Origin of the sequence: Herbaspirillum sp. C7C2 (genome assembly GCF_022627865.1) — a bacterium.
In the GTDB taxonomy this organism is placed as follows: domain Bacteria; phylum Pseudomonadota; class Gammaproteobacteria; order Burkholderiales; family Burkholderiaceae_D; genus Herbaspirillum; species Herbaspirillum frisingense.
In genome coordinates, this window is record NZ_JABXGI010000017.1 from 1 (window position 1) to 111,245 (window position 111,245).

At 63.7% G+C, this 111,245-nt stretch carries 102 protein-coding genes, 3 tRNA genes and 1 riboswitch; of the genes, 46 read left to right on the top strand and 59 right to left on the bottom strand.

The window, feature by feature from the left end; genetic code table 11:
* Position 1: 1 nt before the first annotated feature.
* From HWE04_RS18335 to apbC, 3 genes are all read right to left on the bottom strand, one after another.
* Positions 2-77 (bottom strand) — tRNA-Ala (locus HWE04_RS18335).
* Positions 78-150: 73 nt separating this feature from the next.
* Positions 151-1,551, bottom strand: coding sequence for a glutamate--tRNA ligase (gene gltX, locus HWE04_RS18340; protein ID WP_241813306.1), 1,401 nt, complete (start codon positions 1,549-1,551; stop codon positions 151-153).
* 144 nt (positions 1,552-1,695) lie between these two features.
* Complete coding sequence (gene apbC / locus HWE04_RS18345; RefSeq protein WP_241813307.1) at positions 1,696-2,784, bottom strand: iron-sulfur cluster carrier protein ApbC; 1,089 nt, start codon at positions 2,782-2,784, stop codon at positions 1,696-1,698.
* A gap of 218 nt (positions 2,785-3,002) precedes the next feature.
* Between apbC and metG the strand changes: the two genes are divergently transcribed.
* The 7 genes from metG to HWE04_RS18380 all read left to right on the top strand — a co-directional run bounded on the left by metG (position 3,003) and on the right by HWE04_RS18380 (position 10,993).
* Positions 3,003-5,066, top strand: coding sequence for a methionine--tRNA ligase (metG, locus tag HWE04_RS18350; protein ID WP_241813308.1), 2,064 nt, complete (start codon positions 3,003-3,005; stop codon positions 5,064-5,066).
* Positions 5,067-5,108: 42 nt separating this feature from the next.
* Positions 5,109-5,588, top strand: a complete 480-nt coding sequence (locus HWE04_RS18355; RefSeq protein WP_006465467.1) for a GNAT family N-acetyltransferase — start codon at positions 5,109-5,111, stop codon at positions 5,586-5,588.
* A 269-nt stretch (positions 5,589-5,857) separates the two neighbouring features.
* Complete coding sequence (locus HWE04_RS18360; RefSeq protein WP_102664325.1) at positions 5,858-6,838, top strand: sugar-binding transcriptional regulator; 981 nt, start codon at positions 5,858-5,860, stop codon at positions 6,836-6,838.
* Positions 6,839-6,879: 41 nt separating this feature from the next.
* Entirely contained in the window at positions 6,880-7,920 is a 1,041-nt protein-coding gene (locus tag HWE04_RS18365) for an ABC transporter ATP-binding protein (protein WP_241813309.1), read from the top strand.
* A 53-nt stretch (positions 7,921-7,973) separates the two neighbouring features.
* On the top strand, positions 7,974-9,266 hold the full coding sequence (locus tag HWE04_RS18370; protein ID WP_241813310.1) for an ABC transporter substrate-binding protein: 1,293 nt from the start codon (positions 7,974-7,976) through the stop codon (positions 9,264-9,266).
* Positions 9,267-9,290: 24 nt separating this feature from the next.
* Complete coding sequence (locus HWE04_RS18375; RefSeq protein ID WP_077238176.1) at positions 9,291-10,166, top strand: carbohydrate ABC transporter permease; 876 nt, start codon at positions 9,291-9,293, stop codon at positions 10,164-10,166.
* Complete coding sequence (locus HWE04_RS18380; protein ID WP_234294075.1) at positions 10,163-10,993, top strand: carbohydrate ABC transporter permease; 831 nt, start codon at positions 10,163-10,165, stop codon at positions 10,991-10,993. Before HWE04_RS18375 ends, HWE04_RS18380 begins: the two co-directional genes overlap by 4 nt.
* 6 nt (positions 10,994-10,999) lie before the next feature.
* Here the strand turns inward: HWE04_RS18380 and bamE are convergent, their stop codons facing one another.
* Positions 11,000-11,527, bottom strand: a complete 528-nt coding sequence (bamE, locus tag HWE04_RS18385; RefSeq protein ID WP_006465473.1) for an outer membrane protein assembly factor BamE domain-containing protein — start codon at positions 11,525-11,527, stop codon at positions 11,000-11,002.
* 71 nt (positions 11,528-11,598) lie between these two features.
* Here bamE and HWE04_RS18390 point away from each other — a divergent pair, with 71 nt between their 5' ends.
* The 4 genes from HWE04_RS18390 to HWE04_RS18405 all read left to right on the top strand — a co-directional run bounded on the left by HWE04_RS18390 (position 11,599) and on the right by HWE04_RS18405 (position 14,517).
* Positions 11,599-11,802 carry a DUF3460 family protein gene (locus HWE04_RS18390; protein WP_006465475.1) on the top strand — a complete coding sequence of 68 codons (204 nt, stop codon included), beginning with the start codon at positions 11,599-11,601 and terminating at the stop codon, positions 11,800-11,802.
* Between the two features lie 9 nt (positions 11,803-11,811).
* Positions 11,812-12,708 carry a segregation and condensation protein A gene (locus HWE04_RS18395; protein ID WP_241813311.1) on the top strand — a complete coding sequence of 299 codons (897 nt, stop codon included), beginning with the start codon at positions 11,812-11,814 and terminating at the stop codon, positions 12,706-12,708.
* Between the two features lie 78 nt (positions 12,709-12,786).
* Positions 12,787-13,626, top strand: coding sequence for a pantoate--beta-alanine ligase (panC, locus tag HWE04_RS18400; RefSeq protein WP_077238172.1), 840 nt, complete (start codon positions 12,787-12,789; stop codon positions 13,624-13,626).
* A gap of 3 nt (positions 13,627-13,629) precedes the next feature.
* Positions 13,630-14,517 carry a cobalamin-binding protein gene (locus HWE04_RS18405; RefSeq protein ID WP_241813312.1) on the top strand — a complete coding sequence of 296 codons (888 nt, stop codon included), beginning with the start codon at positions 13,630-13,632 and terminating at the stop codon, positions 14,515-14,517.
* A 45-nt stretch (positions 14,518-14,562) separates the two neighbouring features.
* On the opposite strand, the gene HWE04_RS18410 is transcribed toward HWE04_RS18405, so the two are convergent.
* From HWE04_RS18410 to HWE04_RS18425, 4 genes are all read right to left on the bottom strand, one after another.
* Positions 14,563-15,174: a porin family protein gene (locus HWE04_RS18410; protein WP_241813313.1), complete on the bottom strand. Its 612-nt coding sequence runs from the start codon at positions 15,172-15,174 to the stop codon at positions 14,563-14,565.
* A gap of 248 nt (positions 15,175-15,422) precedes the next feature.
* Entirely contained in the window at positions 15,423-16,205 is a 783-nt protein-coding gene (locus tag HWE04_RS18415; RefSeq protein WP_241813314.1) for an ABC transporter ATP-binding protein, read from the bottom strand.
* A complete protein-coding gene (locus HWE04_RS18420; protein WP_241813315.1) occupies positions 16,202-17,185 on the bottom strand; it encodes a FecCD family ABC transporter permease in 984 nt (327 codons plus the stop codon). The genes HWE04_RS18415 and HWE04_RS18420 overlap by 4 nt, the downstream gene beginning before the upstream one ends.
* A gap of 44 nt (positions 17,186-17,229) precedes the next feature.
* Entirely contained in the window at positions 17,230-19,224 is a 1,995-nt protein-coding gene (locus HWE04_RS18425; RefSeq protein ID WP_241813316.1) for a TonB-dependent receptor family protein, read from the bottom strand.
* 81 nt (positions 19,225-19,305) lie between these two features.
* Positions 19,306-19,624, bottom strand: a riboswitch (cobalamin riboswitch).
* A 541-nt stretch (positions 19,625-20,165) separates the two neighbouring features.
* On the opposite strand from HWE04_RS18425, the gene HWE04_RS18430 reads away from it, so the two are divergent.
* Positions 20,166-20,921, top strand: a complete 756-nt coding sequence (locus HWE04_RS18430) for a protein phosphatase CheZ (protein WP_241813317.1) — start codon at positions 20,166-20,168, stop codon at positions 20,919-20,921.
* On the top strand, positions 20,921-22,828 hold the full coding sequence (locus HWE04_RS18435; RefSeq protein WP_241813318.1) for a chemotaxis protein CheA: 1,908 nt from the start codon (positions 20,921-20,923) through the stop codon (positions 22,826-22,828). Before HWE04_RS18430 ends, HWE04_RS18435 begins: the two co-directional genes overlap by 1 nt.
* Positions 22,829-22,911: 83 nt before the next feature.
* Here HWE04_RS18435 and HWE04_RS18440 read toward each other — a convergent pair whose 3' ends face one another.
* Complete coding sequence (locus HWE04_RS18440; RefSeq protein WP_077238165.1) at positions 22,912-23,853, bottom strand: CysB family HTH-type transcriptional regulator; 942 nt, start codon at positions 23,851-23,853, stop codon at positions 22,912-22,914.
* A gap of 180 nt (positions 23,854-24,033) precedes the next feature.
* Here HWE04_RS18440 and HWE04_RS18445 point away from each other — a divergent pair, with 180 nt between their 5' ends.
* The 8 genes from HWE04_RS18445 to HWE04_RS18480 all read left to right on the top strand — a co-directional run bounded on the left by HWE04_RS18445 (position 24,034) and on the right by HWE04_RS18480 (position 31,531).
* Complete coding sequence (locus tag HWE04_RS18445) at positions 24,034-24,807, top strand: sulfite exporter TauE/SafE family protein (RefSeq protein ID WP_006465658.1); 774 nt, start codon at positions 24,034-24,036, stop codon at positions 24,805-24,807.
* A 67-nt stretch (positions 24,808-24,874) separates the two neighbouring features.
* A complete protein-coding gene (locus HWE04_RS18450; RefSeq protein ID WP_241813319.1) occupies positions 24,875-26,572 on the top strand; it encodes a nitrite/sulfite reductase in 1,698 nt (565 codons plus the stop codon).
* Entirely contained in the window at positions 26,565-27,092 is a 528-nt protein-coding gene (locus HWE04_RS18455; RefSeq protein WP_006465660.1) for a DUF934 domain-containing protein, read from the top strand. The genes HWE04_RS18450 and HWE04_RS18455 overlap by 8 nt, the downstream gene beginning before the upstream one ends.
* Before the next feature lie 30 nt (positions 27,093-27,122).
* Complete coding sequence (locus tag HWE04_RS18460) at positions 27,123-27,854, top strand: phosphoadenylyl-sulfate reductase (protein WP_241813320.1); 732 nt, start codon at positions 27,123-27,125, stop codon at positions 27,852-27,854.
* A 71-nt stretch (positions 27,855-27,925) separates the two neighbouring features.
* A complete protein-coding gene (gene cysD, locus HWE04_RS18465) occupies positions 27,926-28,861 on the top strand; it encodes a sulfate adenylyltransferase subunit CysD (RefSeq protein ID WP_241813321.1) in 936 nt (311 codons plus the stop codon).
* Positions 28,861-30,192 (top strand): sulfate adenylyltransferase subunit 1, encoded by a 1,332-nt coding sequence (locus HWE04_RS18470; RefSeq protein ID WP_241813322.1) that lies wholly within the window; start codon positions 28,861-28,863, stop codon positions 30,190-30,192. The genes cysD and HWE04_RS18470 overlap by 1 nt, the downstream gene beginning before the upstream one ends.
* Before the next feature lie 38 nt (positions 30,193-30,230).
* Complete coding sequence (cobA, locus tag HWE04_RS18475) at positions 30,231-30,992, top strand: uroporphyrinogen-III C-methyltransferase (protein WP_241813323.1); 762 nt, start codon at positions 30,231-30,233, stop codon at positions 30,990-30,992.
* A gap of 167 nt (positions 30,993-31,159) precedes the next feature.
* Positions 31,160-31,531 carry a tRNA-binding protein gene (locus HWE04_RS18480; protein ID WP_241813324.1) on the top strand — a complete coding sequence of 124 codons (372 nt, stop codon included), beginning with the start codon at positions 31,160-31,162 and terminating at the stop codon, positions 31,529-31,531.
* A 94-nt stretch (positions 31,532-31,625) separates the two neighbouring features.
* On the opposite strand, the gene HWE04_RS18485 is transcribed toward HWE04_RS18480, so the two are convergent.
* Genes HWE04_RS18485 through lptF form a run of 3 tightly spaced genes read right to left on the bottom strand, consistent with a single transcriptional unit; the run spans position 31,626 to position 34,308 of the window.
* Positions 31,626-31,997, bottom strand: a complete 372-nt coding sequence (locus HWE04_RS18485; RefSeq protein WP_241813325.1) for a sirohydrochlorin chelatase — start codon at positions 31,995-31,997, stop codon at positions 31,626-31,628.
* A gap of 48 nt (positions 31,998-32,045) precedes the next feature.
* Positions 32,046-33,176: an LPS export ABC transporter permease LptG gene (gene lptG, locus HWE04_RS18490; protein ID WP_006712775.1), complete on the bottom strand. Its 1,131-nt coding sequence runs from the start codon at positions 33,174-33,176 to the stop codon at positions 32,046-32,048.
* A 1-nt stretch (position 33,177) separates the two neighbouring features.
* The gene (lptF, locus tag HWE04_RS18495) at positions 33,178-34,308 is read right to left on the bottom strand and encodes an LPS export ABC transporter permease LptF (RefSeq protein ID WP_006712777.1); all 1,131 of its coding nucleotides are present in this window, start codon (positions 34,306-34,308) and stop codon (positions 33,178-33,180) included.
* 154 nt (positions 34,309-34,462) lie between these two features.
* Here lptF and HWE04_RS18500 point away from each other — a divergent pair, with 154 nt between their 5' ends.
* The 5 genes from HWE04_RS18500 (at position 34,463) to xth (ending at position 40,460) form a co-directional block, all read left to right on the top strand.
* Positions 34,463-35,983 carry a leucyl aminopeptidase gene (locus HWE04_RS18500; protein WP_039876372.1) on the top strand — a complete coding sequence of 507 codons (1,521 nt, stop codon included), beginning with the start codon at positions 34,463-34,465 and terminating at the stop codon, positions 35,981-35,983.
* A 268-nt stretch (positions 35,984-36,251) separates the two neighbouring features.
* Positions 36,252-37,376: an alkene reductase gene (locus tag HWE04_RS18505; protein ID WP_241813326.1), complete on the top strand. Its 1,125-nt coding sequence runs from the start codon at positions 36,252-36,254 to the stop codon at positions 37,374-37,376.
* Between the two features lie 218 nt (positions 37,377-37,594).
* Positions 37,595-38,362, top strand: coding sequence for a MipA/OmpV family protein (locus HWE04_RS18510; protein ID WP_241813327.1), 768 nt, complete (start codon positions 37,595-37,597; stop codon positions 38,360-38,362).
* Between the two features lie 460 nt (positions 38,363-38,822).
* On the top strand, positions 38,823-39,395 hold the full coding sequence (locus HWE04_RS18515) for an FxDxF family PEP-CTERM protein (RefSeq protein WP_241813328.1): 573 nt from the start codon (positions 38,823-38,825) through the stop codon (positions 39,393-39,395).
* A 297-nt stretch (positions 39,396-39,692) separates the two neighbouring features.
* Positions 39,693-40,460 carry an exodeoxyribonuclease III gene (gene xth / locus HWE04_RS18520; RefSeq protein WP_241813329.1) on the top strand — a complete coding sequence of 256 codons (768 nt, stop codon included), beginning with the start codon at positions 39,693-39,695 and terminating at the stop codon, positions 40,458-40,460.
* A 38-nt stretch (positions 40,461-40,498) separates the two neighbouring features.
* Here xth and HWE04_RS18525 read toward each other — a convergent pair whose 3' ends face one another.
* The 6 genes from HWE04_RS18525 to prpB all read right to left on the bottom strand — a co-directional run bounded on the left by HWE04_RS18525 (position 40,499) and on the right by prpB (position 46,384).
* Entirely contained in the window at positions 40,499-40,771 is a 273-nt protein-coding gene (locus HWE04_RS18525; protein WP_006712789.1) for a hypothetical protein, read from the bottom strand.
* Positions 40,771-41,274, bottom strand: a complete 504-nt coding sequence (locus HWE04_RS18530; protein WP_241813330.1) for an arsinothricin resistance N-acetyltransferase ArsN1 family B — start codon at positions 41,272-41,274, stop codon at positions 40,771-40,773. Before HWE04_RS18530 ends, HWE04_RS18525 begins: the two co-directional genes overlap by 1 nt.
* A gap of 106 nt (positions 41,275-41,380) precedes the next feature.
* Positions 41,381-43,267, bottom strand: coding sequence for a propionate--CoA ligase (locus HWE04_RS18535; protein WP_241813331.1), 1,887 nt, complete (start codon positions 43,265-43,267; stop codon positions 41,381-41,383).
* Positions 43,268-43,613: 346 nt separating this feature from the next.
* Positions 43,614-44,042: a hypothetical protein gene (locus HWE04_RS18540; RefSeq protein WP_241813332.1), complete on the bottom strand. Its 429-nt coding sequence runs from the start codon at positions 44,040-44,042 to the stop codon at positions 43,614-43,616.
* A gap of 248 nt (positions 44,043-44,290) precedes the next feature.
* Positions 44,291-45,445 carry a bifunctional 2-methylcitrate synthase/citrate synthase gene (prpC, locus tag HWE04_RS18545; protein WP_180668204.1) on the bottom strand — a complete coding sequence of 385 codons (1,155 nt, stop codon included), beginning with the start codon at positions 45,443-45,445 and terminating at the stop codon, positions 44,291-44,293.
* Between the two features lie 48 nt (positions 45,446-45,493).
* Entirely contained in the window at positions 45,494-46,384 is an 891-nt protein-coding gene (gene prpB, locus HWE04_RS18550; RefSeq protein ID WP_006712799.1) for a methylisocitrate lyase, read from the bottom strand.
* Positions 46,385-46,725: 341 nt separating this feature from the next.
* On the opposite strand from prpB, the gene prpR reads away from it, so the two are divergent.
* Positions 46,726-48,384, top strand: coding sequence for a propionate catabolism operon regulatory protein PrpR (prpR, locus tag HWE04_RS18555; RefSeq protein WP_241813333.1), 1,659 nt, complete (start codon positions 46,726-46,728; stop codon positions 48,382-48,384).
* Positions 48,385-48,638: 254 nt separating this feature from the next.
* On the top strand, positions 48,639-49,922 hold the full coding sequence (locus HWE04_RS18560; protein ID WP_006712803.1) for an MFS transporter: 1,284 nt from the start codon (positions 48,639-48,641) through the stop codon (positions 49,920-49,922).
* A gap of 206 nt (positions 49,923-50,128) precedes the next feature.
* Here HWE04_RS18560 and ntrC read toward each other — a convergent pair whose 3' ends face one another.
* The 3 genes from ntrC to glnA form a co-directional block, all read right to left on the bottom strand.
* Entirely contained in the window at positions 50,129-51,628 is a 1,500-nt protein-coding gene (gene ntrC, locus HWE04_RS18565) for a nitrogen regulation protein NR(I) (protein ID WP_077236454.1), read from the bottom strand.
* Between the two features lie 136 nt (positions 51,629-51,764).
* Complete coding sequence (gene glnL / locus HWE04_RS18570; RefSeq protein ID WP_241813334.1) at positions 51,765-52,838, bottom strand: nitrogen regulation protein NR(II); 1,074 nt, start codon at positions 52,836-52,838, stop codon at positions 51,765-51,767.
* A gap of 165 nt (positions 52,839-53,003) precedes the next feature.
* Positions 53,004-54,419 carry a type I glutamate--ammonia ligase gene (gene glnA, locus HWE04_RS18575; RefSeq protein WP_034331334.1) on the bottom strand — a complete coding sequence of 472 codons (1,416 nt, stop codon included), beginning with the start codon at positions 54,417-54,419 and terminating at the stop codon, positions 53,004-53,006.
* Positions 54,420-54,908: 489 nt separating this feature from the next.
* Here glnA and HWE04_RS18580 point away from each other — a divergent pair, with 489 nt between their 5' ends.
* Complete coding sequence (locus tag HWE04_RS18580) at positions 54,909-55,370, top strand: rhodanese-like domain-containing protein (protein ID WP_241813335.1); 462 nt, start codon at positions 54,909-54,911, stop codon at positions 55,368-55,370.
* Positions 55,371-55,390: 20 nt separating this feature from the next.
* Here the strand turns inward: HWE04_RS18580 and HWE04_RS18585 are convergent, their stop codons facing one another.
* Positions 55,391-56,095, bottom strand: coding sequence for an Hpt domain-containing response regulator (locus HWE04_RS18585; RefSeq protein WP_241813336.1), 705 nt, complete (start codon positions 56,093-56,095; stop codon positions 55,391-55,393).
* Between the two features lie 23 nt (positions 56,096-56,118).
* Positions 56,119-56,841 carry a response regulator transcription factor gene (locus HWE04_RS18590; RefSeq protein WP_039876380.1) on the bottom strand — a complete coding sequence of 241 codons (723 nt, stop codon included), beginning with the start codon at positions 56,839-56,841 and terminating at the stop codon, positions 56,119-56,121.
* A 496-nt stretch (positions 56,842-57,337) separates the two neighbouring features.
* Here HWE04_RS18590 and HWE04_RS18595 point away from each other — a divergent pair, with 496 nt between their 5' ends.
* The 4 genes from HWE04_RS18595 to HWE04_RS18610 all read left to right on the top strand — a co-directional run bounded on the left by HWE04_RS18595 (position 57,338) and on the right by HWE04_RS18610 (position 62,126).
* A complete protein-coding gene (locus tag HWE04_RS18595) occupies positions 57,338-58,852 on the top strand; it encodes a DUF1800 domain-containing protein (RefSeq protein WP_241813337.1) in 1,515 nt (504 codons plus the stop codon).
* 19 nt (positions 58,853-58,871) lie between these two features.
* Positions 58,872-60,191: a DUF1501 domain-containing protein gene (locus HWE04_RS18600; RefSeq protein WP_241813338.1), complete on the top strand. Its 1,320-nt coding sequence runs from the start codon at positions 58,872-58,874 to the stop codon at positions 60,189-60,191.
* 316 nt (positions 60,192-60,507) lie between these two features.
* Positions 60,508-61,728: a DUF6402 family protein gene (locus HWE04_RS18605; RefSeq protein ID WP_241813339.1), complete on the top strand. Its 1,221-nt coding sequence runs from the start codon at positions 60,508-60,510 to the stop codon at positions 61,726-61,728.
* Positions 61,695-62,126, top strand: a complete 432-nt coding sequence (locus HWE04_RS18610) for a hypothetical protein (protein WP_241813340.1) — start codon at positions 61,695-61,697, stop codon at positions 62,124-62,126. The genes HWE04_RS18605 and HWE04_RS18610 overlap by 34 nt, the downstream gene beginning before the upstream one ends.
* A 226-nt stretch (positions 62,127-62,352) precedes the next feature.
* Here the strand turns inward: HWE04_RS18610 and iscX are convergent, their stop codons facing one another.
* The 9 genes from iscX to iscR form a co-directional block, all read right to left on the bottom strand.
* Positions 62,353-62,547, bottom strand: a complete 195-nt coding sequence (iscX, locus tag HWE04_RS18615) for a Fe-S cluster assembly protein IscX (protein ID WP_077236448.1) — start codon at positions 62,545-62,547, stop codon at positions 62,353-62,355.
* A 34-nt stretch (positions 62,548-62,581) separates the two neighbouring features.
* A complete protein-coding gene (gene fdx, locus HWE04_RS18620) occupies positions 62,582-62,920 on the bottom strand; it encodes an ISC system 2Fe-2S type ferredoxin (protein ID WP_006712821.1) in 339 nt (112 codons plus the stop codon).
* A 44-nt stretch (positions 62,921-62,964) separates the two neighbouring features.
* Positions 62,965-64,830 (bottom strand): Fe-S protein assembly chaperone HscA, encoded by a 1,866-nt coding sequence (gene hscA, locus HWE04_RS18625; RefSeq protein ID WP_241813341.1) that lies wholly within the window; start codon positions 64,828-64,830, stop codon positions 62,965-62,967.
* 25 nt (positions 64,831-64,855) lie between these two features.
* The gene (locus HWE04_RS18630; RefSeq protein ID WP_241813342.1) at positions 64,856-65,482 is read right to left on the bottom strand and encodes a LysE family translocator; all 627 of its coding nucleotides are present in this window, start codon (positions 65,480-65,482) and stop codon (positions 64,856-64,858) included.
* 16 nt (positions 65,483-65,498) lie between these two features.
* Positions 65,499-66,014, bottom strand: coding sequence for a Fe-S protein assembly co-chaperone HscB (hscB, locus tag HWE04_RS18635; protein ID WP_241813343.1), 516 nt, complete (start codon positions 66,012-66,014; stop codon positions 65,499-65,501).
* Between the two features lie 204 nt (positions 66,015-66,218).
* On the bottom strand, positions 66,219-66,542 hold the full coding sequence (iscA, locus tag HWE04_RS18640) for an iron-sulfur cluster assembly protein IscA (RefSeq protein WP_006712826.1): 324 nt from the start codon (positions 66,540-66,542) through the stop codon (positions 66,219-66,221).
* Between the two features lie 60 nt (positions 66,543-66,602).
* Complete coding sequence (gene iscU, locus HWE04_RS18645; protein ID WP_006712827.1) at positions 66,603-67,001, bottom strand: Fe-S cluster assembly scaffold IscU; 399 nt, start codon at positions 66,999-67,001, stop codon at positions 66,603-66,605.
* An 82-nt stretch (positions 67,002-67,083) separates the two neighbouring features.
* Positions 67,084-68,337 carry an IscS subfamily cysteine desulfurase gene (locus HWE04_RS18650; RefSeq protein WP_006712829.1) on the bottom strand — a complete coding sequence of 418 codons (1,254 nt, stop codon included), beginning with the start codon at positions 68,335-68,337 and terminating at the stop codon, positions 67,084-67,086.
* Positions 68,338-68,353: 16 nt separating this feature from the next.
* Positions 68,354-68,848, bottom strand: a complete 495-nt coding sequence (gene iscR / locus HWE04_RS18655; RefSeq protein ID WP_077236444.1) for a Fe-S cluster assembly transcriptional regulator IscR — start codon at positions 68,846-68,848, stop codon at positions 68,354-68,356.
* Positions 68,849-69,188: 340 nt separating this feature from the next.
* On the opposite strand from iscR, the gene HWE04_RS18660 reads away from it, so the two are divergent.
* Entirely contained in the window at positions 69,189-69,959 is a 771-nt protein-coding gene (locus tag HWE04_RS18660; protein WP_006712834.1) for a FadR/GntR family transcriptional regulator, read from the top strand.
* A 321-nt stretch (positions 69,960-70,280) separates the two neighbouring features.
* Complete coding sequence (gene kdgD / locus HWE04_RS18665) at positions 70,281-71,201, top strand: 5-dehydro-4-deoxyglucarate dehydratase (protein WP_077236442.1); 921 nt, start codon at positions 70,281-70,283, stop codon at positions 71,199-71,201.
* Positions 71,202-71,386: 185 nt separating this feature from the next.
* On the opposite strand, the gene HWE04_RS18670 is transcribed toward kdgD, so the two are convergent.
* From HWE04_RS18670 to HWE04_RS18685, 4 genes are all read right to left on the bottom strand, one after another.
* Positions 71,387-73,168 (bottom strand): methyl-accepting chemotaxis protein, encoded by a 1,782-nt coding sequence (locus HWE04_RS18670; RefSeq protein WP_241813344.1) that lies wholly within the window; start codon positions 73,166-73,168, stop codon positions 71,387-71,389.
* 296 nt (positions 73,169-73,464) lie between these two features.
* Complete coding sequence (locus HWE04_RS18675; protein ID WP_241813345.1) at positions 73,465-74,577, bottom strand: lactonase family protein; 1,113 nt, start codon at positions 74,575-74,577, stop codon at positions 73,465-73,467.
* 79 nt (positions 74,578-74,656) lie between these two features.
* Complete coding sequence (gene garD / locus HWE04_RS18680; protein ID WP_241813346.1) at positions 74,657-76,225, bottom strand: galactarate dehydratase; 1,569 nt, start codon at positions 76,223-76,225, stop codon at positions 74,657-74,659.
* Positions 76,226-76,302: 77 nt separating this feature from the next.
* Positions 76,303-77,646 carry an MFS transporter gene (locus tag HWE04_RS18685; RefSeq protein WP_102663545.1) on the bottom strand — a complete coding sequence of 448 codons (1,344 nt, stop codon included), beginning with the start codon at positions 77,644-77,646 and terminating at the stop codon, positions 76,303-76,305.
* 399 nt (positions 77,647-78,045) lie between these two features.
* On the opposite strand from HWE04_RS18685, the gene HWE04_RS18690 reads away from it, so the two are divergent.
* On the top strand, positions 78,046-79,125 hold the full coding sequence (locus tag HWE04_RS18690; protein WP_241813347.1) for a permease: 1,080 nt from the start codon (positions 78,046-78,048) through the stop codon (positions 79,123-79,125).
* Positions 79,126-79,132: 7 nt separating this feature from the next.
* Here HWE04_RS18690 and mnmH read toward each other — a convergent pair whose 3' ends face one another.
* The 7 genes from mnmH to HWE04_RS18725 all read right to left on the bottom strand — a co-directional run bounded on the left by mnmH (position 79,133) and on the right by HWE04_RS18725 (position 84,140).
* The gene (gene mnmH / locus HWE04_RS18695) at positions 79,133-80,254 is read right to left on the bottom strand and encodes a tRNA 2-selenouridine(34) synthase MnmH (RefSeq protein WP_241813348.1); all 1,122 of its coding nucleotides are present in this window, start codon (positions 80,252-80,254) and stop codon (positions 79,133-79,135) included.
* Positions 80,254-81,288 (bottom strand): selenide, water dikinase SelD, encoded by a 1,035-nt coding sequence (gene selD / locus HWE04_RS18700; RefSeq protein ID WP_006712847.1) that lies wholly within the window; start codon positions 81,286-81,288, stop codon positions 80,254-80,256. Before selD ends, mnmH begins: the two co-directional genes overlap by 1 nt.
* A gap of 92 nt (positions 81,289-81,380) precedes the next feature.
* The gene (locus tag HWE04_RS18705; RefSeq protein ID WP_241813349.1) at positions 81,381-81,782 is read right to left on the bottom strand and encodes a hypothetical protein; all 402 of its coding nucleotides are present in this window, start codon (positions 81,780-81,782) and stop codon (positions 81,381-81,383) included.
* Entirely contained in the window at positions 81,769-82,350 is a 582-nt protein-coding gene (locus tag HWE04_RS18710) for a nucleotidyltransferase domain-containing protein (protein WP_241813350.1), read from the bottom strand. Before HWE04_RS18710 ends, HWE04_RS18705 begins: the two co-directional genes overlap by 14 nt.
* A gap of 115 nt (positions 82,351-82,465) precedes the next feature.
* Positions 82,466-82,541 (bottom strand) — tRNA-Asn (locus tag HWE04_RS18715).
* A 180-nt stretch (positions 82,542-82,721) separates the two neighbouring features.
* Positions 82,722-82,797, bottom strand: a tRNA-Asn gene (locus HWE04_RS18720).
* Between the two features lie 125 nt (positions 82,798-82,922).
* Entirely contained in the window at positions 82,923-84,140 is a 1,218-nt protein-coding gene (locus HWE04_RS18725; RefSeq protein ID WP_077236436.1) for an amino acid aminotransferase, read from the bottom strand.
* Positions 84,141-84,561: 421 nt separating this feature from the next.
* Here HWE04_RS18725 and uvrB point away from each other — a divergent pair, with 421 nt between their 5' ends.
* Positions 84,562-86,643, top strand: a complete 2,082-nt coding sequence (gene uvrB / locus HWE04_RS18730; RefSeq protein ID WP_102663550.1) for an excinuclease ABC subunit UvrB — start codon at positions 84,562-84,564, stop codon at positions 86,641-86,643.
* Between the two features lie 100 nt (positions 86,644-86,743).
* Positions 86,744-87,562, top strand: coding sequence for a uracil-DNA glycosylase (locus tag HWE04_RS18735; RefSeq protein ID WP_241813363.1), 819 nt, complete (start codon positions 86,744-86,746; stop codon positions 87,560-87,562).
* A 288-nt stretch (positions 87,563-87,850) separates the two neighbouring features.
* Here HWE04_RS18735 and HWE04_RS18740 read toward each other — a convergent pair whose 3' ends face one another.
* Positions 87,851-88,105 carry a hypothetical protein gene (locus tag HWE04_RS18740; protein WP_077236434.1) on the bottom strand — a complete coding sequence of 85 codons (255 nt, stop codon included), beginning with the start codon at positions 88,103-88,105 and terminating at the stop codon, positions 87,851-87,853.
* A gap of 103 nt (positions 88,106-88,208) precedes the next feature.
* Between HWE04_RS18740 and HWE04_RS18745 the strand changes: the two genes are divergently transcribed.
* Positions 88,209-89,147: a LysR substrate-binding domain-containing protein gene (locus HWE04_RS18745; protein WP_077236433.1), complete on the top strand. Its 939-nt coding sequence runs from the start codon at positions 88,209-88,211 to the stop codon at positions 89,145-89,147.
* Positions 89,148-89,170: 23 nt separating this feature from the next.
* On the opposite strand, the gene HWE04_RS18750 is transcribed toward HWE04_RS18745, so the two are convergent.
* From HWE04_RS18750 to HWE04_RS24485, 5 genes are all read right to left on the bottom strand, one after another.
* The gene (locus HWE04_RS18750; RefSeq protein ID WP_006712853.1) at positions 89,171-89,488 is read right to left on the bottom strand and encodes a putative quinol monooxygenase; all 318 of its coding nucleotides are present in this window, start codon (positions 89,486-89,488) and stop codon (positions 89,171-89,173) included.
* A 127-nt stretch (positions 89,489-89,615) separates the two neighbouring features.
* The gene (locus HWE04_RS18755; RefSeq protein WP_241813351.1) at positions 89,616-90,548 is read right to left on the bottom strand and encodes a metal ABC transporter substrate-binding protein; all 933 of its coding nucleotides are present in this window, start codon (positions 90,546-90,548) and stop codon (positions 89,616-89,618) included.
* 31 nt (positions 90,549-90,579) lie between these two features.
* A complete protein-coding gene (locus tag HWE04_RS18760) occupies positions 90,580-91,464 on the bottom strand; it encodes a metal ABC transporter permease (RefSeq protein WP_077236430.1) in 885 nt (294 codons plus the stop codon).
* Positions 91,461-92,312 (bottom strand): metal ABC transporter ATP-binding protein, encoded by an 852-nt coding sequence (locus HWE04_RS18765; RefSeq protein ID WP_241813352.1) that lies wholly within the window; start codon positions 92,310-92,312, stop codon positions 91,461-91,463. The genes HWE04_RS18760 and HWE04_RS18765 overlap by 4 nt, the downstream gene beginning before the upstream one ends.
* 1 nt (position 92,313) lies before the next feature.
* Positions 92,314-92,445: a hypothetical protein gene (locus HWE04_RS24485; RefSeq protein ID WP_256385243.1), complete on the bottom strand. Its 132-nt coding sequence runs from the start codon at positions 92,443-92,445 to the stop codon at positions 92,314-92,316.
* Between the two features lie 272 nt (positions 92,446-92,717).
* Here HWE04_RS24485 and HWE04_RS18770 point away from each other — a divergent pair, with 272 nt between their 5' ends.
* The 5 genes from HWE04_RS18770 to HWE04_RS18790 all read left to right on the top strand — a co-directional run bounded on the left by HWE04_RS18770 (position 92,718) and on the right by HWE04_RS18790 (position 96,849).
* The gene (locus tag HWE04_RS18770; RefSeq protein WP_234294118.1) at positions 92,718-93,302 is read left to right on the top strand and encodes a DUF2796 domain-containing protein; all 585 of its coding nucleotides are present in this window, start codon (positions 92,718-92,720) and stop codon (positions 93,300-93,302) included.
* 113 nt (positions 93,303-93,415) lie between these two features.
* On the top strand, positions 93,416-94,150 hold the full coding sequence (locus HWE04_RS18775) for an ABC transporter ATP-binding protein (RefSeq protein WP_241813353.1): 735 nt from the start codon (positions 93,416-93,418) through the stop codon (positions 94,148-94,150).
* Entirely contained in the window at positions 94,147-95,424 is a 1,278-nt protein-coding gene (locus tag HWE04_RS18780) for an ABC transporter permease (RefSeq protein WP_182992463.1), read from the top strand. Before HWE04_RS18775 ends, HWE04_RS18780 begins: the two co-directional genes overlap by 4 nt.
* Positions 95,425-95,439: 15 nt before the next feature.
* Entirely contained in the window at positions 95,440-96,219 is a 780-nt protein-coding gene (locus HWE04_RS18785; RefSeq protein ID WP_241813354.1) for a DUF3299 domain-containing protein, read from the top strand.
* A 228-nt stretch (positions 96,220-96,447) separates the two neighbouring features.
* On the top strand, positions 96,448-96,849 hold the full coding sequence (locus HWE04_RS18790) for a hypothetical protein (RefSeq protein ID WP_241813355.1): 402 nt from the start codon (positions 96,448-96,450) through the stop codon (positions 96,847-96,849).
* Positions 96,850-97,706: 857 nt separating this feature from the next.
* Here HWE04_RS18790 and HWE04_RS18795 read toward each other — a convergent pair.
* The 9 genes from HWE04_RS18795 to HWE04_RS18835 form a co-directional block, all read right to left on the bottom strand.
* Positions 97,707-98,375: a DUF2026 family protein gene (locus HWE04_RS18795; RefSeq protein ID WP_077236423.1), complete on the bottom strand. Its 669-nt coding sequence runs from the start codon at positions 98,373-98,375 to the stop codon at positions 97,707-97,709.
* Between the two features lie 465 nt (positions 98,376-98,840).
* Positions 98,841-99,149: a hypothetical protein gene (locus HWE04_RS18800; protein WP_241813356.1), complete on the bottom strand. Its 309-nt coding sequence runs from the start codon at positions 99,147-99,149 to the stop codon at positions 98,841-98,843.
* 505 nt (positions 99,150-99,654) lie between these two features.
* Complete coding sequence (locus HWE04_RS18805) at positions 99,655-100,854, bottom strand: M20 aminoacylase family protein (RefSeq protein ID WP_241813357.1); 1,200 nt, start codon at positions 100,852-100,854, stop codon at positions 99,655-99,657.
* The gene (locus HWE04_RS18810) at positions 100,851-102,272 is read right to left on the bottom strand and encodes a M20 family metallopeptidase (protein WP_241813358.1); all 1,422 of its coding nucleotides are present in this window, start codon (positions 102,270-102,272) and stop codon (positions 100,851-100,853) included. Before HWE04_RS18810 ends, HWE04_RS18805 begins: the two co-directional genes overlap by 4 nt.
* 91 nt (positions 102,273-102,363) lie before the next feature.
* Positions 102,364-103,212, bottom strand: coding sequence for an ATP-binding cassette domain-containing protein (locus tag HWE04_RS18815; protein WP_241813359.1), 849 nt, complete (start codon positions 103,210-103,212; stop codon positions 102,364-102,366).
* Positions 103,209-104,222 (bottom strand): ABC transporter ATP-binding protein, encoded by a 1,014-nt coding sequence (locus HWE04_RS18820; protein ID WP_006464247.1) that lies wholly within the window; start codon positions 104,220-104,222, stop codon positions 103,209-103,211. The genes HWE04_RS18815 and HWE04_RS18820 overlap by 4 nt, the downstream gene beginning before the upstream one ends.
* A gap of 19 nt (positions 104,223-104,241) precedes the next feature.
* A complete protein-coding gene (locus HWE04_RS18825; RefSeq protein WP_241813360.1) occupies positions 104,242-105,186 on the bottom strand; it encodes an ABC transporter permease in 945 nt (314 codons plus the stop codon).
* A gap of 16 nt (positions 105,187-105,202) precedes the next feature.
* Positions 105,203-106,120: an ABC transporter permease gene (locus HWE04_RS18830; protein ID WP_006464245.1), complete on the bottom strand. Its 918-nt coding sequence runs from the start codon at positions 106,118-106,120 to the stop codon at positions 105,203-105,205.
* Positions 106,121-106,246: 126 nt separating this feature from the next.
* Positions 106,247-107,785 carry an ABC transporter substrate-binding protein gene (locus HWE04_RS18835; RefSeq protein WP_006464244.1) on the bottom strand — a complete coding sequence of 513 codons (1,539 nt, stop codon included), beginning with the start codon at positions 107,783-107,785 and terminating at the stop codon, positions 106,247-106,249.
* A 361-nt stretch (positions 107,786-108,146) separates the two neighbouring features.
* Between HWE04_RS18835 and HWE04_RS18840 the strand changes: the two genes are divergently transcribed.
* Positions 108,147-109,058: a LysR family transcriptional regulator gene (locus tag HWE04_RS18840; RefSeq protein WP_006464243.1), complete on the top strand. Its 912-nt coding sequence runs from the start codon at positions 108,147-108,149 to the stop codon at positions 109,056-109,058.
* A 139-nt stretch (positions 109,059-109,197) separates the two neighbouring features.
* Here HWE04_RS18840 and HWE04_RS18845 read toward each other — a convergent pair whose 3' ends face one another.
* Positions 109,198-110,280 (bottom strand): autotransporter outer membrane beta-barrel domain-containing protein, encoded by a 1,083-nt coding sequence (locus tag HWE04_RS18845; protein ID WP_241813361.1) that lies wholly within the window; start codon positions 110,278-110,280, stop codon positions 109,198-109,200.
* Between the two features lie 304 nt (positions 110,281-110,584).
* Between HWE04_RS18845 and HWE04_RS18850 the strand changes: the two genes are divergently transcribed.
* The coding region (locus tag HWE04_RS18850) for a hypothetical protein (protein WP_241813362.1) at positions 110,585-111,245 on the top strand (661 nt) is incomplete at its 3' end.

Genomic DNA, 111,245 nt, shown 5'->3' on the forward strand with positions numbered 1-111,245 from the left:
CTGGTGGAGGTAAGCGGGATCGAACCGCTGACCTCTTGCATGCCATGCAAGCGCTCTCCCAGCTGAGCTATACCCCCGTTGCGAAGAAGCGAGATTATGCAATACCTATTTTCAAAAGACAACATCTTTTTGAAGAATTATTTCCTTTTCTCAAACATATGCCGCCAAACGTGCCTGAACAGCCTCACGACCGAACAATTGCAGCACGGCGTCAATGGCCGGGGTCTGCAATTGACCGGCCACGATCAGGCGCAAGGGCATGGCCAGCTGCGGCATCTTGATGCCGTGGGCGGCCAGGACTTCCTTGATCATCGCGGCGATGGCTTCCTTGGTCCACTCCACCGTGGCCACGCGCTGGGCGAAGTCGGCCAGGGCCGGCTTGATGGCGTCGGTGATATGCTGGGCCACCAGCGTTGCGTCGGGGGCCGGCTGGCGGTAGAACATCAGGGCCGCAGCGGCGATTTCGTTGACCGTATTGGCGCGATCCTTCAGCAAGCCGATCACGGCCGCCAGGTCCGGGGCGCCTTCGAAGACGGCGCCCTGCGCTTCCAGCAGCGGGCGCACCAGGCCGGCCAGGCGGGTGTTGTCGGCCAGCTTGATGTAATGGTTGTTGAGCCAGTTCAGTTTTTCCGGGTTGAATTGCGCCGGGGCCTTGGTCAGGTGGTCCAGGTCGAACCATTCGCAGAACTGCTGCATCGAGAAAATCTCGTCGTCACCGTGGCTCCAGCCCAGGCGGGCCAGGTAGTTCAGCATGGCTTCGGGCAGGTAGCCCTGGGCCGGGTAGTCCATCACGCTGACCGCGCCGTGGCGCTTGGACAGCTTTTCACCATCGGCGCCCAGGATCATGGGGACATGGCCGTATTCAGGCAGCGTGCCACCCAGGGCCTTGAGGATGTTGATCTGGCGCGGGGTGTTGTTGACGTGATCGTCGCCACGGATGACGTGAGTGATCTTCATGTCCCAGTCGTCCACCACCACGCAGAAGTTGTAGGTCGGGGTGCCATCCGGGCGGGCGATCACCAGGTCGTCCAGTTCGCGGTTGGAGATGGTGATGGGGCCCTTGACCACGTCGTTCCAGCTGACCTCGCCGTCCTGCGGGTTCCTGAAGCGTACCACCGGCTTGCGCTCTGCGGGGATGGCCGGCAGGGTCTTGCCCGGCTCCGGGCGCCAGGTGCCGTCGTAACGCGGTTTTTCGCCGGCGGCGCGCTGGCGTTCGCGCATGGCTTCCACTTCCTCAGGAGTGCAGTAGCAGTGGTAGGCCGTGCCCTGTGCCAGCATCTGGCCGATCACTTCGCGATAGCGATCCATGCGCTTCATCTGGTAGAACGGACCTTCATCATGCTCCAGGCCCAGCCATTGCATGCCCTCGATGATGGCCTGCACCGCTTCCGGGGTGGAACGCTCGACGTCGGTATCCTCGATGCGCAACACGAAGGTGCCGCCGAAGCGACGGGCATAGGCCCAGGAGAACAGCGCCGTGCGGGCACCGCCCAGGTGCAGATAGCCGGTGGGACTGGGAGCGAAACGGGTACGTACTTGAGTGGCAGTCATGATCGGGAATGAAAAACCAAAACGGCCTTGGCACGCCAAAGCCGTACAACGGTCAGGGATGGAATCGGAAAGGCGTCATTTTAACGCCTTTGCAGGCGGGCACGCCATGCCGGCGGCCCGCCCGGGAGGCTCAACCGGCAACGCTCAGTCGTTCTGCACCACGATGCTGGGGAACTTGCTGGACATGTCGCGCGCCTTCTCTGCCACCTTCACGGCCACCTTGCGGGCGATGGCCTTGTAGATCTCGGCCACCTTGCCCTGCGGATCGGCCACCACGGTGGGGGTGCCGGAGTCGGTCTGCTGGCGGATTTCCATGGTCAGCGGCAAGGCGCCCAGGAAGTCCACGCCGAAGTCGGCGCACATCTTCTCGCCGCCACCCACGCCAAAGATGGGCTCGGCATGGCCGCAGTTGGAGCAGACGTGCATGCTCATGTTTTCCACGATGCCCAGGATGGGAATGCCGACCTTCTCGAACATGCGCAAGCCCTTGCGCGCATCCAGCAAGGCGATGTCCTGGGGTGTAGTCACGATCACGGCGCCGGTGACCGGCACCTTCTGCGACAGCGTCAGCTGCACGTCGCCGGTGCCGGGGGGCATGTCGACGATCAGGTAGTCGAGCTCGCGCCAGTTGGTCTGGTCCAGCAGTTGCTGCAAGGCCTGGGTGACGATGGGGCCGCGCCAGACCATGGGTTCGTCCGGGTCGATCATGAAACCGATGGAGGAGACCTGCAGGCCGTGGTTTTCCAGCGGCTCCATGGTCTTGCCATCCTTGGTTTCGGGCTGGCCGGAGATGCCCATCATCATGGGCTGGGAGGGGCCGTAGATATCGGCATCCAGGATGCCTACGCGCGCGCCCTCGGCCGACAGCGCCAGCGCCAGGTTGACCGCCGTGGTGGACTTGCCCACGCCGCCCTTGCCGGAAGCCACCGCAATGATGTTCTTGACGTTGCTCTTGAGCTTGATGCCGCGCTGCACCGCATGGGCCACGATCTTGAAATAGACGTTGGCTTCCACGCCGGTCACACCGGGCAGCTTGCCCAGCGCCTCTTCGACCCGCTGGCGCATCGGTGCGACCTGGCTGGCCGCCGGGTAACCCAGTTCCACGTCCAGCAGCACGCGGCCGCCCTCGACGCGGATGTTGCGGGCTTCCTTGCCCCGGATCAGGTCTCGGCCGGTATTGGGGTCGATCACCTGCAACAGGGCCGCCTTGATCTCTTCCACGGTAATGCTCATTGTTTCTCCTTGCTCAGAACCCGCAAGTCTAAACCAATCGGGCCCGTGCCGCCCCGGCGCGGGATCAAACCGGGGGCCGCACCACCGCCCCCAGGCAAGCCCAAGCCATTGCAATGGAGCAACTACTGCGCCCAAGGGCCGCTGGCTGATAGAATGCCCCTCTTTCATGGCAGTTTCCGGCTGCCTCAATCAACCCTCTTGCATCGTCCGTATCGCCAATGAGCACTTCAGCACCTCGCCAACTCTTCGTCACGACCGCACTCCCCTACGCCAACGGCGCTTTCCACATCGGCCACATCATGGAATACATCCAGGCCGATATCTGGGTCCGGTTCCAGCGAATGCAGGGCAATGAGGTGCATTTCGTCGGCGCCGACGATGCCCACGGTGCGCCCATCATGATCGCCGCCGAGAAGGCCGGCATCACGCCGCAGCAGTTCGTGGCCAACATCGCTGCCGGTCGCAAGCAGTATCTGGACGGCTTCCACATCGCCTTCGACAACTGGAGCTCCACCGACAGCCCGGAGAACCACGAGCTGTCGCAGGAGATCTACCGCGCCCTGCGCGACCAAGCCCAGCTGATCTCGACCAAGACCATCGACCAGTTCTATGACCCGGTCAAGAACATGTTCCTGCCGGACCGCTACATCAAGGGCGAATGCCCCAAGTGCGGCACCAAGGACCAGTACGGCGACTCCTGCGAGAACTGCAGCGCCGTCTATGCGCCGACCGACCTGAAGAACCCGTACTCGACGCTGTCCGGCGCGACCCCGGTGATGAAGTCCTCGGAACACTTCTTCTTCAGGCTGTCCGACCCGAAATGCGTGGAATTCCTGCGCGAATGGGCGCTCGACAGCAACCGTCTGCAACCGGAAGTGGCCAACAAGGCCCGCGAGTGGCTGGACGGCGAAGGCGGCCTGGGCGACTGGGACATCAGCCGTGACGCGCCCTACTTCGGCATCGAGATTCCCGATGCACCGGGCAAGTATTTCTACGTCTGGCTGGATGCGCCCATCGGCTACCTGGCCTCGCTGAAGAACTACTTCGTCAAGACCGGCCGTGATTTCGACGCCTTCATGGCCGATGACAAGACCGAGCAATACCACTTCATCGGCAAGGACATCACCTACTTCCACACCCTGTTCTGGCCCGCCATGCTCAAGTTCGCCGGCCGCAAGACGCCCAACAACGTCTTCGCGCACGGCTTCATCACGGTCAGCGGCGAGAAGATGTCCAAGTCGCGCGGCACCGGCATTTCGCCACTGCGCTACCTGGACATCGGCATGAACCCGGAATGGCTGCGCTACTACATCGCCGCCAAGCTGAACGCCAAGGTCGAGGACGTGGATTTCAACCCGGATGACTTCGTCGCCCGCGTCAATGCCGACCTGATCGGCAAGTACGTCAACATCGCCAGCCGTGCTGCAGGCTTCATCGCCAAGCGCTTCGAAGGTCGCGTCTCCACGCAATGGGCGACCGACGACGACGCCTTCCTGGGCAAGCTGCGCGGCGTGGCCGATGAAATCCGTGGCCTCTACGAGCAGCGCGAATACGGCAAGGCCCTGCGCCTGGTGATGGAACAGGCCGACGCCATCAACGCCTATGTCGATGCCAACAAGCCCTGGGAACTGGCCAAGGACAGCAGCAAGGACGCGCAACTGCACGAAGTCTGCAGCCGCCTGCTGGAAGCCTTCCGCATCCTGACCATCTACCTCAAGCCGGTGCTGCCGCAACTGGCCGCCCAGGTGGAAGCCTTCTTCAAGGTGCAGCCCTTCCAGTGGAGCGACGTGACCACGCCGCTGGCCGATGGCCATGTCATCAATGCCTACTCGCACCTGATGCAGCGCGTCGATCCCAAGATGCTGGATGCCCTGTTCGAGGCGCCGGAAGCCCCTGCGGCAGCGCCTGCAGTCGAAGAGAGCGCCATCGAAGAACTGGCCCCGGAAATCTCCATCGACGACTTCGCCAAGATCGATCTGCGCATCGCCAGGATCGTCAACTGCGAAGCCGTGGAAGGCTCCACCAAGCTGCTGCGCCTGACCCTGGATGCCGGCGAAGGCCGCACCCGCAATGTCTTCTCCGGCATCGCCTCGGCCTACAAGCCGGAAGAACTGGTCGGCAAGCTGACCGTGATGGTGGCCAACCTGGCGCCGCGCAAGATGAAGTTCGGCATTTCCGAAGGCATGGTGCTGGCGGCCTCGGCCAAGGATGAAAAAGCCAAGCCGGGCATCTACGTGCTCAACCCGTGGCCGGGCGCCGAGCCGGGCATGCGGGTGCGCTGAGCATCAATCTCACCGCATCGCCTGCACTGGAGGAGACAGCCTATGGATTTCCTGATACGTGAAGCCACATCGGAAGACGCCACCCTGATCGCCGACCTGACCCGGCATAGCTGGGCCAACAAGGTGGCGCCCACTTCCTCCGGACACCGCGAGGCGGCCGACCATGTGGTGGAAGACCTGCAGCACGGCGGCGCCTTCATCCTGCTGCGCGGCGAAACGCCGGCCGGTTCGGTGCGCTGGCTGCCGCTCGATACCGAGAGCGACGTCTGGGAAATCCGCCGCATGGGCATCGCCCCAGCCTTCCGCGGCGAGCGCCTGTCACAGCATCTGATGGAAGCCCTGATCCACCGCGCCCAGTCGGCCGACGTGCGCGAGCTGCGCCTGGCGGTGCGCACCGACCAGGCGCAACTGGTGGACCTGTATGCGGCCTTCGGTTTCGAGATCGCACCGGAACTGGAGTACACCCGGGCCAATCCGCACGAGGCAGCGCCGATCGTGATGCGCCGGGTGATGCGGCACTAGGGCCTCACCGAAGCACTCCCGCCCTCTGCTCCCGAACAAGCGACGCCCTGGTGCGTCGCTTTTCTTTTGCACTGCCCCTCCCTTATCCCTTCCCCCGGCTCCGCTCCACCAAACCCAGCCCGGAACAGATGTTCATCAAGCCGTAACAATCGCTCGCTACCATCGTGAAAACGTTGTCAGGCGGCCGTCCCGCCTGGCCTGCCGGGGGTGGGTCGGGTGCATGGTCCGTTTCTTCACTTTTTCGCATTTTCGCTCTCCAGAAAAGAACAATGGCCCAAGCGGATCGACAGGAAACCGCCTACATGGCGGTGCGCGTGGCGCGCCTCTACTATTTCCAGAACATGACCACGGCGGCCATTGCCGACGAGATCGGCACCTCGCGCGCGACCGTCTCGCGCCTGCTGTCCTATGCGCTGGACCGGGGCCTGGTGGAAATCCGCGTGCACGACCCGCAGCAGGTCTCCGGCAGCCTGGAAGCCGCCCTCGCCCACCACTACCGCCTGCGCTCCATCCAGGTGGTACCGGTGGCCGCCGCCGCCACCGAGAAGGAGACCCTGCAGCGCGTGACCTGCCACGCCGCCGCCTACGTCAATTCGCTGGTGACGCCGGGTACCGTCATCGGCCTGGCCTGGGGCACCACGGTGGCGCAGATCGCCGACCAGTTGCTGCCGCGCCATGTGCATGATGTGGACGTGGTGGCGCTCAATGGCTCCGGCAGCGGCGCCAGCTTCATCAACAGCTTCAGCGAATCCATCGTCTCCCGCTTTGCCCAGAACTACGGCGCACGCGCCCATCACCTGCCGGTACCGGCCTTCTTCGACTATCCCGAGACGCGCAGCGCGCTGTGGCGCGAAAAGAGCATCAAAGCCATCCGCGACCTGCAGGAACGCGCCTCCATCCTGCTCTTTTCCATCGGCGCCGAAGCCACCGGCAGCTACATCCACACCGCCGGCTACCTGGGCGCGGACGAGCGCCGCATCCTGCGTGAAGACGGTCTGGTGGGCGACATCGCCACGGTCTTCTTCCGCGCCGACGGCAGCTGGCGCGACGTCGCCTTCAACGGCCGCAACAGCGGGCCGGACATGGACTGCTTCGCCCGCGCCGCCCACGCGCTGTGCGTGGTCTCCGGCACCGGCAAGCTGCCCGGCCTGAAGGCGGCACTGCGGGGCGGCTTCATCAACGAGCTGATCATCGACGAAACCAGCGCACGCCTGCTGGTCGAGCAGATCCGCAGCGGCGCGGCGGCCTGAACGTCCGGCCCGCATCCTCAGTCCATTACCAGGAACAGCACATGGCAGCGATTTCCCTGCGCGGCGTCGGAAAACACTGGGGCCAGGCCCAGGCAGTCAAGGACATCGATTTCGAGGTGAAGTCGGGCGACTTCACGGTCCTGCTGGGGCCGTCCGGTTGCGGCAAGTCCACCACCCTGCGCCTGATCGCCGGGCTGGACAAACCCAGCAGCGGCAGCATTCATATCGACGGCCAGGATGTGACGCAACTGGCACCGGCGCAACGCAAGATTTCCATGGTGTTCCAGTCCTATGCGCTATTCCCGCACCTGACGGTGCGCGACAACATCCTGTTCGGCGTGCGCGTGCGCAAGGAGCCGCGCAGCAGCCATGCGGCGCGCCTGCAGCGCGTGGCCGACCTGCTCGGCCTGAGCCACCTGCTGGAACGCCGCCCGGCACAGCTGTCCGGCGGCCAGCAACAGCGCGTGGCACTGGGGCGGGCCATCATCGCCGATGCCCCGGTCTGCCTGATGGACGAGCCGCTCTCCAACCTCGACGCCCAGTTACGCCAGGAAATGCGGCGCGAAATCCGCGCCCTGCAGCAGCAACTGCAGATGACCATGATCTACGTCACCCACGACCAGACCGAAGCCATGAGCATGGCCGACCAGGTGATCCTGCTGCGCGAAGGCCACATCGAACAGGACGCGCCCCCGGCCGAGCTGTATGCCCGGCCCGCGACCGCCTTCGCCGCCCGCTTCATCGGCACGCCGCCGATGAATCTGCTGGCGCTGGCGCCGCATCCCCAGGGCATGGCCATCAGCGGCAGCACGGTGCTCATCCCCGCCGCCGGCCAGTTGCCGCTGCAGCTGGGTCTGCGTCCCGAGCACATCCGCCTGGCCGACCAGGGCGTGCCGGCGCAGGTGGAGACGGTCGAGTATTTCGGTGCCGACACCATCGTGGGTGCGCGCATCGGCGCGGCCGCCCTGCTGGTGCGCGCCCCCGGCCAGCACCGGCTGGCCATCGGCGAGACCGTACACCTGGCCTGGGATGAACGTGACCAGACCTTCTTCGAAGGCGACAGCGGCCGACGCCGCCCCTGAACCAACGACCGATTTCCGCAGCAAGCCAACCTTCCACCTCATGGAGATGCATCATGCGTAGAACCTTCCTCAAGTTCCTGGCCGCATTGGCCGTCAGCGCCGCCTTCAGCGCCCCGGTCCTGGCCGCCAACCCGGTCGAGATCAGCTTCTATTACCCGGTCGCCGTCGGCGGCGCGGTGACCAAGACCATCGACAGCATGGTGGCCGACTTCGAAAAGGCCAACCCCGACGTCAAGGTCAAGGCCATCTATGCCGGCACCTACCAGGAAAGCATCGTCAAGGCGCTGACCGCCTTCAAGGGCGGCACCCCGCCGACCCTGGCCGTGCTGCTCTCCACCGACCTGTTCACCCTGATCGACGAGAACGCCATCGTTCCCATCGACAGCCTGGCCAACAGCGCCGAAGACAAGAAGTGGATCGACGGCTTCTACAAGGGCTTCATGGAAAACAGCCAGACCGAAGGCAAGACCTGGGGCATTCCCTTCCAGCGCTCGACCATCGTGATGTACTACAACAAGACCCTGTTCAAGGAAGCCGGCCTGAACCCCGAGAAGGCACCCGCCACCTGGAATGAGATGGTGGACGCCGCCAAGAAACTGACCAAGCGCGACGCCGCCGGCAACGTCAGCCAGTGGGGTGTGAAGATTCCTTCCACCGGTTTCGGCTACTGGATGTTCCAGGCCATGACGGCCTCCAACGACACCATCCTCATGAACAGTGCCGGCACCAAGACCTATTTCGACAAGCCCGGCGCGGTGCAGGCCCTGCAGCACTGGGTTGATCTGGCCGCCCGCGACAAGGTGATGCCGGCAGGCGCCATCGAATGGGGCACCACACCCAAGGACTTCCTGGAACAGAAGGCCGCCATGGTCTGGACCACCACCGGCAACCTGACCAATATCCGCACCAACGCCAGCTTCCCCTTCGGCGTGGCGATGCTGCCGGGCATCAAGCATCCGGGCAGCCCCACCGGCGGCGGCAACTTCTATGTCTTCAACAAGACCTCCCCGGCCGAGCAGCAGGCGGCGATGAAGTTCATCCGCTTCGCCACCGAACCGGCGCGCGCAGCCCAGTGGTCGATCGCCACCGGCTACGTGGCACCGCGCCAGGACGCCTGGGATACGCCGGAAATGAAGAAGTACCTGCAGGACGTCCCGGCCGCCGATGTCGCCCGCGAGCAGATGAAATATGGCGTGGCCGAACTCTCCACCCACGACAACCAGCGCGTGACCAAGGCCCTGAACGACAACCTGCAGGCCGCGCTGTCCGGCACCAAGACCCCGGACGCCGCCCTGAAGGACGCCCAGCGCGAAGCCGAGCGCATCCTGCGCGCCTACGGTCGCTAAGCGCCGCCTGCACAAGGCCTGCCGATGAAACGCCTGCCCTCCTCCGTGCTGCCCTGGCTGCTGCTGTCGCCGGCGATGGTGCTGCTGATCGCCTTCACGCACTATCCGGCGCTGGCGACCCTCTGGCACAGCTTCTTTTCCACGCCCAAGGGAGCAAGGCCGTCGGTCTTCGTCGGCCTGGACAATTACCGGCTCATGGTCGAGGACCCGGTGTTCTGGCAGGCCTTGTGCAACAACCTCTGGTTCGCCCTGGGGACCATCCCGGTGGCGATCGCCCTGGCCATCCTGATGGCGCTGTGGGTCAACGAGAAACTGGCCGGGCGCGGCGTGCTGCGCCTGGCCTATTTCACCCCCACGGTGTTGCCGATGATCGCCGTGGCCAATATCTGGCTGTTCTTCTACACGCCGCAGTACGGCCTGCTGGAGCAGATCACCGGCGCGCTCGGCCTGCCCTCGCACAACTGGCTGGGCAATCCGCATAGCGTGCTGGCTGCGCTGATGGTGGTGGCGATCTGGAAGGAAGCCGGCTTCTTCATGATCTTCTACCTGGCCGCGCTGCAACAGATTTCGCCGGTGCTGGCCGAGGCGGCGGCGCTGGAGGGGGCATCGCGCTGGCAATACTTCTGGCGGGTGCAATTCCCGCTGCTGATGCCGACCACCCTGTTCGTGCTGATCAACGCGCTGATCAATGCCTTCCGCCTGGTGGACCACATCGTGGTCATGACCCGCGGCGGCCCCGACAACGCCAGTTCGCTGCTGCTGTACTACATCTATGAAGTCGGCTTCGCCTTCTGGGACTCGTCCTACGCGGCGGCCCTGACGGTGGTGTTGCTGGCCTTGCTGGGCCTCATCGCGCTGGTGAAATTCCGCATTCTCGACCGCAGGACCCACTACCAATGAACGCCCCCGGCTCCCCCTTCGGCCAGCACCACCGCGTGCTGGAAACCCTGTCCGCCTGGGTGCTGGCGCTGCTGTGGCTGTTGCCGCTGCTGTATGCGCTGTGGACCGCCTTCCACCCGGCCGCCTATGCCACCCGCTTCGTGCCGGATGCGCCGCTGACCTTGCAGAACTTCGTCAATGCCTGGCAATCAGCGCCATTCCTGCGTTACTTCCTCAATACCTTCCTGCTGGTGACGATGATCCTGGCAGCCCAGGTGGTACTGGCCACGCTGGCCGCCTATGCCTTCGCGCGCTTCACTTTCCGTGGCAGTAATGTGATGTTCATGCTGGTCTTGCTGCAATTGATGGTGATGCCTGACATCCTCATCGTGGAGAACTACCAGACCATGAACCTGCTGGGGCTGCGCGACACCATCCTTTCCATCGGCCTGCCCTATTTCGCCTCGGCCTTCGGCATCTTCCTGCTGCGCCAGACCTTCAAGACGGTGCCCCGCGAACTGGATGAAGCCGCCACCGTGGAAGGGGCCTCGGCCTGGCAGATCCTGATGCAGGTCTATGTACCGCTGGCGCGGCCGATCTACATCGCCTTCGGGCTGGTATCGGTGAGCACGCACTGGAACAACTTCCTGTGGCCGCTGATCGTGACCAACTCGGTGCAGTCGCGGCCGCTGACGGTGGGCCTGCAGGTGTTTTCGTCCACCGACCAGGGGGTAGACTGGTCCATCATCACCGCCGCCACGCTGATGACCTCGGCACCGCTGCTGCTGGCCTTCCTGCTGTTCCAGCGGCAGTTCGTGCAGTCGTTCATGCGGGCGGGGATACGCTGATCGGTTTCAGTGGCCCGATATCTCCGAAATCGACATCCGCACCACCTTCCGGGTGGTCATGTCGAAATGGACGTTGAAGAGGCGATCCTCGTGGACGTAGTGGTATTTCCAGTCCCATACTTCCTCATTCTTGCGGGCAAACTGCACCACGCTGCGCGGTCGGCCGAACTGGCGGCGGATCTGCTCGGCGCTCATGCCCGGGCGGATGGTGTCGAAATGTTCCTGGGTCAAGACCTGGGTGTAATCGACCAGGGTGCCGGAGGCGCCGATGGCGAACATCCAGGTGCGGATGCCTTCCGGCCCCTTGGGATATTCCAGCGTGCGGGCGCCGTTGCCGTCGTCCCAGATGGTATCGGGCTGGCCCATGACGCCGCGCACGTCGGCCTCGCTGGAAATGCCCTTCTGCAGCTTGTCCAAACCGAACTCCTGGATGGGATTGCCGTTGCGGTCGCAGCCAAACATTGCCAAAGCAGCAAGAAAAGCACCGAATTTGCCGGCATGGCGACGCAGGCGTATGAATAAGGGTTCACGCATAGGTATTTGATTATCCCTGATGAAGACAAGGTAAAATACGGCCTCTGTGTAACATTTGGCCTGAAAATATCATGCTCTTCGGAAAAAAGACCACCTACGTATCTGAGATCACCCAGTTCATCGACGAACTGAAGACGAAGAACCCGAAGCTGGAAGAATCGCAGCGCGCCGGCCGCGCCCTGCTGTGGGACAAGGAACCGCTGGACCTGGACAAGTCCGCCCGTGAGAAGGCCTCGCGCGTGGCGCAACAGCCCTACGTCTACCAGAGCCACTAAGCTTTTCGCATGACGGCTCAAGCAGGTGGCGCCGAATCCGCCGGCCAGACCGGCGCGGAACCCAGCGCCGACGCCATCGACATCACCCCCGCAGGACGACAGGACAGCACGCCCGATGTGATCGACGGCGTGGCATTGGCACGTCTGTATGGCGAACCGCTGTTCCAGCTGCCCAATGACCTCTACATCCCGCCGGATGCGCTGGAGGTATTCCTGGAAGCCTTCCAGGGGCCGCTGGACCTGCTGCTGTACCTGATCCGCAAGCAGAATTTCAACATCCTCGACATTCCGCTGGCGCAGGTCACCGCCCAGTACCTGGAATACGTCGAACAGATCCGCAAGCAGAACCTGGAACTGGCCGCCGAATACCTGCTGATGGCGGCCATGCTGATCGAAATCAAGTCGCGCATGCTGCTGCCGGCCAAGAAGGCCGAGCCCGGTGAGGAACCCGAAGACCCGCGCGCCGAGCTGGTGCGCCGCCTGCTGGAATACGAGCAGATCAAGCTGGCCGCTCAGGAACTGGACCAGTTGCCGCAGGTCGGCCGCGACTACGTGCGCACCCAGGTGCATATCGAGCAGACCGTGGTCACCCGCTGGCCCGAGGTCAACATGGACGACCTCAAGGCCGTCTGGGCCGATATCCTCAAGCGCGCCAAGCTGACCCAGCACCACCACATCAGCCGCGAGGAACTGTCGGTGCGCGAGCACATGACCGGCATCCTGAGGCGCCTGCAGACGGCGCGCTTCGTCGAGTTCTCGGACCTGTTCGATCCTTCGCGCGGCGTGCCGGTGGTGGTGGTCAACTTCATCGCCCTGCTCGAGCTGGCCAAGGAGACGCTGATCGAAATCACCCAGGCCGAAGCCTTCGCCCCCATCTATGTCAGACTGTCGTACTCGCCCAGCTAGGCTGGCGAGGATCACTGACATCCCCGGGCAGCGCACACATGGCAGCCGCGCCGTCCGCCCCGCAACCAGAGACTCCGCATGAAAATCATTTCCTCCATCGAAGAACTCCGTGACCACCTGCGCGGCCAGTTGCGCACCGCCTTCGTGGCGACCATGGGCAACCTGCACGAAGGCCACCTCTCGCTGATGCGCCTGGCGCGCACCCACGGCGACCCGGTGGTGGCATCGATCTTCGTCAATCGCCTGCAGTTCGGCCCCAACGAGGACTTCGACAAGTATCCGCGCACCTTCCAGGCCGACGTCGAAAAGCTGGAGAAGGAAGGCGTCTACGTGCTCTTCGCGCCGACCGAAAAGGACATGTATCCGGAGCCGCAGGAATACCGTGTGCAGCCGCCCAACGACCTGGGCAACATCCTGGAGGGCGAGTTCCGTCCCGGTTTCTTCACCGGCGTATCGACGGTGGTGATGAAGCTGTTCTCCTGCGTGCAGCCACGCGTGGCGGTGTTCGGGAAGAAGGATTACCAGCAGCTGATGATCGTGCGTAACATGGCGCGCCAGTTCGCCCTGCCCACCGAGATCGTCGGCGCCGAGACCTATCGTGCCGAGGATGGCCTGGCGCTGTCGTCGCGCAATGGCTACCTGTCGCCGGCCGAACGCGCCGAGGCGCCCCTGCTCTACAAGGTCTTGAACGACGTCGCCAATGAAGTGCGCGGTGGTCAGCACAATGTGGCGCTGGTGGAGCAACTGGCCATGGAACGCCTGGCCGGTCGTGGCTGGCAGCCTGACTACGTGGCCGTGCGCAAGCGCATCGACCTGCAACCGCCGACCGCTGCCGACATGGAACAGGGTACGCCGCTGGTGGTGCTGTCGGCCGCCAAGCTGGGCGCGACCCGTCTGATCGACAACCTCGAAGTCTGACGCATGCCGGCGGCCGCGCCATTCGGACTGGCCGTCCTGGCCCTGTTCAGCAGCGCTGCTGCCCATGCGGCAATCACCGTGCAGGACGACCTGGGCCAGAACGTGACCCTGGCGCAACCGGCGCAGCGCATCGTCAGCCTGGCACCACATGTGACCGAACTGCTTTACGCGGCCGGTGCCGGCGCCAGACTGGTTGGCGTGAGCAACCATAGCGACTACCCCCCGCCAGCGGCCAGCCTGCCCACCCTGGGCGGCTACAACGCGCTCGACATGGAGCGCATCCTCAGCCTGAAGCCGGACCTGATCGTGGCCTGGCACAGCGGCAACAAGCCGCTGCAGCTGGCGCGCCTGCGCAGCTTCGGCATCCCCGTCTATGAGAGCCAGCCGGCCGACTTCGGCATGGTGGCAAGGTCTCTGGAAAAGCTGGGTCACCTGGCGGGCAGCGATACCACCGCACAAGCTGCGGCTGCGCGCTTCCGCGTCCGTTGGCAAGAACTGGCCACGCACTACCAGGGCCGTGCGCCGGTGAGCGTGTTCTACCAGATCTGGAGCCAACCGTTGATGACGCTCAACGGCCAGCACATGGCCTCGGCAGTGCTGCGCCTGTGCGGTGGTCGCAATCTCTTCGCCGACCTGCCGCAACTGGCGCCCACCATCAGCGTGGAAGCCGTGCTGGCAGCCGATCCCCAGGTCATCCTTACCCCCGGTGACGCTCGCGACCAGCCGCTGGAACGCTGGAAGCAGTTCCCCCGCCTGCGCGCAGTGCGCGACGGACAGCTTTACACGATCAATGCGGACTGGATGAACCGGGCCGGGCCAAGAGTGCTGGAAGCCGCCGAAGAGGTCTGCGGGAAGTTGGAGCAGGCACGCCGAATGGCGCCTGCGCATTAAAAACATCCCTCGCCAGGAGGGATGTCGAGGACCAGGGAGTGATCTTCAGAAGCGGTATTTCAGGCCGGCTGCGAAAAAGTTCACATCGGCATTGGAGTGGCCGGCCAGACCTTCATAACGGGTGTAGCCAGCGTTGATGCTGACGATCTCGCTGAGATCGTGTTCATAGCCCAGACCCAGCAGGTAACCGGTCCCCGACTTGGACGCCCGCTCGCTGACGCTGCCGGAAAATCCAAAACCACTATACTCATAGCGAACATCTTCGGTGAACTTGGCCTGGGTGATCCCCCCTTTGAAATAGACGCCCGGCAGGACGTTGGAGAATTTGTAGGCGGCCGTCAGATCGAAGCCGCTCACGCGTGCCTTGGCACTGTCTCGCGAGAAGCGGTCCGTCTTTTCCAAACTGGTTGCGCCGATGCGGAAGTAGCCCATCTCGACAGAGAAATTGGGAGTGAACTGATACCCGCCCCCAAAACGAATCATGCCAGCATCGTTTTTCTCGATGGTGCCTGGCGAATGCTCGACATCAATATCGTAGTGCGCTGCGCCGCCTTCTAGACCGACATAAAAGCCTGGCCCGGACTTCACGGCCTGTGCCGCCACGGTGGCACAGGCGACCGACAGCAAGCCGGCGGCCATTAGGTGGATTTTCTTCATCTGTTCCTCTTGTCATGATGTGAAAGAAACTTCCCGGCAGACTGGATGAACTGGCCGGGCGCGACTACCGGAAACACGAAGTACGTGGACCCGATAGCCGGCAGCGATGATAGAAGTGAGGCAATGCAGGGAAACGCGCAAAGAAAAATGGCGACCAAAATCTCGCGGTTTCACGACATCAAAATCGTTAGATCTTGAGATTGAAGTGAATTTCGTGACTTGGATGTAGCGCGCAAGCGACGTGGTATTCAGCCGGGCGGCAGGGGCAGGAACTGCAGCATCCCGTCTATCTCAACCTGCACGAAGCGGCAGCCAAAGGCTGCCTCCAGCGCCGCAGGCCGGCATATCTCTTGTGCCGGCCCCGCCCAGCGCCGCCCTTCGGCCAGCAACAGCACATGCGTCGCAAAACGGCTGGCAAGGTTGATATCGTGGCAGCTTGCCACCACGCCCTTGCCCCCTGCGGCGAGTTCGCACAGCAGGGTCATGAGCTGCAGTTGCGCGGCGACGTCCTGGTGCGAGGTCGGTTCATCCAGCAGATACAGGTCGGGGTCCTGTGCCAGCAAGGTCGCCAGTCCGACACGCTGGCGCTCGCCACCGGAGAGCTGCAGCAGGTCCGCCGCAGCCAGCGACGACAGACCCACGCGCTCCAGCGCCTCCAGCGACAGGTCCTCATCCTCGGCGGTCGCCTGCCAGCCGCCGTGATGCACGAAGCGTCCGGCCAGCACCGCCTCGATCACCGGCATGGAAAAGGCGTCGTGCTGCTGTTGCAGCAGCAGGCCACGATGGCGCGCCATCTCCGCCGGCGACAGGCCTTGCAGTGGCTGCCCCAGCAGTTGCCACTGCCCGGCATGGGTCGGCTGCAAGCCGGCGGCGGCGTGCAGCAATGTGCTCTTGCCGATGCCGTTGCGCCCCAGCACACACCAGAATTCCCCGGGTCGCACCTGCCAGTCCAGGCCTTCCAGCAGGATGCGGGAGCCCACCTGCAACGACACCTGCTGCGCCTGCAGTATGAAAGAAGCTGGCGCGCTCATGAACGCCCCCGCGCCAGCAACCACAAGAAGCAAGGCACGCCGATCAGCGCCGTGATCACGCCCACCGGCAACTGCACCGGGGCGACCACGGTGCGCGCCAGCAAGTCGGCCAGGGTCAGCGCCGCGCCGCCGCCCAGCATGGCACCGGGCAACAGCAGTCGCTGGTCGTTGCCGATCAACAGGCGCAGGCCATGCGGCACCACCAGTCCGACAAAACCGATGGTGCCGGCCATGGCCACCGCCATGGCGGTACAGGCCGCTGCCGTGCACAGCACCATCACCCGCAGCCACAGCACCGGTACGCCCAGCAACTGGGCAAAGGCATCGCCTCGCGCCAGCAGGTTCAACGCCGGTGCGTAGCGCAAGGCCCACAGCAAGGCCAGTATCAATACCGCTGCCGTCACCGGCAGCAAGCGGGCATCGTCAAGATCGCCGATCAGCCAGAACACCATGCCACGCAATTGCGCGTCAGGGGCCACCGACAAGGCCAGCGAAATCAGCGCGCCAAATCCCGCCGCCAGCATCACCCCGGTCAGCAACAGGCGCTGGCTGGACAGCAGGGGCGAAATGGCCAGATGCCGCAGCGACTGGCGCACCAGGCCGAACAACAGCAGCATGGCCACGGCCGCGCCCAGCAGCGCCCCCGGGGCGGTCGCCAACTGCACCGGCCAGCCCAGATGCAGCGCCGCCAACATGGCCAGCAATGCGCCCGCCGCCGAACCACCGGAGAGGCCCAATACATAAGGGTCAGCCAGTGGATTGCGCAACAGCACCTGCATCAATGCGCCCGACAAGGCCAGTGCCGCGCCTACCGCAAAGGCCGTGAGCGCGCGCGGCACGCGCAGGGACAGCAGCAGCGAGACCGAGTCGGCCGAGGCCGAGGGACGCAGGCAACCCGTGCTGCCGCACAAGGCCGCTGCCGTCAGCGAAAGCAGGGACAGCAGCAGCAGGGTGCACAGCACGGGGAGGAAGCGTCGCATCGGCGGCAGGCCAGGATCAGGAAGGAAAATTCATGAAGTCCGCATCAAAAGTCATAGCGGGCCGTGAATTTTACCGCCCGGCCGTCTTCCGGGTAGATGCCCGAGACCGAACCCCCACTGCAGTCATAGGCCTGGGAGTAATACTTGCGGTCGGCCAGGTTGGTTCCGGTCAGGGCAAATTCCCAGGCGCTCACGCGCAGCGCGTAACGGGCGTCGAAGGTGGTGAAGGAAGGCATCTTGGCGCAGGTGTTGGCGAAATCGTTGCCCATGCGCTGGCGGTCCACCCAGCGCGCCCCGACATCGGCGCTGTGCTGGCCGGACTTCCAGTTGAGCCGGGTGGTGAAGGTATTGGCCGGCACCAGCGCCAGTTGATTGCCACTGTTGGCCCCCTCCTCGAAGCGGGCGTCGATGTGCTGGTAGGTGGCGTTCACGCCCAGGGTTTCGGTCAGCTGCAGGCGCCCCTCCACTTCCACGCCCTGGTGGCGGGTGGGCGCCAGGTTGCTGTTGGCACCGAAGCCGCCATTGGCGGTGGGATCGTAATAGAGCTCGTCACGCAGACGGTGGCGGAACCAGCGCAGTGTCAGCTGCTGCCCGGTCTTGCCCAGGGTGGCCCCCAGCTCCAGGTCGTGCGACACCTGGGGCTTGAGCACGGCACCGGTGGGCAGCGCGGTGTAGCCGTTTTCGTCCGGCGTGGCCAGGCGATAGCTCTGGCCGGTCTTGGCAAAGGCGCGCAGCAGCGGCAGCGGCGCATAGCTGGCCTGCAGGTCCCAGGCATTGACGGCGCTGTTGCGGTCGTACAGGCCGGAATCGCTCTGCTGGTTGAACACTTCGCGCCGTACGCCGGCGGCCAGGCGGGCGTTGCGGGCGAATTCGATTTCGTCGCGCAGGTAGAGTGCCTTGGAGCGCTGGGCGGCATCGCTGTTGCCGTAGCTGGCGTTGTTATAGGCCGTCCATTCGGCCAGGTCGATGCCGGCGATGGCTTCGTTCTTCCACGCCCCCTGGTCGATCACATGACGCAGGCGCGGCGAGAATTGCGTGCCGCGGATATTGACCTGGGTAGTTGACCCGCTGCTGACATAGCTGGAGCGGGAGATCTTTTCGCGGTGGGCCAGCTCGGCGGCAACATCGAAGGCGCCGAAGCGGCGTTCCAGGAAGGCCGTCACGCTGTCGTTGTCGTAGGAGCCGCGGTCCAGCGGCTTGCTGGTCTGGCGGGCATTGGATTGGTATTGCGCCTGGGTCAGGCTGCCGGGCAGGCCGTAATCGGCACGCGACAGGGTGGCACGCAGGCCGAAGCGCCAGTCGCTGGCGAACCACTGCACGGTGGAGCTCAGATTTTCCTGGCTGGACTGGGCGTTGTCGCGCCAGTTGTCGCTGCGCGACTTGGCATAGCTGGCGTCGATGGAAAAGTTGTCCCAGCCGCGCGAGACCAGTGCCCGTCCGCCGCGCAGCCCCTGGCTGCCGACCTCGCCCACCACGGTGCCGTGGCCGCTGTTGGCCTGCGGTCGGCGCGTGATGATCTGGATGGTGCCACCGGTGGCGCCGCTGCCGTACAGCACGCTGCTGCCGCCACGCACGATCTCGATGCGTTCGATGTTCTCGATGGGGATGGAGGACAGCAGCGGTGTGCTCAGTTCGTTTTCGGAAATGCGCACGCCGTCCAGCAGCACCACCATGTTCTGGTCGCCATTGGTGCCAAAGCCGCGCAGGTCCAGCGGGAAGTCCTTGGGCCCGGCCAGGCTCTGGCGGCCATACACCCCACCCAGCTTGCGGATGGCTTCATTGGCATTGTCGATGCCGGCTTCGCGGATCTGCTCGGCAGTGATGACGGTGGCCGCCACCGGCGGGAAGGTCGGGTCATTGGGAAAACGCGAGGCCGACACCACCACCGGCGCGAGTGCCGCCGCCGGGTCGATAGCCGGGGCGCCGGTCGCGGCCAGGGATGCCTGCGCCAGGGCCGACAGGATCAGGGTGCTGCCCAGGCTGAGGGCAAAAAGGGGACGCTGGCCGCCGTGGCTGGCCGGGGAATTGACGTTATGCATGGAAAAGAGACTCGGTGAAGTGGTCCGGCCTGCTTCCCCGCGGGCCGGAATCAACGGAAGCCGCACCGGCATCGCCACGCGCAGTTTCCTCCCGTTCTGGCCGGTCTCCGGGCTGCAGGCATGACCATCGGCCTTCCCATGCAGCGCCGTGTACGTCAGCCGGCCAGCGCTGGCCGATTGAACCGGACACGGAACCTGCACAGTGGCATGGGGGATGGTGTTGCCGGCAACACGCGACGTCTCGTCATGGTGTCACTGTATCGCCGGCGCCTGGTTACCGTTGCGGGGGCAGCACACCTTGACCAGCCCCGCCCGCGTGCCGCGAACCGAACTGGTGCGTGTTTCCCGTTTAACTGCCGGCAAGAACGCGCCGGCGGGCACCAAAACGGCGCCATTGTAGGCGTGCCAGGCGGGCATCACAAGTCGCTACAGGCCGGCGCCTGCCAAATACAAGGCAAAAATCGGCCAAATTTAAGACCACAAGCCATCCTGATGTAAATCAGCACAAGCCCGGCATGCGTATTGCTTTAAGGAAAAAGCCAGATAGAATTCGAACTTATATCGAAAAAATTCGATTTTTTACGAATTTATTTCGGAGAGACGCCCCGAGCCGGCTTGCCACAAGGGGCGAAAAAACGAAACAAATGGGGGGATTTCACTCGCTGTTTGGCCGATGAGATGGCTGTACCCGGCCCTATACTCGGCGCCATGGCATCGTCGACCCGCTGACCGTCTGGTCCGCTGGCCTCACCTGTCATCCCTGAATCGTTGTCGTGGTCTGCGAGCCTTCAGACTCCGCCCTTGCCTGCCGATATCTATTGGATATCCCGGATGGGACGGTTGCTGTGCCTCCCGGAACGACGCATTTGATCCGCCTACGGGCAACTTTGCATAGCAGTGCGCCGCCGAGCGCACCACATTTGTTGGGAGAATCAGTAATCATGAGCGACGACGTTGATCTGGAAGCATTGTTTGACGAAATTTCCTCGCAGACCTTACCGGGCATGACCGCCGGCGAGGCTGGCGCGGCTGCCGGTGCCGCTGGTGGGGCAGCCGGTGCGGGCGACGATGCCCAGCAGGCGCAGGAAGATCAGAGCGACAAGCCCATGTATGAACGCCTGGGTGGCATCGTCCGTCTGCTGCATGATTCGATGCGCGAACTGGGCTACGACCGCTCCCTGACCGATGTGGCCGAGCAGATCGGCGACGCCCAGAGCCGCCTGGAGCACATCGCCACCCTGACCGAGCAGGCCGCCAACAAGGTGCTCAATGCGCTGGACTCCGGCATGCCCGCGCAGGACCGCCTGCAGGAGCAGGCCAAGGACATCAACGACCGCTGGAACAAGCTCTATGCCGGTCAGCTGAACATCGAAGAATTCAAGAAACTGGCGGGCGACTCGCAGAAGTTCTCGTCCTCGGTGATCGAATCGACCGAAGCGGAAAAGGCCCGCATGCTGGAAATCATGATGGCCCAGGACTTCCAGGACATCACCGGCCAGCTGATCAAGAAGATCGTGGGCATCACCACCACCGCCGAACGCGAACTGGCGCAATTGCTGCGCGACAATGCGCCGGCTGAAGTGCGCGCCCAGATCGAGGCAGAAAAGCCGGTTACCCTGATGAACGGCCCCGCCTCGCCGGGTACCGCCATGGGCCAGACCGATGTGGACGACTTACTCGACAGCCTGGGGTTCTAATGGATGACGAAATGCTCAAGGATTTTGTCGTTGAAGCGTTGGAGCTGGCGACCAACGTGGAAGAGCATCTGCTGACGCTCGAACGACATCCTGATGACCTTGAAATCCTCAATGCGGTCTTCCGCGCCTTCCACACCATCAAGGGCGGCGCCGGGTTCGTGAACCTGCCGGCCATGGTGTCGGCCTGCCACCTGACCGAAAACCTGTTCGACGCCCTGCGTACCGGCAAGGCGCCGGTGACGCCGCTGGCGATCGAAGCGGCGCTGCAGGCCAGCGGCTTCGTGGCCGACCAGTTGAACGAACTGTCCAATGGCGCCGCGCCCGACAGCCTGGCTTCGATGCCGGCCGAACTGAAGGACATCCTGACCCAGGCCATCGAAGGCAAGAGCGATGCGGCTCCGGCCGCCGCCCCTGCTGCTGCGGCACCGGTTGCGGCCGCGGTCGCGCCGGTGGCTGCGGCCGCCGCCAGCGCCCCGGCGGCCAGCGTCGATGGCAGTGCCAGCGTGATGAAGAATGGCGAGCTGGACTGGCCCGCGCTGTACCAGGCCCTGGTTCCAGGCGCCGCAGTGGCCGCACCTGTGGCTGCAGCCGACGCCGCGCCGGCAGCAGCCCCTGTGGCCGCCGCAGCTGCGGCTGCTCCGGCCGCCGCCCCGGCTGCCGATGGCGAACCGAAGGCCGCAGCACCCGCCCAGCACAACCGTCGCGCCAGTGACACGGGCGGCGGTGCCAAGGAAGAAAGCATCCGTATCGATGCCGGCAAGCTCGACGCCCTGCTGGAAGTGGCCGGCGAATCGGTGCAGGCCGCCAACCAGGCCGCCGTGCTGCTGGAAAAGCTGCAACAGTTCAAGTTCGAAGGCACGGCTGCCGCGCTGATGTCGACCCTGGCCGAAACGCTGGGCCGCGCCTCGCGCTATTCCAGCGAACTGCAACGTGCCACCCTGTCCACCCGCATGCAGCCGGTGGGCCGACTGTTCCAGAAATTCCCGCGACTGGTGCGCGAACTGGCCAAGGACCTGGGCAAGGACGTGGACCTGGTCATCACCGGTGCCGATACCGAAGTCGACCGCGTGGTGGTGGACAGCCTCTACGACCCGCTGGTGCACATGCTGCGCAACTCGCTGGACCACGGCATCGAAGTGGACCGCGCCGCCGCCGGCAAGTCCAACAAGGCGACCATTTCGCTGCACGCCTGGCAGGCCGGCAGCAGCGTCATGATCGAAGTGTTCGACGACGGCAAGGGCATGGACCCGGACATGCTGCGCAACAAGGCGCTGGCCAAGGGCCTGATCACCGAACACCAGGCGCTGACCTCGGACGAGGCGCTGCAACTGGTGTTCCTGCCCGGTTTCTCGACCAAGGAAGTGGCCTCCAGCGTCTCCGGACGCGGCGTGGGCATGGACGTGGTCAAGACCGCCGTGGAAAAGCATCGCGGCACCATCCGCATCGACTCCACCATTGGCAAGGGGACCAAGTTCTCGATCCGCCTGCCGATCGAACTGTCGATCATCCCGACCATGCTGGTGCGCTGCGCCGGCGCCCCGCTGGCCCTGCCGATGGCGGTGGTCGAACGCGTGGTGGAACTGCCGGAGACCTTCGACGAGGTCGGCGGTGCCCCGGTGCTGCGCGACCAGGGTCGTCCGCTGCCGGTCAATTCGCTGGCCGGGGTCCTGGGCTACGAGCCGGGCAATGAGCGCGTGGGCATCGTCATGGCGGTACCGCATCCCTACATCCTGGGGGTGGAATCGGTGGAAGGCACGGCCGACCTGGTGATCAAGCCGCTGACCGCGATCCACACCGCCGGCATCACCGGTACGGCTCGCTCGGCCGAGGGCGAACTGGTGCTGGTGGTGGGCCTGTCCTTCCTGCTGGACGGCTGCCGCGACATGGAACGCACTGCCGTGGCATAAGCCGCACTGCAGTACGGACAAGGCAAAACGGCCGGATCGTCATCGATCCGGCCGTTTTGTCTTGTCATCAACCCTTGGCGGGCTCAGAGCTCGTACATGTCCTTCTCTCCCTCCATCACCTGGGCGATCAGCTTGCGGTTCAGGGTCGGTGCCAGCAATTCGATGAAGGTATAGACATAGCCGCGCAGGTAGGCGCCCTGCTTCAAGGCCACGCGCGAGACATTGGTACCGAACAGGTGGCCCGCCGGAATCGCCCGCAGGCCACGGTCGCGCTCGGCATCGAAGGCGATGCCGGCGATGATGCCCACGCCCATGCCCAGTTCCACATAGGTCTTGATGACGTCGGCGTCGATGGCTTCCAGCACCACGTCGGGCTTCAACTGGCGCAGCGAGAAGGCGTGATCGATCTTGCTGCGGCCACTGAAGGCCGAGTCATAGGTGATCAGCGGATTGCCCGCGATCTCTTCCAGCGTCAGGCTCCTGGACTGCAGCAGCGGGTGCTCGGGTGGCACCACCACCACGTGCTCCCATTGATAGCAGGGCAGTGACACCAGACCCTCGCCGGAGGCCAGGGCTTCGGTGGCGATGGCGATGTCGGCTTGGTCATTGCGGACCATCTCGGTAATCTGCTTGGGATTGCCCTGCAGCAATGAAAGATGCACTTTCGGATACTTCTGGGTGAAGGCCTGCACCACCTTGGGCAAGGCGTAACGCGCCTGGGTATGGGTGGTGGCGATGGTAAAGCTGCCGCTGTCATGCGCGGCGAACTCCTTGCCGATGCGTTTCAGGCCATCCACCTCCTGCATGATCAGCTCCACCGAGCGCAGCACTGCCCGGCCCGGCTCGGTCAGGCCACGGATGCGCTTGCCGTGGCGGGTGAAGATATCCACACCCAACTCTTCTTCCAGCTCGATGATGGCCTTGGAGACGCCCGGCTGCGAGGTGTAGAGCGCCTTGGCGGCCTCGGTGAGGTTGAAGTTCTGCCTTACCGCTTCGCGTACGAAACGGAACTGATGAAGATTCATGCGGGAATTCCTTCGCTTCTACCTGGGACGGTGTCTGCATGTACGTTGAGGTCTGCGACGTCCGCCTGATTCATTTGCCGCATTTCCATATGCCAAAGGCGTATATAAGCAAATAAATACTATGTAGTTTGGTTTGAAACATAAGTTTATTACGATTCGCAGACTAATGGGCGAGGTGTTATGACTGTTTCTTATGTAGTAAGCGGATTTGCCGTAGGACTGCTGGTCGGCCTGACCGGGGTCGGCGGCGGCTCGCTCATGACGCCCCTGTTGACCTTGCTGTTCGGCATCCACCCTTCCGTAGCGGTCGGTACCGACCTGGCCTTTGCCTCGGCCACCAAGACCGCCGGCACCCTGGCCCACCGTTTCAAGGGGACAGTGCGCTGGGACGTGGTACGTCGCCTCTCCTATGGCGCCCTGCCCGCTGCGCTGGTGACTACGCTGCTGCTGAAGCATTTCGGCGCCGTCAGCGAGGGCATCGCCCTGACCATCCGTTATTCGATCGCCATCTCGGTGTTCCTGACCGTGATCGCGCTGCTGTTCCGTTCGCGCATGCAGGCCTGGCTCAATGCCAACCCGCAACGCCAGCTGCAAGGCGCTACCCTGTCCAACGCCACCATTGCCGCCGGCGTCCTGCTGGGCACGCTGGTGACCATCTCCTCCATCGGCGCCGGTGCGGTGGGCGCGACCTTGCTGGTCTTGCTGTATCCTCGCCTGACGCCGGCCGAGATCGCCGGCACCGACATCGCCTATGCCGTCCCGCTGACCGCCATTGCCGCACTGGGTCACTGGTGGCTGGGGTCGATCAACTGGGAATTGCTGGCCACCCTGCTGCTGGGGTCGGTACCGGGCATCACCATCGGTTCGCTCGCGGCGCGGGCGGTGCCGGAGAAATTCTTGCGTGGCCTGCTGGCCATTACGCTGACGAGCGTTGCAGTCAAGCTGATTTGGTAGGCTGATTTTCAATCGGGCGCACCTTGCTTCACGGGTCGCCCATCAAGACGTTAACAGGGAAAACAAGATGTACCGCTATGACCAATACGATCACCTGATCGTCAAAGAGCGAGTCGCACAATACCGGGACCAGGTGCGTCGGCGCCTGTCGGATGAGCTGGCCGAAGACGAATTCCGCATCCTGCGCCTGCAAAATGGCCTGTACCTGCAACGCCATGCCTACATGCTGCGCATCGCCATCCCCTACGGCATGCTGGCCTCCAACCAACTGCGCAAGTTCGCCGAGATCGCCGTCAAGTATGACCGCGGCTATGGTCACTTCACCACCCGCCAGAACATCCAGTTCAACTGGATCAAGCTGGAAGAATCCCCGGAAATCCTGGAGCAGCTGGCCAGCGTGGAAATGCACGCCATCCAGACCTCGGGCAACTGCATCCGCAACACCACCTCGGACGAGCTGGCCGGCGTGGCCGCCGACGAGATCGTGGACCCGCGCCCGTACGCCGAACTGATCCGCGAGTGGAGCACCTTCCACCCCGAGTTCGCCTACCTGCCGCGCAAGTTCAAGATCGCCATCAGCGGCGCGGCCGAAGACCGTGCCGCCACCGCCGTGCATGACATCGGCCTGCACGTGCTCAAGAACGAGGCCGGCGAAGTGGGCTTCCGCGTGCTGGTCGGCGGCGGCATGGGCCGCACCCCCATCCTGGGCAGCGTCATCCGCGACTTCCTGCCCTGGAAGCATGCCATGTCCTACCTGGAAGCCATCCTGCGCGTCTACAACCAGCATGGCCGCCGCGACAACATGTACAAGGCCCGCATCAAGATCCTGGTCAAGGCCATCGGCCCCGAGGAATTTGCGCGCCAGGTCGAGGCCGAATGGGCCGACATCAAGGACGGCCCCTCCACCCTGACCGAGGAAGAACTGCAGCGTGTGGCCAAGTTCTTCACCGACCCGGCCTACGAAAACCTTCCTGCCGTGGACGCGGAATATGAACGTCTGAAGGCAGAAGACCGTGGCTTCGCCAACTGGATCAAGCGCAACGTCAAGGCGCACAAGAAGCCCGGTTATGCCGCCGTGCTGCTGTCGCTGAAGAAGCCGGGCGTACCCCCGGGCGACATCACGGCTGACCAGATGAACTTCGCCGCCGACCTGGCCGACCAGTACAGCTTCGGCGAACTGCGCGTGACCCACGAACAGAACCTGGTGCTGGCCGACGTCAAGCAGTCCGAACTGTACGCGCTGTGGAAAGCCGCCAAGTCGCACGGCCTGGCCACGCCCAACATCGGCCTCCTGACCGACATCATCTGCTGCCCCGGTGGCGATTTCTGCTCGCTGGCCAATGCCAAGTCGATCCCGATCGCCCAGGCCATCGCCGAGAAGTTCGAGAACATCGATTTCCAGCATGACATCGGCGACATCGAACTCAACATCTCCGGCTGCATCAACGCCTGCGGTCACCACCACGTGGGCAACATCGGCATCCTGGGCGTGGACAAGGACGGTTCCGAGTGGTACCAGGTCTCGCTGGGCGGGGCCCAGGGCAACGAGTCCTCGATCGGCAAGATCATCGGCCCCTCGTTCTCCGCCACCCAGATGCCCACCGTGATCGACCGCCTGCTGCAGGTCTACGTGCAGCAGCGCAATGAGGAAGAACGCTTCATCGATACGGTGCGCCGCATCGGTGTGACCCCGTTCAAGGAATTCGTATACGCAACGCCGATCCGTTCGGCCGACTATGTCGCAGGAGAAGACGCCAATGCCTGAAATCATCAAGAACAAGACCGTCGTCAGTGACGACTGGAGCGTGCTGCGCCTGGCTGAAGGCGAGAGCGCAGAGAGCGTGACCATCCCCGAAGGCCGCGTGATCGTGCCGCTGAAGGTCTGGCAGGCACAGGGCGAGGCACTCAAGTCGCGCCCCGAGATCGGCGTCTGGCTGGCCAGCGACGAGCGTGCCGAAGAGCTGAAGGGCCAGCTGGAGAATTTCCGGGTGGTCGCCGTGGACTTCCCCAAGTTTGCTGACGGCCGTGGCTATTCGATCGCCTACAACCTGCGCGCCCGCCTGGGCTATGCCGGCGAGCTGCGCGCCATCGGCGACGTGCTGCGCGACCAGCTGTTCTACATGCAGCGCGTGGGCTTCGATGCCTTTGCCGTGCGCGCCGACAAGAACATCCATGACGCCGTCAAGGGCCTGACCGACTTCTCCGAGAAGTACCAGACCTCCTGGGACGAGAAGAACCCGCTGTTCCGCCGCGTCAAGCGCGAAGCGGTGCAAGCCGCCGACTGAACGGCCCTATTGGACAAGGAAGGACAGCCCATGGCTAACCCAGGCTTGCAAGAACTGATCGCCAAGACCCAGGCCACGCTGGAACGCATCGCCGCCGAGTACGCTCCGGCGGCGCTGGCCTCCAGCCTGGCGGCCGAAGACATGGTGCTGACCGACCTGATCCTGCGCGGCAAGCTGCAGGACAAGATCAGCATCTTCACCCTGGAAACCGGTCGCCTGCACAAGGAAACCGTGGGCATGCTGGACCGCATCCGCGAGACCTACGATTACCAGGTCGCACCCTACCGTCCTCAGCCCGAGGCGGTCGACGCCTATGTGCAGAAGAACGGCGCCAATGCCTTCTACGACAGCGTGGAACTGCGCAAGGAATGCTGCCACATCCGCAAGATGGAGCCGCTGAACCGCGCCCTCACCGGCAAGGCCTCCTGGGTGACCGGACAGCGTCGTGCACAGTCGGTCACGCGTGCCGAACTGCACGTGCAGGAACGCGATGACGCCCACGGCATGGAGAAATTCAATCCCCTGGCGGACTGGTCGGAACAGGACGTCTGGGACTACATCCGCGCCAACGACGTGCCCTACAACCCGCTGCACGACCAGGGTTACCCGTCCATCGGCTGCGAGCCCTGTACCCGCGCCATCCAGCCCGGCGAGGACATCCGCGCCGGCCGCTGGTGGTGGGAGAACCCGGACTCCAAGGAATGCGGCCTGCACGTGGTCGATGGCAAGCTGGTGCGCATCAAGGCGCACGCGGCGGGCTGAACCAGAATTCAAGCAGAGCCACAAACAGAAACAATCAAAGCCACAACAAGCAAAGCATCGGAAGGCCCGGCATGATCACTGCGGTAGACAAACTCTTTTTGGACAACGCCAGCAACCGTCACCTCGACTGGCTGGAATCGGAAGCCATCCACATCATGCGCGAGGTCGCGGCCGAGTGCAGCAACCCGGCGCTGCTGTTCTCGGGAGGCAAAGACTCGGTGGTGCTGCTGCGCATCGCCGAGAAGGCCTTCCGCCCGGGCAAGTTCCCCTTCCCGCTGGTCCACATCGATACCGGCCATAACTTCCCGGAGGTCATCGAGTTCCGTGACCGCCGTGCTACTGAACTGGGCGAGCGCCTGGTGGTGCGTTCGGTGGAAGATTCGATCAAGCGCGGCACCGTGCGCCTGCGCAATCCGCTGACCGATTCGCGCAATGCGGCCCAGGCGGTGACGCTGCTGGAAACCATCGAGGAATTCAAGTTCGACGCCTGTATCGGCGGCGCGCGCCGGGATGAAGAAAAGGCCCGTGCCAAGGAACGCATCTTCTCCTTCCGCGACGAATTCGGCCAATGGAACCCCAAGGCCCAGCGCCCCGAACTGTGGGACCTGTATAACACCCGCGTTCATCCGGGCGAGAACATGCGCGTCTTCCCCATCTCCAACTGGACCGAACTGGACGTGTGGCAATACATCGCCCGCGAGAAGCTGGCCCTGCCCTCGATCTACTTCGCCCACGAGCGGGAAGTGATCCCGCGCAATGGCCTGCTGGTGCCACTGACTGACCTGACCCCGGCCCGCGAAGGCGAGACCGTCGAGAAACAGGTGGTGCGCTTCCGCACCGTCGGCGACATCTCCTGCACCTGCCCGGTCTCCTCTGACGCCGCTTCCGTGGAAGCCATCATCGCCGAGACCGCAGTGACCCAGATTACCGAGCGCGGCGCCACCCGCATGGACGACCAGACGTCCGAAGCCTCGATGGAAAAACGCAAGAAGGAAGGATATTTCTGATGAACGCCGCCGCAACCCAAGAACAACTGGCCAACGCCGCCGCGCCCGCGCACGAACGCGGCCTGCTGCGCTTCATCACCGCCGGCTCCGTGGACGATGGCAAGAGCACCCTGATCGGCCGCCTGCTGTTCGACAGCAAGGGCATCTTCGCCGACCAGCTCGACGCCATCTCGCGCGCCAAGCACAAGCGCACCGTGGGTGACACGGTGGACCTGTCGCTGCTCACCGATGGCCTGGAAGCCGAGCGCGAACAGGGCATCACCATCGACGTGGCCTACCGCTACTTCGCCACGCCCAAGCGCAAGTTCATCATCGCCGATACCCCGGGCCACGAGCAGTACACCCGCAACATGGTCACCGGCGCCTCCACGGCCGACGCGGTGATCATCCTGGTGGACGTGTCCAAGGTGAAGCTGGGCGACGATGGCAGCGTGGAACTGCTGACCCAGACCAAGCGCCACTCCACCATCGCCCACCTGCTGCAGATCCAGCACGTGATCGTGGCCGTCAACAAGATGGACCTGGTGGATTATGACCAGACCGTCTACGACCGCATCGTCGCTGCCTACCAGCAGTTCGCCCAGCAGCTGGGCCTGAAGGATGTGCATGTCATTCCGCTGTCGGCCCTGGCCGGCGACAACGTGGTCACCGCCAGCGAGCGCCTGTCCTGGTACCAGGGACCGACCCTGATCACCCTGCTGGAGTCGCTCTCGGTCTACGAAGATGCGCACGAAGAAGCCTTCCGCTTCCCGGTGCAGCTGGTGGCGCGCCACAACGGTCACGAAGCCAATGATTTCCGTGGCTACATGGGCCGCATCGAAGCCGGCAAGGTCGCCCGTGGTGACAAGCTGGTGGTGCTGCCCAGCGGCCAGAGCGCGACCGTCAAGGACATCCAGACCCTGGATGGTTCCCTGGAGTCGGCCACGGCCGGCCAGTCGGTGACCATCCTGCTGGACGAATACCTGGACATCTCGCGCGGCGACCTGCTGGCCGCCGCCGCCCAGCCCTCGACCATCCTCAAGACCGTCAACGCCGACGTCTGCTGGCTCTCCGAGGAACCGCTGGACCTGCGCCGCAAGTACTGGCTCAAGCACACCACCAAGCAGGTGGCCGCGCGCGTAGCCAAAGTCGATACGCTCCTGGACATCAATACCCAGGAACGCCGCCCGGCCGAGACCCTGAAGCTCAACGACATCGCCCGCATCAGCGTCAACGTGCAGCAGCCCATCGCCGCCGATGCCTACCAGGATATCCGCGCCACCGGCGCCTTCATCCTGATCGACGAAGTGAGCCACCAGACGGTCGCCGCTGGTATGATTCGGATCGACTGATTTCCCTTCGATCCGCAATCGTACCTTGTAGCAAGGCCATGGCCACCGAACAGGCAGCAAACCCATCCTCTTCCGACTCACCCGCACCCAGCCCGGACCATCCGGGCCAGGTGTGGCTGATCGGCTCCGGCCCCGGTGCGGCTGACCTCTTGACGGTGCGTGCCGCGCGCCTGCTGGCGCAGGCCGACATCGTGCTGCACGACGCCCTGGTCACCGAAGAAATCCTGGCCCTCTGTCCGCAGGCGGTGCAGGTGTCGGTGGGCAAGCGCAGTGGCCAGCGCTCCACCGCCCAGCCGGTCATCAACCAGAAACTGGTGGAAGCCGCCCAGCAATACCGCCGCGTGGTGCGTCTCAAGGGTGGGGACCCCATGCTCTTCGGCCGCGCCGACGAGGAAATGCGGGCCCTGGAAGAACACCATATCCCCTACGAGATCGTCCCCGGCATCACCGCCGCCCTGGCCGCCGCCTCGGCCGCCAAGCGCCCGCTGACCCGGCGCGGCATCGCGCGTAGCGTGTCGCTGTTCACCTCCAGCACGGGCGTGGATGAGCCGGACGAAGTGCGTATGCCCAACGGCGATACGCTGGTGCAATACATGGGCGGGCGCGAAGCCACGGCCACCGCGCAGCGCCTGCTGGCACTGGGTCACGCGCCCGATACCCCGGTGGTGGTAGTGGAAAACTGCAGCCGCCCCGACCAGCACATCTACCACCTGCAACTGGCCGGCCTGGAAGCCGGGCTGCAAGCCTGCAGCGGACCGGTGCTGGTGATGATCGGCCCGGCATTGGCAGACAGGGAGTAAGGAACTGCCCCCATTGATGGGCTCACCACTGACCGTTCGACCTGAGTAGCGGCAACGCCGCGTATCGAAGGCGCTCCGCCTCTGCGCCTTCGATACGGCCCTGACGGGCCTACTCAGTCCGAACGGTTGTCAGCCTGATTTACTACCGTTGCTGAGATCACTGTCCTATGCACCTCCTGCACGACACCAACGCCCCCGCCGCCGATGCCATCGATTTCGATGCTTTCCTGAAGGTCGATATCCGCATCGGCACCATCGTCTCGGCCGAGGCCTTCCCCGAAGCCCGCAAGCCGGCCTTCAAGCTGAAGATCGACTTCGGCCCCGGCATCGGCGTACGCCAGAGCAGCGCCCAGATCACCGCGCACTACACGCTGGACCAGCTGGTGGGCCGGCAGGTGGCGGCGGTGGTCAATTTCCCGCCGCGCCAGATCGGCAAGTTCATGTCGGAAGTATTGACGCTGGGCTTCCCCGATGCCCAGGGCGAGGTCGTCCTCTTCAAGCCCGACCAGGCAGTGCCGAACGGCGCGCGCCTGTTCTGATCGGGCCACCGCCAGGTCAGCTGCCCCAAAAGAAAATGGCCCGTTCATTCAGGACGGGCCATCTTCTTTTTGTACTGCCGAGGGGGCGAACTACTCAGCTCTGCAAGGTCCCGATGCAATAGGCGGCAATCGCCTGCAACACGGCCTCATCCTCACCCACCGCCGGCACGGTGCGAATCTCCACCTCCGGGTGGGCCTGGCGCAACTGCTCCAGCAATTGCGGCAAGTCGCGCCTTACATGGCCACCCTGCCCCAGGAATACCGGAATCACCGTCACGCGCCGGCTGCCGGCCGCCACCTGCTGCGCCACCACGCTGGGCAGGTCGGGCTGCATCAGCTCCAGGAAGGCCAGCTCCACGCCGACGGTCGGCATGGCGGCGCGGGTCAGCGCGCGCAGACGTTCGAAGGGTGCGGCCCAGGCCGGGTCGCGGGCGCCATGGGCGAAGAGGATCAAACTTTGTTGCATGCGGATGTCGTATCGGGTTGAGACGGGATCAGCTGAGATCAACTGGGGTCAGGTGCGTTCCACCCACCACAGGGCGCCGATCGCCAGCGCCATGAACAGCAGGCTGGGGAGCGCCGCCGTGACGAAGGCCGGCCAGGTATTGAGCAGGCCCAGGTGCGAAAAGAGGCTGTTGATCAACTGGAAGCACACCCCGATCATGATGCCGGTGAAGATCTTCAGGCTCACGCCACCGGCGCGGAAGTGCAGATAGGCGAAGGGCAGCGCCAGCGCCATCATCACGAAGATGGACAGCGGGTAGACGATCTTCTTCCAGAAGGCGATTTCATAGCGGTCGGTGCGCTGGTTGTTGGCTTCCAGGTGCTTGGTGTAGGCCAGCAGGTCATAGGCCGACATGCGGTCCGGGTCGGCGAACAGCACCGACAGGATTTCCGGCGTCACCTCCGAGACCAGCTTCATCTGCGCCGTCTTCACGGTCTTGACCGGCTCGGTGATCTTGCGGTCACGGCCGCCGGTGAAATCGGATTGCACCACCTCATTGAGCACCCACTGGTGATTGCCCTCGTACAGGCCGGACTTGGCGGTGATCATGCGGGCCATGTGGAAGTCGGTATCGAGCTCGTAGAGCTTGACGCCCTCGATGCGGCCATCCGGCTGCACGGTCTGGATGTTAATGAAGCGGCTGCCAGTAACATTGCCTTCCAGGCCCTTGTCCTTGATCACGTCCTTGGCCCACATGCCCGAGCGGAACTGCGAGGACATCGACGCCCCCTGCGCCTGCAACTTGAGCTTCTCGGCCCACTCGCTGGCCTTGGGCGCAATCAGCTCGCCGAAGACGATGGTCAGCACCGCAAAACCGACGCCGATGCGCAGCAGCACCTTGGCCGCCATGCCGGTGGACATGCTGGAGACCCGCATGATGGTGAATTCGGAGCGCGCCGCCAGTTGCGACAAGGTATAGATGGTGCCGATCAGCACGGCCGTGGGCATCAGTTCATAGACGTTGCCGGGCAAGCCCATGAGCACGTAGAACACCGCCTCCTGCAGCTTGTAGCCATTGCGGCCGACCTGCTCCAGCTGGCCCATCATTTCGAAGAAGGCGAACAGCGCCAGGAAGGCCGCCAGGGCAAACAGCACCGAGCGGGTGATCTCGGAGGTGAAGTAACGTTGGATGACTCTCATCTCAGGCCTCGCGCTGGAACGTCATGGCGCGGCGTATACGGCTCCACAACCGGGATGGGTGATAGGGGTGGTTGATGTTGAGTCGCAGCACGAACATGCCCACGATCAGTGCCGCCACGATCACGTGCACCGGCCACCAGGCCATCATGAAACTGGTGCGCTGCTGCGCCACCGAGGCCTGGAACACGCTCACCGTATTGCTGTACACCACGAACAGCAGCAACGCCACCAGCAGCCCCAGGGAACGGCCGGCACGCGGGTTCACGAAGGACAGCGGAATGGCCAGCAGCATCAGGGCCAGTGCCATCAGCGGCAAGGCGATGCGCCACAGCAGTTCGCCGCGCGCATAGCCGTCGCTCTTGGCTACAAGTTCCCCCATCTGCAGCGCCCGCGCCGAACGCTCACCGGCAGCCGCCTGCGACTGGTTGCCGATCAGCAGGCCATAGCGTTCGAAGTCGACGATCTGGAAATCCGGCAGGCTGGGCGAACCGTCATAGCGGCGGCCCTTGTTCATGACCACGAACTTCTCGCCATCGGGATCGATGACGGTCTCGCCTTCCTTGGCCACCACCACGCTGTTCTTGCCGTCGGCATTGATGGTGTTGACGAAGATGTTGCGCACCTTGGAGGCATCGCCGGAAATGCCTTCGACGAAGAAGATGCGGTTGGCCGCGGCCGATTCCTGGAACTTGCCGGGGGAGACGCGGGCGATGTCCTCGCGCTGCTCGAAGCGGCTGCGGTATTCGCTGCTCTGTTCATTGGCCCAGGGCGTGACCACGAAGGACAGCGTCGCCACCAGGGCCACGATGGGCCAGCCGAATTTCAGTATCGGCACGATCCAGCGCGTGAGCGACAGACCGCAGGCGAACCAGACCACGATCTCGGAATCCTGGTAGCTGCGCGTCATCACCAGCAAGACCGAGATGAAGCCGGTCAGGATGAGGATGATGGGCATGTAATTCAGGGACTGGAAGCCGATCAGGGCGATCACGTCCTGCGAAGCCACCTGGCCGCCGGCCGCCTGGCCGAGGATCTTGATCAGCATCACGGTCAGCGTGATGGTAAACAGCGTCGTGAAGACCCCACCTGCGGTGCTGGTCAGTTCGCGACGCAGAGCGCGCTGGAAAATCATGGGAATGCTGGAATTGTCTCTGGTATCGGGGTCAATGAATCGGTGGCCTGGCCCTGTGACGCATCCGGCACTGGCCGGGCTGGCGCGAACTCACGCGCGCGTGGCGTCGAAATGGGCTCTATAATCGCCAGGTAATTCATACAAAGGACGAACGATGGACTTTAGCACAAAAACATTGGACGCAAAAAACGCCGTGACCGCCGTCAAGACCGGCGCGCTGGTCGTTGGCATCTATGAAAACCGCAAGCTGTCCAAGGCAGCCGGGGCGCTGGACAAGCTGGGCGCGATCAGCGCCGCGCTGAAGTCGGGCGACATTTCCGGCAAGCCGGGCTCGACCCTGCTGCTGCGCGGCGTCACCGGCATCGCCGCCGAACGCATCGTGCTGCTGGGCCTGGGCGCCGAGGAAGAGATCGCCGACAAGAGCTTTGCCGCTGCCAGCGCCGGCCTGGTGCGCTGCCTGGCCACCCTGGGCTGCGACGACGCCGCCCTGGCCCTGCCCTTCGATGGCATCAAGGGCCGCGACCTGGCCTGGGCCATTCGCAACGTGGTACTGGCCGGCCGCGATGCGATCTATCGTTCCGACACCCTGAAGAGCAAGAAGGACCCCGCTCCCACCGGCGTCAAGAAGATCACCCTGCTGGTGAACGCCGCCGACGGCGTGACCGCCAAGGCCGCCCTGGGCGAAGCCGTGGCCCTGGCCAACGGCATGGCGCTGACCAAGGAACTGGGCAACCTGCCCGGCAACGTCTGCACCCCGACCTACCTGGCCAATACCGCCAAGAAGCTGGCCAAGGAATTCAAGCTGGGCGTGGAAGTGCTGGACCGCAAGCAGCTGGAAGCCCTCAAGATGGGCAGCTTCCTGTCGGTCACCAACGGCAGCGACCAGCCGCCCAAGTTCATCGTGCTGAAGCACCTGGGCGGCAAGTCCAAGGACGCCCCGGTAGTGCTGGTGGGCAAGGGCATCACCTTCGACACCGGCGGCATTTCGCTCAAGCCGGGCCTGAACATGGACGAGATGAAGTACGACATGTGCGGCGCCGCCTCCGTACTGGGAACCTTCCGCACCATCGCCGAACTGGGCCTGAAGCTCAATGTCATCGGCGTCATCCCGACCTGCGAAAACATGCCCTCCGGCCGCGCTACCAAGCCGGGCGACATCGTCACCTCGATGTCCGGCCAGACCATTGAAGTGCTCAACACCGACGCCGAAGGCCGCCTGATCCTGTGCGACGCCCTGACCTACGTGGAACGCTTCAAGCCGGCCGCCGTGATCGACATCGCCACCCTGACCGGTGCCTGCGTGGTCGCCCTGGGCCATCACAACACGGGCCTGTTCACCCGTGAAGACGAGGCCCACGACCAGCTGGCCAACGGCCTGCTGGCCGCCGGCCGCGACAGCGGCGACACCGCCTGGCGCATGCCGATCCAGGACGTCTACCAGGAGCAGTTGAAGTCCAACTTCGCCGATATCGCCAACATCGGCGGCCAGCCCGCCGGCAGCGTCACCGCCGCCTGCTTCCTGGAGCGCTTCACCCGCAAGTACACCTGGGCGCACCTGGACATCGCCGGCACCGCCTGGAAGAGCGGCGCCGCCAAGGGTGCCACCGGCCGCCCGGTGCCGCTGCTGACCACCTGGCTGCTCGGCCAGGCGCGCGCCCGCTCGGCACGCGGCTAAGGCACACCGCTCAGGCAGGGCCAAGGCAGGAGCTGGCCCCTGCCCGCGCAGCAACCGCAGTACCCGCCACCGCGCAAGCGGTGGTTTTTTTTCGTCCCCGCATCGCGAATTGCCACCTAGCAAGATCCAGGCAGGTGCCCGACCGCCAGCAAGCAAAGCGCTTCCCGTCTAGACTGTTGATCCATTTCCGGAACGCTGCCGATCCGCCGTGGTCGGTAACAGGGTCGACCACTGTCGCCCCCTTCAATGCCAACAAGAAAGGAACAGCATGACCAACGCCAATACCAGTGCCAATGCCAACGTCCACGCCAGCAGTGACCTCTTCAAGCCCATGCAGCTGGGCGCGGTGCAACTACAGAACCGCATCGTCATGGCCCCGCTCACACGCAGCCGCGCCCAGGCTGGCGATGTCCCCACGCCACTGGCGGCCGACTACTACGCCCAGCGCGCCAGCGCCGGCCTGATCATCGCCGAGGCCACGCAGATCTCGCCGCAGGGCAAGGGCTACGCCTGGACCCCTGGCATCTACGACCAGGCCCAGGTAGCCGGCTGGAAGAAGATCACCGATGCCGTGCACGCCAAGGGCGGCCGCATCTTCCTGCAGCTGTGGCACGTGGGCCGCATCTCCCACCCCGACCTGCAACCGGGCCATGCCCTGCCGGTGGCCCCCTCGGCCGTCAAGCCCGAAGGCAATGCCTTCACCGAAACCGGCTTCAAGCCCTTCGTCGAACCGCGCGCGCTGGAACTCTCCGAACTCCCCGCCCTCGTCGAGCAATACAAGACCGCCGCCCAGCTCTCCATGCAGGCCGGCTTTGATGGCGTGGAAATCCACGCGGCCAACGGCTACCTGCTGGACCAGTTCCTGCGCGACAAGACCAACCAGCGTACCGACGCCTATGGCGGCAGCATCGAAAACCGCGCCCGCCTGCTGCTGGAAGTGGTGGCCGCCGTCACCTCAGTGGTGCCCAGCGAACGCGTGGGTATCCGCCTGTCCCCGATCAGCCCGGCCAACGACATTGCCGACAGCGATCCCAAGGCCCTCTTCAGCTACGTGGTGCAGCAGCTGAACCGCTACAAGCTGGTCTACCTGCACGTGGTGGAGGGCGCGACCGGCGGCCCGCGCGAAGTGGCCGGCGGCTTCGACCTGCAGGTACTGCGTGACCTCTTCCAGGGCATCTACATCGCCAACAACGGCTATGACCTGGAAATGGCCGCCAAGGCGCGCCAAGGCAACCGGGCCGACCTGGTGGCCTTCGGCCGCCCCTTCATCGCCAACCCCGATCTGGTGGAACGCTTCAAGGCCGGTGCCGCACTGGCCGACTTCAACCAGGCTACGCTCTACGGTGGCGGCGCCGAAGGCTATACGGACTATCCGACGATGCAAGCGTCCTGATGCTTCGTCGCTGACGAAGGCTGATCAAGGCTGACGAAGGCTCAACACGCGCCGACAATGGCCTGCCGCAATGGCAGGCCATTGTTCGTCGTTGTTCATTGCCACGTTGCCCCGGCTGTGGCTGACCGACCGCATCCAGCCAGCGCCACGACACACAAGCCGGCGCAGCGCCCTGGCGACCGCTACAATGCCATCTGCCCCCATCACCACTGCCCATCATGAAAACAATATTCGCCACCCTGACCCTGGCCTGCTGCGCCCTGCCCGTCCTGGCCCAGCAAGCCGATACCGGCAACGGCAACGCCGATCCGCTGCAACTGCATGACCGCATCACCGGTGACCTCGGTGCCGGCGTCTACCGGCTCGAACGCAACGGCCTCGACCGCAGCGCCCGCAACACGGTCCTGCCCTACGCCTACTTCGACTATGGGCGCTTCTTCGCCCGGCTCGATACCTTCGGCATCAAGACCGCGCGCATGGGCTACGGCTACCTGGAGCTGGCCGGACGCGTGGACCTGCAAGGCTTCGATGCCGACCACGGCCTGCAACGTCGTTCCGATCCCATCCCTCTGGGCCTGGGCACCTACCAGGAAACCCCGTTCGGGGCCTTCTTCCTCAACGTCTTCCGCGACTTCAACAAGTCCCATGGCACCCTGGCAGAAGCCATCTATGCCGCCCAGTTCGATATCGGACCGGTGAGCTTCTACCCGCAGCTCGGCGTCGAGTATCGCAGCGCCAGCTACAACGATTACTTCTTCGGTGTCTCCGCCAGCGAATCTGCCGCCAGCGGCGTGCGTCAGTACCGTGCCGGCTCGTCCACCAGTCCCACCCTGGGACTGGCAGCCGATGTACCCCTCACCGGCGACTGGCACCTGAACCTGCACTGGCGTCGCAAGTGGCTCGACAACAGCGTCAGCGACAGCCCGCTGGTACGCCGCCACACCGACGACACCGCCATCGTGGCGGTGAGCTACCGCTTCAAGTAATCCCTCCTCTTCTGGCTCTGCAGGATCGCGACGACCACTGCAGAGCTTGCCTCTACAGATGAGCTTCATCGAGCTCATCCGCATCGACAAGTCAGATTTCCTGACGCATTTCCACCATCAATTTCCAGCCCGCGGGAATGCCTGAGCGCTCGGAAAAAACTTAGTTTCCGCACCCAAACAAATCCGTACGGAAATTTAAGCTCATCGTCGGAAACCCTTTACCAGTGCGACTTCCAGGAATCCTACAGCGCAACACCGGTTACCGGTAAAACGTAATATTTAGTTGTAATAGTTAGTAATTTTCCATTATTCTCTGCACGTCCCGTCGAACAAAAATCACAAACAGGGACGCCCCGCGTCGACCTCGCCAACATCAACAATAAAACCCGTCGACGTAAAAAATCCCCCTTGCAGTGCTTTCAAAATCAACCAATCAATCGAACCCGAAAGAGGTATCCCAATGAAAAAGCTGTTGAGCAGTTTCCTGATCGCGTCCGCCTTCGTCGCCATGGCCTCCTCGGCCAGCGCCGCCGATCTGGAACGCACGCGCGAACTGGTCTGGACCGACGCCACGTCGACCTTCAGCGCCCGCTATGGCGATGGCACTACCGGCCAGAGCTTCCTGGAAAACTTCACCTTCAACGTCGGCGGTGCTGGCACTGCGGTGTCTTCGGCCCTGGTCTCGATCGCACTGGATGGTCTCTCCCGCGTGGGCATCAGCAGCTTCACGCTCAGCGGCAATGGCCAGACCTACACCGGCACCCAGCTCTCCAGCGGTGACCTGCAGACCTTCAGCCTGCGCACCAACGGCCTGACCAGCGGCCTGTACACCCTGTCGGTGGCAGGCACCGTGCTGGGTTCGGCTGGCGGCAGCTTCGCCGGCAACATCAGCGTGGCACCGGTACCGGAAGCCTCCACCAGCGCCATGATGATCGGCGGCCTGGGCCTGGTCGGCTTCGCCGCCTATCGTCGCCGCCGCAAAGCCGGTGACGACGGCGCGCAGATGACCAGCGCGCAGATGATGCCGGCTTGATCGTCGCCTCATTCTGATCGTTGAAAAGTGCAAGGGGAACGGCCGCGAGGCCGTTCCCCTTGTCATGTCAGGTCAGGCAATCGAGGGCCAGGATGTCGGCGGGAAATTCGTTTAAAAAATCTGCCAGCATGGCCTCTGCCCTCCGGGCGAAAGCGACCAGGCCTGGTCGCTGATGCTATAGTGCCGTCCACGCTCATTGTTGCGCCGGCATGCATCTCCCTGTGGTGATCCGGCAATCGTCCCACGATTGCCACGCTTGCGGCGCACACCCGCACTACACAAGGATTGCGCACACTCATGAAAATCGCCACCTGGAACGTCAACTCCCTCAAGGTCCGCCTGCCGCAGGTCCTGAAATGGCTGGAAGAAAATCCGGTCGACGTGCTCTGCCTGCAGGAAACCAAGCTCACCGACGACAAGTTTCCCGCCGCCGAGATCGCGGCCGCCGGTTATCTGGTCGAATTCTCGGGCCAGAAGACCTATAACGGCGTGGCCATCCTGTCGCGCCATCCGATGACTGACGTGGTCAAGAACAACCCCTTGTTCCCCGACGAGCAGCAGCGCATCATCGCCGCCACCATCGAGGGCGTGCGCTATGTCTGCGCCTATATTCCCAACGGGCAGTCGCTGGAGTCCGAAAAATATCCCTACAAGCTGAACTGGCTGGCGGCGCTGCACGAATGGCTGGCACAGGAGAAGGCGAAGAACCCGCGGCTGGCGCTGCTGGGCGACTACAACATCGCGCCCGAAGACCGCGATGTGCATGATCCGGTGGCCTGGCAAGGTCAGGTGCTGGTGTCGGAGCCGGAACGCGAGGCCTTCCGCAAGCTGCAGGCGCTGGGCCTGACCGACTCCTACCGGCTGTTCGAACAGCCGGAGAAGATGTATAGCTGGTGGGACTACCGGCAGATGGGCTTCCGCCTCAATCGTGGCTTGCGGATCGACCACATCCTGCTGTCCGAAGAACTGGTGCCGCGTTGTACCGCCTGCGTCATCGACAAGGTGCCGCGCAAGTGGGAGCAGCCTTCCGACCACGCGCCGGTGATTGCGACCCTGGCCGACTGACGCCGCCCAGGGGCAAGCCGGTATCGACGGACGCCACCTCAGGGTGGCGTTTGTTCTTTCTTGTTGCGCATGTTCTTTTCGAACTGCACATCGAGCTTGCTGACGCGCTTGGCCTTCTGCGGTCCCTGGGCGTTGACGAAGCTGACGAAGTCGTCCAGTTCCATGGCTTCGTTGAGCTTTTCCAGCGGCTGGCCTGCCACGCGGCGGGTCAGGATGAAGCGCTCATCGGAGGTGCGCAACATGGAATACTCGCGCGATTCGGTGCGGTTGTTCAGGCGCTCGATGGCGCTGGCGGCGCGGGTCGATCTCATCATTGGGCCTCTTGCAATTTGAGCTGCCAGTAACCGACGTCGATCCAGCGTCCCATCTTGTAGCCGACCTCGCTGAAGACGCCGCATTTCACGAAGCCCAGGCTCTCGTGCAGGGCCACGCTGGCCGCATTGGGCTGGGCGATGCCACCGATGACCAGATGCACGCCCAGGGGTTTCAACTGCGCGAACAGCTCACCGTACAGCAGCTTGCCGATGCCGCGTCCGCCGGCGTCGTGACGCAGGTAGACCGAGCTTTCCACCGAGCGCTGGTAGGCCGCGCGCGGCTTCCATTTGCTGGCGTAGGCATAGCCCAGCACCTCGCCCTCCTGTTCGAACACCAGCCAGGGAAACTGCGCCTGCACGTCGGCAATGCGGGCGGCCATACCTTCGACGCTCACGGGTTCGGTCTCGAAGCTGATGACGGTGGTGTCGACGTAGTGGTTGTAGATGCCACAGATGGCAGCGGCGTCGGCGGCAGTGGCCGGGCGGATTGAGGGATGCATGACCGGAAGCTTTGAAGAGGGACGATGGGATGAAGCTGCCAGTGTAACCAAATTACGGCATCAGCGGCGGCCAGGTCCGGTATCGGCCGCCGCTTGCTGGCAGGGATCAGTCGCGCAGCGCCAGTCTCACCTGCTCCAGCGCTGCCGGGTCCTCGATGGTGGGCAGGTCGCCCGGATCGCGGCCTTCGCAGATCGACTGGATGGCCCGTCGCAGCAGCTTGCCGGAGCGCGTCTTGGGCAGGCCGGTGACGAAGAACACCCGTGCCGGGCGGCCGACCGCGCCGATCTGCTTGTCGACCACACCCATGATCTCGGCTTCCAGCGCCTTCCTCTGCTCCGGGGTGGCAATCGCGTCGGCCTGTTTGGCGATGGCAAAGGCAATCGCCACCTGCCCCTTCAACTTGTCTTCCACGCCGACCACGGCCACTTCGGAGACGTTGGGATGGCTGGAGATGCTCTCCTCGATCTCGCGGGTCCCCAGGCGGTGGCCGGCGACGTTGATGACGTCGTCGGTGCGCCCGAGGATGAAGTAGTAGCCATCCTGGTCCTGGATGCCCCAGTCGAAGGTGGAGTAGACCTCCCGTGGCAGGCTGCGCCAGTAGGTGTTGACGAAGCGCGCATCGTCGCCGTACACGGTCTGCATGCAGCCCGGCGGCAGCGGGCCTTCGATGGCGACCACACCCTTCTGGCCGGCCGCGCAGGGCTCGCCGCTGGCCTCGTCGAGGATGGCCAGGCGGTAGCCCGGCATGGGCACGCCGGGGCTGCCCAGGCGGGTCGGCTTGTCGCTGATGCCCTTGGCGATCGAGATGATGGGCCAGCCCGATTCGGTCTGCCAGTAGTTGTCGATCACCGGCACCTTCAGCGCCGCCGAGATCCAGTTGGACGTGGTCTCGTCCAGCGGTTCACCGGCCAGGTAGAGCGCCTTGAGCGAAGAGGTGTCGTAGCGCTCCATGCATTCGGCCGGCTGCTTCTTGAGCACGCGGATGGCCGTCGGTGCGGAGAACATGCGGGTCACCTGGTACTTCTCGACGATGCTCCACCAGATGCCGGCGTCAGGCCGGATCGGCAGGCCTTCGTAGAGCACGGTGGCCATGCCGGCGATCAGCGGGCCATAGACGATGTAGGAGTGGCCCACCACCCAGCCGATGTCGGAGGTGCAGAAATAGGTCTCGCCCGGCTTGCCGCAGAAGATGTGCTGCATGGACGACGCCAGCGCCACCGCGTAGCCGCCCACGTCACGCTGCACGCCCTTGGGCTTGCCGGTGGTGCCGGAGGTGTAGAGCACGTAGCTGGTTTCGTTGGACTCCAGCCAGGTCACCGGGACCGGCTGGTCCAGGTACTGTGCGCGCAGGGCGGCGTAGTCGACGTCGCGTCCCGGCGTGCGCGTCATCGGCGCCAGGCCGCGATCGACCAGCAGCACACGCTGCGGCTTGTGCTGGGCCAAATGGATAGCATCGTCCAGCAGGCCCTTGTAGGGAATCACCTTGCCGCCGCGCGAGCCGGCATCGGCCGAGACGATCAGGCGCGGCTGCGCGTCATCGATACGCGAAGCCAGGCTGTTGGACGCAAAGCCGCCGAACACCACCGAATGCACCGCCCCGATGCGGGCGCAGGCCAGCATGGCGAACACCGCCTCGGCGATCATGGGCATGTAGATCAGCACCCGGTCGCCGCGCTGCACACCCAGGGCCAGCATGGTGGCGGCCATGGCCTGGACTTCGCGATGCAGTTCGGCGAAGTCGTAGACGCGTTCGCTGTTGGTCTCGGTGGAAATGGCGATCAGCGCTGCCTGCGAGGCGCGTTCGGCCAGGTGACGATCGACGGCGTTGTAGCAGAGATTGGTCTTGCCGCCGATGAACCAGCGCGCAAAGGGCGCGCGCGAATAATCCAGGGTGCGGGTGAAGGGCTCTTCCCAGTGGATGCGCTGTGCTTCTTCGGCCCAATAGGTGTCGGGATGCTCGATGGAGCGGCGATAGAAATCCTCGTATTGCATGACGTCTCCTCATGTCTTTCGTATTGGAAAACTGTGTTCGCCCTGGACATGCGTGGTCTGCGGGTCGATCGTCGACGGCTTGATACCGGGCGCCGGCTTGCAGCACCCCCTGTCCGGCCTTCATGCGACGTTTGATCCAGTCTTGCACCTGAAGCTTACGGGTGGCTGAATTCGCCCAGCCGGCGCCGCTTTGCGGCTGATGCAGATCAAGCGCGACGACGAAAAATGCGGATGCGATGTCACCGGTACGAGACCGGCGACATGCCAGAAGAAGAGGAAACGAAGGAGGAGAGAGAAACGCGCCGCGGTCAGCTCATCGCCACGGCGCGCTGCACAGCGGATGCAATCAGCGCGTGCGGCAATCGTTGGCGAGCTGCTGCCCGATCTTCGAATTGAGCAGCATGGACTTCGACGGAATCTGGATCCACACCAGGCCTTCGCCCTTGTTCTCCAGTCGCACTGCACCGGTCGAGGTGCTGACCGGGTTCATCATGTAGCTGCTGCCCTTCCACACCAGCGTGACGCCGTCGGTCACCCGGCCGTCCATGCGGATCTCGACCTTGTTGCCCATCTCGCAGCTGAAGGCGCCGGTCTTGAGCTGGGTCGCCCAGCTGGGCTGGGTGGCCGCCGGGGCCTGCAGCAGTTGCGGCAAGACCGGCTTGGTGTCGCTCACCGGTATCGGGGTGTTGGAAGAACAGGCGGCCAGCACGGAACTGGCGGCCGCGCACAGGCAGACCTGCTTGAAAAAACGACGGGAAGCGATGGCAGCAATCATCGGATGATCCATGGAGAGTCGGGGGCGGAGATGGGCCGGAAGCGGGCCAAAAACGAGCCGAAAACGGCCCGACCGCATCTTAGCAAGTAATTACACCGGACTCGACCACATGTAACGCTTGTTACAAATCCGGAAGGCGACGGCCCCTGCCGCTGGCCGCCGCTTCCATCGCTGTACTGCTGCACTATTGCACTGCGGCGCTACTGCTCCCCTTGCTCCCCTCCCCCCTACCCTGCTGCCCGCTCGCCTTACTTGCGCTTGGCGATGGGCACGAACTTCAGATCTTCCGGGCCGACATAGTTGGCCGACGGGCGGATGATCTTGTTGTCGATGCGCTGCTCGATGATGTGCGCCGCCCAGCCCGAGGTGCGGGCGATGACGAACAGCGGCGTGAACATCGCGGTGGGCACGCCCATCATGTGATACGACACGGCCGAGAACCAGTCCAGGTTGGGGAACATCTTCTTGATGTCCCACATGACCGTTTCCAGGCGTTCGGCGATGTCGAACATCTTGGTCGAGCCGGCTTCCTTGGAGAGCTTGCGCGCCACTTCCTTGATGACCTTGTTGCGCGGGTCGGAGATGGTGTAGACCGGGTGACCGAAACCGATCACCACTTCCTTGTTCTCCACGCGGCGACGGATGTCGGCTTCGGCTTCGTCCGGGTTGTCGTAGCGCTTCTGGATCTCGAAGGCCACCTCGTTGGCGCCACCGTGCTTGGGGCCGCGCAGCGCGCCGATGGCGCCGGTGATGGCCGAGTGCATGTCCGAGCCGGTACCGGCGATGACGCGACCGGTGAAGGTGGAGGCGTTGAACTCGTGCTCCGCGTACAGGATCAGCGAGGTGTGCATGGCCTTTTCCCAGGACTCTGAGGGCTTCTCGCCGTGCAGCAGGTGCAGGAAGTGGGCGCCGATGGAGTCATCATCGGTTTCCACTTCGATGCGGTTGCCGTTGTGGCTGTAGTGGTACCAGTACAGCAGCATGGAACCCAGCGAGGCCATCAGGCGGTCGGCGATGTCGCGCGCGCCGGGGGTGTTGTGGTCATCCTTCTCCGGCAGCACGCAACCCAGGGCCGAGACGCCGGTACGCATCACATCCATCGGGTGCGAGGCCGCAGGCAGCCATTCCAGCGCCGCCTTGACGTTGGCCGGCAGGCCGCGCAGGGCCTTGAGCTTGGCCTTGTAGGCGCGCAGTTCGGCGCTGGTGGGCAGCTTGCCATGCACCAGCAGGTGGGCGATCTCTTCGAACTCGCAGCTGTCGGCCACGTCCAGGATGTCGTAGCCGCGATAGTGCAGGTCATTGCCGGTCTTGCCGACGGTACACAGGGCGGTGTTGCCGGCGGTGACGCCGGAGAGGGCAACGGACTTCTTGGGCTTGAAACCTGCGGCTTGTTGTTCGCTCATCGTGTTCTCCTCGTAGCGTGTTCGGTGAAACTGAATTGTCGGAAGGGATTACTTGTTCTTCTGCTGGGCAAACAGCGCATCCAGGCGCTGCTCGTAGCTGTGGTAGTCGATGCGGTCGTACAGTTCCATGCGGGTCTGCATGGTATCGACCACGTTCTTCTGAGTGCCGTCGCGGCGGATCGCCTGATAGACGTTCTCGGCCGCCTTGTTCATGGCGCGGAAGGCCGACAGCGGATAGAGCACCAGGCCGACGTCGGCGCCCTTGAGTTCGTCCACGGTGAACAGCGGGGTCGAGCCGAATTCGGTGATGTTGGCCAGGATCGGCACCTTCACCGCATTGGCGAACTGCTTGTACATACCCAGGTCGGTGATGGCTTCCGGGAAGATCATGTCGGCACCGGCTTCGACGCAGGCCACGGCGCGCTCCACGGCGGCTTCCAGGCCTTCCACGGCCAGCGCATCGGTGCGCGCCATGATGACGAAGTTCTCATCGGTACGGGCATCCACGGCGGCCTTGATGCGGTCCACCATTTCCTGCTTGCTGACGATTTCCTTGCCGGGACGGTGACCGCAGCGCTTGGCGCCGACCTGGTCTTCGATGTGCATGGCGGCGGCACCGAACTTGATCATCGACTTCACGGTGCGGGCCACGTTGAAGGCCGAGGCGCCGAAGCCGGTATCGACATCCACCAGCAGCGGCAGGTCGCACACGTCGGTGATGCGGCGTACGTCGGTGAGCACGTCGTCCAGGTTGGAAATGCCGAGGTCGGGCAAGCCCAGGGAACCGGCCGCGACGCCGCCGCCGGACAGGTAGATGGCACGGAAGCCGGCGCGCTTGGCCAGCAGGGCGTGATTGGCGTTGATCGCGCCGATGACTTGCAAGGGAGATTCTTCCTGGACGGCCTGACGGAACGCTGCGCCTGCGGAGTGGAGAGCCATGATGGACACCTTCTGTAAGGGTTGCTGGAGGTAGCGGACTATGGAGGGCCTTATTGCAACGGCCGTGCCATCGCACTGCAACATCTTGCGAAACCTGGCGGGCCTGTTTTGGGGTGATGTGAAACTTCCTTCCAGATCAATGACTTGCGAACGAAACCTGGCTCCCCTGCCACGCCAGCAGGCAGACCGGACGGGCGGTCCGGCGGCATGCCACCCTGTTTCATCAGTGTTACACTAACGTTTCACTGAAACATGGTGAACGTTTCTTCCTGGCTGGCTTCAGGCCTTTCCAGCCACCCTGAGTCGTCGTCCATCACCCTCAGCCACCTAGCGCCACGCCCATGAAACGCCCTGCCCCCACCGACCGCCACGCCGACAAACCCGTGATCTGGACCGCTTCGGTATCGCGCCTGTCGGAGCTGTTCCGCGACATCACGCTGGAGTTCGACGCGCTGGCCGACATCGAGCCCATCCACCTGGGGTTCGACGAGGCCGTGCGCGAGATCCGCGAGCGCCTGGCCACGCAGCGCTGCGACGTGGTCATCTCGGCCGGCTCCAACGGCGCCTACCTCAAGAGCCGGTTGCCGGTGCCGGTGGTGGTGGCGCGCGCCAGCGGCTTCGACGTGATGCAGGCGCTGGCACGGGCGCGCCAGATCACCACCCGCATCGGCCTGGTCAGCTATCAGGAAGAGATGCCGGCACTGGCCGAGTTCCAGCAGATGTTCGGACTGGACATCGCCCAGCGCACCTATGCCACCGAGGAAGATGCGCGGGCCGTGGTCAACGAACTGAAGGCCGGTGGCATCGAGGCCGTGGTGGGCGCCGGCCTCATCACCGACCTGGCTGAAGAGGCCGGCATGCACGGCATCTTCCTGTATTCCTCGGCCACGGTGCGCCAGGCCTTCGAGGATGCACTGGAACTGGCGCGCCTGACGCAACTGGAGAGCACGCGTGGCCCCCTCCTGCCGGTGGCCGACAGCCTGCGCGCACGCCATCACCTGAAGGACCTGCGGGGCGACTCGGCTGCCATGGAAGCGGTACGGCAATCGATCACGCTGTTTGCCCGTTCACCGGCCAGCGTACTGATCCAGGGTGAGACCGGCACCGGCAAGGAGCTGGCGGCGCAAGCCATCCATCGCGCCCATCCGCTGATGCAGGGCAAGACCCAGGCAAGCCATCCCTTCGTGGCCATCAACTGCGGCGCGCTGGCGGAGTCGCTGCTGGAGTCCGAACTGTTCGGCTATGAAGAAGGTGCCTTCACCGGTTCGCGCCGGGGTGGACGTGCCGGCGTGTTCGAGGCGGCCCATCGCGGCACGCTGCTATTGGATGAAATCGGCGAGATGCCGCTGCCCCTGCAGACCCGCCTGCTGCGCGTGCTGGAAGAGCGCGAGGTGGTACGCGTCGGTGGCACGCGGCCGATCCCGGTGCAGGTGCGCATCATCAGCGCCACCCATTGCGACCTGGAGGCCAGGGTGCGCGAGGGCCGTTTCCGGGCCGACCTGTATTACCGGCTCAGCGTGCTGCGCCTGCCCCTGCCGCCGCTGCGTGCGCGCAGCGACGACGTGCCGGCACTGGCCGAGTGGCATCTCAAGCATGCGCTGGCGGCGCTGGATGCCCGCCCGCATGCCAACCTGGGTGCGGAAATCCTGCGCTGCTCGCCGCTGCTGTGCGCCTACGCCTGGCCGGGCAATGTGCGTGAACTGCGCAACCTGATGGAACGGCTGGCCCTGTTCCTGGCGGCCGAGCCGCTGCAGGCGCTGACGCCGGCCCTGATCCTGCGGGTCGCACCGGAACTGGGGCAGCACGCCGGCATGGCCAGCGCGACCGTGCAGGAGCCAGATGTCATCACGGCCGCGCCTGACGATGCCCAGATCCAGGCCGTGCTGCGCCGCTATCGCGGCAATCGCGCTGCCGCCGCACGCCATCTGGGGATGAGCCGGACCACCCTGTGGCGCCGCCTGAAGCAGCTAGCGGATGAGGTCGATGAAGGCCAGCAATGAGCCATCGGGTGTCAATCATTTACCCGATGCGACAGGCTTCCTGCGTCCTGATAATCCACCGCAGTGCGCCTTGACAGCCCCGCACTGCGGCGCCTATCCTCGCCCGCTGTAACGCCCACGGCCGATAGCATTTGCCCCGTGAGCGCGACAGGGAGCCCATAACCATCATTCAACCAGCCAGGCAGTCGTCCGCCCCGCCCGGGCGAGACCGGCGCGCAGCTCCTCCATCCACAGTCATCCATCAGGGAGTCTCCATGACCAGCAACACCACGGCGCCTGGCGCCGCCACCACGCACCCGCAGGCGCGGCGCGCGATCATCTCGTCTTCCATCGGCAATGCGCTCGAATGGTTCGACATCCTGATCTACGGCGCCTTCGCCGTGGTCATCGCCAAGCAGTTCTTCCCCACCGGGGACGACAGCGTTTCGCTGCTGCTGACCTTCGCCACCTTCGGCGTGTCCTTCTTCATGCGTCCGCTGGGCGCGGTGGTGCTGGGCGCCTATTCCGACCGCGCCGGCCGCAAGGCGGCACTGATGCTGTCCATCATGCTCATGACCATCGGCACCGCCATGATCGCCTTCATGCCCAGCTATGCCAGCATCGGCCTGCTGGCACCGGCCGGCATTGCACTGGGAAAGATGATCCAGGGCTTCTCGGCCGGTGGCGAGTTCGGTAGCTCCACCGCCTTCCTGGTGGAACACGCACCGCATCGCCGTGGTTATTTCTCCAGCTGGCAGGTGGCCAGCCAGGGCATCAGCCTGTTGCTGGCGGCGATCTTCGGCGCCGTGCTCAACAACATGCTCACGCCCGAGCAACTGGCTTCCTGGGGCTGGCGCGTGCCGTTCTTCTTCGGCCTGCTGATCGCACCGGCGGGTATCTACATCCGTCGTCACCTGGATGAAGCACCGGAATTCAAGGAGTCCAGCGAAAAGACCAATGCGCCCCTGCGCGATACCTTCACCAGCCAGAAGCTGCGCCTCCTGATCGGTTCGGGCAGCGTCATCATGGCCACCGTCTCGGTCTACCTGTCGCTGTACATCCCGACCTACGCGGTCAAGCAGCTGGGCCTGCCGGCATGGTCGTCGTTCGCCGCGATGTCGGTGGCCGGCCTGATCATGTTCATCGGCTCGCCGCTGGTGGGCGCAGCCTCCGACAAGATCGGCCGCACGCCGTTCATGATCGTCAGCAGCGCCCTGTACATCGTGCTGACCTATCCGATGTTCGTGTTCCTGACCAATTCGCCGGGCTTCCTGCAACTGCTGTTGCTGCAGACCGTCATCGGCGTGCTCATGACCATGTACTTCGCCGCCATGCCGGCCCTGCTGGCCGACATCTTCCCGGTGGCCACGCGCGGCACCGGCATGTCACTGGCCTATAACATTGCGGTGACCATCTTCGGCGGCTTCGCTGGCCTGATCATCACCTGGCTGATCGACTTCACCGGCAACAAGCTGTCGGTGAGCTACTTCGTCATCTTCGGCGCGGTGCTGAGCCTGATCGCTTCGGCGGCGGCGCGTTATGTGCTGAAGCTGCGCTAAGCAGCGATCGCGTAAATGATATAAATCGTTTCTCCCGGCAGTGTGGCGGGAGAAAATAAAAATGGCCTGGATCGCGAGATCCAGGCCATTTCCTTTTTTGTTTGCCGCCGCCTCTTCCCCTTGTTGCTCCTGCCCACGCGGCGGCACGCGGGCAGGCCTCCCCTGCTTGACTCGAGTTGGATCAGATGTGATCCGGTGCTAGCCGATCAATCGTCCTCGGCACCGCCAATACCCAGCTCCTGGATCTTGCGGGTGATGGTGTTGCGGCCGATGCCCAGGCGCACGGCGGCGTCGTTCTTGCGGCCGTGGGTGTGCTTGAGGGCGATCTTGATCAGCGCGGCTTCGAACTGGCGACCGAGGATATCCATCACCTCCGGCTGCTCCGAGGCCAGCATCTGCGCGGCTTCGGTTTCCAGCAGCGAGATCCAGTTGCCGGCGACGGCTTCAGCCGGTACCGCGCCTGCCGACAGCTCGGGCTGGGCCAGCGGTGCAGGCGTTCCGGCAGCCGAGGCCGGTGCCGACACGATCTGCGCCGGTTGCGGTGCATGCACGCGTTCTTCCACCAGGTCCTGCGGCAGGTCCTTGATTTCCACGGTCTGGCCGGGGGCCATGACGGTGATCCAGTTGCACAGGTTTTCCAGCTGGCGCACGTTGCCGGGGAATTCCAGTTGCGACAGGAACTGCATGGCCTGCGGTGACAGGCGCTTGGCTTCCACGCCCAGCTGGCGGGCGCTCTGGGTGAGGAAGTAGCGCGCCAGGATGGGAATGTCTTCGCTGCGCTCGCGCAGGCTGGGCAGGCGCAGGCGGATGACGTTGAGGCGGTGGTACAAGTCCTCGCGGAACAGGCCTTCGCGCACCCGGTGTTCCAGGTTCTGGTGGGTAGCGGCGATGACGCGCACGTTGGCCTTGAGCGATTGATGGCCGCCGACGCGATAGAAGTGGCCGTCGGAGAGCACACGCAACAGGCGCGTCTGCAGGTCCAGCGGCATGTCGCCGATTTCATCGAGGAACAGGGTGCCGCCCTCGGCCTGCTCGAAGCGGCCACGGCGCATGGCTTGCGCGCCGGTGAAGGCGCCGCGTTCATGGCCGAACAGTTCGGATTCCAGCAGGTCCTTCGGAATAGCAGCCGTGTTCAATGCCACGAAGGGCTGGCTGGCGCGCGGGCTGTGCTTGTGCAGTGCACGTGCCACCAGCTCCTTGCCGGAGCCGGACTCACCGGTGATCAACACCGTCACGTTCGATTGCGAGAGGCGACCGATGGCGCGGAACACGTCCTGCATCGCGGGCGCCTGGCCGAGGATTTCGGGGGTCTGTGCGGCACCTTGCTCGATATCGGTTTCGCGCAGGCTTTCATCCAGGGCGCGACGGATCAGTTCGACCGCCTTGTCGACGTCGAAGGGCTTGGCCAGGTATTCGAAGGCGCCGCCCTGGAAGGCCGAGACGGCCGAGTCCAGGTCCGAGAAGGCGGTGATGATGATCACCGGAATCCCGGGGTGCTTGGCCTTGACGGTCTGCAGCAGTTCCAGCCCGGAGGCGCCGGGCATGCGGATGTCGGAAACCAGCACTTGCGGCGTGCCGTTCTGCAGGGCCGCCATGGCATCGCGTGCGCTGGAAAAACTCTGCGTGGCGAGATTTTCTCGGGCCAGTGCTTTCTCAAGCACCCAGCGTATCGATTCGTCGTCGTCAACAATCCAGATCGGTTTCATAAATAGCTTTTTCCTGCGTTGGTCATGCTGTTAATGCTCCCGCGGCCACGACGCTTCTGGCGCCGTGCCACAGCCCCCATGATGACGGGATGCCTTCCGTCATTCCGGCTTTGGCGCGCCGCCTGCGGCCATGGGCTCACGGCAGCGGTATAAGTATTCTGAAATCGGTACAACCCGGCCGGCTGTCGCATTCGATCACGCCCATGTGCTGATGCACGAAGGTCTGCGCCAGGGTCAGCCCCAGTCCGCTACCACCCTCCCGACCCGACACCAGGGGATAGAAGATTCTTTCCTGGATGTCTGGCGGAATACCCGGACCGTTATCGATGATATGCAAGTCTAGTGCCAGCCGGTATCTGACCTTGGATAGCGTCACCTGGCGGGAAACGCGGGTACGCAGGATCAGCTCGGCGTCACCCGCACGGATGCGGTCGGCCAGTGCCTGGGCCGCGTTGTGGACGATGTTCAATACCGCCTGGATCAGCTGTTCCTTGTCGCCCCGGAATTCGGGGATGGAAAGATCATAGTCGCGCTTGATGGTCAGCCCTTGCGGGAACTCGGCCATCACCAGGCTGCGCACGCGCTCGCAGACTTCGTGGATGTTGACGTCGCCCACGATGTGGGGATGGCGGTGCGGTGCCAGCAGGCGATCGACCAGGGTCTGCAGGCGGTCGGCTTCCTTGATGATGACCTGGGTGTATTCGCGCAATTCCTTGAGGTGGCGCTCGGGCAGTTCCAGCTCCAGCAACTGGGCTGCACCACGGATGCCGCCCAGCGGGTTCTTGATCTCGTGGGCCAGGTTGCGGATCAGTTCCTTGTTGGCCTGGCTCTGGTCGAACATGCGCTCTTCACGGTCCAGCTTCAATTGCTGGACGTTCTCGCGCAGCTCCAGCAGGACCGGCATGTCGGTGCTGTCCAGGGGCGTAACGATGGTGTGCACCTGCAACGGCTCGCGGTTGGCGCGTTCCAGCACCAGGTCTAGGCGCTTGTCGGCAAACTGGTGTTCGATGGCCTGGTAGAACAACGCGGTCAGCTCCTTGCCATTGAGGAAGAGCTCCGACAGCTTCTGCTGCGAGAGCACCTTGAAGGAACTCTCCAGCAGGTTCTCGGCGGCAGCGTTGGCATAGACGATGCCACCGGTAGCGTCCAGGATGATGACGGCCGAGGCCAGCAGGTCTAGACCATCGAGGGAAGGAAGAGGTGTCTTCATGGGAGGATTCGTGATGCCAGGGGTCATGTCGTCTTGCTCGGGCTAGTGCAGTCATTGACCAGTCTGTCTAGCAATTTTCGGGCGCACTTCCCTACCATGGGCCGCGCCGCTGCGCATAAAAAAAGGGGAAGCAAGCTTCCCCTTTTTCTCCGGATGCGGATTCGATTACAGCGAGTAGTACATGTCGAATTCGATCGGGTGCGTGGTCATGCGGAAGCGTTGGACTTCCTGCATCTTCAGCTCGATGTAGGCATCGATCATGCTGTCGGTGAACACGCCACCACGGGTCAGGAACTCGCGATCCTTGTCCAGGTGTTCCAGGGCTTCGTCCAGCGAGGCGCAGACGGTCGGGATCAGCTTGTCTTCTTCCGGCGGCAGGTGGTACAGGTCCTTGGTCGCAGCTTCGCCCGGGTGGATCTTGTTCTGCACGCCATCCAGACCGGCCATCAGCAGAGCCGAGAAGCACAGGTACGGGTTGGCCAGGGGATCCGGGAAGCGGGTTTCGATACGACGGCCCTTCGGGTTGGCGACGTGGGGGATACGGATCGAGGCCGAGCGGTTACGGGCCGAGTAGGCCAGCTTGACCGGGGCTTCGAAGCCGGGGACCAGACGCTTGTACGAGTTGGTGCCGGGGTTGGTGATGGCGTTGAGTGCCTTGGCGTGCTTGATGATGCCGCCGATGTAGTACAGCGCGAATTCCGACAGGCCGGCGTAGCCGTCGCCTGCGAACAGGTTCTTGCCATCCTTCCAGACGGATTGGTGCACGTGCATGCCGGAGCCGTTGTCGCCGACCAGGGGCTTGGGCATGAAGGTAGCGGTCTTGCCGTAGGTGTGGGCAACGTTCCAGATCACGTACTTCAGGGTCTGGGTCCAGTCAGCGCGCTCGACCAGGGTCGAGAACTTGGTGCCCAGTTCGTTCTGGCCAGCGCCAGCCACTTCGTGGTGGTGCACTTCGACGGGGATGCCCAGGGATTCCAGGATCAGGGACATTTCCGAACGCATGTCCTGGAAGCTGTCGACCGGGGGAACCGGGAAATAGCCGCCCTTGACGGTCGGACGGTGGCCGGAGTTGCCGCCTTCGATCTTGGCGCCGGTGCTCCAGGAAGCTTCTTCGGAGTCGATCTTGACGAAGGAGCCGGACATGTCAGCACCCCAACGCACGCCGTCGAAGATGAAGAATTCGGGTTCCGGACCGAAGTAGGCGGTGTCGCCCAGGCCGGAGGACTTCAGGTAGGCTTCAGCGCGCTTGGCGATGGAGCGCGGATCACGGTCGTAGCCCTTGCCGTCGGACGGCTCGATCACGTCACATTGCATGAAGAGGGTGGTCTCTTCCATGAACGGGTCGATGTTGGCGGTATTCGGGTCCGGGATCAGCAGCATGTCGGAGGCTTCGATACCCTTCCAGCCGGCGATCGACGAACCGTCGAAGGCGTGACCGGATTCGAACTTGTCGATGTCGAAATGCGAAACAGGCACGGAAACGTGCTGTTCCTTGCCACGGGTGTCAGCGAAACGGAAGTCAACAAACTTGACTTCGTTGTCCTTCACCATCTTCAAAACCTCTGCGGCCGTCCTTGCCATGCGAATCTCCTAAAACGAGGAAGTAGTATAAATTGGGGTGTGAGCCGTTTTCTGCGACTGGATCTTTGCATTTGATACAACGGTCTTGCGCCGAACTCAGTCGCGGATGATAGCAGATTCCATGCCATCGACCTTTGGGGTAGCCCGATAATGGAATATTTTAGGGAGGACGCGGCCTTCGGGCCGTTCCCCACGGTGCAGGAATCAGCATACCAAGCCTTGTTTTGGTGCATTTTTCTTCTTTTGCACCAAATTACTGCATTTTTAGATGGGGCTACCCGATTTGCACATTGATGGTGCATGCGCCGTACTGGGGCATCCTGTAACTCCGGCTGCGCGATGCACCGACTTGGAAATTGCCGAAATGTTTATATTGTTTAGAATCAAGTCTTTCAGCGGGCTGCGCGGCTGATCCTGCCATCGTCGGCCTCACGCCATGTTGACCCGTTCCGAGAATTCCACGCCCCCTTCTTCCCGAGATCAAATGCCATGAGCCCCTACGACATCCTCTCCAAAGCCCAGCAACGCGGCACCGACGGCCAGTTACCCTATGCCGGCGCAGTCACCCCGCAGGAAGCGCTAGCCCTGATCCAGGCCGACACCAAGGTGAAGCTGGTGGACGTGCGCACGCGCGCCGAGCGCGACTGGATCGGGACCGTGCAGATTCCGGCGGCGCAGCACTTGGCGGTGCAATGGAATCTCTACCCGGAGGGCAAGCCCAATCCGGAATTCCTGCCGCAATTGAAGGAAGTCACCCTGCCCGATGAAGTGCTGCTGTTCCTGTGCCGCTCCGGCGTGCGCTCCAAGCACGCGGCCAAGCTGGCCACGGAACATGGCTACACCCGCTGCTTCGACATCCTGGAAGGCTTCGAAGGCAACAAGGACGCGGCCGGACATCGCAAGACGGTGGAAGGCTGGTGCTTCGGCGGGCTGCCCTGGGTGGGCGCCTGACGCCAACCCGGCAACGCTGATCAGGATTGCAGGCTGCGCGCCTGCAGTGCATTGCTCAATGACTGCAGCAGCAGGCTGATCGCATCGGCAGCGCCAGGGCCGCCTAGCAGGGCCTCGTCCACGCATTCCAGCAAGGCCACGATCTCGGCCCGACCCATGGTCAGCGCCGCGCCCCGCATACGGTGGGTGAGCCGGCTCATGCGGGCGGCATCGCCCTCCTCCCGCGCCTGCTGCAGTGCCTGCAGATCATGCAGGGAGGTCGTCAGGAACAGCCGGGCCAGGTCCTGGTCGTGTTCTTCCTCGGGACTGGCGGCCTCGCCTTCCTCGCCCAGCTCGTGATCGCACCACAGCGCCAGCAGGCGGCGGATGGCCAGGGTCTGCAATGGCTTGTCGAGCATCCCATCCATGCCGCTGTCCAGGCAGCGCTGTACGTGCGCAGGATCGGCCTCGGCCGAGATGCCGATCAGCGGCGTGTAGGGCCGCTCAGGCTGCGCCTGTTCCAGCTGGCGGACCTGGCGCGCCACGTCCTGGCCGAGGATGTCCGGCAGGAAGCAATCCAGCAGCACCAGCCCATAGGGGCGGGCCTGGATCGCTGCCAGCGCGGCGGTGCCGTCGGCGACGCTGTCGACCTCGCAACCCATCAGCTGCAGCCGGCTTTGCATTGCATACCGGATGGTGGCCGAGTCATCAACGAGCAGCACCCGCGGCCCACTGTCCTTCATCATTGCAACTCCCTATGTGGTGCGCTTTACAGGTCCTTGATCTGGTATTCGATCTTGAACAGTTCATTGTCGCTGCGCACGCCCAACTTGCGGAAGGCCGATTGCTTCTGCCCGCTGATGGTCTTGACGCTGCGGGCAAACTTGTCGGCGATGTCAGTCACCGACAAGCCATCCAGACAGCAGCGCAAGACTTCGCGCTCGCGTGGCGACAGGTTGGGCATGTCCGACAGCGAATCCGAGGAAGGCGGTGTCGTGCGCGCACGGCGCGCCGGACGCGCTTCGGACTTGCCACCGGATACCGGCTCAGCCACCTGCATGGCCGCCAGTTCGCGGGTCAGCGCCGCATTGTGGTACTCCCGCCCCAGCCCGATGGTGCGGATGGCCTGGATCAGTTCGCCCAGCTCCTGCGACTTGCCCACGAAGCCCCGTGCCCCCGCCTTCATGGCCATGGCCACGGTGGCCGCATTGTGATGCGCCGAGGTGACCAGGATCTTGCTGCGGGGGAAGCGCACGCGCAACGCCCGGATCAGGTTCAGACCATCGATGTCATTGCTGCCCAGCGAATAATCGATCAGCAGCAGGTCCGCTGGCGACGCGCGCAGCGCGGTCATCAACTCCTTGCTGGTGGCGAAGGCGCCGACGACTTCGAAGTCCGGCTCCTCGGCCAGTCGCTTCGCCAATCCGTATCGAACCACGGCGTGGTCGTCAAGCAAGGCGATGCGCATCGCCGAAGCCAGTGTCCATGTCATCCTTGCCCTTTGCTCTCTGTCGTTGTTCGATTTTTGTCCGTTTTATATCCGCTTTTCCCCCGAATCCGGCGCGGCGGCGAGGCGCCATTGTGGGGCGCTGGCCCCGCATCGGCAAGCCAGTATCTGTTGCTTAAACAGGTCTCGAATCCGGCTCCGGTTTTCGAAGGCGCTATTGTGGTGGAGCCCAGGCCCAGGGCGCATAAGAATCGTCTGAAAAATATCGCTGTCTCGCAAAACTTCTGCCGTTTTGGGGCAGCTCGGCTCCCGCGTGACAAGAGACTGACAAACAGTCACAGGAAGCGTATGCGAACGACAACCATCCCTGCCCCGATGGACGGGCTGCTCATCTGCTGCTCAATAGCTGCTCAGCGAGATGTCAGCTGACCGGCCTATGATCGGCGCTGCTTGCATTACACTTTTTTACAGCCATCAAGTGAAGCATTGCGCATACTCGGCAAGAATTTCTCAACAAATTTCGAGACCACAAGGCTCATCCATGCGTCCGCTGCGCCCAGCCCCGGTGTTGTTGTTGGCCTTGCTGATCTGCAGCCTGGCACGCGCCGCCACGCCGGTCAACGAGGTCCCGCTGTCGCCCTCGGAACGTGCCCTGCACGTGCTGAACCGCCTGGGCTACGGACCCCGCCCCGGCGCGCTGGAAGAGGTCGAGCAGATGGGGGTTGCGCGCTACATCGACCAGCAACTGCACCCCGAACGCATTCCCCTGCCAGCCGACCTGCAGGCTCGACTGGCTGCCCTGCCGGCACTGCAGATGACAACCTCGCAACTGTTCGTCGATTACGGTCCGCCCTCCTTCAACCCGAAGGCCAGCAAGGAAGAACAGCAGGCTGCCCGCCAGCGCGCACCGCGCGAACTGACCCCGCAATTCCACATGGCGCGCCTGCTGCAGGCCACCGAAAGTCCGCGTCAGCTGGAAGAAGTGATGACCGAATTCTGGGCCAATCACTTCAATCTCTTCGAGGGCAAGGATTGGGTGCGCTACTGGGTGGGTGACTACGAAAAGAACGCCATCCGTCCCTATGCCCTGGGCCACTTCCGCGACCTGCTGGGCGCAGTGGCGCATCACCCGGCGATGCTGTACTACCTCGACAACTGGCTCTCCAGTGGTGTCGGTACGCCCGGTGCGCGGGGCCGCTTCAAGGGACTCAACGAAAACTACGCACGTGAGCTGATGGAGTTGCACACCCTGGGCGTGGATGGCGGCTACCAGCAGGCCGACGTCATCACCCTGGCGCGCATCCTCTCGGGCTGGACCATCGACGTCGATGCCATGAAGGCCGGCGCGGCGCCCTTCAGCTTCAACGCCCAGCGTCATGACGCCGCCCCCAAGGTCTTCCTCGGCAAGCCACTGGCGGCCAGCGGCTACCAGGAGGGTGAAGCAGCGCTGGACATCCTGGCCAGCCATCCTTCGACGGCGCGCTTCATCTCCACGCAACTGGTGCAGTATTTCGTCTCCGACCAGCCCGATCCGGCGCTGGTGCAAAAGCTTGCGCAGACCTTCCTGTCCACGCACGGCGACATCCGCGCCGTCCTCAAGACCTTGTTCGACAGCCCGCAGTTCTGGGCGCGCAGCAATTACCAGACACAGTTCAAGACGCCGTATCAATTCGTGGTCTCGTCCCTGCGCGCAAGCGATACGACGGTGCGTAACGGCAAGCCGGTCAGCGGCGCGCTGGCACAGTTCGGCATGCCGCTGTATGGCTGGCTCACACCAGAAGGCTACAAGTATTCCCAGGCGGCCTGGCTCAATCCGGACGCCCTGCTGCGACGGATCAACTTCGCTGGTGGCCTGGCCGGCGGCAAGTCGCCGATCGCGCGCCTGGAAGGCGCGCCGCAACCCACCGATAGCGAGGCCCGTCCACCCGATCCGCAACAGCTGCTGCGCACGCTGGGCCCGGCCATCACACCCCAGGCCGTCGCCCGTATCGATACCGCACCCGCGAATCAGCGCACTGGCCTGATCCTGGGCAGCCCCGATTTCATGAAACGCTGATCCACCGTCGAGGACTTCCATGAACCGTCGCGATTTCATCCGTTACCTGGGCGCCGCCGGCAGTGGCGCCGTGCTGGTGCCGATCGGACTGTCGGGTTGCGCCGTCGTCCCCGCTGGCGACCACGGCATCAGCCGCGCCGGCCACACGCCGGGCCAGGTGGCCTACGGCTCTCCTGCCCCGCGTGCGCGTGCCAGCGGTGACGGAGCCCCGCGCATGGTGGTGGTGTTCCTGCGCGGCGCGGTGGATGGTCTGAACGTCGTGGTGCCCCATGGCGATCCTCTGTATTACCAGGCCCGCCCGAGCATCGCCGTGGCGCGTCCCGGGCAGGCCAATGGCGCACTGGACCTGACCGGCTACTTCGGTCTGCATCCATCGTTGCAGGCGCTGCTGCCGTACTGGGAGAGTGGCCGGCTGGCCTTCGTGCAGGCATCCGGTTCGCCCGACGGCTCGCGCTCACACTTCGAGGCGCAGGACATGATGGAAACCGGGACACCCGGCCAGCACAACACGCGCGACGGCTGGCTCAACCGGGTCATGGACTACCTGCCGCCGGCCGAATCACCGCTGCAGGCCATCAACGTCGGCAGCGCCACGCCACGCATTCTGAGCGGCCGCAATGTGGTGGCCAACCTGCAGAGCGGACGCGAAGCCACCCGCCCCGGCATGATCGACCAGCCGCGCTGGAGCCAGCTGTTCGACCCGCTCTATGGCGCCGACGATGCCCTGGGCAAGGCCTATCGCGACGGCATGGCAGCGCGCAAGCAACTCATTGCCGAGATCAACAGCCAGGAACAGCAGATGGCCAACAACGGCGCGCCGCTGCCCAACGGCCTGTCGCTGGACACCGCCCGCCTGGGTCGCCTGATGCGCCACGACCCGCGCATCCGCCTGGCTTTCCTGGCCGTCGGGGGATGGGATACCCACATCAACCAGGGCAATGGCACCGGACAATTGGCCGGCCGCCTTTCGCCGCTGGCCAGCGGGCTGGCGACACTGGCGCAGGAACTGGGACCGGCCTTCAACGACACGGTGATCGTGGTGATGTCCGAATTCGGCCGCACCTTCCGCGAGAACGGCAATGGCGGCACCGATCACGGTCACGGCAATGCGATGTGGCTGATGGGCGGCAACCTGCACGGCGGCAAGATCTATGGACAATGGCCGGGCTTGAACCAGGCGGCCTTGAACGAAGGACGCGACCTGGCCATCACGACGGATTACCGGGCCGTGCTGTGCGCATTGGCCGAGCGGCATATGCGCATCCCGGATCGGGCGCTGGACAAGGTCTTTCCGCAATATGCTTCCGGCAGCAAAGGCCTGCCGCCGCTCTTCATCTGAAACGACGCAGCCATTCCTCGCGCAAGGATCCCGGACGGGCATCCCTTACTTGAAATCGACTGAATCGATATCGGTGGCTGCGCCCACGGCCGTGGGCTTGCTCCACATCAAATGCGACACTGCATCGAATGTCATAGCGTCGGCCCGTTGGCGATTTTCCAGGCCAGTTTCGAAAATTTACGCCGCGACACAGTGTTAGCCTTCTGCTCTCGTTAACGCAGCCTATTCCGATATCCGTGGAAATCGGGATGCGAATCCAATCCCGTCGATTCCCAGCTATGTGGGAACGCATAGCTAATACAGAAACGGAATTTCAATGACCGACGTCAGAAAGGCGCCGTACTACCGGCTACAAAAAAGTTTATTCGGTTCGGAGTTAAGAGAGTTCAAAGCAGCCAAAGGGTGCATACCACTTGATACGCCTAAAGGTGTATCCCTGGAACGACCTGCCCCCGGCGCGAAGCAACCACTGTCACCCACACCACCCGCTGCGGCAGCGACCGTCAAGAAGGCAGCCCAGAGACCGAGGCCTGAACAAGTACCGAAATCGGGGCAAACGAAAACGCGGCAGTTGCTCATGCAGCTTGACGCTGAGGTTTGCGAAAACCCTCCGATTTTTGACCTCCAGGACGTGCCGGACGCGATGGATAAATTGGGTTGGCCCGTCTCGGCAAAACTCGCACGAATGTGGTTCGCCGGTCTGGCTCATACCTATGACGACCGACCATCGTCCGAGCAGCCCCTTAATGATCGTGACGTTACTCTTGAATGGGCATTGAAGTTCGGGCGTGTCAGGAAGAAATACGAAGGCTTTCTGGCCAAAGATATCTACAGCGAACGGGCTATCGGCGCTGCGACAGAAGCCGTGAAGGCCTTCGTTCGAAGGGCTTTCGAGGATCGAAATTCAGTATTGAGCTTTAATACCTCTAAGTTTCTGGTCGACCTTCGGAAATTCCACGTCGATTGGCAGTTTCAGAAATTGCTGATCAGTGACCGGGACACGTTTGACGCCCTCACGCTGACAGATCTCACAGGATCGCTGGCGAATTTCAATATCTATGCTGCGATAGGAAACGTTGAGGTTGCGACTGAAAAGTACTTCAGATATGAAAGAGGAAGTACCCGCTACTGCCTCAATGCCACAGGAAGAATTACGCACATCTATGTCTACGTAAAAGACAATTACTCGTTCAACGGAAACCAGTATTTAGGTCACTGGAATAAGCACGGAATCATTATTGCACCAGGCTCGTGGCTTACTGGTTCAAGATCGTCAAAACGTGACTCAGATATAGACGTCTGGGTGAAGGCGCTCCACAAACCGGTAGATACGCGTCGAGCTCTATTCGGGAAATTCAAGGAGCCTGACGTCTACTTTCCGGTATTTAACGACGACTACAATCGATGGCGAGAGAAACACCAGCGAGGCGGGGACTTTATGGTGTACTCGAAGCCCCTTTACCTCAAATTGAAGAAAGCAATCGACCTCAAACTTGGTGAGATATGCCGATTAGAACCCTTAAATTCCTTGGCGTAATTTCTCTGATCTTCCTTGGGGTCGGTTTGCTCGTTCATTTATCGCGGCCCCACTACGGACGCTGTGATTTCTACGATAGTCCGGATACGCTGGATGGTGGAGTCAAGCTGTTGAACGGCGTCTCATACCGGTTCCAGATGTGCGGCTCCGGTGGTCACGATCAAGATGGCACGGACGATGAAATTGAACTGAAGGTTTTCAACGACAAGGAAACACTTCTTGCCCGGCGCTATTTTTCAGTCAATTGGTATGCAGGGCGAAGCTTTCACGCGCCATTGCGCTACGAAGCCGATGCTGTTCGGTACATTGATGTGACCGAAAATTCTGAATTCGATAAACGCCTGAGCATGCCACCGACAAAGTGGGACTGGATTCAAGCCAGGCTGCCGTTATTCTGAACCAGGCCTCGGCGAGATTTTCTAGCGTGATGGAAAAGCGATAGCCGAGACGCACCACAACAATCATCGGGGGCAATCTAGAGCGTGCTCACACCAAATCTGTGAGTGCAGATTTAGTAAAAACAGACGCTAGACAAACGACAAAGCCTTGGCGCGAGCCAAGGCTTTGTTTCTTGATCAACCGGCGGACACTTTCCTTTCGTGACAAGTGCCGCGGTGCCGCCGCTCACTCCGCCTCGGCAATCCAGGCCGCCTGGATCGCTTCGAGGATGCGCTCTCCCGAGCGGTTGGGATCGTCCTCGAATCCATCGAGTTCCATCACCCAGCGATGCAGGTCGGTGAAGCGGATGGTCTTGGGATCAGTATCCGGGAACTTGTCGTAGAGTTCCTCGGCGATCTGCTGGGTGTCGGTCCATTTCATGTCGATCTCCCGGCACGGCCGATGCCGTGCCCGCTCAATGGTTTTCGGAGGCGTGGTTGATGGTGTACTTGGGGATTTCGACGGTCAGGTCTTCTTCGCCCAGCACCACCTGGCAGGACAGGCGGGAGGTGGCCTCCAGGCCCCAGGCCATGTCCAGCAGGTCTTCTTCCTTGTCGGTGGGGTCGTCCAGCGAGTTGAAGCCTTCGCGGATGACCACATGGCAAGTGGTACAGGCGCAGGATTTTTCGCAGGCGTGCTCGATGTCGATGTCGCTGTCCAGCAGCGCGTCGCACAGGGTCTTGCCGGCCGGGGCGTCGATCACCGAGCCTTCGGGGCAGAGGACCGGATGGGGGAGGATAACGATCTGGGGCATGGTGGCTCTCGGGTCTTTCTACAGTGTTCGGGTCAGGACGTCGCTCAGGCGACTTCATCCAGCTTCTTGCCGGCCAGTGCGGCATGGACGCTGCGGTCCATGCGGCGGGCGGCGAATTCTTCGGTGCCATGGGCCAGGGCGTCAACCGCAGCCTTGATGGCGAGGTGGTCGCTCCCCTGGGCAGCGGCGGTGACGGCTGCCATCTGCACTTCGATGTCAGCACGCTCCTGTTCGGACAGCAATGCAGCATCGGCCTGCAGCGCCGAGCGGGTGGCCAGGACGATGCGTTCGGCTTCGACCTGCTCTTCCCGCAAGGCACGACGTTGCATGTCCTCATCGGCAGAACTGAAGGACTCTTGCAGCATGCGGGCGATCTCGTCGTCCGCCAGGCCATAGGACGGCTTGACGGTGATGGAGGCTTCCACGCCGGAGGTCATCTCGCGGGCCGACACGGCCAGCAGGCCGTCGGCGTCGACCTGGTAGGTCACGCGGATGCGCGCCGCACCGGCCGCCATGGGGGGAATGCCGCGCAGTTCGAAACGCGCGAGCGAACGGCAGTCGGCCACCAGTTCACGCTCGCCTTGCACCACGTGGATGGCCATGGCGGTCTGGCCGTCCTTGAAGGTGGTGAATTCCTGGGCACGCGCACAGGGAATGGTGGAGTTGCGCGGAATGACCTTCTCGGCCAGGCCGCCCATGGTTTCGATGCCCAGCGACAGCGGAATCACGTCCAGCAGCAGCCAGTCGTCGCCCGGCGCACGGTTGCCGGCCAGCAGGTTGGCCTGCACGGCCGCGCCCAGCGCCACCACCTTGTCGGGGTCGATGTTGGACAGCGGATTGGTCTTGAAGAACTCGCCCACGGCGCGGCGGATGTGCGGCATGCGGGTGGCACCGCCGACCAGCACCACGCCATCCACGTCTTCCACGGTCAGGCTGGCGTCGCGCAGAGCCTTGCGTACCGGCGCCATGGTCTTGGCCACCAGGTGCTGGGTGATCTCGTTGAATTGCGCGGCGGTGATGGAGAGGTGCACTTCCTCGCCGGAGCGGAGCACGGCGTCGATCTGCACTTCGTCCTTGGTGGAGAGCAGTTCCTTGACCTCACGTGCCTTGACCATCAGGAGACGGGTGTCTTCGTCCGACAGCGGCTGCAGCTGGGCTTCGTGGCTGATCCAGCAGAACAGGCGGTGGTCGAAGTCGTCACCACCCAGGGCCGAATCGCCACCGGTGGCCAGCACTTCGAACACGCCACGGGTGAGCTTGAGGATGGATATATCGAAGGTGCCGCCACCCAGGTCGTAGACCGCGAAGATGCCTTCGGAGGAATTGTCCAGGCCGTAGGCGATGGCGGCCGCCGTCGGTTCGTTCAGCAGGCGCAGCACGTTGATGCCGGCCAGTTGCGCGGCATCCTTGGTAGCCTGGCGCTGGGCATCGTCGAAGTAGGCCGGCACGGTGATGACGGCACCCACCAGGTCGTCGCCCAAGGCGTCTTCGGCGGTCTGGCGCAGCGTGGCCAGGATCTGCGCCGATATCTCCACCGGGCTCTTCACGCCGGCCACGGTCTTGATCTGCACCATGCCGGGCTGGTCCTGGAAGTCATAGGGCATGTTCTCGGCGTGGGCGATGTCCTTCAGGCCACGGCCCATGAAGCGCTTGACCGAGATGATGGTATTGCGCGGATCGGTGGTCTGCGCGGCCTGTGCCTTGTAGCCGATGTTGGCGTGGCCGTTGGGCAGGTAGCGCACCACCGAGGGCAGCAGCACGCGGCCGTCGTCGTCGGCCAACACTTCGGGGATGCTGTTGCGCACGGTGGCCACCAGCGAATTGGTGGTGCCCAGGTCGATGCCGATGGCCAGGCGACGCTGGTGCGGCGCGGTGGACATGCCCGGTTCGGAAATCTGCAGTAAAGCCATAGGTGATGTGACTCGTCGTGATGCGTTATTCAGGTAAGGCCATCCGGATGCCGAGGCCGATGAAGGCACAACCTGCAAGGCGGTTCAGATGGACGGAGGCGTTGGCGCGGCGACGGAACCAGGCGCCGACCGTGCCGGAAAACAATGCGATGGCGCTGAAGATGAGGAAGGCCTGGGCAATGAACACCAGGGCCAGCACCAGCATCTGCAGGGCTTCGTGACCGGCTTCGCGCTGCACGAACTGCGGCAGGAAGGCGATGAAGAACAGGGTCACCTTGGGATTGAGCATGTTGGCCAGGACGCTCTGCCAGTAGATGCGACGCAGCGGCACGGCGGCCGCGCCCTGCCCTTCGCCGGCCAGCGCGATACCCGCCGAGGCCGAGCGCAAGGTGCGATAGCCGAGGTAACCGAGATAGGCCGCGCCCGCGTATTGCAGGGCGTGATAGGCCGGCGGATAGGCCTTGATCACGGCAGCGAAGCCCAGCACCGCCAGCAGAGTATGGAAGATCAGTCCCGAGCTGAAGCCGGCAGCGGCCACCAGACCCGCCTTGCGGCCCTGGGCGATACCGCGCGTGAGCACGTAGATGTTGTCCGGGCCGGGGGCCAGGGTCAGCGTCATCGCGGCCAGCAGGAAGAGGAACAGGTTGGGCATGGTGGCGGCTCCGCGATCAGCCCTCGATCAGGGCGAAGGCGTCGCCGATCTCGGCGCCGAACTTGTCCAGGAACATCAGCTGGCGCACCAGCTGGCCGGCGCCGGCGTGGTCGCCGGCGTCCAGCAGCGCTTCGATGCGGCCGATCTCGGCCTTCTTCTCGCTCAGCAGTGCGGTGTTGAGCTGTTCCAGCGCATCGAGGTCCTTGCCGGACTTGGCGTCGTCCAGGGTTTCGCGCCATTCCATCTGCTGCATCAGGAAGGCCGGTGCCATGGCGGTGTTGGATTCGGTCTGCAGGTCCACGCCGTGCAGTTCGCACAGGTAGCGCGCACGCTTCAAGGGATTCTTCAGCGTCTGGTAGGCCTCGTTGGCGCGGGTGGCCCATTGCATGGCCACGCGCTTTTCGGCATCGCTGGCGTGAGCGAACTTGTCCGGGTGGGCCTGGCTCTGCACTTGGTGGTAAGCCTGCTCCAGCGCCTTCTGGTCGATGGCGAAGCGCTGCGGCAACTGGAACAGGTCGTAGTGGTTTTGCATGGCTGAAAAATAAAAAGCCTGTCGGACTGCAACAGGCTTGGCACATCAGGGACGGCAAACGGTGACCGGGTCAGCTCCGCAGGGAGCGATCACGAGGCTGTCACGGTATCGGCTAAGCACTGGCCGCCTCGCGGCTGGGCCGGCGCGACGGCTTGGTTCAGGATCAGAAGTTCAGAAACTCAGAAGCAGAATCAGATGCAGGGGTCAGATGCGGAAGCTTTCGCCACAGCCGCACTCATCCTTCACGTTCGGGTTCTGGAACTTGAAACCTTCGTTCAGGCCTTCGCGCGCGAAGTCCAGTTCGGTACCGTCGATGTAGGGTAGGCTCTTGGGATCGACGAAGACACGCACGCCATGCGACTCGAAGACGGTGTCTTCGGACGATTGCTCATCCACGTACTCCAGCTTGTACGCCAGGCCGGAGCAGCCGGTGGTACGCACGCCCAGGCGCAGGCCGATGCCCTTGCCACGACGTTCCATGTACCGGCTGATGTGTTTTGCTGCCTTCTCTGTCAACGTGATTGCCATGATGCTTGCCTTACGAAATCGAAAACCGCGGAGCGGGTAGCTGCTGTCGCAAAAGGCCGATCAGGCGGCCTTCTGTTCCGCGCCGTGCTTGGCCTTGTAGTCCTGCACCGCTGCCTTGATGGCGTCCTCGGCCAGGATCGAGCAGTGGATCTTCACCGGCGGCAGTGCCAGTTCTTCGGCGATCTGGGTGTTCTTGATGGACAGCGCTTCGTCCAGGGTCTTGCCCTTGACCCACTCGGTCACCAGCGACGAGGAGGCGATGGCCGAACCGCAGCCATAGGTCTTGAACTTGGCGTCCTGGATCACGCCATCGGCGCCGACCTTGATCTGCAGCTTCATCACGTCGCCGCAGGCCGGGGCGCCGACCATGCCGGTGCCGACCGTGTCGTCGCCCTTTTCGAAGGCGCCGACGTTGCGGGGATTTTCATAGTGATCGAGTACTTTTTCCGAATAAGACATGTTCTTGCTCCCTAGATGATGGTATCGACCATCGCCCCTGCACTGTGCTGTGGTTGCTGGCGATGGCTGGCAGAATCCGTGTTTAGTGGGCTGCCCACTGGATGGTGGACAGGTCCACGCCGTCCTTGTACATGTCCCACAGCGGGGACAGTTCGCGCAGCTTGCCGACCTTGCTCTTGATCAGATCGATGGTGAAATCGATGTCTTCCTCGGTGGTGAAGCGACCGATGGTGAAGCGGATCGAGCTGTGTGCCAGCTCATCGCTGCGGCCCAGTGCGCGCAGCACGTAGGACGGTTCCAGGCTGGCCGAGGTGCAGGCCGAACCGGAAGAGACGGCGATATCCTTGATGGCCATGATCAGCGATTCACCTTCCACGTAGTTGAAGCTCACGTTCAGGTTGTGCGGCACGCGGTGTTCCATGTCGCCGTTGATATAGGTCTCTTCGATTTCCTGCAGGCCCTTGGCCAGGCGATCGCGCATGGCGCGGATGTGGGCCAGTTCGCTGTCCATCTCTTCACGGGCGATGCGGAAGGCTTCGCCCATGCCCACGATCTGGTGGGTGGCCAGGGTACCGGAGCGCAGGCCACGCTCGTGACCGCCGCCATGCATCTGCGCTTCGATGCGCACACGCGGCTTGCGGCGCACGTACAGGGCACCGATGCCCTTGGGGCCGTAGCTCTTGTGGGCGGAGAAGCTCATCAGGTCGACCTTCCAGTTTTCCAGGTCGATCTTGACCTTGCCGGTAGCCTGGGCGGCATCGCTGTGGAAGATGATGCCCTTGGAGCGGCAGAACTCGCCGATTTCCGGCACCGGCTGAATCACGCCGATTTCGTTGTTGACCAGCATGACCGAGACCAGGATGGTGTCCGGACGCACGGCCGCGGCGATCTGCTCGACGGTGACCAGACCGTTGTCCTGCGGCTGCAGGTAGGTCGCTTCGAAGCCCACGCGTTCCAGTTCGCGGAAGGTATCCAGCACCGCCTTGTGCTCGGTCTTGACGGTGATGATGTGCTTGCCCTTGGACTTGTAGAACTGCGCCGCGCCCTTGATGGCCAGGTTGTTGCTCTCGGTGGCACCGGAGGTCCAGATGATCTCGCGGGAATCGGCATTGACCAGCTTGGCCACTTCTTCACGCGCCTCTTCCACGGCCTTTTCGGCGGTCCAGCCATACATGTGGCTGCGCGAAGCGGGATTACCGAACTGCTCGCGCAGGTAGGGAATCATCTTGTCGGCCACGCGCGGATCGACCGGGGTGGTCGCCGAGTAGTCCATGTAGATCGGGAAGTGCGGAGCCTTGATGGTCTCCAGCAGGCTTTTTTCCAGGGGTGCGTTCATAGGTCCTTGCTCCAAATCAGGCTGCGGCTTGCGGGCGGTGCATCACCACCACGCTCTGCGAGTCGGCGGCACGATGCTCCGTCGGCTTGGGTTCTTTTTGCTGGTCGACCAGATCCTGGAGCGATACCGAATCCAGGTACTCGACCATCTTTTCGTTCAGGGTAGACCAGAGGTCATGCGTCATACAGCGGGTGCCGCCCGGGTGCGCCGCGCTGTGGCAGTTTTCCTTGCCGCCGCACTGGGTCGCATCCAGCGGTTCGTCCACCGCGATGATGATGTCGGCCACCGAGACGTCGGCGGCCTTGCGTGCCAGGTTGTAACCACCGCCGGGCCCTCTCACGGACTCGACGATCTGGTGTCGGCGCAACTTGCCGAACAATTGCTCCAGATATGATAGAGAAATTTCCTGGCGCTCGCTGATGGCCGACAACGTGACGGGGCCCTTGCCCTGGCGCAAGGCCAGATCAATCATCGCCGTCACGGCAAAACGACCTTTGGTGGTAAGACGCATGGAGTTCGCTCCAGAAACAAATGAACCGGCGGTGCCGGCTGCCCTGAATTCCCGAATATTTGAGTCAAGTATATCAAACCCGAGTAATTCTGTCAGGTACCGTGCATGCGCAATGTCGGAGCATCCAAGCGACCAGATCAAATTTCCTGCAATTGGGAAGGAAACTTGTCTGACCTCTTGTCGAAATTGGGCTACTCTCTGGGCTACGGCTGGCATCGGCGTCGACCCTCTTGATCCATCTGGTAAGATGGCGCGACAATTTTCTTCTGGCCAGATGCGGACCGCCCACTAAAACACAAGCCGGGTCCGCCAGCGCCGCCCTCCCAAGAAACAGAACGATATGGATGTGAGCGATACCCCCAATCCGCTGCTGCGCCCGCGCCGCAAGCCCCAGAGCCTGTCGCAGGAGGTCGTGGCAGCGTTGTCGGCAATGATCGACAATGGCAGCCTTAAACCCGGCGACAAGCTGCCAACGGAATCCGAAATCATGCAGACCCAGGGTGTCTCCCGCACCGTGGTGCGCGAAGCCATCTCACGCCTGCAGGCGGCCGGCCAGGTGGAGACCCGGCACGGCATCGGTACCTTCGTACTGGAAGCCCGCAAAGGCTCCAACATCAATATCGACCCGGCCACCATCACCACCATGCGCGACCTGCTGGCGCTGCTGGAGCTGCGCATCAGCCTGGAAACCGAAACCGCCGGGCTGGCAGCCGCCCGCCGCAGCGAAGAACAGTTGCAGGAAATCCGCGAGGCGCTGGACCTGTTCCGCGCCAACCAGCAAGCCGGCGGCGATACGGTAGGCCCGGACTTCCGCTTCCACTTCGCCATCGCCAATGCCACCGGCAACCGCTATTTCATCGAGATCATCAGCCACCTGGGCATGGGCGTGATCCCGCGCAAGCGCATCAACACCGCCGAACTGGCGCACGACCAGCAGGCCAGCTACCTGGACCGCGTGCAGCGCGAGCATGAAGACATCTTTGAGGCCATCGCCCGTGGCGACGCCGAGGCCGCCCGCGCCGCCATGCGCAATCACCTGACCAACAGCCGCGAGCGCCTGCGCCGGGCACAGCAGGAAGCGGAATCGGGCGCAGCCGGCAACGCCAGCTGAGCCCCGTGTAGTTCATCCCACCGCACGTCCCCACCGCTGGCAAGACAAGCACTGCCAGCGGTCGGCGCCCGCCAGCCCTCCCCCGGCCGCTACACCATCCTCCGCCCCCTGCCTCAACTCACCTGCAGCACCTCCTCCCTGGCTCCCCTCCTTAGTCCAACACGTCACAATAAATTGCTGGATTTCTGAAATCTTATGTTGTACGATGACTGATGTCATATGCAGTTTTGATCGGAACCCGGTGTCCGTCCCGCTGACTTGCGCCCGGGCCTCCGTTTCCACCCTATTTCCAACTGATTTCCAACGGCGTCGAGCGAAAACATGTCCCAGTACACACCCCAAGACCTCAAACAGATCCTCTCTTCCGGCCTGCTGTCCTTCCCGCTGACCGACTTCGACGAGCAGGGCGATTTCCGCCCCAAGACCTATATCGAGCGCCTGGAATGGCTGGCTCCGTACGGCGCCAGCGCCCTGTTCGCCGCTGGCGGCACGGGTGAATTCTTCTCTCTGGTGCCGGGCGAGTATTCGGACATCATCCGCACCGCCGTGGATACCTGCCGTGGCAAGGTGCCCATCATCGCCGGTGCCGGCGGCTCCACCCGCGCAGCCATCGCCTATGCCCAGGAAGCCGAACGCCTGGGTGCACACGGCATCCTGCTGATGCCGCACTACCTGACCGAAGCCAGCCAGGACGGTATCGCCGCCCACGTGGAAGCGGTCTGCAAATCGGTCAATTTCGGCGTGATCATCTACAACCGCGCCGTCTGCAAGCTCAACGCCGAGACCCTGCAAAAGCTGGCCGACCGCTGCCCGAACCTGATCGGTTTCAAGGACGGCATCGGCGAGATCGAGCCGATGGTGCACATCCGCCGCAAGCTGGGCGACCGCTTCACCTACCTGGGTGGCCTGCCGACGGCCGAAGTGTACGCCGCTGCCTACAAGGCACTGGGCGTGCCGGTCTACTCCTCGGCAGTGTTCAACTTCATCCCCAAGACGGCCGTGCAGTTCTACGAAGCCATCGCCAAGGACGACCACGCCACCGTGGGCAAGCTGATCGACGACTTCTTCCTGCCCTACCTGGAAATCCGCAACCGCAAGGCTGGTTACGCCGTCTCCATCGTCAAGGCCGGTGCCAAGATCGTGGGTCACGATGCCGGTCCGGTGCGTACCCCGCTGACCGATTGCACCCCGCAGGAGCATGAAGAGCTGGCTGCGCTGATCAAGAAGCTGGGTCCGCAGTAAGGATGTAATGAGCCCGCTTGGGCTCGCATGAGAATCAGAAAGACCAAGGGGCCGCAGAAATCTGCGGCCCTTTTGCTTGACCGCCCCGCTGACGGGGTGGGTGCACGAAAAAAAACCTCCGACGCCAGTGCGACGGAGGTTTCTTTCCACTCAGGTCCGGCCAGGCCGGCATCCTGATGATGGGTTCAGAACTCTTCCCAATCCTGGGCGTCGTCCTTGCCCCGGGCGCTGGCCGATGAGCTCGCCGATGCGCCGGCCGGCTTGGTTGGTTTGGCCGGGGGCAGCTTGGGCGCGGCAGCAGGAGCGGCCTTGGGCGCAACCGGCGCGCTGACCGACGCCATCGCAGGCGCAGCCTGGGGTGCCGGTGCTGCCTTGGGCATGGGGCGCGCCTTGACCGACGCACTGGCGACCTGGTGCGCATCGATCTTGAAGATGCTGACTGCAGCCACCAGGTTGGTGGCCTGCGCCTGCAAGGACTGGGCGGCGGCCGCGGCTTCTTCCACCAGCGCCGCGTTCTGCTGGGTCACCTCGTCCATCTGGGTGATGGCCCGGTTGACCTGCTCGATCCCGGTGCTCTGCTCGCGACTGGCTTCGGCGATCTCGCCCACGATGTCGGTGACGCGCTGCACGCTGGTGACCACCTCGCTCATGGTGGCCCCGGCCTGCTCGACCAGTTGGCTGCCAGCCTCGACCTTGTCCACCGAATCGTCGATGAGGGACTTGATTTCCTTGGCAGCAGCGGCCGAGCGCTGAGCCAGGGATCGCACTTCCGACGCCACCACGGCAAAGCCGCGTCCCTGTTCACCGGCACGGGCCGCTTCCACCGCTGCGTTGAGCGCCAGGATGTTGGTCTGGAAGGCAATGCCGTCGATCACGCTGATGATGTCCACGATCTTGCGCGAGGATTCGTTGATGGCCTGCATCGTATCCACCACCTGCGATACCACCTCGCCCCCCTTGCTGGCGGTGGAAGAAGCCGAATGCGCCAGCTGGTTGGCCTGCAGGGCATTCTCGGCGTTCTGCTTGACGGTGCCGGTCAATTCCTCCATCGAGGCGGCGGTCTCTTCCAGCGAGCTGGCCTGCTGCTCGGTGCGCGAGGACAGGTCCATGTTGCCGGCCGCGATTTCCTTGGCATTGGTGTCGATGCTGTCGGAACTGCTGCGCACGCTGGACACCGTCGTCAGCAGCGCCTGCTGCATGCTGCGGATGGCCGCGAACAGGCGACCGATCTCGTTCTTGCTCTCGACGTCGACCTTGGTGGTCAGGTCGCCATTGGCCACCAGGTCCAGCAGGTGCACGGCGCGATTGAGGGGCGTGAGCACGATGTTGCGCAGCATGAAGTGCACGCCGATGACCAGGAACATGGCACCGATGAGACCGGCCACGACCAGCCACACCACCAGGTTGTATTCACGCTGGCGTTCGGTGGTGGCCTTGTCGTTAAGCTCCATGGCACGCTTCTGGTAGACGTCCAGCGCGGTCGAGAAGCGCGCGCCACCCTTGCTGATGAAGTTGTTGTTCAGCTGCGAATAGGCAGCGGCATCACCACTCCTGAGCACCTCGGTGGCCTTCTTCAGGATCTCGTTCAAGGCCTTGGCCGATTCGATCAATTCGGTCTTGGTGGCAGGATCCTGGCCCTCCAGATCGGGGAGTTTGGCGTAGTCGTCCAGGTATTTGAGACTACGTTCGTAGGTGGTCTGGGCGCTCTTGAAGGCCGCGTCGATCACGGCCTGGTCGCCCTTTTCCATCAAGGTCGAATAGATGCGGGACTGCGCTGCGCGGGTGCGCGTGGTGTCCTTGTAGGCATCATTGATCAACAAGGCGCGCTCGGTGATCTCGTGCACATACTCGGTCGCATGATTGGCCCGGCCCAGGGCAAAGATACCGACCGCAGCACCGACCACGATCATGCAAGAAAACAGCGCAAGCGCGCTCATCAGGCTGAAGCGAACCGTAAGATTCCGCATTCCCTCTCTCCGCTTAATTTTTGGACAACATTAGAAATGAGACTAGCACTTGACGATACAGCAGCCGCCCCCTCTGCAATCGGACGGCAACCAGACCAAAACCACCCTATTTCCCGGTTAGAGCGGTCAGCAGGCTGTCAGGCGGCATTGTGCAATGGCAACGCGAGGCGCCGCCTGTCCTGGATCAAGCTGCGTGCAAAAGAGACAGAAATTGGCCTTGTCATATGAACATCATGACAAGGCCGGTCGCCCATCAGACGCTGGGCAGAGGTGGCCCGGGGCTGTAAGGGGAAGGATCAGGGCAGGTCGATGATCTCGACCCAGTTGGGGTTGCGGCCCAGGGTATAGCGCAAGACCGGCGTGAGGGCGCCAGTATCGCGGTCGATGGCGTAGCTGGTCAGGCCGGCCTTCTGCCCGACCGCCAGCAGGTAGCGGCCACGCGGGTCGATGTTGAAGCCGCGCGGCTGGGTTTCGGTGGGTATGTTGAGGATGCGGGTGAGCTTGCCGCTGGCGGGATCGACCTTGAAGCCGGTCAGGGTATTGGAGGTGCGCTCGGAAGCGTAAAGGAAACGGCCGTCCGGGGTCAGGTGCAGATCGGCCGCGGCCAGTTGCTCGCTGGTCTTGAAGCCCTCCGGCAGGAGCGAGTCGCTACCCAGCAGGCTGAGCGTGCCGTTCTGACGGTCATAGGCATAGGTACTGACGGTGGCATCAAGCTCATTGGTCGAGTAGACGAAACGCAGGTCCCGTGAAAACACGAAATGACGCGGCCCCGCCCCGGCCTGGGTACTGACTGCGGGCGGCGTGTTGGCAGTGAGCTTGCCGGTGGCGGCGTCGAAGCGGTATTGCAGGATCACATCGCTGCCCAGGTTGCTGGCGAAGACGTGCGTATTGTCGGGGTCCACCTGTACCGAGTGGGCGTTCTTGCCGGTGGGGATCACGGCCAGCGGCGGGGTCTGCACCACGCCATCGGCACCGATGGCATTGACCGAGATCTTGTTGCCGGAGTAAGACGCCGCCAGCAGGTAGCGCCCGGTGCGGTCGGTGGCGATGTTGGCCATGTTGTCGGCCAGCGGCGTCTTGGAAAGCACCTTGAGCATGCCGCTGGCGGGGTCGATGGCGTAGCTGAGCACCGAGTAAGGCTGGCCGCGCAGCGAGGCATACAGGTATTTGTGATCGGGGCTGATGGCCAGCGGCATGACGGTACTGCCGGTGTCGACCCGGTCGATCAGGTTCACGCTGCCGTCGCCATTGAGGCGCAGCACGTAGATGTCCTGGCTGTCGGCATTGGAGACATAGGCCACCGTGGCGGCGCCGGCCTGGACAGCGGCCAGGCTGAGGACGGAGGTGGCGATCAAGGTGGCAAGGCGGGACGGGGTGGCGGAAGGGTTGCGGGCGTTGTCGTGGCTCATGGTGTCTCCTGTCGATTCATATTGTTGTTCGAAAAACTGAAGCAAAAAAAAGGACCCGCAAGCGGGCCCCAAGGAAGGATCAGGTCACTGGCGCCGGATTGAACAGGGTCAGCGCGTTATGCAGTTTCCACTGCTCGGCCCAGGTGCGCTTCTTGCCGCTGGCCACGTCCAGCATCAGCTGGAACAGTTCCCAGCCCACGTCCTCGATGCTGGCCTCGCCGCTGGCGATGCGACCGGCATTGACGTCCATCAGGTCGTGCCAGCGCCGCGCCAGGTCGTTGCGGGTGGCGACCTTGATCACCGGCACCGCTGCCAGGCCATAGGGGGTGCCACGGCCGGTGGTGAAGATATGCAGGTTCATGCCGGCGGCCAGCTGCAGCGTGCCGCAGATGAAGTCGGAGGCCGGCGTGGCGGCGTAGATCAGGCCCTTCTGCTGCAGCTTGTCGCCCGGCGCAAGCACGCCCGAGATCGGGCTGGAGCCGGACTTGACGATGGAACCCATGGCCTTCTCGACGATATTGGCCAGACCGCCCTTCTTGTTGCCGGGGGTGGTATTGGCACTGCGGTCCACGCCGCCCTGCTTGAGGTAGTTGTCGTACCAGTCCATCTCGCGGATCATGGCCTGCGCCACGTCCTCGTTGACCGCGCGCGAGGTCAGCTGGTCGATGCCGTCACGGACCTCGGTCACCTCCGAGAACATCACCGCCGCCCCGGCCCGCACCAGCAGGTCGGTGGCGAAGCCCACGGCGGGGTTGGCGGTCACGCCGGAGAAGGCATCGCTGCCACCGCACTGCACGCCCACCACCAGGTCGGAGGCCGGGCAGGTTTCGCGACGGCGCTTGTCGAGCTCGGTCAGGCGCGCCTCGGCCATCTTCATGATGGAGTCGATCATGGAGTTGAAGCCCACGTGCTCCGCATCCTGCAGGCAGACCACATAGGGCTCGCCGGCCTTGTGGATGGGGATCATGTTTTCAGGCAGCAGGCGATTGGGCTGAAGCTTTTCGCAACCCAGGCTGACCACCATGGCCTGGCCGCCGAAGTTGGGATTCAGGCTGATGTTGCGCAGCGTGCGGATGGGGATGCCGGCATTGGGCGCATCGATGGCCACGCCGCAGCCATAGGTATGCTCTAGCGCCACCACATCTTCCACATTGGGATACTTGGGCAACAGTTCGGCGCGGATGCGCTTGACCGCGTGCTCCACCACGCCCGCCACGCATTGCACGGTGGTGGTGATGGCCAGCAGGTTGCGGGTACCGACCGAACCATCGGCATTGCGATAACCCTCGAAGGTATAGCCTTCCAGCGGCGGCTGCGGCGCCGGCTTCTTGGTGGCGATGGGCAGGTTGTCCAGTTCGCGGGCCGGCGGCATCTGCACCAGCGATTCCTCGATCCAGCTGCCCTTGGGAATATCGCGCACCGCATAGCCGATGGCCACGTCATAGCGCGTGATGGCCTCGCCCTGCTTGAGGTCGCGCAAGGCGATCTTGTGGCCCTGGGGAACACGGTCGACCAGGGTCAGGCCATCCGGGAAGACGGTGCCGGCCGGCAGGCCGCCGTCGTTGACGACGATGGCGACATTGTCGGTGTCGTTCATCATGATGTAGCGCGGGGTGGTTGCCTGGCTGGCGGCGATATCGTTGCTCATGCTAAGTCCCATACGACAGAATGCTGCGAATCAAATGAAACGGCGGCGCGTCAGGACGACGGCCGCCGGCAAGGTCCTCAGGCGTCCTTCAGTTCGACGCGCTTGATTTCCTTGACGATGACAAGATAGCTGATCACCGTGATCAGTGCATTGACACCCACGAACACCAGCGCGCCCGAGAAGGAACCAGTTTCCTTGACGATGTAGCCGATGACGATCGGAGTGGTAATGCCGGCCACGTTACCGAACATGTTGAACAATCCACCCGACAAGCCCACGATCTGCTTGGGTGCGGTATCGGCCACCACGGCCCAGCCCAGTGCGCCCACGCCCTTGCCGAAGAAGGCCAGCGCCATGATGCCCACCACCATCCACTGTGCCTCGACATAGTTGCACAGGATCATGGTCATGGACAGCAGCATGCCGCCCACGATGGGGATCTTGCGCGACCAGGTCACCGACATGCCGCTCTTGATCAGGCGATCCGAGATCAGCCCGCCGACCACGCCGCCGATGAAGCCGCACACCGCCGGGATCGAGGCCACGAAACCGGCCTTGAGGATGGACATGCCGCGCTCCTGCACCAGATACACCGGGAACCAGGTCAGGAAGAAATAGGTGATCACGTTGATGCAGTACTGGCCGATATACACGCCCAGCAGCATGCGGTTGGACAGCAGCTGGCGGATATAACCCTTGCCCTTGGTGGAGGGTGCAGCCACCTTGCGGTTGTCCATGTCCACCAGGCCACCGCCGGACTCGATGTGCTGCAGCTCGGCCTGGTTGATGCGCGGATGGTCCTTGGGGCTGTAGATGATCTTGCCCCAGATCAGCGCCAGCGCGATGCCGACCACGCCCATCACCGTGAACACATGGTGCCAGCTATAGGTATGGACGATCCAGGCCATCAGCGGCGTGAACAGCACGGCCGCGAAATACTGCGCCGAGTTGAAGATGGCCGACGCCGTGCCGCGTTCCTTGGTCGGGAACCAGGCCGCCACGATACGGCCGTTGGCCGGGAAGGACGGCGCCTCCGCCAGACCCACCATGAAGCGCAGCAGGAACAGCGACATCACGGCCGCCCCGGTGCTCATCCAGGTCACACCCGCTTGCAGGAAAGTGAAGACCGACCACAGACCGATACTCCACATGTAGATCTTCTTGGAACCGAAACGGTCCAGCAGCCAGCCGCCCGGCAATTGCGCCAGCACATAGGCCCAGCTGAAGGCCGAGAAGATGTAGCCCATCATCACCGGGTCCAGCGACAACTCGGTCTTCATCGCCGAGCCGGCGATGGACAGGGTGGCGCGGTCGGCATAATTGACCGTGGTCACCACGAACAGCAGGAACAGGATCAGGTAACGGATATGGGTGGGCTTGCCCGCCCCGCCGGCCAGGCCGGTGTCATTGCTTTGCGCCAATTGCTTTCTCCAGGTCTCGACTCGCCTTGCAGGGCCGGCCCGGTGGGCGCGGACATCCCTTGACGTATTGTTGTTGATGGGTATCGATTGAATTGTTATAAGACGTCATACAACAGCACGCGCAGTATAACAGGAAGAAAGCCAACCGCAAGCGATGAATGCTTTTCCTGGCCGGGCCGCCGACTACCCCCGGGCAGAGGCCTGAACCCCGCCATCGGCGCGGGCCAAGCGACCATTTACCGACACATCCACACGTCCCGGCAGCCGCTCGTGGGGACCATGCAAACGGGTTAGAAGCGCCTTCGCACCAGATGAAGTTGTACGACATGCTGGCCGCACCTGACGTAGCGCGCCGGCACGCGTATCATGCGCGCATTCGTCCATTCCCATGCTTCAACCATGAATACCTCTCCCTCCCTGCCACCATCGCGCCCGGCAGCCCCCTGGCTCAAACCCCTGCTGTTCGTGCTGGTGGCGGCCATCGGCTTGTATTACGTCAAGTGGTCGCCGTATTACCTGAAGTCTTTTGTGGCCGCCGACAAACACAGCATCGGCGCGTCCATCCTGTCCAACGCACCGACGGCGCCGTGGTCGGCGGCGCTGGAATATGCCGGTGTCTACTTCGCAGCGATCTGGAAGGCCGCCGTACTGGGCGTATTGCTGGGGTCGCTGGTACAGGTCCTGGTTCCGCGCGACTGGCTGTTGCGCGTGTTCGGCCGCGCCGGTCTGGGCTCCACGCTGCGTGGCGGCCTGTTTGCACTGCCCGGCATGATGTGCAGCTGCTGCGCCGCACCCGTGGTGGCCGGCATGCGCCGCCAGCAGGTATCGGTCGGGGCGGCGCTGGCCTTCTGGATGGCCAATCCGGTACTCAATCCGGCCACGCTGGTATTCATGGGCTTCGTGCTGGGCTGGCAGATGGCTGCGCTGCGGCTGGTGGCGGGTATCTTGCTGGTGGTGGGCGTGGCGCTGGTGGCGCAGCGCGTCTCGCAGGCCCAGGCGCAGCCAGCAGCTCTGCCGCAAGCCGCACTGGATGCCGTAGCCCAGGCAGATCAAGGCGAACAGGCAGACAGCGCCCGCCCCTTCCTGCTTCGCTGGGGTCGTCAACTCTGGCAATTGTTCTGGAGCACGATCCCGATCTACATCGTGGTGGTCCTGGCCCTGGGCGCGGCCCGTGTATGGCTGTTCCCGCAGGTGGATGCCAGCATGGGCAACAGCCTGCTGTGGATCGTGGCGCTGGCCGTGGTGGGCACGCTGTTCGTGATCCCGACGGCAGCCGAAATCCCCATCGTGCAATCCATGCTGTCCCTGGGCATGGGCGTCGGTCCGGCTGTGGCGCTGCTGATGACACTGCCCAGCATCAGCCTGCCCTCGCTGCTGATGCTGCGCAGCTCCTTCACGCCGCGCGTGCTGGTGACGGTGACCGTCATGACAATCCTGATCGGTGCGGCCAGCGGTCTGGCCGCCGTGGCCCTGTTCTAGGGCCTGCTCAGGCCTGGGCTTGCGCCATCGACATAGGCTGCGGCCGATGCTGGCGCAGGAAGTCGACCACCTCGGCCTGGTTGCCTGCGAACAGCAGGCGCGAGCGTTTGGCTTCGCGCTGGAAGGCATAGACCGGGTCGTAGTAGTCCGTCAGCAGGGACTCGATCCAGGCCCGGTGCAGGTCGACCACGCCATCTTTCTCCTGGCGCGCCAGGGCGGTTTCCATCAGCTGCAGCAACTGCCGGTAGCGCTGGTCGCCCAGGCGCTTGACCAGCTTGCCCAGCGCGGCCAGCAAATGGGCCCGATAGCGTTCGAAACCGTGGCGCGGGTCCAGCGCCAGATACTCCTCGCTCAAGCCACTGACATAATCGCGCAGGATGCGCTCCACGCGCCCTGCCCGGCTGTCTTCCAGCCACACCATGGGCAGACTCTGCATGCGCTGGTGCAGCGCCAGTGGCAAGGCGCAGGCACCGATCAGGCGGCTCTCGTCTTCCAGCGCGAACCAGTGATGGCCCTGCGCACGCAGCTTGATCATGGCAATCGCCAGCCGGTGCTCGAAATCGATGGGTGCCGGCTGCGCCGAAGCGCGCTTGCCGAAGCTGGAGCCACGGTGGTTGGCGTAGGCTTCCAGATCCAGCGCATTGTCCAGCTGCAGCAGCACATCGGTCTTGCCGCTGCCGGTCATGCCGCCCACTACCACGAACTGGCATTGCGCCAGCGCCTCTTCGATGGACTGCATCAGGAAATGCCGCAGCGCCTTGTAGCCGCCAGCCACGCGGGGATAGGCGATGCCGGCTTCACTTTTCAACCATTGCTGGGTGATCTGCGAGCGCAGACCGCCGCGAAAACAGTACAGGCAGCCGTCAGGATGCGCCTGCGCAAATCGCGCCCAGGCGGCAATGCGCGCTTCCTTGACCGGGCCGCTGACCAGTTGGTGACCCAGTTCGATGGCCGATTGCTGCCCCTCCTCCTTGTAGCGCAGGCCGACCTGATGGCGCTCGCTATCGTTCATCAGCGGCAGGTTCACTGCCGTCGGAAACGACCCCTTGCCGAATTCCACCGGCGCCCGCGCATCGAGCATGGGCGTATCGGCCAGAAACAGCGCCTGACTGGGCTGGATATCGGCCATCAGAGGACCTCGACGGCGTATCGCTGTCGTTCCACCAGTTCGCCGATGGGGGCCAGTTCCAGGCCCAGCGCAGCCGCCGTGGCGAGGAATTCGGGATTGGCCTCGGGACGCACCGCCACCAGCAAGCCGCCGCTGGTTTGCGGGTCGCACAGCAGGTGCTTCTGGCTATCGCTCAGCGGGCTGATCCTGGCGCCATAGCTCTCGAAATTGCGCAAGGTACCACCCGGCACGCAGCCTTCGGCGAGGTAATACGGCACGCCCGGCAGGCTGGGTACGCGCCCCGATTCGATGCGCGCCGTCAGGCCACTGCCGTCGCACATCTCGACCAGGTGACCCAGCAGGCCGAAGCCGGTCACATCGGTCATGGCGGTCACCCCGGCCAGCTTGCCAAAGCGGCTGCCGGGCTGGTTGAGCTTGCACATCCAGTCACGCGCGCTGCCCACGTCTTCGGCACGCAGCTTGCCCTTTTTCTCGGCGGTGGTGAGGATGCCGATGCCCAGCGGCTTGGTGAGATAGAGCAGGCAACCGGCGGTGGCGGTGTCATTGCGCTTCATATTGCGCTTGTCGACCACGCCCGTCACGGCCAGGCCGAAGATGGGCTCCGGCGCATCGATGGAATGGCCACCGGCCAGCGGGATGCCGGCCGCATCGCAGGCCGCGCGGCCGCCGCGCACCACTTCACGCGCCACCTCAGGCGGCAGCACATTGACCGGCCAGCCGAGGATGGCGATGGCCATCAGCGGGTCGCCGCCCATGGCGTAGATGTCGCTGATGGCATTGGTGGCGGCGATGCGTCCGAAGTCGAAGGGATCGTCGACGATGGGCATGAAGAAATCGGTGGTCGAGACCACGCCACGCTCTTCGTCGATGGCATAGACGGCAGCGTCGTCGCGGGAGGCGTTGCCCACCCACAGCTTGGGGTCCAGATGCTGGGCGCCACTACCGGCGAGGATCACTTCCAGCACCTGCGGTGAAATCTTGCAGCCACAACCGGCACCATGGCTGTACTGGGTCAGACGAATGGGTTCGCTCATGGGAATGTCCTGGCTGTTCGGAGGGGATGCCGATTCTAGCAGCGTTTGAGGGGCAGGATTGAAGCGCGGCAGCACCCTGCGGGTGGTCAGGACTACAGCAATCTGTCCAATACTTCGGCGCAACGGATGACCTGGAGCCCGAGGTCCTCCGTCACCTCGTCACTGCCCTCATATTCAAAGCCGTTGCGCACGTCGTGGGCCTGGGCCAGGAGCCGCCAGATCTCCGGTCCCACGCCCAGCGTATGCGGCAGGCACTGGAATACGACGTAGCGGTTCACCGGACGAAATCCCTGGCGAGGTAGCGCCGCCAGTGAAAAGGCGTAGGCCGCGCTGTAGCCCAGCAGAAACCGGCTTGACAGCGATAAGCCGGGCAACAGAGCATCGCGCAGGCGATCACGACCGCTTTGCAGATGGATCTCGATTTCTGCATTCGCAGGAGGCTCCGCCTTCAGTTGACCAAGCCGTAGAAGGTTTTCCAGCTCATTGATGCCCATCCTGCACTCCGATCAGGTCGATGACCGGCCCCGCCATCACCGCCATGAGAAAGTGATGCCGGGCAGCCAGCTTCTTCTGGAATTCGGCAGGACGATAGACCTTCAACGAAATCTTCCTGCCCAGGCGGGATTCCAGCGCGACCAGTTCCGGGTAGAGATCAGCACTACCCACGTCGTCCGCCACCATCAACAGGTCGATATCGCTGGCGGCGGTGTCCTGCCCCTTGGCGACCGACCCATAGATGAAAGCCCGGTCGATGCGCGCTGCGAAAGGCAGGAGCATAGCTCTGATGGCATCGGCCACGCCAAAGGTCTTGCGCACGATGGCGCTCAATTCCGAAAAAATCGGAGAGGCCGGATTGGGCTTGTACAACTGCACCCGGCCCATCTCTTCCTTGAGCAGCAATCCGGCGCCGGTCAGCTTGCCCAGTTCACGCTGGGCCGAGGCCGACCCCAGGCCGGTGCTGCTCATCAAGGCACGCAGATGCATCCCTTCCGGATGCAGGAAAAGCTGCCCCAGAATGGCTTGCGTGGATTTGGAGAAAAGAGCATCGGCGAGCGTCGTCATGCGCCATATTCTAGCTCAATTGAGCCAAAATCTGGCGCAGCACCCAAGACGGCTGCCATGACCGCAGGACAAAAACAAAAAAGCCCCGCAAGAAACTTGCGAGGCTTTCGTATTCTGGCTCCCCGACCTGGACTCGAACCAGGGACCTGCGGATTAACAGTCCGTCGCTCTACCGACTGAGCTATCAGGGATCAATTGAGGGCGCGATTATGAACGATTTTTTTCCGAATGACCAGAGAGGAAAACGAAAATTTTTTACACCGTTCTGCATCGTGGCGGCATAGCCCTGCCGCCCTTGCGCACGACCTGCATCACAGGCCACACACACATTGAAAAGGCCCCGCAATTGCTTGCGAGGCCTTCGCATTCTTTGGCTCCCCGACCTGGACTCGAACCAGGGACCTGCGGATTAACAGTCCGTCGCTCTACCGACTGAGCTATCAGGGAACAGCTGAGAAAAAGATTATGACCCGATTTTTACTTCATGTCAAAACTTTTTTCAGGGAAATTGCCATTTCTTCATAGGAGAAATGCCGCTCCCGCCCCATCCGCAGACAAGGCGGGAAAACGCATTACAGCACCTTGGCGATGGCGTTGACGACGGCGTCGATGTTCTTGCTGTTCAATGCGGCCACGCAGATGCGGCCGGTGTCGACGGCGTAGATCGAGAACTCGTTGCGCAGGCGATCCACCTGGGCCTTGGTCAGGCCCGAGTAGGAGAACATGCCGCGTTGGCGGGTAACGAAATCGAAGTCGTGGCTGGGCGCCTTTTCCTTCAGCTTGGCGACCAGCAGCTGACGCATTTCGCGGATGCGCACGCGCATCTCGGCCAGCTCGTCTTCCCACAGCTTGCGCAGTTCGGGCGATGCCAGGGCGGTAGCGACCACCTGGCCACCGTGGATCGGCGGGTTGGAGTAGTTGGTGCGGACCACGCGCTTCAGTTGCGACAGCACGCGGGCGGCTTCCTCGGCGCTGGCGGCGGCGATGGACAGTGCGCCGACGCGTTCGCCATACAGCGAGAAGGACTTGGAGAAGGAGTTCGACACGAACAGCGGGCCGCCGGCTTCGGCGAAGCGGCGCACCACCTGGCCGTCTTCGGCGATACCGTCGCCAAAGCCCTGGTAGGCCATGTCCAGGAACGGGACCAGGCCGCGCGAGGTCACCACTTCGATGACCTGGGTCCACTGGTCGTCGGTCAGATCGGCGCCGGTGGGGTTGTGGCAGCAGGCGTGCAGCAGCACGACCGAACCGGCCTTCATGGTCTTCAAGGCGTCCAGCATGCCGGCGAAGTTCACGCCGCGGGTGGAGGGGTCATAGTAGGGATAGGCGTTGACCTTGAAGCCGGCCATCTCGAACAGGGCGCGGTGGTTTTCCCAGCTTGGGTCGCTGATCCAGACTTCGGTGCCGGCCGGCGAGAAGTGCTTCAGGAAGTCGGCGCCCAGCTTCAGGGCACCGGTGCCGCCCAGGGCCTGCACGGTGATCGCACGCTTTTCGGTCACCACGGCGCTGCCGGCGCCGAAGACCAGCTCCTGCACGGCGCGGTCGTAGGTGGCCAGGCCGTCGATGGGCAGGTAGGTACGCGGGGCCAGCTTGGCCGCCAGTTCCGCCTCGGCTTTCTTCACGCATTCCAGCAGGGGGACCTTGCCGTTGTCGTCGTAGTAGACACCCACGCCCAGATTGGTCTTGGCCGGGTTCTGGTCGGCGTTATAGGCTTCGGTCACGCCCAGGATAGGGTCGCGCGGCGCCATTTCGATGGCGGAAAACAGGGAGGCGGAGACAGGTGCGTTCATCGTGATAACATGAAAAGTTAGCTGCAACAAAGCGCAGCAGAAGGAAATGGATGCAGGTCCAAGCGGCCGGACATGCACCTTTTTGCAACGCTGCATTCTAACAAAAGTGGATGCCCAATCACAGATACAGCCGGGGTGAATTGCCTGCCGAATCTGCATGAGCCCATGCAGAGCCGACATAACCCGCGCCGCGCAGTGTCGCGGTCTGGCACCGATGAGCTGCCGCCTGACGCCACTTTGCGTCCGGTCGCGCTGATCCCGGCATGCCGTTTGCGTCTTGAACTTCCACATCCCGGCAGCATTTGATGAATATTCACGCCACCACATTGCCTGCGCGCAATGCCCCGAATCCGGGCATTGCTCCGACCCTGCGCACTGCGGCGGCCCACCGAGCAAACGAGCGACAGAGGCGAGCGACACCATGGCAGAACTGACCCCCATTAGCACCGAGCTGGACGAGAGCAAGTTCATCACCTTTCCCGACTCGCCCTTCAAGCTCTACCAGGTCTTCCCGCCGGCCGGCGACCAGCCGGCGGCCATCGACAAGCTGGTCGAAGGCGTCCACGACGGTCTGTTCTACCAGACCCTGCTGGGGGTGACCGGCTCAGGCAAGACCTACACCATGGCCAATACCATCGCCCGCCTGGGGCGCCCGGCCATCGTGTTCGCGCCCAACAAGACGCTGGCGGCACAGCTCTACAGCGAGTTCCGCGAATTCTTTCCGCACAATGCGGTGGAATACTTCGTCAGCTACTACGACTACTACCAGCCCGAAGCCTACGTCCCCCAGCGCGACCTGTTCATCGAGAAGGATTCCTCGATCAACGAACACATCGAGCAGATGCGCCTGTCCTGCACCAAGTCGCTGATGGAGCGGCGCGACGTGGTGATCGTGGCCACCGTCTCGGCCATCTACGGTATCGGTAATCCCAATGAATATCACCAGATGATCCTGACCCTGCGCGCCAAGGACAAGGTTTCGCAGCGCGACGTCATCGCCCGCCTGATCCAGATGCAGTACACCCGCAACGAAGTGGACTTCGGCCGTGGCACCTTCCGCGTACGCGGCGACACCATCGACGTGTTCCCCGCCGAGCACGCTGAACTGGCGGTGCGCATCGAGACCTTCGATGACGAGATCGACAGCCTGCAATTGTTCGACCCGCTGACCGGCCGCGTGCGCCAGAAGATTCCACGCTTCACCATCTACCCCGGCTCGCACTACGTCACGCCGCGCTCCACGGTGCTGCGCGCCATCGAGACCATCAAGCAGGAACTGGCCGAGCGCCTGGAATTCTTCCGCAAGGAAAACAAGCTCATCGAAGAACAGCGGCTGGAACAGCGCACCCGCTTCGACATCGAGATGATGACCGAGATCGGTTTCACCAAGGGCATCGAGAACTACTCGCGCCATCTCTCCGGCGCCAAGCCGGGCGATCCGCCGCCCACCCTGGTGGACTACCTGCCGCCGGATGCGGTGATGTTCCTGGATGAATCGCACGTCCTGATCGGTCAGTTGAACGGCATGTACAACGGTGACCGTGCGCGCAAGGTGAACCTGGTGGACTACGGCTTCCGCCTGCCCTCGGCGCTGGACAACCGGCCGCTGAAGTTCGACGAGTTCGAGAAGAAGATGCGCCAGACCATCTTCGTCTCGGCCACCCCGGCCGACTACGAAAACACCCATTCCGACCAGGTGGTGGAACAGGTGGTACGTCCCACCGGCCTGGTGGACCCGATCATTTCCGTGCGTCCCGCCACCACCCAGGTGGATGACCTCATGCAGGAAATCAACGACCGCGTCGCCCGCGACGAACGGGTCCTGGTGACCACACTGACCAAGCGCATGGCCGAGCAGCTGACTGAATTCCTCTCCGACAACGGTATCAAGGTGCGCTACCTGCACAGCGACATTGACACCGTGGAGCGCGTGGAGATCATCCGCGACCTGCGCCTGGGCACCTTCGATGTGGTGGTCGGCATCAACCTGCTGCGCGAAGGCCTGGACATTCCCGAAGTCTCGCTGGTGGCGATCCTGGATGCGGACAAGGAAGGCTTCCTGCGTTCCGAACGCAGCCTGATCCAGACCATCGGCCGCGCGGCCCGTAACCTCAACGGCATGGCCATCCTCTATGGCGACGTGGTGACCGACTCCATGCACAAGGCCATCGGCGAGACCGAGCGCCGCCGCGCCAAGCAGATGGCTTTCAACGAAGCCAACGGCATTGTCCCCACCGGCATCAAGAAGGAAATCCGCGAACTGATCGACGGCGTCTTCAACCCGGCCCAGGCTCGCAGCGAGCTGATGGTGGCCGAAGAGAAGAAGAACTACGAGTCCATGAGCGAGAAGCAGATCAGCAAGGAGATCAAGCGCCTGGAAAAGCAGATGCAGGAACACGCCAAGAATCTGGAGTTCGAAAAGGCGGCCGCCGCCCGCGACCAGTTGCACGTGCTGAAGCAGCAACTCTTCGGCGCGCCCGGCAGCGATACGGCCGTCGCCTGACCGCAGGCGCCAGGGTAGGCGCCATGGGAAGGCCGGCCTGGCGATCAGGCGGTATACAATGCCGCCACTTTATCGCTACGGCCGTCTGCCTTTCCCGCCCATGTCTACCGCCACTCCCGCCGCCACGCCCTTTCCCGCCCTGCCCACCGCGCTGCTGGACCTGATCCGCAGCGCCCACTCTTCCTGGCACCCGGCCTTGCGCGCCGGGCTGGAGGCGATCCAGCAGGCCGATCCGGCCTACCTGGGGGCACTCGCCCAGGATGACTACCTGCCCACCGAAGGCCGGCTCTTCGCCGCCTTCCGCCAGCCTATGGACCAGGTGCGTTACGTGCTGGTGGGCGAAGGCCCCTACCCGCGCGCGGCCAGCGCCACCGGGGTGTGCTTCATGGATGGGGCGGTGGGGTCGCTGTGGTCGGACAAGGGCTTGTCCAAGCAGGTCAATCGCGCCACCTCGCTGCGCAATTTCATGAAGATGCTGCTGGTGGCCGATGGCCGCGTGCCAGCCGGCCAGACCAGTGGCGACGCCCTCGCCGGCATTGCGGCCCAGGCCCAGGCCGATACCGCCGGCACCATCCAGACCCTGGCCGACCTGCAGGACAACCTGACGGCGCACGGCTTCCTGCTGCTCAATGCCAGCCTGGTCTTCCGCGCCCACGTGGCGCCGGTCAAGGACGCCCGGGCCTGGAAGCCCTTCTTCGATACCGTGCTGCGCGCCCTGGCCGAGCACGGTGCACAACAGGCGACGCCCTTGCCCACCCTCGTCCTGTGGGGCAAGATCGCCGAACAGCTGGACAGCCTGCCGCTGGTGCAGTCCTTCCCGCGTGCCGTGGCCGAGCATCCCTATAACCTGAGCTTCATCGAACACAGCGGCATGCAGCAGCTGTTCGGTGCCATGCGGCTGCTGGAGAAGCGCCCGTAAAAGGCAGACGTCAATCCGGGTGCCGTAAACGACAAATCCCCGCTAATGGCGGGGACAGGTTCTGCGGCGCTGGGCTGCCTGCATCGCGGCTGCGATGCTGCTGGGGGTGCGATGCTACTGGGCTGCGGCTGGTGCCGCCTTCGGTTCCGACCATACGGAACCGGTCTCTTCTTTTTTCTTCAGGCGCATCGGGCCTGGTGCTGCAGGTACTGCTGACATCTACCGGTATTTCAACTTGCGCGTCGCGCCGGAATGCGGCCGACCTACCGTCGATAGTCGAAGTCGGTATCAGATCTGCGATTGCAGCTTCCACACGGCGTGCAGATGGCTGTGATCCAGTTGACGCAGACGGACTTCCATCTCGAAATGATCGGTCACGCCGTCGAAATAGGCGGCATCCTGCATCTCGGCAGCATCGTTGCGCACAGGCTTGAGGGCGTGGGCGGCGATGACTTGCTGGACGGCAAACTTCACCAGCTCGACCAGCGAGCGCAAATTGTTAGAAAAACCGGCATCTTTTGCCAATATACTCACGGAGTTCATTGCAACTTCCTTCTGTTTAACGTTTGGGTGATTGAAGAATAAGGTCGCCCCTGGCGTTTGCAAAGCAACATTTTCCGACACCACTATAAGTTTTTCTTACATCATGTCGTCTTCCCTGCCCCCGTTGAAAGCCCTCAAAGTGTTCGAAGCGGCAGTCCGGACGCGGAGTCTGACGCTGGCGGCGCATGAACTTTTCATCACCCATAGCGCGGTCAGCCAGCAGATCAAGTCACTGGAAGAGTATTTCGAACAGCCGTTGTTTTTACGCCAGTCGCGTGGCGTGGAACCCACAGAAGCGGCCCTGGCCTTCTATGCCGAGGTCAAGGCCAGTCTGGACCGCATCGCACTTGCAGCAGAGCAACTATCACTGGCCGGCAAGAGCCGCGTGGTGCGGCTGATCGCCGCGCCCTCGGTGGCCATGCGCTGGCTGATCCCGCGCCTGTCGCAGTTCCAGATCGACAACCCGCGCATCGAGGTAAGGGTGACCACGACCATGTCGGAGTATTTCGAGGATGTGAAGGACCCGTTCGATGTGATCCTCTGGCGCAGCCCGCTGGAACGCAGCGGCTATGAATGTGTGCGTTTCCTGGATGACGTATCGGTGCCGCTGGCCTCGCCGCACTTTCTGGAGACGCACAAGATCACGGTGCCACGGGACCTGGTGGAGGTGCCGCTGATCCACCTCTCCAGCCGCTCGGCGGCCTGGTCGCAGTGGCTGGGCAAGGCCGGAGTAGCGGTGCGGCGCAAGATGCCGGGCACCGTCTATGAACACTTCTTCCTGAGCTTGCAGGCCGCGGCCACCGACCTGGGCGTGGCCATGGGGACCTTGGCGCTGGTGGACGACGACCTCGCCCACGGCCGGCTGATCCAGCTGTTCCCGGAGGTGGTGCTGCATGGAGAGGGCTTCCACATGATGTATCGCAGCAGCGCCGAGACCAACCCGGCGCTCAAGACCTTCATCATGTGGTTGAAGCAGATGGGACAGGCGTCCGCCTTCGATGCCCAACGCACCTGGCCGGCGGACTTCCCCGGCGAGCACTGAGGCTGCACCGGAGCAGGATCGCTTCAGTCGGCCGACTTGAGCACGTGCACCTTGCGGTCGGCGATCAGGTCCTTGGACTTGTCGCGGTAATCCAGCATGTGCGGCAGGGTGAAGTGCAGGCGCAGGGCATCCTCGTCCTTCCACTTCTCGACGAAGGCGAAGGTATCCGGCCCCATCGGCGCCTGGTTCGGGCCAAAACCGTCGACATCCACCACCAGACCGTATTCGATGCAGCCGGCTTCGGCGCGCACGGCGGCCAGGTTGGCGCGGGCCAGGGCCAGCAGGTCTTCACGCTTGCCGGGCTTGGCAGTGATGATGGCGACGACGGTAACGGTGCTCATGCGGGGATTCTCCTGATGTTGTTGATGGACATGCCGCCAGCCTGGCGGCGCGGGCCATCAGCATACGCGATTTGGACGCCGCCTGCCCTTTCGGGAGGGAGACGGTGCCCGGCACCCGCTTCAGGCCTCAGTTCAGACGAATCTTTTCCAGCAACTGCGTGATGTTGTAGCGCATGAGCGTCAGATAATCCGGCGCCGGGCCGGCAGCCGGCGAGAGCGCATCGGCGTAGAGCTTGCCGCCCGGGGCGGTGCCGGATTCGCGGGCGATCTGCTGCAGCAGCTTGGGATTGCTCATGTTCTCGAAGAACAGGGCCTTGATCTTTTCGCTGCGGATCTGGCGGATCAGGGCGGCGACATCGCGGGCGCTGGGCTCGCTATCGGTGGAGACACCCTGGGCCGCCAGGAAGCGCACCTTGTAGCGGGCGCCGAAGTATTCGAAGGCATCGTGCGAGGTGATCACCTTGCGCTTGGCGTCGGGAATCTGGCCGAACTGGCGGGCCGCCCAGGCATCCAGGTCCTGCAGCTTGGCGACGTAGGCCTCGCCGTTCTTGCGATAGACCTCGGCGCCGGCCGGGTCCAGCTTGGCCAGCGCGGCGACGATGTTGCGGGTATAGACGATCACGTTCTGCGGGTCCTGCCAGGCGTGCGGATCGTCCTTGCCATGGTGCGCATGCGCGCCGTCGTGATCATGCTCGTCCTCGTCATCACCCACGCGTTCGCGGGCCTTGATCCCGGCCGAGGCCACCACGATGGGGCCGCGATAGTTGGCCGATTGCGCCAGGCGCTCCATCCAGCCTTCGAAACCCAGGCCGTTGACCACGATCAGTCGGGCACGCGCGACCGCCTTGATGTCGTCCGGCGCCGGCTGGAAGACGTGGGCGTCTTCATCCGGTCCCACCAGGGTGGAAACGCTGATGCGATCCCCGCCGACGTTGGCGACGATGTCGCCCAGGATGCTGAAGCTGGCCAGCACCGGAATGCGCTCGGCGGCAACGGCCGGCAGGGTTAGCGCCAGGGCCAGCACGGCCAGCAGCGCAGAGAGGGGGCGAAACAGTTTCATGGTAGCTCCGGGGAAGGAAAAACGAAGGTATTCAAGCCTGCAGGTGGGGCCGGCGCAGCAGGCGCGGCAGCCAGCCACGGGGCGCAAACAGCAGCGAGGCGGCGTACAGCACGCCGGCGCAGACGATGATGACCGGCCCGGACGGCACCGAGGCGTAGTAGGAAATGAGCAATCCGGCATACCCCGCCAGCGCCGCCTGCAGCACGCTGTTGCACAGCTGTGCCGGCAGCGTGTCGTGCCACAGCCGGGCCGACACCGCCGGCAGCATCATCAGCCCCACGGCCATCAGGGTCCCCAGGGTCTGGAACGACGCCACCAGGTTCATCACCACCAGCATCAGGAACACCTGCTGGTAGATCGCCCCGCCACTGCGGCTGCCCACGGCCATGTACGAGGGATCGAAACTCTCCAGCAGCAGACCGCGATACAGGGCTGCAATGCCCAGCACGCTGGCGCTGGCCACGCCGGCGATGAGGACCAGGCCTTCACTGTCCACGCCCAGCACATTGCCGAAGAGGATGTGCAGCAGATCGAGCTGGGTGCCGTGGCGCGAGATCAGGATCACGCCCAGCGCCAGTGCCACCACATAGATGGCGGCCAGGCTGGCATCTTCCTTGAGCTCGGTGTGCCGGCTGATCCAGCCGGCCACCGCCACCACCAGCACGCCGGCAGCAAACCCGCCGATCGACAGGGCCGGCAGCGACAGGCCGAAGAAGATGAAACCCACCGCCACCCCCGGCAGCACGGCATGGCTCAGGGCCTCGCCGAACAGGCTCATGCGGCGCAGGGTCAGCAGCACGCCCAGCGGGGCGCTGCCCAGGGCCAGCGCGAAAGCGGCCACCAGCGCACGGCGCATGAAGGAAAATTCCTGGAACGGCGCAATCGCCAGTTGCTGGACGGTCGTCAGCACGCTCATTGCAGGCCTCCCTTGGCGACGGCGGGATGCGGATGCTGCGCCTGCCCGTGCGGATGGGAATGGGCATGTTCATGCGCCGGCCGCAATGCGCCGGACAACGCCAGCACCTCGGCCTCGCTGACTGCACACACGCCGGCATGCTCGTCGACCGCTTCGGCCATGGCGCGGGCACGCTGCAGGTTGTCTTCGCACATCACCTCGGCCGTATCCCCCCAGGCCACCACATTGCGCGCCAGCAGCAGGGTCTGCGGGAAGGCACGACGCACCTGGTCGTGGTCGTGCAGCACCGCGATCACGGTACGACGTTCCGCATGCCAGGCCGAGATGATGCGCAACAGGTCGCCGGTGGTACGGGCATCGATGGCATTGAAGGGTTCGTCCAGCAGGATCACCTCGGCATCCTGCAGCAGGATGCGGGCAAACAGCACGCGCTGGAACTGCCCCACCGACAGGCTCGACACCGCCCGCCCGGCAAAACCGTCCAGCCCGACGGCGGCCAGTGCCTGGATGGCGCGGGCGCGCATGGCGGCATCGATACCGCCCCAGTTGCCCTTGGCCTGCCAGTAACCCAGCAGCACGCAATCCAGCACATTGATGGGGAAGCTGCGGTCGATCTCGGCCTGCTGCGGCAGGTAGGCGATGCGGCGCGCATCGACATGGGTATGGACCCGGCCGTCGTTGCAGGGCACCAGGCCCAGCATGCTCTTGAGCAAGGTGCTCTTGCCGGCGCCATTGGGACCGACGATGGCGGTCAGCGAACCACGTGCGAAACTGCCGTTGACGTGGTGCAAGGCCGGATGGCGGCGATAGCTGACGGTCAGGTTGTCCAGCGAGATGGCGGCATCCATGTCAGCCCTCCCCCAGCGCCCAGTGCACGCCCAGCCACAACAGCAGCAGCACCGGCAGGACTGCGAGCACGCGCTGCCACCACGGGCTGGCGAGCACGCCTTGCTTCAAGAGAAAACGAGAGAAAACCGACACGGCAGAGACCTGAGAAGAATGAAGGGTACCCGGGCAGACCGCAGCGGCGGCCAGCGGCCGCGCCTGCGGATGCCCCTTGCGCAACCGAGTTGCAGAAACAGGGAAAGGAAGCATTATAATGCAACCCTGTTGCAGAATGTAACAAGCCTGAATTTTCGGTCCCGGCCGGGTCACAATGCGGGCTAGCTGCTGTGCTCCAATGCTGTGCTCCGAGAGCCATAGACGGCCTACCGTCATCCCATCCACCCAAGATACGTACACGAAAGCCACCCATGTTCCGTTCCCGTCCCCTGCTGCCCTTGCTCCTCCTGTCCCTGGCCAGCCTGCCTGCGCTGGCGGCCGACGATGCGCACGACCATCATGGCAACCATCCGGCGCACGTGCATGGCGTGGGCAAGCTGGACCTGGCGCTGGAGGGCAACACCCTGACCCTGCACCTGGATACCCCGCTGATCAACGTGGTCGGCTTCGAACACGCTGCCAACAGCGCACGCGACAAGGACACCGTACGCGCCGCCGCCAAGACCCTGCGCGACGTCGGCCGCCTGTTCGTCACCGATGCCGCGGCCCAGTGCAAGCCGGCCGAAATCCAGCTGGAATCGGCCGTGCTGCCGCCAGCCCTGCTGGGAGAAAAGACCCCCGCCAGCGCGCCGACCGCCCCTGCTGACGGCCATGCCGACCTGGATGCCGATTTCACCCTGGTCTGCGCCACCCCCGGCGCGCTGACCACGGTGGACGCCAGCGGCCTGTTTGCCGCCTTCCCCGGTTTCCAGCGCATCGACGTGCAGCTGGCCACCCCCAAGAAGCAGGGGGCCGCGCAACTGGTGCCGGGCACTGCATTGATCCCGCTGAACTGAGTCCGCTGCACTGATCCCGGGCCGCCCGCCGCCGTCAGGCCCCTGACAGCCGCAGCGGCTATCCTTGGCGAACCGTCCCGCGCGGGTCGCCTTTCCTGTCCTTCCGGTTGGTCATGAATTTTTCCGCTCCCCCTTCCCCGGCCGCCGCCATCGCCATACGGGCGCTCCGCTTCACCTGGCCCGGCCAGGATCACCCGGCCCTGGCGCTGGAATCGCTGCAGGTGGCGGCGGGCGAGCATGTCTTCGTCAGCGGTCCCAGCGGCAGCGGCAAGAGCACCCTATTGGCCGCCATCGGCGGCATCATCGTGCCCCAGGCCGGGCAGATCGATGTGCTGGGACAGCCCCTGCACACACTCTCGGCGGCGCGTCGCGACCGTTTCCGGGTGGACCACATCGGTTTCATCTTCCAGCAGTTCAACCTGCTGCCGTATCTCTCCATCATCGACAACGTGCTGTTGCCCTGCCAGTTCTCGGCCTACCGCAAGGAGCGTGCTCGCCAGCAGGGGGCCGACCTGACCACGGTGGCGCAGGGGCTGCTGGCGGCCCTGGACCTGGCGCCGGCGCTCTGGAAGCGCCCGGTGACCCAGCTCTCCATCGGCCAGCAGCAGCGGGTGGCGGCAGCGCGCTCGCTGATCGGACGGCCCGAGATCATCGTCGCCGATGAACCCACCTCGGCCCTGGACAGCGACCGCCAGCAAGCCTTCCTCGACCTGCTGCAGCGCGAATGCGCGCAGAGCGGTGCGGCACTGGTGTTCGTCAGCCACGACCAGCGCCTGGCCGAGCGCTTCGACCGCCGCATCGCGCTGGAACAGATCAATCACGCCGCCCGTCCCGAGGAGGCCGCATGAAGCTGCTGCTGCGCCTGGCCGCCCACAGCGCCTGGAACCGTCGGTTCACGCTGGGCCTGATGCTCTTGGCCATCGCCCTGTCCACCACCATGCTGCTGGGCATCGAACGGGTGCGCCACGAAGTGCGGGCCGGGTTCTCGCAATCGGTATCCGGCACCGACCTGGTGGTGGGTGCCCGCACCAGCCCCATCCAGTTGATGCTGTATGCCATCTTCCGCATCGGCGGAGCCACCAACAACATGGGCTGGGACAGCGCGCTCACGCTGGCGCGCAATCCGGCCGTGGCCTGGACCATTCCGATCTCGCTGGGGGACTCGCACCGTGGCTTCCCGGTGCTGGCCACCAATGGCGACTACTTCAGGCATTTCCGCTACGGCAGCGGCTTGCCCCTGAAGCTGGCCCAGGGCCAGCCTTTCAGCGGCGTCTTCGATGCCGTGCTGGGCGCGGAAGTCGCCGAGAAGCTTCACTACCAGCTGGGCGATGTGATCATCCTGTCGCACGGCATGGGCAGCGTCGGCGGCCGCAGCCTGACCCAGCATGCGGACAAGCCTTTCAAGGTGGTCGGCATCCTGGCGCGCACTGGCACGCCGGTGGACCGCACGGTGCATATCGGGCTGGACGGCATGCAGGCCATCCACCTCGACTGGGAAGGCGGCGCGCCCATGCCGGGGCTGCACATCCCGGCCGAATTCGTCAAGAAATTCGACCTCACCCCCACCAGCATCACCGCCGTGCTGGTGGGCCTGAAGAGCCGCGCCAGGGTGTTCGCCCTGCAGCGTGACATCGCCGATGGTGATGGCTTCAGGGAGCCCTTGATGGCAGTCCTCCCGGGCGTGGCACTGGACCAGTTGTGGGATGTCGTGGGCATTGGCGAAAACGCCTTGCTGGTGGTCTCCGGCATGGTGATGGTGGTGGGACTGGCCGGCCTGGTGGCGGCGATCCTGGCCAGCCTGGGCGAGCGGCGACGCGAGCTGGCGATCCTGCGCTCGGTCGGGGCGCGCCCGCTGGATGTGTTCCTGCTGCTGTGCGTGGAAGGCCTGGGCGTGATGCTGGCCGGCGTGCTGGCCGGGCTGGTGCTGCTGAGCGCGCTGGTATGGGCGCTGGGACCGCTGCTGGCGGACCACTTCGGCATCTTGCTGCAGCCCTCATGGCCGGGGCCGGGCGAATTACAATTGCTGCTCTGGACCGTGCTGGCCGGCCTCGTGGCCAGCCTGCTGCCGGGCTTGCGGGCGTATCGCCTGAGCCTGTCCGACGGCCTGACCCCGAAAATCTGATCTGGACGTATCAAGATGAAGACTCTTTACTGGATAGGTGGCATCGTCGCCGCCGGCCTCCTGGTCGGTACCGGCGTGCGCCTGCTGGGCCATGCCGACGCCCAGGCAGCTGCGCCGACAACGGCGCCTGCCGCCAACACCAACAACCACGGCAGCGCAGGCGGCCCGCTGGCCGGCGCGGTGCCGGCGGTCACGGCCCGTGCCGCCACCGGTAGCACCGTCAGCGGCGTGGCGGATGCCAGCAGTGGCCAATACCAGGTCGGCGAACAGCTCAAGCAGAGCCCCGCCGTCACCGACCAGCCCTACCAGGCCTCGGGCAAGCTGGTCAACGGTTACCAGGAAATCGCCTGGGAAGCCCTGATCCCCAAGGACTGGGACCCGATGGCGCCGTTCAAGGGCCTGAAGCTGGACCAATTGACCGACGACGATCCGCGCGCCGACGCGGCCTTGTGGAAGGCCAAGAAATACTGGAAGGACGCCCCGGTGGATGCCTCCATGGAAGGCAAGCCGGTGCGGCTGCCCGGCTTCGTGGTCTCGCTGGACCGTGAAGGCGAGGCCCTCAAGGAATTCCTGCTGGTGCCCTACTTCGGCGCCTGCATCCACGTCCCGCCGCCACCGGCCAACCAGATCATCCATGTACGCAGCGCCAAGGCCGTCAAGAACGTGCGCACCATGGATGCCGTCTGGATCAGCGGGGTGATCAAGGTGGAGCGCTCGGACTCCTCCATGGGCGCCTCCAGCTACAGCATGAAGGCGGTCAGCGTCGAACCCTATACGGCTCCGGACAAGGGCTGATCACTTTCTCTACCCCGAGGGGTTTATCCCCAGCTTCTCCTCTCCCCCGATGGGGCCTGCGCCAGGCAGGCCCTTATCCACACTTTCCGGGGGCAAGCTTGTGGACAAGGCTTTGACAAGCCTCCCAAGCCCTTGATTGCAAAGCCTTTTCTTTCCACGCCTTCGCACCGCGCAAGCAATGTGCAAACACCCTGCACGGATTTCCCAATGCATCGCTGCAGCCGCACCGTGACGGATATCCACATTTTTTGGGAGCAAGCCTGTGGAGAAACGCTGGGCAAGCCAGACAAGCCATTGATTCCAAAGCGCTTTTGCCCGGCGGCGCAGGTAGTGGCAAAAAATGAGCAGCTGCCTGTCGACCACTTGCCTGGCGCGCGACACGCGGCTGTCCACATTTTCTGGTGGCAAGCCTGTGGAGAAGGTCTTGACAAGCCATTCAAGCGATTGATTTCAAACAACTTTTCGTTGATGCAACAAAGCTCGGCAAAGGCCTGGAAACCGACCAGAATCCTCTCCCGGAGGCACATTCCCAGGATCGGGACGCTGCTTGTCACCGGTCTTTGGCGGATATCCACATTTTTTGGGAGCAAGCCTGTGGACAATGCCTTGGCAACACGATCAAGTCCCTGATTTACAAGGATTTTTCATGTTCGACGCAGTCCGTGGCAGCGAACAGGCATCGAGCGCCAGGCCAGATGGGGCCTGGGTTTTGGCGAGATATCCCCGCATTTTGGTGGCAAGCCTGTGGACAAGGGCTGGACAAGCGCCTTAACACATTGATTCAAAAGGATTTTCTTGTTTCGACCACAATAAAATCAGTATCGACCACCTGGCCGGCGCCGGACGGATATCCACATGTTTTGGTGGCAAGCCTGTGGACAAGCGCTTAGCAAGCGAGGCAAGTATCTGAAAGCAAAGGGAAAACAGCGGGAGTGCAAGCGGTGGGCAGCGGGAAGGATCAGGCAGGGAGGCCACGGGCCAGGGGCGCCAGCAAAACCGGCCAAAGAGGGGTCGACGCACCCCGCGCCGCGCACCGTCAGGCTAGCGCCCGGCGGGAAGGGAGGACCGCGGCTTCCAACACGTGTGCGTACTGCCGGGTTACGACGCCACTGTCCGGCATGGGCGTGAAGCTTGAAGCAAGGGAATCCGGCTGCCCGGCAGAAAAAAGCCTGCGATGCGCTCGCATCGCAGGCAAAACATCTGCACAGGTACAGAGGAGACAGGCGGCAGTCTAGCCAGCCCGTATGACCGTGCAATGACAGTGGAAGAAATGTGAAGGAAAAGGCGGAACGCGCGGAGTGGGAACGAGGTGGAGAGAAAGAAGCACTGTCATCAAGCCGTCACATCAGCGACCTAATATAGGAACCCTAGTGCGGTACATGCAACCGATATGCATGATCGTACGGTGTGTTGGACGCCTGTCCAGCACACCCTCCCCTCGGAGGCATTCGCCTCATTGCCGTCCCCGTAAAAAGCAACGATGCACCTTACCAGACGCCGTCGATACGCGTGGCTTGCAGCTTGATGCGCGAGACTTCGCCATCGGCGCCCTGCAGGGCCAGATCGTCCGGCATCGCCTTGGGCGGCTTGCGGAACCATTCCAGACAGAGTTGCGACAGATTGGTCAGGGCTTTCTTGGCCATGAACTGCTGCAGCAGTTCGCGCGTGAGTTCCAGATTGGGGGCCAGGTGGAAGTCACCGGCTTGCGCCAGCCCTTGCACGCTCTCGCGCATGCGCCCGAGGTCCTTCTGGAACATCTGGCGCGGCACCGGCAGCGGATGGCCGGCCGACGCCAGCAGTTCCTGGAACAGCGGCGCCATGAAGTCGATGGCATAGCCGTCGCACTGCACCCAGGCGTGGAACGCATCATGGGTGCTGGCCACGCTCTGGCCGTCGTCGGCCAGCGTGCCGAAGGACAAGGCGCCGCCACCGTCCTCGCGGATCAGATAGAAGGCGGCACCGGCGACCGGGAAGGCATTGCGCTTGTAGAACTTCTTGAGGATCTGCGCCGCAGTGACGCTGAAGAAGAAACTGGCGGCCGGGATATCGGCTTCCACGCTGTGCAGCACGGAATGGATGACGCGGAAGATGCGTTGGTAATCGGCCAGGGGAATCAAAGGGCGCAGGGACTGCGCAGAGGAGGATGAGCTTTGCATGGGCGCTATTTTCTCATGGAAAAGAACGGGCAAGCCGCTAGGCCGCTTCACGCAAACGCCGCACTGCACGTTTGCGTCGCGTGACGCGCGCTTTGGAACAAAAGCGGCTGCACGACTTGCCGTTCCACCCTCAAGAGATATTTGCTGCTACTGCTGTACTGCCGTACTGCCACTACTGCCACTGCTACAACAACTGCGACTGCGACGACACCGACCACTGCAACTGCTACGACAACTGCAACCGCGCTACAACCTTGGCTCATGCTCGCTGCTGCCTGCTGCTCACTGCTACTGCGGAAACTGCCGATACTGCCGTATTGCCGTATTACCTTGTCGCAGGCACTACCCCTAGAACCTGCAACGCGACTGCTTCACTGCTTTACTGCTCCACTACTCCCCCACCTGCAACATCCCCACCTGCTACTTCCCCTCTTTACCGCTCCCCTCCAGATTCCCCTCAGGTATTCAGTCAGACTTCTTCTGCTCCGGCATGAAGCAGGTGCAATCCACATCGTGATACTGGGCGCAATGCTGCAACGAAGGCCGGGTCAGACCATTGTTGAACATCGAGCGTTCATCCCGTTCCACGGCCGCGTAGCGCGTGGCGTTGGCCAGCGGCAGACGGTTCTCGGCCAGTTCATCGAGCGATACTTCCAGGCTGCCCCACTCGCGGTCGGTCCTCACGAAGAGGTACATCAACACGGTGCAGAACACCAGGTAACTGATGAACATCAGGGTGATTTCACCCGGTACGGATTCGGTGATGAAGTGCATGACTGGCTCCTGGCAAGATACTTCGGCGAGGTCTTGCGTGCCAATCGCGACCCCACTGTGATGCCGGGAATCAAAAGCACAGACCGCGTTTCATTGGTTCCCATGGTAGTCATCCGGCCGGGCGTCGAACATCGGGGAATTCCTGACCCCGCCACACTGCCTGATCCAGCTCAACAGTAGGCGGGCACTGGGCTGGCGGGTCGCGAGAGGGATCTCGCAGGGGCAGCGGCGATCACGTGGCAGTCACGACGGAGTTACGTTCCCGCGCAAATCCTCGTCGCGACAACGATAGGTGCACCGGGGAAACATGCAAAAAAAGAAACCCGCCAGGCTTGCGCGTGGCGGGTTCAGGCTCGAATTGTCCAAGTCCAGGACGTCTGAGGAGACGCACCCACTGTAATGGCGCGCGGTGGCGGCGGCAACGAAGCATTCGTCATGCGCTTATGCATTGCCGGAATATGCGCCGCAAGGCAGCGCCCGCCATCAACGTGCCATCAATGCGGCATCAGCCCGGCTTGACCGGCATCCAGCGCTCCACCAGCCGGGTCCAGTAGGCCGCGCCGACGGGGATGTTGTCGTCGTTGAAATCGTAGCCGGCATTGTGCAGCATGGGCTTGCCCTGGCCATTGCCCACGCGCAGGAAACAACCCGGTCGCTGCTGCAGGAAGTAGGCGAAGTCTTCGCTGCCGGCAATCGGTCCGAAGGGGGCGATCACCTTCTCCGGCCCCACCAGTTCCTCGGCCACGCTGCGGGCGAAGTCGGTCTCGGCCTCGCTGTTGACCAGCACCGGATAGCCGCGCAGATACTCGATGCTGGCCTGCGCGCCATAGCTTTCGGCGTGGGTGCTGACCAGGGCGCGGATGCGTTGCTCCAGCAGCTCGCGCACTTCCGGCTTGAAGGAGCGCACGCTCAGTTCCATGGTGGCGAATTCCGGAATCACGTTGGATGCCTTGCCCGCATGCAGGCTGCCCACCGTGACCACGGCAGTTTCCATCGGATCGACATTGCGCGAGACGATGGTCTGCAAGGCCATCACCAGGCTGGCCGCGGCCACCACCGGATCGACCGACAGATGCGGGCGGGCCGCGTGGCTGCCCCGGCCGGTGATGCGGATCTTGACCGTATCGCAGGCCGCCATGAAGGGGCCGCTGCGGAACATGAAGGTGCCAGTCTCCACACCCGGATGATTGTGGATGCCGAACACGGCATCGCAGGGGAAACGTTCGAACAGACCGTCGGCCAGCATCTTCTGCGCGCCGCTGTCGAAACCGGCTTCTTCCGCCGGCTGGAAGATCAGGTTCAGGGTGCCGTCGAAATGGCGGGTGCGCGCCAGGTGCTTGGCCGCGCCCAGCAGCATGGCGGTATGGCCGTCATGGCCGCAGGCATGCATGGCGCCGGGCTTGACGCTGGCCCAGTCCAGGCCGGTCTCTTCCTGGATCGGCAGGGCATCCATGTCGGCCCGCAGGCCGATGCTGCGCGTGCTGCTGCCTGCGCGCAGGGTCGCCACCAGGCCGTTGCCACCGATATGGCGGGTCACGGCATAGCCCCATTCCTGCAGGCGATCGGCCACCAGTGCGGCGGTATCGACTTCCTGGAAAGACAGCTCGGGATGCTGGTGGATATGGCGGCGCAGGCCGGTGATTTCGTCGTGGAGGTCGTGCAGGTCGGCGACCTCGCACAGCTTGTGCGGGTGGGGGTGATTCATGTCTTCTCCGGTGATGGGGCGCGTCGCGCCAGCACTTGCCGGCCCTGCTCGGCCAGGTCCCAGAACAGACCCGCCATCAGTTGCAGCGACTCGCGCGACACGCTGGCCAGTATATGCTCGTTGGGCGCGTGCTGTGAGCAGGCCGGATAGGAGTGCGGCACCCACAGGGTCGGCAGGCCCAGGGTTTCGGAGAACACGTCATTGGGCAGCGAGCCGCCCAGGTTGGGCAGGAGCGTGGGCTGCTTGCCGCTGGTCTCCTGCATCGAGGCCAGGCCCCAGCGCACCCATTCGTCGTCCGGGTCGAGCCGGGTGGCGGCGAACTGCACGCCCGAGAGCGTGACCTCGATGTCGTCATAGCCATGCTCGTCCAGATGGGCGCGGATGTGCTCGATGAAGTGCGCATCGTCGCTGCCGACCACGAAGCGGATCTGGCAATGCGCGCTGGCCTGACCGGGGATGGCATTGACCGGTGCCTCGGGATTGCCGGTCTTGAAGGCCAGCACTTCCAGCGTATTCCAGCCGAACACTCGCTCGGCCGGGGTCAGGTCGGGCTCGCCCCAGTCCTCGTCGATCTCGGGGTCGGTCGGTCCACCACCCAGCTTCACATCGGCCAGGGCCTTGCGCACGCTGGGCGGCAGCGAGTCCGGCAACAGCGCCGGCACGCGGATGCAGCCGTGCTCGTCCACCAGGCAGGCAATCGCATTGGCCAGGCGCACGCCGGGGTTGCGCAACAAGCCGCCCCAGTTGCCGGAGTGGTGGCCACCGTCGCGCAGGTGGCACTTCAGGTCGAAGTTGCAGCCGCCGCGCGAACCCAGGAACATGGTCGGCGTCGGTGCATTCACGCGCGGCCCGTCGGAGGCGATGAAGAGGTCAGCCTTCAGGCGCTCGGCATATTGCTGGCAGACCGCGTTCAGTCCGGGGGAGCCGGTTTCCTCGCCCATTTCCAGGATCAGCTTGACGTTGTAGCCCAGCTTGCCGCCACGCACCTTCATGACCTCTTCCAGCGCGGCGAAGTTGATGGTGTGCTGGGCCTTGTTGTCGGCGATGCCGCGCCCATACCAGCGCTCACCCTCGACCACGATCTCCCACGGCGACAGGCCGCTGCGCCACTGCTTGTCGTAACCGCGCACCACGTCGCCATGACCGTAGGTCAGCAGGGTGAAGGCGGCGCCCTCCTCCGTGCGCTCGGCGATCAGGAAGGGGCTGCCGCCGGGCAGCGGATTGTCGATGATCTCGCAGCCAAAGCCCAGCGACTGCAGATAGGGCGTGATCTCCTGCTGCAGGTAGTCGTACAGGATGGGACGGCTGGCCGCTTCCTGGCTCTCGGTGCGGATGGCCACGCGGCGCTTGAGCGTGTCCATGAAACGGCCGTCGTCGAAGTAGGCTTCCACGCCGGCGATGGCTTGTGCTCTGCTCATGCTGCTGCTCCTCTGTAGGTGTGGTTGTGATCGCTGTGATCGCTGTGATGGTTGTGATGGTTGTGATGGTTGTGATTCGGGGAATACGTCCTCACGCCGCCGCAGCCAGTGCCGGGATGCCGAGTCCCGGTTCGGGCGTAAGCGCCGAGGCCAGCAGCATGCGGGTGTAGGGATGTTGCGGATCGCTGAAGATCTGCTCGCGGCTCTGCAGTTCGACGATGCAGCCCTGGTTCATCACCGCCACCCGGTCCACCAGATGCTCCACCACGCCCAGGTCATGGCTGATGAAGAGATAGGTGAGACCGAACTCGGCCTTCAGGTCCAGCAACAGGTTCAGGATCTGCGCCTGCACCGACACATCCAGGGCCGAGGTCGGCTCGTCGCAGATGAGGATGTCCGGCCGCAGGATCAGGGCGCGGGCGATCGCCACGCGCTGGCGCTGACCACCGGAAAGCTGGTTCGGATACTGGGCATGGGTGCGCTCGGGCATGCCGACCAGGTCGAGGATGTCCTTGACCTGGCGGGCGCGTTCGGCGGCCGTACCGATGCCGTGCAGCTTGAGCGGCAGGCCGACGATCTCGCCCACGGTCTTGCGCGGGTTGAGCGAGGAGTACGGGTCCTGGAAGATCGGCTGGATATGCCGCGCATGTTCCTTGCGCTGGGTCGGATCGACTTCCTGGCCGTTGATGAGCACATTGCCCGAGGTCGGTGCCAGCAGGCCCAGCAGCATCTTGGCCAGGGTGCTCTTGCCGCAGCCGGATTCACCGACCAGGCCCAGGGTCTCGCCGCGATACAGCCGTAGCGACACATCGTTGACCGCTTTCAGTTGGCCTGGCGGCTGGAACAGACCGCGTTTCATAGGATAGACCTTGGACAGCGCGCACAGCTCCAGAGCGATGTCGCCCAACGGGGCCGACGGCAGGGGACGATGGTCATTCATGCTGCCACCTCCATGGCGGACGCGAGTGAAACGGGAACATCGAGCTTGTGACAGCGCGCCGCGTGCGGTGCGGCCGCACTGCCCTGCTGCACCATGGGCGGATCGGTCTCGCAGACGCTGTCGGCCAGCGCGCAGCGATTGCGGAAGGCACAGCCACTGACCTGGCCGACCAGGCTGGGCACCACGCCGGGAATGGCCTGCAGGCGGCTGCCCGGCGGCGTCTTGCCGCGTACCGGAATGCAATTGAGCAGACCGCGCGTGTAGGGATGACGCGGCTGCGCAAACAGCGAGCCGACATCGGTGGTCTCCACCACCTGACCGGCGTACATCACGGCTACCCGGTCAGCGATGCGCGAGACCACGCCCAGGTCGTGAGTGATGAAGATGACGGCCGTGCCGAACTCCTGCTGCAGCTCGCGGATCATGCGCAGGATCTGCGCCTGGATGGTCACATCCAGTGCCGTGGTCGGCTCGTCGGCGATGATCAGATCGGGATTGCACATCAGCGACATGGCGATCATCACCCGTTGCCGCAGGCCGCCTGAGAGCTGGTGCGGATACTGGCGCAACCGGTCCTCGGCATTGGTGATGCCGGTGCGATGCAACAGGTACAGGGCGCGCTCGCGGGCCTCGGCGCGGGTGACGCCGGGCTGCTGCAGCATGGCCTCGCAGAGCTGGTTACCCAGCGTGTAGGCGGGGTTCAGCGAGGTCATCGGCTCCTGGAAGATCATGGACATGCGCTTGCCGCGCAACTGCCGCAACTGCTTCTCGCTCATGCCGTTGAGGTCCATGCCATCGAAGCGGATGTGGTCGGCGCTGCACTGCGCCTTGCGCGGCAGCAGCCCCATCAGGGCCAGCGAGGTCATGGACTTGCCACAGCCCGATTCGCCGACCAGGCACAGCATCTCGCCCCGGCGCACCTGGAAATCGATGCCGCGCACAGCGTGCAGCGTGCCGCGCTCGGTGGGCAGGTCCACCTTCAGATTCTTCACGTCCAGCAATACGCTCATGGTGTGCTCCCGGTGGGGTTCAGTTACGGCCGTCGGGCGCGTTGACATCGCGCATGCCATCGCCGACCAGGTTGATGGCCAGCACCAGCAGTGCCAGCGCCACGCCCGGGATGACGATCACCCACGGCTTGAAGAACATGTAGGTCTTGCCCTCGGCCACCATCAGGCCCCAGGACGGCGTCGGTGGTTGCACACCCAGGCCGAGGAAGGACAGCGTGGCCTCCAGCAGGATGGCGTGGGCCATTTCCAGGGTGACCACCACGATCAGCGCGCCCATGATGTTGGGCAGGATTTCGCGCAGCAGGATGTAGGGCGTGGAGGCGCCGATGGCCTTGGCGGCGGCGATGAATTCGGCGTCCCGCAGTTGCTGCGTGGCCGAGCGCGTGACCACGGCGAAACGGTCCCACAGCAGCAGCCCCAGCAGCAGGATCACCACCTTCAGCGAACCGCCCACCAGCGAGGCCATCGCCAGCGCCACCAACACCACCGGCATGGCCAGACGGGTGGTGATGAGGTAGCTGATGAAGGCATCGGTACGACCGCCGAAGTAACCGGCCAGCACCCCCAGGGTGGTACCGATCAGACCCGAGATGAGGGCGGCGGCGATGCCGATGGTCAGCGACACGCGGGCGCCGTAGATCAGGCGCGAGAGATAGTCGCGGCCCAGCTTGTCGGTACCGAGGATGTGTTCCCAGCTACCGTGGGCCTGCCATACCGGCGGGATCAGGCGCGCCGTCACATCCTGGTCGAAGGGATCGTGCGGCGCCAGCAGGGGCGCGAAGATCGCCGCCAGCACGATCACGGCCAGGATGGCGGTACCCAGCATCAGGCCACGATGACCGAGCAGGCGACGCAGCTTGCGGCGCCAGGCCGGCAGCGGCGGCAATGCCGCCTGCAGCAGGGGCGTGGACGAGGTGGATGGCGTGGAAGGCATGGTGACGGTGGTACTGGAAGTGGCGGTCATGTCGGCTCCCATGGGCTCAACGGGTACGGATGCGCGGATCGAGCAGCGCATTGATGACATCAGCCAGGAAGGTCAGGCCGATGTAGAACATGGCGATGATCAGCACCACGGCCTGCACCACCGGATAGTCATTGCGGGAGATGGCGTCCCAGGCCAGCTGGCCCAGGCCCTGCATGGAATAGACCGACTCGATCACCACCGAGCCGCCCAGCATGAAGCCCAGCTCCACCGCCGCCAGCGCCACCACCGGGATGACCGCATTGCGTAGCGCATGCTTGAACACCACCCGCGACTTGGACAGGCCCTTGGCGCGGGCGGTGCGGATGTAGTCCGAACCCAGCACCTCCAGCATGCCCGAGCGCGTCAGGCGCATCATTGCCGGCATGGCGTAGTAGCCCAGCGCCACCGCCGGCAGGACGAAGTGCTGCCAGCTCTCGTTGCCGGCCACCGGCAGCCAGTGCAGCGTAACGGCGAAGATCAGGATCAGCGTGAGGCCGAACCAGAAGCTGGGCATGGCCTGCCCGACCACGGCAATCATCAGCGCCACGCGGTCCAGCCAGGTATCGCGATAGATGGCCGCCAGCACGCCCAGCGGGATGGCGGTGAGAATGGCCAGCAGCAAGGCACTGCCACCCAGCTTGAAGGTGATTGGCAGGCGTTCGGCGATCATCTCCATGACCTGCCCCTGGAAGTAGAAGGACTTGCCGAAGTCCAGCTGCACCGCACGACCGAGCCAGTCCGCATATTGCGTGGTGAGCGGACGGTCCAGACCGAACTGGGTGCGTACCGATTCGACCTGGGCGGCGGTGGCCTCCGGCCCGGCAATGGAGACCGCCAGGTCACCCGACATGTGCAGCAGGGAAAAACTGACGACGGATACCGTCAGCGCCACGCACAGGGCGATGGCCAGGCGGCGCAGGATGTAGATCAACATGGCGACCCTTCATTGAAGATTATTGCGTGATTCATCCAACACCCATCACCTACCGTTCGGACTGAACAGGCCCCAGGGGCCGTATAAGGCGCTCAGGACGAACGGTAACCTGGACGACTGCCAGACTTACTTCCAGGAAGCCTCGTAGAAGCGCGGCAGCTCATCCGGGTAACCCTGGAAATTGAGCTGGGCGTTGTAGGCGTAGAAGGTCGAATAGGAGAACATCGGCGCCACGTAGGCCTGCTTGGAAATCAGTTCCTGGGCCTTGGTGTAGTTGGCCTTGCGCACCGCCGGATCGATCGAGGTATCGGCCGTCTGCAGGTACTGCTGCAGTTGCGGGTCCTTGGTGATGTCATCGGCGCCGCCCTTGAAGTAGACACCGGCGAAGGCCGAGGTATCGTTCATCGAGAACGAGCCCCAGGAGTAGAAGCTCATTGGCGTCTTGCCGCTGCGGTATTCGGTCTGCAGGGCGGCAAACTTCATGTAGTGCAGGCGGGCGCGGATGCCGACCTTGCGCAGGTCACCGATGATGGCCTCGGCCACTTCGCGTTCGCGATAGGCATAGATGTCGGTATCGAAGCCGTTCGGGTAGCCGGCCGCGGCCAGCAGTTCCTTGGCCTTGGTGGGGTTGTAGTCAAACTTGATGGCGGCATTGCTGTCGCAACCGAACTGGGTGCGGAAGCAGGCGGTATAGACCGGCTGGCTGCCGCCGCGCATCAGGTTCTCGGCATAGCCCTTGCGATTGATCGCATGGTTGACCGCCTGGCGCACGCGCACATCCTTGAACGGCGAATTGGGGGCCGAGGTACCGGTGGTGTCGAGGGTGATGAAACCGACCCGCATGGTCTCACCGCTCTGCACCGCCAGCTTGGGATTGGTCTTGAGCGAATCGGCCTGGTCCGGCGGCACGCGCCAGATCCAGTCGATGGCGCCGGTCATCAGTTGGGCGGCGCGGGTTTCCGGATCGGGGATCACCACGAACTTGATGTTGCCGATCGAAGGCTGGCCCTGCGGACTGTCCTTGAAATAATTGGTGTTCTTGACCAGGGTCACGCCCTGCCCCGGAGTGACACTGGTGACCTTGTAGGGGCCGGTGCCGATGGGCGCCTTGGAAAAGCCTTCCAGGCCGACCTTCTTGAAATAGGCGGCGGGATAGATCGGCAGCGGGCCGGCCAGGTATTCCAGCGCCGCCGGGAAGGGTCCCTTCAGGTTGATGCGCACCTTGTAGTCGCCCAGCTTGTCGACGCTCTTGATCCAGTCGGTGTTCTGGCGCGTGACGGCCTTGGATTCGGGCGAGACCGCATAGTTGAAGGTGAACACCACATCATCGGCGCCGAACTTGTCACCGTTCTGGAATTGCACGCCCTGGCGCAGGTCCAGCACCAGGGCCGTGGGCGATTCCCACTTCCAGGCGGTGGCCAGTTGCGGCTTGTATTCGTTGGTCTTGGGATCGCGATAGACCAGCGTGTCCCAGATCAGGTGGGCCAGGATCACGCCTTCACGCAGGTTGTTGTGATACTGGCTGATGTTTTCGACTTCGCTGTCGGAGGCATAGACCAGGGTGTCGTTGGCCTTGTTGGCATGGGCCGCAAAGGCCGTCATGGCGCCCGCCACCAACACTGCACATCGTGACCAGCCCAGCATGGATTTCTGTAGTGCGTTCATTCCAGCCCCTTCATTCGAATAAGAGAATTGTGAAAAAACAGCGACGTCGAAGGGCATACTAGGCTAGGATTTATCGATGCCACAATCATCAAATTTCTATGCCTGCGTTCGCAAACCAGCAACGCATAATTTGTGCACCACAATGTACACACCCCTGCCAAAGCCGCATCGCTACTGGGCCGGGGCCCTTGGCGCAGGTGCAGCATCGGCGTGCGGACGAAGGACGAAGGCCTTGCACCAAAGGCGTGAGGCGCGCACCAAATAAAGCAGTCTCCCTTGCTGCAAGCCGGCGCGAAAAGAAGGTCAGCATTGGTCAGGAATCGGGATTGATCCGAGCTGACCGCATCCAACGAGGTCAATGATGAAATCGCAGCATCTGCAAGACACCGCCCTGCGTTACTTCCTGGAAGTCGTTCGCTGCGGCTCCATCAGCGAGGCGTCGCAACGGCTCAACGTGGCCAGCTCGGCCATCAGCCGCCAGATCAGCAGCCTGGAGGAAATCCTGGACACGGTGCTGTTCGAACGGCGGCCACGCGGCATGGTGCTCTCGGCCGGCGGTGAGATGCTGGCCGCGCATGCGCGCAAGATGGCGCTGGAGGCCGACCGCGTGGTGGCCGACCTGCAAGCCCTGAAGGGCTTGCGCAGCGGGCGGGTCCGGCTGTCGGCCTCGGAGGGGTTCGCCATCGACTTCCTGCCGCGCGTGATCAACGCCTTCCAGAAGAAGTATCCGGGCTTCGTGTTCCAGTTGTTCGTGGGCGCGCCGGCCGTGGTCTCGCGCCAGGTGCGCGAGGGCAATGCGGACATCGGGCTGACCTTTGCGCGCCTGCCCGAACCGGAAATCAAGGTGGTGCACCGGCAGCCGGGACCGATCGGCCTGGTGATGCGCAACGACCATCCACTGGCGCGTTTCCGTCATCTCTCGCTGGGGCAGCTGAAGCCTTACCCGATGGCCCTGCCCGACCCCACCACGACGCTGCGCCAGCTCTTCGACATCGCCTGCAGCCGGCAACAGGTGGCCATCGAACCGGTGATGACCAGCAACTACATCCAGGCCCTGCACAACTACGTGCTGGACAACGATGCGCTCTCCATCACCGGCGACGTCACCGTGCGCTACCGCATCGCGCGCGGGGAACTGACCATGCGCCCCATCCGCGACTGTCCTGCCGATGGGCGCTTCGTCGAGGTGCAGACGCTCGCCGGCCGGACCCTGCCGCGCAGTGTGGAAATCTTCCTGGACTACCTGGTGGCCGAGCTGAGCAAGGATCTGTGAGCGCCTGCCACCTGTAGCCCGGCCAACGAACATCCTCTCCCCGGCGCCGCTCAACGACCCGTAAACGCCATGCGGCCGCTACGAGAGCGGCCGCATGGGGACTTCAGGGTTTCAGCGTGTCAGCGCATCCACGGACGGATCAGAAGCGCCAGCGCGCCTTGACCGACGCCGACTGGTTGATAAAGCCGCTGCGGCCTTCGGCATCGTAGCGCAAAGCGATGTCCGTCATCTTCGGCAGCTTGAAGCCATAGCTCACACCCGCCTTCAACAGCCACGGCGAGTGCGACGGTCCTGGCGTGGTGAAGGCCTGGCCCGGTGCACCCGCATAGGTGGCCACCAGTTCGTCACGGCCGTTGATGACATCGTAACTGACCCCCATGTGGCCGCTGATCTGCGACGACGGCGTCAGCACGTAGTTCAGCCGCGCACCGGTGCCGAGCAACAGCGCTTCGCTGCTCTTGCCCTGTACCGACAGGTTCAGGTCCCCGGCTCCCCTCTCGGTGTAGGACGGGCTCTGCAGACGGGTGTAGTCGATCTGCAGGGAAGGCACCAGACTCATCACTTCAGTCAAGGGCAGAGTGAATGAAGCGCTGGTCCCCAGATGCGCATCCCAGCTGTGGAAGCGGCTGGTGGCAGTGCGGTGCAGGCTACCGAACCGCATCTCGCGCGACAGCCGGTTGCCGTTGCGACCCAGATCCGCCTGCCAGGTCAGCGATAGCTCGCCCAGCGGGGCAGTACCGTAGAGGGCCACCACGTTGGACTCGAGACGGCTGCGGCTGCCGGTACCGGTGAGGGCGGTATTGCCGTTGGCCTTGGTGCTGGCATAGGCGTAAGAAAGGCCGATGCGTCCGTTGCCCAGGCCCATCTCGGCACCGGTCGCCATGCCCCAGGTACTGGCGCTGAAGCCGGATTCACCGTTGCGGTCACCCTGGTTGGTGCGCGACTCGAAGGGCATGAGCCAGACCTGACGATCACCGCCAGTCTCGCCCGATGACACCCCGCTGCCCACACCTGCGCCGCCGACGCTGCCGACCTCGGCGCGGGCTGCGATGACGCGATTCACCGACGCCATGGAGCCACGAATGGCACCGGAGCCGACATTGCTGGGCAAGGTCTGGCTGGCGGCGCGTTGCACGCTGGCAGCATCCGGCAACCGGGCGATCGTAGCGGCAACCTCAGCCATATCCTTGGTGGACGGCGCCTGGATCTGTTGGCCCAGCACCGGTGCAACTGGTGCTGCAGCAGTGGCGGCGATCGTGATGGGTGAGGGACGGACGACCGGAGCGGGCGCTGCGGGTACGGGTGCTGCTGCCGCAGGAGTCGCTACTGCAGGGGCTGCAGGGGCCGCAGGTGCCGTAGGCGATGTAGCTGCAGACTTTGCGGCTCCTGCCGTTGTTCCAGCTGCTCCGTTGCTACCCGTTGTGCCGGTATTGCCGGTGCTGCCCGTGGTTCCAGTTTTGGCGGTGGTGCCGGTGCTGCCCGCTGTGCCCGCCGTGCTCGCTGTACCCGTTGTGCCGGAGCCGCCGTTGGTGGTAGTTCCGGTACCGCTGCTGGTAGTCGTGCCAGTGCCGCCGGTGGTAGTGGTGCCGGTACCGCTGGTGGTGGTGGTTCCTGTGCCGCCAGTGGTGGTGGTGCCGGTACCGCCAGTAGTGGTGGTGCCGGTGCCGCCGGTGGTGGTGGTGCTCGTGCCGCCGGTAGTGGTGGTGCCGCTACTGCCGGTGGTGGTCGTGCCCGTACCGCCGGTAGTGGTGGTTCCTGTGCCGCCAGTAGTGGTGGTGCTGGTGCCGCCAGTAGTGGTGCTGCCCGTGCCGCCAGTGGTGGTGGTGCCCGTACCGCCAGTAGTGGTGGTTCCTGTACCGCCGGTGGTGGTGCCCGTACCGCCGGTGGTGGTGCCTGTGCCGCCGGTGCTGGTGCCTGTGCCGCCGGTGCTGGTGCCTGTGCCGCCGGTGCTGGTGCCTGTGCCGCCGGTGGTGCTGGTGCCTGTGCCGCCGGTGGTGCTGGTGCCTGTGCCGCCGGTGGTGCTGGTGCCGGTACCGCCAGTAGTGGTGGTGCCCGTGCCGCCGGTGGTGGTGGTTCCTGTGCCGCCGGTAGTGGTGGTGCCGGTACCGCCAGTAGCGGTGGTGCCGGTGCCGCCGGTGGTGCCTGTGCCGCCGGTGGTGGTCGTGCCTGTGCCGCCGGTGGTGCTGG

Excerpts from the sequence above, each read along its gene's own strand:
- iscR (WP_077236444.1), bottom strand. The coding sequence starts at position 68,848 with ATGCGTCTTACCACCAAAGGTCGTTTTGCCGTGACGGCGATGATTGAT.
- garD (WP_241813346.1), bottom strand. The coding sequence starts at position 76,225 with ATGAGCAACGATATCGCCGCCAGCCAGGCAACCACCCCGCGCTACATC.
- HWE04_RS18780 (WP_182992463.1), top strand. The coding sequence starts at position 94,147 with ATGAAGCTGCTGCTGCGCCTGGCCGCCCACAGCGCCTGGAACCGTCGG.
- kdgD (WP_077236442.1), top strand. The coding sequence starts at position 70,281 with ATGTCCCAGTACACACCCCAAGACCTCAAACAGATCCTCTCTTCCGGC.
- HWE04_RS18630 (WP_241813342.1), bottom strand. The coding sequence starts at position 65,482 with ATGCCCAACCTGTTCCTCTTCCTGCTGGCCGCGATGACGCTGACCCTG.
- HWE04_RS18800 (WP_241813356.1), bottom strand. The coding sequence starts at position 99,149 with ATGCACTTCATCACCGAATCCGTACCGGGTGAAATCACCCTGATGTTC.
- HWE04_RS18470 (WP_241813322.1), top strand. The coding sequence starts at position 28,861 with ATGAACGCCGCCGCAACCCAAGAACAACTGGCCAACGCCGCCGCGCCC.
- iscU (WP_006712827.1), bottom strand. The coding sequence starts at position 67,001 with ATGTCTTATTCGGAAAAAGTACTCGATCACTATGAAAATCCCCGCAAC.
- cysD (WP_241813321.1), top strand. The coding sequence starts at position 27,926 with ATGATCACTGCGGTAGACAAACTCTTTTTGGACAACGCCAGCAACCGT.
- HWE04_RS18710 (WP_241813350.1), bottom strand. The coding sequence starts at position 82,350 with ATGACGACGCTCGCCGATGCTCTTTTCTCCAAATCCACGCAAGCCATT.
- HWE04_RS18590 (WP_039876380.1), bottom strand. The coding sequence starts at position 56,841 with ATGACATGGACACTGGCTTCGGCGATGCGCATCGCCTTGCTTGACGAC.
- HWE04_RS18390 (WP_006465475.1), top strand. The coding sequence starts at position 11,599 with ATGCTCTTCGGAAAAAAGACCACCTACGTATCTGAGATCACCCAGTTC.
- HWE04_RS18375 (WP_077238176.1), top strand. The coding sequence starts at position 9,291 with ATGAAACGCCTGCCCTCCTCCGTGCTGCCCTGGCTGCTGCTGTCGCCG.
- HWE04_RS18770 (WP_234294118.1), top strand. The coding sequence starts at position 92,718 with ATGTTCCGTTCCCGTCCCCTGCTGCCCTTGCTCCTCCTGTCCCTGGCC.
- HWE04_RS18805 (WP_241813357.1), bottom strand. The coding sequence starts at position 100,854 with ATGAATCACCCCCACCCGCACAAGCTGTGCGAGGTCGCCGACCTGCAC.
- HWE04_RS18815 (WP_241813359.1), bottom strand. The coding sequence starts at position 103,212 with ATGAATGACCATCGTCCCCTGCCGTCGGCCCCGTTGGGCGACATCGCT.
- glnL (WP_241813334.1), bottom strand. The coding sequence starts at position 52,838 with ATGAAGACACCTCTTCCTTCCCTCGATGGTCTAGACCTGCTGGCCTCG.
- HWE04_RS18430 (WP_241813317.1), top strand. The coding sequence starts at position 20,166 with ATGAGCGACGACGTTGATCTGGAAGCATTGTTTGACGAAATTTCCTCG.
- uvrB (WP_102663550.1), top strand. The coding sequence starts at position 84,562 with ATGGCAGAACTGACCCCCATTAGCACCGAGCTGGACGAGAGCAAGTTC.
- lptF (WP_006712777.1), bottom strand. The coding sequence starts at position 34,308 with ATGATTTTCCAGCGCGCTCTGCGTCGCGAACTGACCAGCACCGCAGGT.
- HWE04_RS18445 (WP_006465658.1), top strand. The coding sequence starts at position 24,034 with ATGACTGTTTCTTATGTAGTAAGCGGATTTGCCGTAGGACTGCTGGTC.
- HWE04_RS18760 (WP_077236430.1), bottom strand. The coding sequence starts at position 91,464 with ATGAGCGTGCTGACGACCGTCCAGCAACTGGCGATTGCGCCGTTCCAG.
- HWE04_RS18435 (WP_241813318.1), top strand. The coding sequence starts at position 20,921 with ATGGATGACGAAATGCTCAAGGATTTTGTCGTTGAAGCGTTGGAGCTG.
- HWE04_RS18410 (WP_241813313.1), bottom strand. The coding sequence starts at position 15,174 with ATGAAGAAAATCCACCTAATGGCCGCCGGCTTGCTGTCGGTCGCCTGT.
- prpB (WP_006712799.1), bottom strand. The coding sequence starts at position 46,384 with ATGGCTCTCCACTCCGCAGGCGCAGCGTTCCGTCAGGCCGTCCAGGAA.
- ntrC (WP_077236454.1), bottom strand. The coding sequence starts at position 51,628 with ATGAAACCGATCTGGATTGTTGACGACGACGAATCGATACGCTGGGTG.
- HWE04_RS18440 (WP_077238165.1), bottom strand. The coding sequence starts at position 23,853 with ATGAATCTTCATCAGTTCCGTTTCGTACGCGAAGCGGTAAGGCAGAAC.
- HWE04_RS18750 (WP_006712853.1), bottom strand. The coding sequence starts at position 89,488 with ATGAGCACCGTTACCGTCGTCGCCATCATCACTGCCAAGCCCGGCAAG.
- HWE04_RS18795 (WP_077236423.1), bottom strand. The coding sequence starts at position 98,375 with ATGCAAAGCTCATCCTCCTCTGCGCAGTCCCTGCGCCCTTTGATTCCC.
- HWE04_RS18725 (WP_077236436.1), bottom strand. The coding sequence starts at position 84,140 with ATGAACGCACCTGTCTCCGCCTCCCTGTTTTCCGCCATCGAAATGGCG.
- HWE04_RS18810 (WP_241813358.1), bottom strand. The coding sequence starts at position 102,272 with ATGAGCAGAGCACAAGCCATCGCCGGCGTGGAAGCCTACTTCGACGAC.
- HWE04_RS18510 (WP_241813327.1), top strand. The coding sequence starts at position 37,595 with ATGAAAACAATATTCGCCACCCTGACCCTGGCCTGCTGCGCCCTGCCC.
- HWE04_RS18765 (WP_241813352.1), bottom strand. The coding sequence starts at position 92,312 with ATGGATGCCGCCATCTCGCTGGACAACCTGACCGTCAGCTATCGCCGC.
- hscB (WP_241813343.1), bottom strand. The coding sequence starts at position 66,014 with ATGCAAAACCACTACGACCTGTTCCAGTTGCCGCAGCGCTTCGCCATC.
- HWE04_RS18775 (WP_241813353.1), top strand. The coding sequence starts at position 93,416 with ATGAATTTTTCCGCTCCCCCTTCCCCGGCCGCCGCCATCGCCATACGG.
- glnA (WP_034331334.1), bottom strand. The coding sequence starts at position 54,419 with ATGGCAAGGACGGCCGCAGAGGTTTTGAAGATGGTGAAGGACAACGAA.
- HWE04_RS18670 (WP_241813344.1), bottom strand. The coding sequence starts at position 73,168 with ATGCGGAATCTTACGGTTCGCTTCAGCCTGATGAGCGCGCTTGCGCTG.
- HWE04_RS18405 (WP_241813312.1), top strand. The coding sequence starts at position 13,630 with ATGCCGGCGGCCGCGCCATTCGGACTGGCCGTCCTGGCCCTGTTCAGC.
- HWE04_RS18650 (WP_006712829.1), bottom strand. The coding sequence starts at position 68,337 with ATGAACGCACCCCTGGAAAAAAGCCTGCTGGAGACCATCAAGGCTCCG.
- HWE04_RS18525 (WP_006712789.1), bottom strand. The coding sequence starts at position 40,771 with ATGAGATCGACCCGCGCCGCCAGCGCCATCGAGCGCCTGAACAACCGC.
- HWE04_RS18605 (WP_241813339.1), top strand. The coding sequence starts at position 60,508 with ATGACCGACGTCAGAAAGGCGCCGTACTACCGGCTACAAAAAAGTTTA.
- HWE04_RS18560 (WP_006712803.1), top strand. The coding sequence starts at position 48,639 with ATGACCAGCAACACCACGGCGCCTGGCGCCGCCACCACGCACCCGCAG.
- HWE04_RS18455 (WP_006465660.1), top strand. The coding sequence starts at position 26,565 with ATGCCTGAAATCATCAAGAACAAGACCGTCGTCAGTGACGACTGGAGC.
- prpR (WP_241813333.1), top strand. The coding sequence starts at position 46,726 with ATGAAACGCCCTGCCCCCACCGACCGCCACGCCGACAAACCCGTGATC.
- HWE04_RS18395 (WP_241813311.1), top strand. The coding sequence starts at position 11,812 with ATGACGGCTCAAGCAGGTGGCGCCGAATCCGCCGGCCAGACCGGCGCG.
- HWE04_RS18540 (WP_241813332.1), bottom strand. The coding sequence starts at position 44,042 with ATGATTGCTGCCATCGCTTCCCGTCGTTTTTTCAAGCAGGTCTGCCTG.
- HWE04_RS18450 (WP_241813319.1), top strand. The coding sequence starts at position 24,875 with ATGTACCGCTATGACCAATACGATCACCTGATCGTCAAAGAGCGAGTC.
- xth (WP_241813329.1), top strand. The coding sequence starts at position 39,693 with ATGAAAATCGCCACCTGGAACGTCAACTCCCTCAAGGTCCGCCTGCCG.
- hscA (WP_241813341.1), bottom strand. The coding sequence starts at position 64,830 with ATGGCTTTACTGCAGATTTCCGAACCGGGCATGTCCACCGCGCCGCAC.
- HWE04_RS18485 (WP_241813325.1), bottom strand. The coding sequence starts at position 31,997 with ATGCAACAAAGTTTGATCCTCTTCGCCCATGGCGCCCGCGACCCGGCC.
- iscA (WP_006712826.1), bottom strand. The coding sequence starts at position 66,542 with ATGGCAATCACGTTGACAGAGAAGGCAGCAAAACACATCAGCCGGTAC.
- HWE04_RS18420 (WP_241813315.1), bottom strand. The coding sequence starts at position 17,185 with ATGCGACGCTTCCTCCCCGTGCTGTGCACCCTGCTGCTGCTGTCCCTG.
- selD (WP_006712847.1), bottom strand. The coding sequence starts at position 81,288 with ATGAGCGAACCCATTCGTCTGACCCAGTACAGCCATGGTGCCGGTTGT.
- HWE04_RS18415 (WP_241813314.1), bottom strand. The coding sequence starts at position 16,205 with ATGAGCGCGCCAGCTTCTTTCATACTGCAGGCGCAGCAGGTGTCGTTG.
- HWE04_RS18505 (WP_241813326.1), top strand. The coding sequence starts at position 36,252 with ATGACCAACGCCAATACCAGTGCCAATGCCAACGTCCACGCCAGCAGT.
- HWE04_RS18480 (WP_241813324.1), top strand. The coding sequence starts at position 31,160 with ATGCACCTCCTGCACGACACCAACGCCCCCGCCGCCGATGCCATCGAT.
- HWE04_RS18600 (WP_241813338.1), top strand. The coding sequence starts at position 58,872 with ATGAACCGTCGCGATTTCATCCGTTACCTGGGCGCCGCCGGCAGTGGC.
- HWE04_RS18745 (WP_077236433.1), top strand. The coding sequence starts at position 88,209 with ATGTCGTCTTCCCTGCCCCCGTTGAAAGCCCTCAAAGTGTTCGAAGCG.
- cobA (WP_241813323.1), top strand. The coding sequence starts at position 30,231 with ATGGCCACCGAACAGGCAGCAAACCCATCCTCTTCCGACTCACCCGCA.
- HWE04_RS18515 (WP_241813328.1), top strand. The coding sequence starts at position 38,823 with ATGAAAAAGCTGTTGAGCAGTTTCCTGATCGCGTCCGCCTTCGTCGCC.
- HWE04_RS18830 (WP_006464245.1), bottom strand. The coding sequence starts at position 106,120 with ATGTTGATCTACATCCTGCGCCGCCTGGCCATCGCCCTGTGCGTGGCG.
- HWE04_RS18595 (WP_241813337.1), top strand. The coding sequence starts at position 57,338 with ATGCGTCCGCTGCGCCCAGCCCCGGTGTTGTTGTTGGCCTTGCTGATC.
- HWE04_RS18660 (WP_006712834.1), top strand. The coding sequence starts at position 69,189 with ATGGATGTGAGCGATACCCCCAATCCGCTGCTGCGCCCGCGCCGCAAG.
- bamE (WP_006465473.1), bottom strand. The coding sequence starts at position 11,527 with ATGCGTGAACCCTTATTCATACGCCTGCGTCGCCATGCCGGCAAATTC.
- lptG (WP_006712775.1), bottom strand. The coding sequence starts at position 33,176 with ATGAGAGTCATCCAACGTTACTTCACCTCCGAGATCACCCGCTCGGTG.
- mnmH (WP_241813348.1), bottom strand. The coding sequence starts at position 80,254 with ATGGCCGATATCCAGCCCAGTCAGGCGCTGTTTCTGGCCGATACGCCC.
- fdx (WP_006712821.1), bottom strand. The coding sequence starts at position 62,920 with ATGCCCCAGATCGTTATCCTCCCCCATCCGGTCCTCTGCCCCGAAGGC.
- metG (WP_241813308.1), top strand. The coding sequence starts at position 3,003 with ATGAGCACTTCAGCACCTCGCCAACTCTTCGTCACGACCGCACTCCCC.
- HWE04_RS18610 (WP_241813340.1), top strand. The coding sequence starts at position 61,695 with ATGCCGATTAGAACCCTTAAATTCCTTGGCGTAATTTCTCTGATCTTC.
- HWE04_RS18580 (WP_241813335.1), top strand. The coding sequence starts at position 54,909 with ATGAGCCCCTACGACATCCTCTCCAAAGCCCAGCAACGCGGCACCGAC.
- HWE04_RS18425 (WP_241813316.1), bottom strand. The coding sequence starts at position 19,224 with ATGCATAACGTCAATTCCCCGGCCAGCCACGGCGGCCAGCGTCCCCTT.
- apbC (WP_241813307.1), bottom strand. The coding sequence starts at position 2,784 with ATGAGCATTACCGTGGAAGAGATCAAGGCGGCCCTGTTGCAGGTGATC.
- HWE04_RS18365 (WP_241813309.1), top strand. The coding sequence starts at position 6,880 with ATGGCAGCGATTTCCCTGCGCGGCGTCGGAAAACACTGGGGCCAGGCC.
- HWE04_RS18835 (WP_006464244.1), bottom strand. The coding sequence starts at position 107,785 with ATGAACGCACTACAGAAATCCATGCTGGGCTGGTCACGATGTGCAGTG.
- HWE04_RS18740 (WP_077236434.1), bottom strand. The coding sequence starts at position 88,105 with ATGAACTCCGTGAGTATATTGGCAAAAGATGCCGGTTTTTCTAACAAT.
- panC (WP_077238172.1), top strand. The coding sequence starts at position 12,787 with ATGAAAATCATTTCCTCCATCGAAGAACTCCGTGACCACCTGCGCGGC.
- HWE04_RS18460 (WP_241813320.1), top strand. The coding sequence starts at position 27,123 with ATGGCTAACCCAGGCTTGCAAGAACTGATCGCCAAGACCCAGGCCACG.
- prpC (WP_180668204.1), bottom strand. The coding sequence starts at position 45,445 with ATGAGCGAACAACAAGCCGCAGGTTTCAAGCCCAAGAAGTCCGTTGCC.
- HWE04_RS18500 (WP_039876372.1), top strand. The coding sequence starts at position 34,463 with ATGGACTTTAGCACAAAAACATTGGACGCAAAAAACGCCGTGACCGCC.
- HWE04_RS18355 (WP_006465467.1), top strand. The coding sequence starts at position 5,109 with ATGGATTTCCTGATACGTGAAGCCACATCGGAAGACGCCACCCTGATC.
- HWE04_RS18785 (WP_241813354.1), top strand. The coding sequence starts at position 95,440 with ATGAAGACTCTTTACTGGATAGGTGGCATCGTCGCCGCCGGCCTCCTG.
- HWE04_RS18705 (WP_241813349.1), bottom strand. The coding sequence starts at position 81,782 with ATGGGCATCAATGAGCTGGAAAACCTTCTACGGCTTGGTCAACTGAAG.
- HWE04_RS18840 (WP_006464243.1), top strand. The coding sequence starts at position 108,147 with ATGAAATCGCAGCATCTGCAAGACACCGCCCTGCGTTACTTCCTGGAA.
- HWE04_RS18755 (WP_241813351.1), bottom strand. The coding sequence starts at position 90,548 with ATGAAACTGTTTCGCCCCCTCTCTGCGCTGCTGGCCGTGCTGGCCCTG.
- gltX (WP_241813306.1), bottom strand. The coding sequence starts at position 1,551 with ATGACTGCCACTCAAGTACGTACCCGTTTCGCTCCCAGTCCCACCGGC.
- HWE04_RS18820 (WP_006464247.1), bottom strand. The coding sequence starts at position 104,222 with ATGAGCGTATTGCTGGACGTGAAGAATCTGAAGGTGGACCTGCCCACC.
- HWE04_RS18380 (WP_234294075.1), top strand. The coding sequence starts at position 10,163 with ATGAACGCCCCCGGCTCCCCCTTCGGCCAGCACCACCGCGTGCTGGAA.
- HWE04_RS18585 (WP_241813336.1), bottom strand. The coding sequence starts at position 56,095 with ATGATGAAGGACAGTGGGCCGCGGGTGCTGCTCGTTGATGACTCGGCC.
- HWE04_RS18690 (WP_241813347.1), top strand. The coding sequence starts at position 78,046 with ATGAATACCTCTCCCTCCCTGCCACCATCGCGCCCGGCAGCCCCCTGG.
- HWE04_RS18675 (WP_241813345.1), bottom strand. The coding sequence starts at position 74,577 with ATGAGCCACGACAACGCCCGCAACCCTTCCGCCACCCCGTCCCGCCTT.
- HWE04_RS18535 (WP_241813331.1), bottom strand. The coding sequence starts at position 43,267 with ATGCAATACGAGGATTTCTATCGCCGCTCCATCGAGCATCCCGACACC.
- HWE04_RS18735 (WP_241813363.1), top strand. The coding sequence starts at position 86,744 with ATGTCTACCGCCACTCCCGCCGCCACGCCCTTTCCCGCCCTGCCCACC.
- HWE04_RS18360 (WP_102664325.1), top strand. The coding sequence starts at position 5,858 with ATGGCCCAAGCGGATCGACAGGAAACCGCCTACATGGCGGTGCGCGTG.
- HWE04_RS18530 (WP_241813330.1), bottom strand. The coding sequence starts at position 41,274 with ATGCATCCCTCAATCCGCCCGGCCACTGCCGCCGACGCCGCTGCCATC.
- HWE04_RS18370 (WP_241813310.1), top strand. The coding sequence starts at position 7,974 with ATGCGTAGAACCTTCCTCAAGTTCCTGGCCGCATTGGCCGTCAGCGCC.
- HWE04_RS18825 (WP_241813360.1), bottom strand. The coding sequence starts at position 105,186 with ATGACCGCCACTTCCAGTACCACCGTCACCATGCCTTCCACGCCATCC.
- iscX (WP_077236448.1), bottom strand. The coding sequence starts at position 62,547 with ATGAAATGGACCGACACCCAGCAGATCGCCGAGGAACTCTACGACAAG.